Here is a 115,343-nt window from a genome sequence, read left to right on the forward strand (position 1 = left end):
TACTAATAGTTCGATCGGCTTGATCGTTCTCATTTCCTTTATTCATTGATAGCAATAAATATCTAAATAAAATATCCAGATTCTCTTAATTCTATGCTCTTCGCTGACTTGGTGGTTATAGCGGAGCGAACGCACCCGATCCCATCCCGAACTCGGCCGTGAAACGTTCCAGCGCTGATGGTACTTTGTCTTAAGGCACGGGAGAGTAAGTCGCTGCCAGGTCTGCTAAGAGCATAGAATATTCTTCACAAAGTCATAAAATAAAAAATATAGCTTATAGTCAGGATAAATTTAATCCTAGACAGAAATTTAACCTTGTTTTAATCTTTGTAGCGCGGGGTGGAGCAGCCCGGTAGCTCGTCAGGCTCATAACCTGAAGGCCGCAGGTTCAAATCCTGCCCCCGCAACCAAATAAGCACAACCGTTCATAACATTAGTGAAAACGGTTTTGTGTATCAAAAATCTCCGTTAAAATTGCTAATAAAAAATCGCACAAGACAAATTACAAAAAACTGAAAAAAGAACGGCGATAAATGCCGTGGTGACGTTCTAAGTAACCATCATCGACCAAACGACGACGTAAGCGGGCGTAATCATCGCTAAAAAGACTGCAGATCTTTGACATTTCTGCTTCACTATAAGTTTCGTCACATCGGAAAGCGCTAGCAATCTTTTCTAGAATTTCCGGCGTTTCTGATTGTCTATCACTCAGTTCTCTTATATCTTTTTTAGGAAATTGATCTATCTCGTTCCAAATATCAGCGTTGATTTGCCAAATTTGTCTGCTGCCTTCGGAAAAAAGAGTAATTGAGCTTATATTTTGCAAGCGATTAAGACCTTTCCTGACAATTGTAGCTGCTAATTTACTCATAAAACTTATTTCTTTGATTGTTCTTGCTCTCAAAATAATGGTGGCATAAAGAGAGCGCAAATCCTCTGTGGTCATTGCAGCATGAAGAGAGGAAATTTTATACTGCAGCTGCATTCTTTCTTTACCTATAGGCAATTGCGTATCGCGGATCGGTAATTCATTCAATGCAATTAATGCACTTTGCAGTGATTGGTGGCAAGAATATTGTTCCGATCGTGTTCTCTTACGGATCAATCCTAAACCACTTTGACGATATTTATGGCGTTCAGGCAGGGTAATGTCCTCATAACTGTGATCAAGACGGGTCAAAAGCTCTTTCCAAATCGGACTGCGAACACAGTGTACAAGATCATTACCATTACTGTTAACTGGTGCCAACAGCGTGGGTTCATGCAAAACTAGATAGGCGCTTTCAGATAGGTGATCCCATAGTGTTATCACAAAACGAACATCATCCGATAATGAACCAGCGTCAACCCAAGCAAAATCAATCTTGCCCCATGAACTTATCGTTTCTCTATCGAGCTTCAAAAAATTCTTCTTTACAAAAGTGATATATCTTGCATTGTTGTGCAGATCGACCAAGGGATGTAAAGTCATCAATTGTGATAAGATGAGGATGATATTTCTGCAGGTACTTTTTTGTAGTGATATTGCTATTTACGCAGTGGCTGCTTGATGTATTTGATTGGATCTGCAAGATAGATCTCAGAAAGTTTATAACCAAAAAGCTGCAATGGTTTTGCAGCTTTTTGATATGTTTGATACTTTATTAAGGCAAAGTGTTTATGGTTTGAAAGAATCTTTACGACTTTTGTACCCATAATAGCCAAAAACACTTGAAATTATAGCTCCAATCAAGCCTCCTAAGAAGCCCCACCATCCAAGATGAGATGCTGTTTTGACGGTTTTGTCTGCAATATGACGAGTGTCATTTATTGGCATGTCTAATTTTTTAGAGAGTATATTTGCTTGTTGCTCTAAGACTTTTATTGCCTGTTCAGTTTTTGCTTCTGCTGTGTGATACAGGTGAAGTGCACGGTTGGCGATTGTTTGTGCATCGGTGCGTGTCATTCCATTGTTTATGAGGCCATTGATGATGTCACTTTGATTAATTTTTGTTGTAATGCTTCGTGCATAATCAGAAAGGCGATCGCTTAGATTTTTCAAGTAGGTGCGATAGCGAGAAGGATCATTCTTGAAAGCTGTTATCGTTGTATCAATCTCTTTTAGGGCTTTTTGATAGGATTGCTTTAAACGGTCAGGATTGAGAGCAGGGATCTCACTTTTATCGAGAACATTGCGCAATTCGCTGTGTAGTTTGTTAAAATCGATTTCTTCGCCATTCTTTGTACGTAAAAAATTTTCGAAGCTTTTACTGTTTAATTTTGAGAGAAGAGGAATGGCATCTGTTTCTAGGTTAGTGATGTCTTGTTGTGTGGCAGCCATATTCTCTGAGATGGCCTTTGCTCCCAAATTTACGGAACCTGATACAAACAGGATTGTTTGGAGCGCCATGAGAAGTGTTAACAGAGCCCAAGTTAAAAAGCCGTGAAATGCTCCCGAGGCTTCTGCAAAACGTCCAGCAACAAAACTTCCCCCTGCAAGGCTGAGGAGCATAACAAGAAGGGATCCAATGCCAACGGATAGAAAGGTTCCTTCAAAAGGGGATGAAGAGTAAAAGTCAATCTGGGTTAAGCCTAAAGCAGCGACCAGAAATGATAAGCAGATCGAGCTGGCAAGGGTTGTGACAAGTCCAGCAAAGACTGCTGACCATGAAATGGGTACGTGAAAAAGGGGATACTGTTCTTCCAAAGATGGTTCTTTGAGAAAATGCGTATCAAATGATATATCTCCTGGAATACGGGTTTCCATGTGTTTATCTCCTTGAATAATGCCGGAGATACAATGTCTGAGACATCAAATTTGTTCCAAAAAGGGACAATAACACACCAAAACAGACGAAAAATTAAAAAATGTAGAAAATGTGGATGGATAATAGAAGGGGAGCATTTTTTTGCAGTGTTTGATTCTTACTGTTTCACTCTCGGATCATTTATGTATTTGGCATATAATTATTTTGATCATTTAGGACTTTAAGGAGATGAAAGAAGGGTAATAATAACTCCATAGCTTTATTCTAGAAAAAAATGATGGAGTATGCTGATTTAAATATGAAGATATAGGAAAAATTGAAGAAAAAATTCCTATTTAAATATAATAAGTCTTTTTATCTTTGATATTATGCTAGAGAAAAACATTTTTAAATAGTACGTTAGCAAAAATTGAATAAATATACGGCTAATCATTTTTGTTTCAAAAAATCGACACAAAGTTCGTCAAGAAATTGCCGTAAAGTTTTTTTACCATCATTACCTGGTACGTTAAATGATGTTGTGATGCAATAAGGTGTTGCTTGCTGCGTGTTGTTTTATTTTTACACTATAACCATGCGTTGTGTCATATCGATAACAAAAAGGGCTTTATCGCACGCATTGTGTAGATGGACGTTTAATAAGAAGTTTTACAAAGCGTTTCTATATTCTTAGTTATTGGCATTTTTGGTATCCTTTTTAGAAAAGAGTTATCAGCAAGGATTTTTTGTTCTTGTAATAGCTTTTTGTTGTCTTGAAGGCTAAAGATGAATTTTTGTTTGTGTGACAGTTTTGCTATTACAGTTATTCTGTTGTGTAAAATGAAATACTGCGAATGAGAGTAGATAGCTAGAAATATATAGCAAAGAGCTATTCCTGAAGGATGCTATGGCTGTCTTTGGGTACGGTCTATTATAATGCATGATGGTACAAGTGAGTTAAACAAAAAGGGAGATTTTTTTATGTATCAAATTGATTATAATAGTTATCGTTCTATTAAAAGTTTTAATCGTCGTGTTCGTTTCCTTGTAATGCACTATACCTCTATTGATTTTAAGAGTTCGATCACAGCGCTTACAGGATCGGCTGTTAGTGCGCATTATCTTGTGCCCGACCCTTCTGAAAAAACGTATATTGAGGCAGGGTTTAAGGATATGCGTATTTTTAATCTAGTTGATGAAAATGAGCGTGCATGGCATGCTGGTGTTAGTTCGTGGGCTGGGCGCAGTAATCTGAATGATACGTCTATTGGCATTGAAATAGTTAATTTGGCTACGGGTCATACCGATTGTCTTGAGGAAACATATATTGAGGCTCAATTTAAGGATATGCGTGGTGATAAGAGTGAGAATGAAAGATATGTTGCTCGCTTACTATCCGAGGGTGGTCATTTAAATGATACGGCTTCTGAGCTTGGAAAAGCTAATGTAGTTACTTATAATAATGAAGAATTTATATTTCCTCCCTATAATCCAATACAAATTGATGCTGTTAAAGAACTCGCATTGAATATCCTTCAACGTTATCCTGATATTATGCCGACCGATGTTGTCGGGCACAGTGATATTGCTGTTGGAAGGAAAAGTGATCCGGGTGCAGCTTTCCCATGGAAAGAGCTTTATACTGCCGGCATAGGGGCATGGTATGATGATGAATTAAAGGATCACTATCAGAAGCAGTTTTGTAAAAATTTGCCAACGAAAGCAGACATTTTAGCTAAACTAAAACAGTATGGATACGATATTTTTATTGCATGTACAGAGAGTGGATATGCAGATTTAATTCGTGCATTTCAACTTCATTTTCGTCAAGAAAATTATGATGGGATTTTGGATGCTGAAACAGCAGCGATTATTTATGCATTAGTTGATAAGTATTTTCCGTCAAATTAGGTTTAGATCGTCTTTAATTGAAATACGTGTAACTAACTATTGTTGTACTGTTCTTTTGTTAACACTGCACAATGATTTTTGGTAGCTTAGGTTTTTTCAAGAAAAATAAGACTATTTTGGGTATGAAAATAAATACATGTAGAGGAATCAATGGAGAAGTAAGACTAATTCTTTTAGGTAGGTATTTTTTACATATTCAAAAACTATGAAAATTACAAAAATTTTGTTATTCATTTTACAATTAACGTAGTTACTTCAGTTAGCTATTGTCTGTTTCTTATAAGAGATAGACGGTTTGTTTTTAATCATTTTTTAGGGATAATGACATGGTTTTGGTAACGAATTGTCCCAATGGTTGAAGTTTATCTTATTTGAACAATATATGCAGAGTTTGTAAGGCACGATTATCAGTGTTTATTTGTTAATGTACTGAAAATATCATTCGTAAATAATATGATATTTTATTCTAGACAGTAGAAATAAACCTCAAAAAGCATTTTCAAAGTTTTATAAATATCTTCAAAAAATAGAAACCGGTAATTAAAATTACCGGTTTCCAAAAGCATAGTTCTACTAGACTAAAATGAACGCTGGAGACGAATCATACCTTGAAAGGCACTTTTTCCATTCAAAGCGTGCGTATACATTGTCTCACTGTTTGCACCTTTGAGAGTTCTATTATCATTCCAAGAAATATAGGTCAGTTCAGGTGTAAGCACTAATCCTGGAAGCAATGTGTATGAAATATTCATAGAAGCAGCAAGCGTTTTTACAGCACTGTAAGAAATTTGAGCATTTAAACTCGCTTTTGGAGTAACTTTATAAGTTGCACCAACCCAAGTTGCCCATTTACCACCCCAGTTTGCATAGATTGTAGCGTTTTGCCGTGACAGCACATTTTCATCTGCTTTATAGTAATCTGTGTTATTTTTATATCCACTCATTACCCAAAGGTTTAGATTATCGTGAATATTAAAATCTATACGCATTTTATTAGCCTACTTTTGGTAATAAGCATCGTAAGCTGTAACGGTTGAAAAGCCACCCCACTTTTGCATATATTTCATACCAAACAAAAAATTAGGAATGTAATTTTTTATTTTCTTACTTGGGGGAGTATCTTGAGAAACAGTAGCAATTTCATCACTTTCATTAATATAATGGTATACAGCATCGGCAGTGTGAGAACTTGAGGCGTTGCCTAATTCAGTTCCAATAATCGCAGAAAATCCAGTGTCACCACTAAAAGTGTAAGAAGCAAAATTAGTACGTGTATCACCTGCTGGCGCTATGCTGTCATCATTTATGACATTTCCATAACCGCCAGTCCAACTATTAAAAATAGTATCATCAAGACCTAAACGAAAGCCACCAAGTTCAACGTAAGCAGATGAGATCTTTGCACCTGGTTTATCCTTACCGTCACCCCATCCTGAAGATCCTCGCACATATGAACGAAGTGTTCCCCATTCTGTTTCAGAAGCAGTTTGAAAAGCAAGAGTAAATTGCATTGATGCATTGTAGGTTTTTTTACTTTTAGTTAAATCAGCATCAGTTGTTGCATTTATGTTTTTACCACCAATAAGGTTAGCACGGACATTTCCTGATATACGTACACAAGTTTCAGTGCCAGGAATGTAAAAATATCCTTTTCCGTATGCATCGCAAATGCGAACATATTCTATACGCTCTGGTTTTTCAGCAATAATTGCAGATGCTTGCGCTCCAGAAATTGCTACAAAAGTCGCGGTAGAGCTCAAAAAGAGGGATTTAATATTCATAATGAATCTCCAATAGCTAAATAGCCCAATTTTGTTAGAGAATACTACTTATTCAACTCGTTAAAAGATAGAATAAATGATATAATTTTATGAGCTGTAGTTATGATGATTTTTTTCAGATATACAAATATGAAATTACTTTTTTGAAGGGTATACATGTATTATTCAAGGGAATATGGTAAAAAAATCACACATTTGCTGATTTTTATCTGATTGGGCTAATAAATTGTATCAATAAAAAAGAAAAAAAATCGAAAATGTCTTGAAATTTCTTTTGATACCATTTATGCACCGCCCTTGGAGAGGTGGCCGAGTGGTCGAAGGCGCTCCCCTGCTAAGGGAGTAGGGCTCAAAAGGCTCTCGAGAGTTCGAATCTCTTCCTCTCCGCCATTGACCTTAAACTAACTTTCCCATGCCTTTTGATGGCATAGCATAAAAAGCTCGGTTTTCACGGGCTTTTTTGCTGTGTGTAATTAGCATATTCTCTATCAAGATACCCTGTTTTCTATAGTTTTTTCCTGAAAAACACCATACTTGGATAAGCGAAGTGTGGAGATTTGAGTCATAAGAAATGGAGAGGGTAGCAATTGATAAGCCTATGTTTATTAATATTGTTATTAATTATGTAAGCTATTGACCTTAGAATGATGGCAAATATGATTGTTGTGGTTTTTATAATCTGCAAATGTATTGCTGTTATAGCTGTTGTATATTTTGGAGAATTTATGAAGAACATGTTTTAATTATTATTTTTGTTTTTTCCGGTTATGACTGATTTTTGGATTATCCTAAGTAAATTAATCTCTTTTGTTTGAGAAATTTTTCAGTAGCTCTGCTGTTTGTTAGGAGAAGCTCTTTTGCTATTTGCTATGCATATCTAAGTGAAGTTATAAATCTAATAGATTGTGTCGTTACTAACGCTAATAGTATAGTAATCAATAAACTTGATTGAAATATAAAACCATTCAACATGAATAGCAGTTAAAAATGAAACGTAAGTCACGTTAGGAATTTGTGATTTTTATGAAAGGCTTGGAAAGAGCGTAATGTTTTTGTTGTATCTATAAGGATGTTAGTAGCTTACAAATTTTATGACTATGATAATATTAAGTGTATTCTGATTTATGATGGTGTAATGCTTTTTGAAGCTTAAGGCATGTTAAGCATACGTCATTTTTTGAAATAAGCAGATCTATATAAACAGAAGAATCGTTATTGCATACATTGCTGGTTTGCTATTAAGAATTTAAAAAAATACCTTTTGTTAGCATAGTCATGATTTGTGGTGTGGATGGCTATTAAGCAATATTGTGCAATCAAACTATAATTTTATTATTTTAGTACTGCCAAAATTATTTATAAAAATGCATATTTATGCTTATACTATGCAGTGTTGCGAGCTTGTTTCACATATTGTACAATCCTCTTCTTGTGTTATGGATAGTACAGTGATTAACTGCCTGTTTTTTATCCAGCGTTCAATCATGAAGCTGTCCTCATCCATCGGGTTTTGTTCTTCCCGCGATGATTTCTCTTGTAGAAGGTGGACAATCTTTTGCTATCCATAGAACTGATTTGTGTGAAGATGGCACGAAAGCTAATGTTGAGCCACAGAAGGCGATGTTGGGATCTGTTACAGGTGGAGCAGTTCGTTTAAGTAAATCATGATGGACAGCATTATGTTGTGTACGAAGGGATAGAAACGGGTCTTTCTTTACTCTCTGGGTTGCTTCATGAGCCTGTCGATCTTCTGGCTTCTCTTTCTACAAGTGGGATGAAAGCACTCAGTTTATCAAGCATAAAGGCTCGCCTTATGGTAGCGATGGATGGGGATGAAGCAGGCATTACAGCAGGCTTCGCTCTTGCGGCACGTGCCTATCAAAATGGTTTGCCCGTCTTCATGCTAAAAGCTTCACAAGGCAGAGACTTTAATGATGTATTACTTTCTCAAGGGAAATCATTATGACCCAGAATAAAAAATAATATATTCTTAACACCTATTCCTCATAAAGAAGCACTTCAAAGCCATGGGTGGAATAAACCTCAACCCATTAGAATGAGTCTCCTTCCAGTGGAACCATTCGTTCCCGATATGTTTCCAGATACATTATGTGATTATGTTTATGGCATTGTCGATCGTCAACAATCACCAGCAGATTTTGTAGCAGTTTCTACTCTCTGCGGTTTAGCTTCACTTATAGGCGTTTAGATTGATTGAAGCTATGTGACTGCATGATCTCGATAAAGAGATTCACGGTTAAATTTCTAGAAATTAAGAATACAACAAGCGCTATTGACTTAAAGCGTTACTGTCCTGCTCATTTTATTCCTTATGAGATTAAAAAGAAATCAGTGTTATCTCTCCAAATAGGATTGAAATATTTTATCAATTATTAAAAGAGCTATACCAAAATCATTTGATCATTATAATCAAATTCATAACTATAATGCATAAATAAATTACTATAATCTATAAAATTATAGCATGCAAAAAGCTCATTATTCGCGCTTTGATGCTTTAAAACATTCAAATAAAATCGTGAATATAAATTCACTTAGTATTTTATCAAAATATATTATTTGACAATTAATGACTCATTATCATAAACAGGATTTGCTATTTACTAAGTGATTTGACGGAGGCGTTGTCTCATTTTCGTGAAAAGATGCTAACGCCACGTAATTAGAGCATCAGCTTCAAAATAAGAGCCAATACTTACAGAATAGTTGTTCTTAATTTTACTTCGAGAAGAATATGAAAAAATTATCTTTTGTCTTAACGATTTTGATAGGAAACATCTTGGCTTCAAGTGTTGCTTCGGCTGAAACAGTGTATGTTAAGTACCACGGGGTTGTAGACTTAGATAATTTCCAGTGCCAGTCTACAATTAGTTCATTTGTCCACCGTATTTGTTATCAGCCACAACAAAATTATGTAGTGGTGCTTTTGAGGAACACTTATTATCATTATTGTCGAGTTCCTTCCTATGTCGTAGAAGATTGGATGGTTTCACCTTCGAAAGGTAGATTTTATAATCGAAATATTAAGGGCAATTTTGATTGTCGGCTAGGTGGAATACCTAATTAACTCATGTGTCAAATACCATTATCAAAGGAAATATATCCATAAAAAAATTGTTTGCTGTTTTTGTGATTAAATAAACTTATTATAACTTCAAAACGAAATAATTGATATTTATTTTTGACTTAAATGCGGATTTAAAAATAATTAAATAAGAGTTTTAAAAATTTGTATAACAATCAAAAAGAAATTTTTGAAATTGTTGCTTTGAAAGAAGGCTCAGGAGATAGAGTTAATGTATTTTCCCTTACGAAACGTGTTATTGGCTATAGCTATTATATCGCAAACTACGGCGTTTGTGTCATGTTTAAGCGTAAGGAGTGCTTGTGCTTCAGAGGTAGAAGATGAGTTTCTTCCACATGATATTGTTACACGTTCCGAACTAAAGGAGTACGATAAAGCATACAGAGAATATGTAAAGAGAGAATACGCGCCAGAAGAACATGCGAAGAAGCTAAAAATAGCGAGGGAATATATTCGAGACTATAGCTTATCCGGTTTTCATTGGGTTTTTGATGAACCTAGAGACCGTCACTTAGTCTTTACTGTATGTAAAGCATTGCGAGCTCTATTGGAACCTAATGGTGTGGAACGTATGGATAGGATTTTTAGTAGATTTGAATTTAAATTGGGGCCTGATGATGTAGTAAGGGTGTTGCGCAGGAATTTTGGTTGGAGCGACTTTCATTTTAGGTGGTTGGATAACGAAGTTCTTTCAAAAGATCTAGATATCATGCGATCTTTAGGGGATGCTGGAGATCGTTCTCAGCTTTATTTAATGGAGTACTTAAAGGCTCGTCTGGTTGCGGATAGATCACTAAATTCTCGAAATTGGCTTGAAACATCAAAATTGTATAGAAAATATCCTACTCTTTGTTTAGCTATGAAAGAGGTTCAGCATATAATGATGCCGGAACGCAAAAAAGATATTCGCTATAAAATTGGAAGATTTTTTGATCAACTCAGAGTCAGGCTAGTAAAGTCGCTCTTTGTAGATCTTCTTCAAGAGGAAGATATTCTTCGAGAGTTTTTTATGAAATGACGATTCCATGATTATAAATGATGCAAATGATTAGGTTTGTGAGATTATGGGAAATGCGCGTTATCCTCTCGAATTATTCCTGAGAATGATTACGGTTAGTTTGGAGACATGCAAAATTGTACAGATCCTTTCTCAATTAGATATCAAAGAAGAGTTTTTAGAAAAAGAAACGCCTTTGAAGCTAGTTGTCTAAAAGAACTATCGTTTTCATTCTCTTCTCTTAGAGATGGAGAGCGCAAGGACAACAAATATGGGGAAGATCTGAAGAAAGTTTTAATTGATTGATATAGCGATAATCAAAACAGTAAGTGAGAGACTTATTCTTTGATTTTAGAGTCTGTTAATCTTTTGCGACCATTCTCTTGTGAAGGAGGAGGGGCACAGCAAGATCGGTCGTTGCTGGTTTTTTTGATTATTATTTTGATAGCAGGTAAGGTCTGCAAATGATCTTTGAGAATAGATAATTACTTTACAATGTAGTAAACTGATGTAGCATCAGAATTTTTTATAGCGTTACCAGCGGGAAGGAAAAATAAATTATTAGTAAAGACCTCTTCCAGAGAATAATAAAAATAAATTGAAGCGGATGTAAAAGCTATTTAAGTGAGATTTTCTTGTTATTATTATAGCAAATATTGATTAATATGGTGTGATTTTTGCCATATATAGCTCATTTATTATCGGTTCATTGATATTATTGAAGCAGTATATAAATGAGCTTTGAAGGAATGTTTTTGGTAAATCATTATCCCTACACTCAAACTAAATTCTCTTCTTTATAAAACCACTTTTTCAGGGATAGCATTTAAGTATATCTGCTGCTGCGTTGCGCAGTTCTGGAAGATTCCTGAATACGATATTACGCACGATCTTTGGGTTAATATCATCACCTAAATAATCATGAACTATTAAATTTCTAAAACCCTTCACCTTAGACCACTCGATATCTGGATATTCCTTTTTGATGTGATCTGGCAATTTATCAGCTGACTCTGAAATTGTATGTAAATTCCGATAAAGAATATCCTTGAAAGCATCATGGTCTTCGGTTTCATATTTTGCGCGGAATCGTTCAATACGCTAAAATATGTTCAGCATAGCGTTGCCACGCCTTTGGATCTTGCTTGGTCATAATTTAATTGCTCCATCAAGAATGGATTTCTTAAGCCGTTTATCAATCATTTCAAGGCGTACTACATCAACGCGACGTTTCCCAAACATTTCTTGTAGTTTGCAAATAAATTCAAAATCATCTTCAGAAAAGGGTTTATTTTCAGGAAATTCAACCAAAAAGTAAATTCGGATACGGGTTATTCCATATTTCTTGGCGAGAGATAGAATGTCATGGCGGCGTGCATGAGCAAGATCCTTGGTCGAATTATAAGCCCCTGGCTCAGATGCACGACATGCTGCATTGATTAAACGATTATATTCTGATGGTGACAGGTAATAGCCAACTATCCTACCATAACTCTTGACTTCAATTAGTTCACTTGGCACTTCTTGATTGCGTCGTCCTGGATTACTGAAAAATTCTGTTGCTGTGAATGAAAGCACAGTACAATGCTCCTTTTCAATAAAAGGAGCTAAAATGGCAAAATTGTCAATATTTCCGATCATGAAATGATTCAATGATTCTCAGCTTTATTCATAAGGTAATGTTAGAACTTGAAAGAAAAGTAGCTGTGAGTCTACATGGTTTGTCACCAATAAGTAAAACCGCTGTGCTGAAGCAGAAAGATCAATGAATTCACGAAATGTTATTGTTTAGAATTACTTTGATGTGCAAGAAATTATAAAATTCCTGAAAGTGCAACCCTCAAAACCCCTTTTGGAGTAGTTTTGAAGGTTTTGAGAGTTCGTATTTTAGCCAAAAGGGTTTTTATTTTAGCCAGAACAGATATCATTCACTAGTTATCTATACGGTCATACAAATTTGCAAATTTGATATTTTATTTATGGGATTATTGTTAAGTTTTGAATCTTTGGTGTGGAAGGTTTTTTTACGCTAGCAATCGTTTTTAGAGAGCATAGTTGTAGATTTCCAATAGCTTGTTTAGAGTTCCGCTTAGCACTTTCAATCAAGCAATAAGAGGTGGATTGTTAGGTGGATTAAAAAATAACAAAAATGACTAAATTATTAATTGTGCATTATCGAAAATAAAATGGTGCCCTGAAGAGGACTCGAACCTCCACGCCTTGCGGCACAGGTACCTGAAACCTGCGCGTCTACCAATTCCGCCATCGGGGCTAGAAAATCTATCTAAGTTTATGAAGCAACGCTATCAATAAAATTATAGAATTTATTTCTTAATCTAAAAGTACTAAATTAGACTATTTTTGTCTATTGCGATTTTAAAGATTTAAGACGTGATGGTTATTTTTGATGAAATTGTTGAATCAGGATTGAATGTATAAATTATAGGAATACCAGTTGCTAATTCTTGAGACATAATTTCTTCGCCATCTAGACCTTCAAGTGCCATAATCAGAGCACGAAGAGAGTTACCATGTGCGGCAATCAAAACAGTTTGAGAGCGCAAAATGTGAGGTTGGATATGATAGAGATAATAAGGCCAAATACGTGCACCAGTATCGCGTAGGCTTTCTCCATTAGGTGGTGCAGTAGCATAAGAACGACGCCATATTTGCACTTGTTCTTGCCCCCATTGCTGACGAACTTCATCTTTATTCAGACCAGATAGATCACCATAATCACGTTCATTTAATATTGGCGTTTTTATCAATTGCAAATCTGATTGTCCCATTTGTTCTAAAATGTGCTGGGCTGTTTTTTGCGCTCGCTGTAAGGCAGAGGTATAAGCAATATCAAATTTTAAACCAGCTGCTTTGAGATTTCTCCCTGCTGTTATTGCTTCCGTATGTCCTTTTTCTGTTAAATCTGGGTTTTTCCAACCTGTGAAAAGATTTTTTACATTCCATTCGCTTTGTCCATGACGGATTAATACAAGCGTACGTTCCATTATGAATTTCCTACGTTAAGTACTTATTGTTTACAAGTGATCATCTAATCCCAAAACATTAAGCATTGAATAAAGTCCATTTTTTTGTTTCTTTGCCCATAAAGCTGCTTTTAATGCACCATTGGCAAAAATTGAGCGTTCTTGCGCTAAATGTGAAAGAACAATACGCTCATTAGAGCCAGCAAAAGTAACACTGTGGTCGCCAATGATTGTTCCTCCCCGTGAACAAGCAAAGCCAATCGTGCCTTTTTTACGCTTGCCGCTACATCCGTCACGTCCACTGACACTAACATTTTTGAGGATAACATTACGACCTTCAGCTGCAGCTTGTCCAAGAAGAAGAGCTGTTCCAGACGGAGAATCGACTTTGTCAGAGTGATGCATTTCATAAATCTCAATATCAAAATCATCAGATTCTAATGTTTGAGCAGCTTTTTTTACAAGGTTAGACAAAAGATTAACTCCAAGACTCATATTGCCGGATTTAACAATAGTTGTGTATTTTGCAAAATTTGCAATTTGTTCGTCTTCTGTTTTGCTAAACCCAGTTGTTCCGATAATATGAACCAAGCCTTTTTGAGCAGCATAGTTAGCATAGAGAATACTAGCTTGTGGTTGAGAAAAATCTAAAATACCTTCCGTATTGGAGAAGGCGTTTTCAGGATCATCGGTAATACGAATTCCAAGATGTTTTGAATCAATTAATTTGCTGGCATCTTTTTCTACAAAAGGAGATCCTTTACGTACCAGAACAGAACAGAGTTCTACATCATTCCTGCTTTGAATAGCTGTTATTAGCTCGCGTCCCATTTTTCCATTACCACCAACAACTGTTAGGCGCATATCGTTCTCCTTTTTTCCGGTTGAGTATAGGCAAATTTTCTTCTTTTCTTCAACTGTTCTTTATTCTATTTAGAAAGTTCTATATGAAGAGAGAAAATTTTTATTTCTTTGGTTATTTGAACTAATATTTTCTTTATATAGGTTTGTGACGAGCGACACATTTATTAACAAATGATGCGAAAGACATGTGGATGTATATAAAGCCATGAAGTTTACTGTATCAAAAGTATATTATGAGCATGTTATCCATCAAATATTATTTTTTACTTTCGTCTGGGAAGAAAGATCAAAAATCAAGGTCTGCATAATGAGGACTGGCAGCAATTCCTCGAATGCGATCTGTTAAGAGAGAGCGAAAAGAGGGACGAGATTTAATTCGCATATACCAATCTTTTGTTACAGGAAATTTTTCCCAGTCAATTTCTCCTAAAAAATCAAGTACAGAAATAGAAGCTGCGGCTGCTAAATCTGCATAAGATAATTTAGAGCCAACTAGCCAGTCGCGAGATGCACAGAGCCAATTTAGATAGTTCATATGTGGTAAAATATTGGCACGTGCATTGCGTAAAATTTGTGAATTAGGGGCGCCACCGCCAATAGCCAGTGGCATTTCACGCTTATAGATTCGTTCTCGCACAATATGGCGTATAGCTTCATTTTCGAATTTATTTAAAAACCAGTCGTTGAGACGGCGTACCTCAGCACGGTCTAAAGGGTTTTGTGGAAATAAATTATTTTCTTGTCGTAAACTTCCACGTGTTTCATCCAAATATTCCAGGATAACAGAAGCTCCTGATAATGGAACTTCACATTCAGAAAGCAGAACTGGTACATTCCCAGCTGGATTAAGCGCAAGAAATTCTTGTCTTCTTGCCCATTCATGTTCTTCAATTAAGTGAGAAGATATATCATATTCGCCAAGGACAAGGCGTATAAAACGGGAAGAAGAAGATAAAGGAGAATGAAAAAGTGTCAGCATAGTTTACGCTACCAAATAAAGTTAATCAATTCTTTAAGTAACAGAAGTTTTTATAAAGATGCTTTATTGGAAGCACAAGGTTGTTGGTATTTGTTCGCAATTATGTTTAATAAGATATCAATAGAATGAATCTATTTTATTATGTTACTGCTTGTAAAATTGCTGCGCGTAATTCTTCTAAACCTAATGCCTTTTCTGAAGATGTTGTTAGAATCTCAGGGTAAGCTGCTGGACGTTTTAAGAGCTTCATTTTTGTGGTTATTACCAATTTGTCAAGTACACTTGATTTGATTTTATCGCTTTTTGTCAAAACAATTTGATAAGATACAGCCGCTTTATCAAGAAGGTCAAGAACATCTGAATCGTTCCTTTTAATTCCATGACGCGAATCAATCAATACATAAACACGTCTTAGAGTCGTTCGACCTCGTAAATAGCTAAAAATCAAAAATGTCCACGCATCAACTAGACTTTTTGGAGCTTCGGCAAAACCATATCCTGGCATATCCACAAGTGCCATAGGAGGTAAATCTCCTTGCTGTCCACTGAAGCCGTCAGGCACAAAATAATTAAGTTCTTGTGTACGTCCTGGTGTATTTGATGTACGTGCTAAGCTCTTTTGTTGGACAAGCGCGTTTATCAAGGATGATTTGCCAACATTGGAACGTCCTGCAAATGCAACCTCTGGCGGACCTTCAGGTGGAAGAAATTGTATCGTTGGTACACTACGTATAAAAATCCAATTACGAGAAAAAATTCCAGAAAATGGATGACATTTTGTCATTTGTGTACTTCTTTCGGAGGTGATTTACGCCAAATAGCTTTCAGATTATCGAAAAGCTCAATTTTGGCACCTTGACGTTTCATCATGATACCTTGCTGAATTATCGACAGTATATTATTCCATGCCCAATAAATGACAAGACCAACGGGGAAGGAAGCGAGCATAAAGGTAAAAATTATAGGCATCCAAGTAAATACTACAGCTTGCGTTTGATCTTGTGGAGTGGGGTTCATGCGCATTTGTAAAAACATTGTTATCCCCATTATTAATGGCCACGCACCAAGCATAAGAAATGCTGGAACTGTATAAGGCAATAGGCCAAATAAGTTAAAAAGAGAAGTTGGATCAGGTGCTGCTAAATCTTGAATCCATCCAAAGAAAGGTGCGTGCCGCATTTCTATTGTAATATACAGGACTTTATAAAGAGCGAAGAATATTGGAAATTGAATCAACATGGGCCAACATCCTGCAAGAGGATTAATGTTTTCGGTTTTATACAACTCTATCATTGCTTGTTGTTGTTTGATTCGATCTTCTGGATATTTTTCTTTAATTTCAAGCAGCATTGGTTGTATAAGCTTCATCCGAGCCATAGATTTATAAGACTTATTTGCAAGTGGAAATAGCAGTATCTTTAGGAGAACTGTAACAAGAAGAATAGCGATACCAAAATTGCCTGTTTGCTTGTAAAGGATATCAATGAGGGAAAACATTGGTTTTGTAATGAAATCAAACCATCCCCAATCAATTAAAAGAGCAAATTTCTGAATTTGTAGCTTATTTTGATAATGATTAATTATATCAACTTGTTTTGCCCCAGCAAAAAGATGATTTGTAACAGTTTTTGTTTCATTAGGAGCAACAGTTAAAATCTCACCCAGTAGATCAGATTGATAGTGAGTGTTCAGGTGATCAAAATAAATAAAGCGACTTGTATATTCTTTATTTTGTGGAGGGATAACCGCTACAGCCCAATATTTATCAGTAATGCCAATCCATCCTCCTGTAACTTTGGAAAAAGTTATGCTTTTTTGGCCATTATCGGGATTTGGGCTAAGTTCTGCTAGATTTTGGTACTGCTCGGTTTTGAGCGAGTTACCTGCAATACCAATCATGCCTTCATGGAGTAAATAGGTTGCGTTTGTATGCTCTGGTGGAGCTGCACGAGCAACTCGAGCATAAGATGAAAGATATATTGGTTGATCGCTTTCATTGCTGATAGAATCTTCAATAGTAAACATGTAATGATCATCAACTGAAAGGGTACGGCGAAAAATCTGTCCTTGTCCGTTATTATAGATTAAGGTAACGGGTGTTGAAGGTGTCAGTGTTGTATTGTTTTTCTCTATTTGCCACTCTGTATCAGGTTGTGGTAGTGCTTTTGCAGGTAAAGATGAACTGGTAAAACCAAACTCAGCAAGATAAGTCGTTTTAAAACCTTTGGGATTTAACAACGCAATATTTGATGACTTTTTATCCGCTGTTAAGTGATATTTTTTGAGAAAAAGGTCATCAAATTGTGCACCTATAAGATTAACTGATCCTTCTAATTCATTGGTTTTAATTGCAATACGGTTTGTTTTAGCTAATTCAGCATTCCGAGTTTCAGGGGTCATCGGATAATTTATTGTAGATACTGATTCGTATGTTGGTGCAACGTTAGAGAAATTTGTATTCGCAATTGTAGGCGCTAATTGCTGTATGACTGCTTGTCTTTGTTGTCGTTCATTTTGTGTGGGTATAACATAAAAAAAATTCCATGCCATAAGAACCACAAAAGATAAACCAATGGCGATAAAGAAATTGCGATTATATTCCATTTGTATTACCTTGTTGCCGTTTCTTAGACTTTGTTTTTTGCTTTACGCGTCTGCTTAATTCGCTTATCAAAGATGTAAAGGGTGCATGTAGTGCATCAGAGTGTGCTACAATCACATAATCTGTCCCTGCTTCCATGTTACCTGTTAAACCAACTCTAACTGCTTCGCGCAAGCGTCTTTTTATACGATTGCGTTTTACTGCATTACCATTTTTGCGTGTGACGGTGAAGCCTACGCGAGAAACAGGAGGATGCTTCGCTTCTGCTGTTTGTTCACGAGATTTGACTTCAAGCAGAAATAAAGGACCACGTCGTTTCTCTCCTGTGCGTGCAGCTAAAAAATCCGCTCTCTTACGAAGACGACAGGGATATTTTCTTTTCATTAAAGGACGTTTCAAAATTTTGCAAATACCCACAGAAGCAGGAATAAAAGGTTAATAACAAAAATTCCATAACAAAAAAGTGATGAAAACTGCTATATTTTCCGAATGAACAATATCCAACTTGTCATGAAATTTTAAATATTTAAGTAGATAATCGCTTCCGACCACGAGCACGCCGAGCTGCGATGACCTTACGGCCACCAACCGTTGCCATGCGTGCACGAAATCCATGACGACGCTTACGGACAAGTTTAGAGGGTTGGTAAGTACGTTTCATTTATTTAAATACCGCGGTGTGCGGCCCTTCTTAGTTCCATAGGCATTTTATGCACTACAGCAAACAATCTTACTCTTATTGAATGGTAGCTAACCCATAAGGAAAAACATAAAAAAAGTCAATCTTAGATTATTTTTCTATTTTTTGAAAAGAGACAACAAATGTTTGTCATCAATTCGTTATCTTTTTTCAAGAGAATAACTATTTGTTTTATCGATTCAGTTCATGGTGATGACTGTAATGTCTGCGATGTACCGCAGATGAACGACAAAGGCGCTAAAAGGCTAAGGGAAGAATAGTGCTTTATTGTTATATGGTGATAATGAAGTACTAATCTTGATACAAGCCGCTACATTTCTGCATAAGAAATTTGCGGATTTTTGGCTTTTAAAGCACGTAGAAGATAATTTTTATGAAGTGTGACAGGAACATTTTTAAGGTGATTGTGCGATAAAGTATGTTTTATAAGATTTCGTAATAGATTTTACATTCATAGTTTTTTATTAAGGGCTGGAAGTTTTTTATTATAGGTTGGTTTGGTATTTTAAAAATGATGAGGTATGAGATGGTTACACTTTATAAGTTTCATACAGAAATAGGAAATATGCAAATGATTAACCTAAGAAATTTTGGATTCTTATCGCTGTATTCTCTGGCATTTGTATAGAGAGGAAAGAATGTGACTTCTATCACAAGTGAAGCTATCCGCAAGGAATTACATAAAGTCAAAGTATTGGGTTTTGAAGGCGATATTGTATCGTTGGGGCTTCTTTCGGAAATATTGATTGCTAATGGCAAAGTTTTCTTTTCAATTACAGTTCCTGATGGGCGTGTACAGGAATGGGAATCGTTGCGTCGTACTGCTGAAAAAGTAGTGTGTTCTATAGATGGGGTTGAGTCTGTTTTTATTACGCTTACAGCAGAAAAAAACTCACAACCATCTTTTAAATCACATAAAGATGCAATTTTTTCTTCACATAAACGCCGAGCAAACGCGTTACCTGTCAGAATGCCTATAAAAGGAGTGAAGCATGTGATTGCAGTTGCTTCTGGAAAGGGGGGAGTTGGTAAATCTACAACAGCGATAAATATCGCTTTAGCTTTGCAGGATGCTGGTTTCAAAACTGGTTTGATGGATGCAGATATTTATGGTCCATCTTTACCGCGTTTGACAGGACTTATTCATCAGAAACCACAACTTGTTGGTGAAAAAAAGATTCAACCGATTGAAAAATTTGGTCTTAAACTGATGTCGATAGGATTTTTGGTTGAAGAAGAAAAACCACTAGTATGGCGTGGTCCTATGGTGATGGCAGCAGTAACACAGTTGTTGCGAGATGTTTTATGGGATCCTCTTGATGTTTTGGTGGTTGATATGCCACCAGGTACAGGGGACGCGCAATTAACACTTACTCAACAGGTACAGTTGGCAGGTGCACTGATTGTTTCTACTCCACAGGATCTTGCTTTGGTTGATGTTCGTAAAGCAATAGAAATGTTTATGAAAGTTGGTGTTCCCATTTTAGGTCTTATTGAAAATATGAGTTATTTTATTGCTCCTGATACTCAAAAACGTTACGATATTTTTGGCTATGGTGGTACGCGTGCAGAAGCAGAACGCCGAGATATACCTTTTTTGGCAGAAGTGCCTCTTGATGCAGCTTTACGGTCTTCTTCAGATAATGGTGTACCAATATTTGTTGCTAAGCCTGATGGAGATCAGGCCAAGCTTTATCGTGCGATTATTGATCAAGTGAAAAATAGATTTTTTTAAGTTTGTATTTTTCTATTAGGGTTTGCTAATTATTAATGAAGGAAGGGCATGAGTGAAAAATCATATTTTATAGGCGCTCATGCTTATTTTGCACCCATTATAGAACCAGCTCTTTACTTAGTGGCAACGCCTATAGGAAATCTTGCAGATATAACTATTCGCGCTTTACAAGTGCTTGCAGGTGTTGATATTTTGGCATGTGAGGATACGCGTGTAACGCGTATTTTGTTGGAACGTTATGGTATTCAGAAAAAATTATTTCTTTACCATGAATATAATGCACAAAAAGTAGGATCTAGGTTATTAGCTGCTCTAGCAGAAAATAAATCTGTAGCACTTATATCGGATGCTGGAACGCCTCTTATTTCTGATCCTGGCTTTAAGTTGGTAAAAGAGGCTCGTGAAGCTGGTCACAAAATCATTCCGATTCCTGGCGCATCGGCTCTTTTGGCTTCTCTTGTAATAACAGGGCTTCCAACGGATAGTTTTTTCTTTGCAGGTTTTTTAAGTGCGCGGAAGGTGCAACGCCAAAAGCGATTGAAACAATTAATAACTATCCCCGCAACTTTAGTTTTTTATGAATCTCCTCATCGTCTTGTCGATGCTTTGCAGGATATGGTTTCTATTTTTTCTGCTGATCGGCCTGCTGCAATATGTCGTGAATTAACAAAAAAGTTTGAAACGGTGGATGTTTCCAATTTAGGCAATTTGTTCGAAATCTATAAAAAACAAGCGCACATTCGTGGAGAAATTGTTGTACTTGTTGGGGAAGCATTAACTTCTTTGGAAGTGATGAACAAGGAAGAGATTGATGAAATGTTATTAGAATTGGCGAATGTATATTCCGCTGCTAAAGCAGCGGCTTTGGTTGCAAAAAAAACTGGTTTAAAAAAGCAAGAACTGTTTCAGCGATTAACTTTTTTAAAGAATATGTTGTGAGATTATGCAAAAAGAACACAGAAAAAAATCTTTTTATCGAGGTGTTCGTGCAGAAAAATGGGCAGCTTGGTGGTTACGTTTCAAAGGATTTCACATTGCTGAAATTCGTTTTAAAACAAAATGTGGTGAAATTGATTTAATCGCGCGGCGTGGAAATCTTGTTTTAATAGTTGAGGTAAAAGCACGTTCAACACTAGCTGAAGCAATGGCTGCGGTTTCTAGGATAAATGAAAAGCGTATTGAAGCGGCAGCTGATATTTGGTTAGCGAGACAAAAAGATCATTCCCTTTTATGTGTACGATTTGATTTGATTGCGATTTTACCATGGAGGTTCCCGCACCATATTCCAGCATTTTTCACGGCTGATAAATAAGAATTTCTATACTATACAAGTTATGATAGATAAAAAACATTCCATTTTTATGTTAGGTGGTAATTTTAGCATATTAGTAAGGAATGGGATATGGATAATTATGAAAAATTTGCAATCGATTTGTGAATTGTTTTTGTAGCGCTAATTTATCAAATCGTTAATGGTAATGCATATTATGCTTGTAAATAATCTAAGTTTTTTATTTATCTTATCATCAAAATGTTGTTGATTAAATTTCTCGTTTGCAATTCTTTTTGATAAGTCAAAATCTATTTAGTACTAAATTATTACTGCTATGTGATGCGTTGAATTTTTCAATTAGGATTTATGTGCGTGAAAATGTGTGAAGTACCAGTTCAATTCTATTTAAAATCATGAGAGCGAGTAGTAAAAATGAAGATTGGCTTTTTAGGAACAGGTAAGATTAGTGCTTCAATGGTGGATGGCTTGATGGCAAGCGCTTTTAACGTTCTTTCCATTATTGTTTCGCCGCGTAGTGAAAAAATAGCAAAGCACCTTTCACATACTTATAATAAGGTTACAATTGCTGAAAGTAACCAAGCATTATTGGATGCTTGTGATTGCGTTTTCCTTTGTCTACCCAATCAAACTGCTGAAGAGATTTTGCGTCCTCTTCGTTTTCGTCATGAACAACTTGTCATTTCTGTGCTTGCTATGGCAAAAGCAGCAGAAGTGGAAGGATGGATCAATCATAAGGTTTATCGTGCTGTTCCTCTTCCTTTTGTAGCAGAATGTAAAAATTTGACTCCAATTTATCCAGATCATCCATTTTTACGTACTTTATTTGATGCGTTGGGTGGTACATTGGTACTTGATGCAGAAGATCAGTTTGATCTTTTTATGACTGCTGGTTCATTAATGGGAGTTTATTTTAATTTTATAGAAACTGCGCATCAATGGTTTATAATAAAAGGGTTAAAAAAACAGCAATCAGCGGATTTTCTTGCCATGATGTTTGGAAATCTTACTGATGAAATGCGTAAAATTACAGCAACTTATGGTTCTGCATCCCTTGATTTTGCATTGCTTGAGAAAGAATTTTCAACAAAGGGGGGGACAAACGAACTCTTATCAAATTGTTTTTTTCGCCAAGGGGGAAGGACAGCTTTAACAATAGCTCTAGAGACTACTTTGCAGAGAATGAATGCTTTATCTAAAAATTAAAAATACTTGATCTATATTTTCTTCTCTAATCTACACGGGTAGGACATTAGTGCGATTGTTCTATTTGTGTGAACACAGCATTTTAAAAATTGTCTGCTGTGTAGGTTCAGCAAAGGATTAATATTCAAAATTCTTCTTTGATAAACGAAAATATCTTCGTAGTTATCCTATTGCCTAAATTGTGAGAATTTCTCAATAAAAGCGTATGATATATTTTAGAGTGCAAAAAATTAACGCAATGCTCTGAAATATTTTATTGTGTGATAGTATAAAGTACATTTTATTTGGTAAAAATACTAGATTTATTGGTAGTAAAGTATGAAATGCTGATTTAAAAGAAAGTGCTGCTATTTACTGAACTGTTATAGATTTTGATTTTTAAGAAAATGAATAAATAATTACATATTGGGATAAATTGGCCCCTCATTTCCTTGCGGACAGGTCCAATTGATATTTTGGTTAGGATCTTTGATGTCACATGCTTTGCAATGTATGCAGTTTGAAGCGTTGATAACATAAGTGTGTTTATTATTATGACTTATCCATTCATAAACAGCAGCAGGGCAATAGCGTGCAGAAGGTCCTCCGTAGATTGCATATTCAGAGTTTTTTTGTTTTTCTAGTGACGATATTTTTAAATGGCAAGGTTGATTTTCTTCATGGTGCGTATTAGAAAGTGCGATACTTGAAAGACGGTCAAAGGTTACAATGCCGTCTGACTTTGGATAAGAAATGTCTTGAAATTTTTCTGCTGGTTCAAGACATGCATGATCTTCTCTTCCATGGGAGAGTGTTTTAAATAAGGAAAATTTAAATAGCTGTTGCCACCATATATCAAAAGCAGCAAGTTTAATTCCGTATCTTGTACCGTATTTTGCCCAGAGTGGCTTTGCGTTGCGTACTTTATACAGGTCTTTACCAATGGGGCCTTTCCGCCAGTGCTCTTCTATTTCTTTGACTTCATCATGATAGCGACCTTGAGCAAGAGCTACAGCGATTTTATCGGCTGCTAATATTCCGGATAATATGGCATTGTGTGATCCCTTCATTCGAGGAACATTAACAAAGCCTGCAGAACAGCCAATAAGTGCTCCACCTGGAAAGGTTAATTTTGGTACAGACTGCCAGCCACCGCCATTTATGACACGCGCTCCATAAGAAAGGCGTTTTCCACCTTTCAAAACATCATATATCTTAGGATGTGTTTTAAAACGTTGAAATTCTTCAAAAGGAGAAAGGTACGGATTTTTATAGTCTAAGTGTACAACAAAGCCGACAGAAATTAAATTATTTTCTTGGTGATAAAGGAAACCACCACCACCTGTGTCATTGTTTAATGGCCAGCCGCTGAAATGTTGAATTAAACCAAGTTTATGTTTTGAAGGCTCAACTTCCCAAAGCTCTTTGAGACCAAGACTAAATTTTTGTGGTTCACGGTTTTTGCTGAGATCGAATTTTTTTATCAATTTTTTTGTAATTGAACCACGTGCCCCTTCTGCAACCAGAATGTATTTTGCTAGTAAGGCCATACCAGGCATATAATTTTTTCCGGGAGCTCCATTTTTTTCAAGCCCCATATCACCTGTAAGAACGCCAATGATGGCTCCATTATCATTTTGGATGACATCTGATACAGCAAAACCAGGATAAATTTCGATGCCAAGTGCTTCAGCTTTTTTGTTTAGCCAGCGACAAACATCACCAAGTGAAACAATATAGCAGCCGTTATTTGATAAGATTTTTGGATGAAAAATATTAGGAATTACAGTAGCATGTTTTTGCTTAAGAAAAAAAAACTGGTCACGAGTAACGGGTGTTTTGAAAGGATGATTATGTTCACTCCTCCATTCTGGCAAGAGAGTATCAATGCCGATTGGATCAAAAATTGCACCAGATATAATGTGTGCACCGACTTCAGTGCCTTTTTCAACGACTGTAATAGAAAGATTAGGGTTAATCTGTTTCAGACGAATTGCGGCAGAGAGTCCTGCTGGTCCTGCCCCCACAATTACTACATCAAATTCCATGCTTTCGCGTTGGTGATGTATAGATGAATTCATGACTTATAAAGCTTTCTCCAATTCAGGAATAATTTGATGAAGATCGCCGACAAGAGCATAATCAGCAATTTGCATAATGGGAGCTTCTTCATCCTTGTTAATAGCTACAATAATTTTTGCATCCATTATACCAGCTAAATGCTGGATTGCGCCAGAAATGCCAACAGCGATATAAAGTTCAGGCGCAATGATTTTTCCTGTTTGTCCAATTTGCCAATCATTAGGGGCATATCCTGCGTCAACTGCTGCTCGGCTAGCACCTAAGGCAGCTTTTAGTTTTTTTGCAAGAGGCAAAAGAAGCTCCATAAATTGTTCTTTCGAACCAATGCCACGTCCTCCTGCTACAACAATACGTGCCGAAGTAATGTTAGGACAATCGCTTTTATTGATTTCTGCTTTAACAAAAGAAGAAAGATTTGGATTGGGTTCGGGTGTTATTGTGTTAATGGGGGCGGTATCATTTCTTTTAGGAGTTGGTATGAAAGAAGCTGTCCGGACTGTGATAACTCTTTTATGATCATTGGTTTTTACAGTTTCAATAGCATTTCCTGCATAAATTGGTCGTTTGAAAGTATCAGGCGCAACAACTGCAATAATGTCTGAAATTTGCATAATATCAAGAATAGCAGCAACGCGCGGCATCACACTTTTGCCAATATTGGTGGAAGCTGCCATGATCACATTATAATGGTCTGCCAGTTTTACGATTGTATCTGCTATAGGTTCTGCCAGTTGATGCGCTAAATAATCAGCTTCTGCAATAAGAATTTGCCGAACATCAACCAGTTGGGCGCAGTTTTCTGCAATTTCTTGAGCTTTTGTTCCACAAACCAAAATATCAATATTATCACTTATTTCTCGAGCAGCAGTAAGAACTTTTGCGGTTTCTTCTGTATTGCGTTCAGCCAATAAGAGAACTGCCATAGATTTTATCCTTTTATGCATTTTATGCATCGGTTATCAAATATTAAATGCGATTTGTTTGTTTTAGTTCACTGATAAGTTCCGCTACATTTGCTACTCTAACACCAGATTGACGAAGAGGTGGCTCTTCGATGCTAAGAACAGTCAAGCGTGTTTTTACGTCTACGCAAAGATCAGTAAGAGCCTTTTTTTCGATGATTTTTTTTCTTGCTTTCATAATATTGGGTAAAGAGGTATAACGAGGTTCGTTTAATCGTAAATCAGCAGTCATCACTATGGGAAGAGGGAGATAAATAGTTTGTGTACCATTATCTATTTCGCAGATGACGGTAGCGTGTCCATTTTCTATGCTTAGATGTGAGGCAAAAGTCGCCTGTCCCCAACCAAGAAGGGCAGCTAGCATTTGTCCGGTTTGATTGTTATCATCATCAATGGCTTGTTTGCCTAGAAAAACCATATCTGGTTTTTCTTCGTGAACGATAGCTTTAAGGATTTTTGCGATCGCTAAGGGTTCAAGTATTTTGTCAGTGGTAACAAGGATAGCGCGATCAGCACCCATTGCAAGTCCTGTTCGTAAGGTTTCTTGCGCTTCTTCTGATCCAATTGACACAAGAACAACTTCTGAAACTTTACCAGATTCCTTTTGGCGGATTGCTTCTTCTACAGCAATTTCATCAAAAGGGTTCATAGACATTTTTACATGGGATAGATCAACACCTGTGCTATCTGGTTTGACGCGTATCTTGATGTTATGATCAACCACACGTTTGACAGCAACAATTATCTTCATAATGATCCTCTTTGTTCATGTGATCACAAATTTATAGTCATAATGACGAGAAACAAAATAGTTTAGAACTACATCTCTAATTATAAGAGGTTTTTATATTATATCAACTTTCTTACGTTGGATTGTATTCTTTATATCTTTGTTATCAAACATTTTTTCATTTTTATAGCTTAATTAACGGCTTTATTTACTTTCATAAATAGTAAAAAATTAAAGGGTTTTCACTTCAAAACATTAAACGAATTCATAAAAATTTATAAAATAATTTTATGAAAGGTATTTGCAATAAGAGAAGTTAAGAGCGAGTTATAAATGACAAAATAAAGATATCCTTTTTTGGTTCCGCGTGCTCAGTTTATGATAGATATGATGCGTGTACAATAATAATAGCAAAATGGTGAAAAAATCATAGCAAAATGGTGAAAAAATAAAATGAGGAAGTGTTTTTTAGCTCAAATATTGATAGGAGACAAATCAAATATCATTATTTTGGACATTTTTGGGCTTTTTTAAAGCTATATTTACTAAAATATAGCACACTTCTTGCGTATTTGTGCAGTTCTTTAAAGAAGATAGATTAGGGATAGTGTTTGTGAATACTAAAAGTCATATTATAAATCAGGTTACGCATGATAAACCTTCTTCTTTTGTTATTGAACGAGAGAATATGACAAGCGAGCCTATTGAAGTGGCAATGCATGATATTGCGACCAAATTGCGCTCTATTTATGCACAAATGCAGGTGAAGCAACCACCTCGTCATCATTCGACATTACAGAGGGGGATGGATAATAGCTTAAAATCTTATTTAGATGATATTAGTAGGGCAATTTTGGCCGAGCATTACACGCGGCGTCAGGAAAAAAAACAGTTTTTTGAACATTTAGAGCAGATTAAAATGCTTGTTCAGAGTTTACATCATAAAAATAACAGCTTAAAAGATGGTAATGGTGCGATAACGCATAATATTTCTCATTTAAAGTCGCCCGCTTCAGTTATTCATAATCTTGCTCATGCGGAATGTGAGAAAAGCCAAAATCATTCTTCTCACAAAAAAGTGTCTAATTTTTTGAAGCAAGATAGCTCAAATACAATCAAAACGCGTACCATGAATGTGTTGCAGCAAGACAGGGAGAGCTCTTCATCAACTAATGTCATATCCTCTTCCTTAAAAGAGGTTGAAGGGCTTACCGTGCCTTCTAAAACAGACGATAGATGTTCTGCGATTCGAGCACCTCATGATTCTATTGCAGATAGTCAGTGTCTGTTTTCATCAAAAACAAGGTTTTTTGAAATTATCTCTTCTTTATGTTATTCCGTAAAAAAATTGTTTGCTTATTTTCTAATTATTGCATTTATGGTAGGGGCAACGTTATGTTTTTAGCTCTTTTAAAGAGAATGTAGTTTTTAATTTTGTGATTTTGCGTTAAATTGATGCATGTGAGGGGGATGCGTGGGCGGTTCGTAATTTTGCAAGAGTATCTGTGGCATCTGAAGATTTTGTTTAAAAAAATACAGCAAAGCTTATTGAAGAAGATCTTTACAACTATCCAAAACAAACCAAAAACTATATTGAAGGCTCTGTAAGTGAGTATTTATTTGCCAATTGCTGAAATGTCATTAAACATGCTAATTTTAATTGGTATGGGAGTTATGGCTGGATTCTTTTCAGGTCTTTTTGGGATTGGTGGAGGTTTTTTAATTACACCTTTATTGATCTTCTATAATATCCCTCCTGCTATTGCTGTTGGAACAGGGGCTAATCAGATGATAGCATCGTCTGTAATAGGGGCGATTACGCATTTTAGAAAACGTACTCTTGATATCAAACTTGGTATTCTTTTAGCGATTGGGGGAGGTGTCGGTTCTTTAATTGGAGTTCAGATTTTTTTAGTTCTGAAGAAGTTGGGTCAATTAGATTTAATCATTTCGCTTCTTTATGTTGTTCTTCTTGGGAGTGTAGGAAGTTTAATGATTATCGAGAGTTGGTTTGGGATGATTCGACAACGCAAGGTACAAAAAAATCACCTTCGTCTTGCTGGTCGACATCTTTGGATCCATAGACTCCCGTTTAAAATGCGTTTTCGAACATCTATGATATATGTTAGTATCATTCCGATTTTAGGAATTGGTTTTATTGTGGGGTTATTATCTTCTATTATGGGAATTGGTGGGGGTTTTTTTATGGTGCCTGCCCTTATTTATCTTTTGCGTGTCCCAACCAATGTCGTGATAGGGACTTCACTTTTTCAAATTACATTTGTGTCCTCCTTTACTACAGTTTTGCAAAGTATGAGTAATCAGTCCGTTGATATTGTTTTAGCTTTTTTGCTTATGCTTGGAGGAAGTATTGGTGTGCAATACGGAACACGAGCTGGGCAAAAATTAAAAGCTGAACAATTGCGTATGGCGCTTGCCTTTTTAGTGTTGATTTTATGTATGCGTTTAGCTTTTCAATTATTTATACGCCCTAATAATCTTTTCTCTATGGATATTTTTATGATATAAAAATGGGTAAATTATTTTCTTTATGCATCATTACGATCTGGTTTTGCGTAGTATCTTTGTCTGTATCGGCGTATGTTGATAAAGAACCTACGTCAGTTAATCATGAAAGTATCCAAATTATCGTAACGACAAGTACGATTATGGTGGATGCATATTTTGATGGTTATGATCTTTATATCGCGGGCGTTTTAGAAAATATTGATCCCTTATATTCTCGGCAGAACCGTTATGATATTGCTGTTAGCTTGGCAGGGCAGACTCGCCCCATAGTCATACGGGAAAAGAAGCGTAATGCTGGAGTTTGGATTAATGCAGATTCTTTCATTTTTAAAAATGTTCCTCTCTTTTATTCAATGGTAACAACGCGTGAGATTGATGACATTACTAGTGCTGAAAATTATAGACGCTTGGGGTTAGGATTATCTTATTTTTTGTTGCAAACTGATGAAAAAGATCAAGAAAAAATACAAACTTTTCGTAATGAGTTTATAAAATTGCAAAAAGCTAAAAAACTTTATAATGAGGAGGTGGGCGGCGTTCGTTTTGGTTCTGGCTCACTTTTTACAGCACATTTTCGATTACCGGCAAATATTCCTGTTGGGCATTATCAAGTTCATGCTTACCTTTTTCGTGATGGGCAATTTATTGATAGCGCGATAACAACTTTTGAAATTGTTAAAGCACATATTGCCTATACAATTTTCAATTTGGCTCATAAGCACAGTTTTTTGTATGGTATTATCGCGGTAATCGTAGCCGTTAGTACAGGATTTTTATGTCGTTTTATTTTGCAAAGGGATTAACAATAAGGAATTTCTTTAAGGTACTTATTTTTTGTAAAAAATCCGCCATAATATAAAAATGGGCACAACAATAATCGCTCCCATCATAATCATACGAAAGAAGACAAAGAGAGTTATAGATCCTGTTTTCCATAGAGATTTAAAAAATTCTATTATTGTTTTTATAATATCATAAGGCGTCCATCCAAGAATATTCATTACGAACCCAACGAGCAGTGAAAAGATGAACAACTTCACAATAACATATCCTGATGTGCCTCCAAGAAATGAGTGAAGAGCATTAGAAATATTTCTTCTTTTGGTCATTTTGTATACTTTCTAGTATATTGTACCATAGTTGTATACTGTGATTCTTATGAATAAAGAAGTAGTTGAAGTGTTTTATAGTTTCTTTTTTGCGTTTTCTTCTTCATGATATTTTTGTCATATTTGCGCTATCTATGTATTTTATTAAGATTTTATAGGTTTTTTAATAGTATTTTTCCTTTAGATTTATCTTTGGCTTAAAAAAAATGAATAGGTAGCTGTTTACATCTTTTTTAGTGTGTTGAAGATTTGAGTACATCGAAACTTTTCTTATGATTGCATAGTATGTTGTGTATAGGATATGATATCCAAAATATCCTATTTATGGATATTATGTTCATTTTGATCGATATATGTTTGTTGTGATCTTAGGATTCAATGTTGCAGTGTCTATGAATTGAAAAGAATTATGAACTTATTTATTGAAAAAACAGCAGCTACGAATGTAATAGAATTTAGTGTTTCTGAAATAGCAGGAGCTTTAAAGCGTATTGTTGAAGAAAAGTTTGGTTATGTGCGTGTGCGCGGAGAAATATCAGGTTATCGTGGTGCACATGCTTCAGGTCACGCTTATTTTGCCTTAAAAGATGATAAAGCTCGGTTAGAGTCTGTTATTTGGCGTGGAATTATGGAAAAGTTAAAATTTCCTCCTGAAGAAGGAATGGAAGTGATTGCTTTAGGTAAGCTTACAACTTATCCGGGTTCATCGAAATATCAAATTATCATTGAAGCTCTTGAGCCAACAGGAGTTGGCGCTTTGATGAAACTTTTAGAAAATCGAAAAAAGAAATTTGAAGATGAAGGTTTGTTTGATGCAACCAAGAAGAAACCTTTACCTTATATGCCACGAATTATAGGCGTTGTAACGTCACCAACAGGAGCGGTTATTCGCGATATTATTCATCGTATATCGGATCGTTTTCCATTGCATATTTTAGTTTGGCCTGTACGAGTTCAAGGAGAGACGAGTGGTCGGGAAGTAGCTGCTGCTATTGAAGGTTTTAATGCGTTACCTTCAGAGGGGCTTGTTCCTAAGCCTGATCTTATTATTGTTGCACGGGGAGGGGAAGTTTAGAAGATTTATGGGGATTTAATGATGAAGATGTTGTTCGTGCTGTTTATACGTCATCTCTTCCGGTTATCTCTGCTGTTGGTCATGAAACGGATTGGACTCTGATTGATTATGTTTCTGATTGGCGTGCTCCAACTCCTACGGGTGCAGCAGAACGAGCTGTGCCTGTCAAGCTTGATCTCGAAATGAAAATTGCATCACTTGGTGCACGTTTGCGTGCAGGAATTTCTCGTTATTTTGACTTTCATCAACAAAGATTGCGTGCATTTGTACGAAGTCTTCCTACGGCTGATCAGCTCTTGGCTTTACCTCGGCATGGTTTTGATGAAATTTCAAGTCGATTGCAGCGTGCTCTTTGTGTAAGTTATGATAAAAAACGTTTTTATTTTCATGCAGTTGTTATACGTTTTTCACCACGTTTATTAAATACTGGAAAAGCACAAAAAAGTTTTGATGAAATTTCAAATCGATTACGACGCGCTCTTTATGTCAGCCATGATAAAAAGCGTTTTTGTTTTCATGTGCTTGGCATACGCCTCTCTTTTCGTTTATTAAATATTGAAAGAGCGCAGCATAACACAAAGGAATATACTTCGCGTCTTAATCGCGCTTTTTTATGCAATATTGAAAAGCAACGTACTAAAATAGAGGTAGCATATAGGCTTTTAAAAAGTACTTCGTATCAAAATATTTTAGAACGTGGTTTTGTTTTGGCTTTGGGGCAAGATAATAAACCCGTTAAACGGTTAATTCAGTTTCCTGCAAAAGGCGCTGTAAATTTACGCTTTTTTGATGGTGAGATAAGTGTGTTGGCGCGCGACCATGTTCTTAGTCATTCTGCAAAATCTAAACGAATAAAATCAAAGCAAGATGATCAAGGAACGCTCTTTTAATGTGATCAATTTAGAGCTCGATAAAGGGCTTCTTATGGGTGCAGATGGAAAAGTTCGTTGTTCATGGGCAGGAACTGATCCATTGTATTGTATTTACCATGATAATGAGTGGGGCAAACCTGTTTTTGATGATCGTCTTTTGTTTGAAAAAATTTGTCTTGAAAGTTTTCAGGCAGGGCTTTCTTGGTTAACAATTTTGAAAAAAACTTCTCATTTTCGCCAAGCTTTTGACTATTTCGATTTTGAAAAAATTTCTCATTATAATGAAGAAAAAATTAACATGTTGATGTTGAACAAAAACATTATTCGCCATCAGGGAAAAATTCAATCAGTGGTTAATAATGCCATCAAGGCGCAAGAAATAATTGTAGAATGGGGAAGTTTGTCTCGATATTTTTGGTTTTTTCAGCCTCCGCCCTCTGAACGCTTTGAAAAGATAAATTTTCAAGTACTGCAAAATAATTCCATTACTCCTGCCTCTCTTCGTCTTGCTGCAGATTTAAAAAAACGTGGTTGGACATTTGTTGGTCCTAAAATTTGTTATGCTTTTATGCAGGCAATAGGGATTGTTAATGATCATCTTGAAGGATGTTTTTGTCGTTAAATTTGTTAACATCCTTTTATTATAGAAGGATGAATCTAGTATTGAATCGGATAGTAGACAGAGTGTAAAAGAGTTTTTTATAGTTTAGCCTTCTTGTTTTACTTGGTAATTTTTAATGGGAAATAGCTTAGGATTGATCTTAATAAATGTAGCAATATTTACTTTAGAATAAAGTAATAAAGCATTTAGTGATTTCTGAAATCTTTTATTTCTGATATTGCTGGGGCCATTAGTAGTAGATGCTGAGCTCTGAGCTTTTGGTAGTTGTATTATCTATCATTGATTTGTATGACAGAGATTATAAGGCAAAAATAGATATTTTACAATGGTTGTTAGCGAAGACAAATTGGTCTCCAGTTTGTTGGTACTCAGTGTCTATGTGTTGTTTCATTTTTTGAAATTAAATAAAATATATTTAGTAAGTTTTGTATTGAATAGTAGCTTTCGTATCATCTTATAATAAAATGCTGTATGTATGAAATACAGAATAAAATGATAATAGAGTGCTTGTGTTAAATTTTATTATCTGATAATTTCTTTCCTATTTCTTAGGAATGGACTTTGTTGTGCGTGAGCTTTTTTTACTTAGATAAGCTGTTGTTTACTGCGTGGCTTAGGTAGGTTTCTAGTATTTATCGTTAAAAGTAAACTTTCATAGATCTTTATAGACGTGAAGCAGTGGTAAACGTCAAATTTGGGATTTATGGTTAATTATATTTTTTGGGGGGTAATATGATAAATTCTATTTTTACAAATAACCAATAAGTAGAGTATATTTTGTTATGTTCTTTCTTTTTGGTTTTTGTGTTTGCAAAAAGATATCATTTAGAGAGATAGGCGCTTTTTGTAGTGATTTTTTGTTTAATTAAGTATTTTGTGCTGTAGGTTTAAAAAAAGAGTTTTGCCGTGCTTCTCTTTCAAAAAATAGATGGTTTTTACTGAGGACAGCGTTTTGTTTTTCGTCAATTGCTTAATTCAGCCGCTATAATGTGTTAAAGACAAGTGTATGCTTTTTAGTTATATTTTTAGAAGTATAAAGTTATTTTTAAAGCTTGCACATTCATATTGTTTATATGGTTTAAGGAGATAATTAAGTCTATAATTTCCACACGGTGGCTTTGTACATAGTCTATCATCATGTGCAAGACCGCGTTGTTATGTGTGGTGTTAACTAGCTAATTGATAGTGTTTTGCGTGTTTTATTGGGATGTACATTTGATGTTTCAATCAATAAATAAAAAAGAACAATTATGTGTGGGTGGTTAAATCATGTTGATTTGGCCTTTATTGTTATAAATTTTCTGTGTCATCTTGAAATAATTAATTGATACAATAACCTTAAAAAGGAAAGCTTATGAACTTGAGAAGAAAAATATTGAAGGGAAGTAGTTCGTTTATTTCTGTTTTTGTCGCTATGGGTGTATTTATACAACAAGTTCCAGCCAAAACACCTGATGATACGCTTGTGATGGCTTGGAATATTGATGCAATTACTTCTTTTGATCCTGCAAAACTAAATGATGTTTACAGCAGTGAAATTATTAATAATGTTTGTGATACTCTCGTAGCTTCTTCTCCAAGTGATGTTACTAAGCTTGAGCCAAGGCTTGCAGAAAGTTGGGATGTTTCTGGTGATGATAATAGCACCACAATCACTTTTCATTTACGCGATAATTTAAAGTTTTTTGATGGTCGTCCTGCTCGTGCCAGTGATCTTGTTTGGAGCATGAAACGGGCTATAAAAATGAAGTTAGCTGGTGCGGCTACATTTACAGATTATGGGATTACAGAAGAAAAAGCTGATGACGCTATTCAAGCAATAGATGATAAAACTGTGGTTATGAAATTTGATAAGCCTTATCCTAGTGAGCTTCTTCTTGATCATATCACTTCTCGTACTACTGCTATGTTGCTTGATCGTGAAACAGTCATGAAACACGAAAAAGATGGTGATTTGGGAGCTCAATATTTGACGACTAATTCTGCTTGTGTTGGACCATATCAGTTGAAAAATTGGCGTCCTAGTGAAGGAGTTTTGTTGCAGGCGAGTCCTCATTATTGGGGTGAAGCACCTAAACTCAAGAAGATTTTAATTCGTCATGTTTCTGAACCAGGTACGCAGCGTTTGTTGTTGCAAAAGCAAGATGTTGATGTCGCGCGTGATTTAACGCCTGATGATTTAGAAGATCTCCAAGCGACGACGGATATCAGAGTTGAAAGGGTATTGATTCCTTCTATGATGTATTGGGGGTTTAATGTTACAAACCCTATTTTTGCTAATGAAAAAGTACGTTTGGCTATGCGTTATCTCATTAATTATGATGGTTTAGAAAAGACAATCCTTAGAGGTGCTGCTATTCCGCGTGCAAGTTTTGTTCCCATTGGTGTTTTAGGAGCCTTGAATGAAAAAGAAGGGCAGCCTTTTGAATTGAATCTTGAAAAGGCTAAGCAGCTTTTGACTGAAGCAGGTTATCCAAACGGATTTAAGGCAAATTTTTTAGTAGGATCATCTACTTCCACTTTGGCACTTGCTCAGTCGATTCAAGATAATGCAGAAAAGGTTGGGGTTCACCTTAAGATTGAACGTTTAGCAGGTACGCAATTGTTCTCAAAATTGTATGCTCGTGCTTTTGATACAATTTTTGTTGGATGGAATAATGACTCAGCTGATCCTCATACGATGGCTTCACGTATTGTTGCTAATCCTGATAATCGATTTGAGGCTAAAAATACGGCTTATCCTAGTTGGCAGCATGGTTATTTTGATGCAGATTTGAATCAAAAAGTTGAAGATGCTTTATTTGAAAGAGACAAACAAAAGCGAATAGAAAAGTATATGAATTTGCAACATGAATTTATGTAAAAAGGGCCTTACGCTTTTATTTATCAAAAATATAGCAGGGTATCTGTTGCACCTTCTGTTAAAAAATGGGTTTGGAATAATGGGCCGGATATTTTCTATAATTTAATTGAGAAATAATCATGTGTTAGGTGATGTCAACATCGAGTAAGGAATGATGATGAGACTAGGTTACAAAAAGGTCTTTCTGCTTGGAGTGTTTTAGCAATTTAGAATGTAGCAAAGCAGTGTTGATAAAATTTTGATTATATCATCAAAGATGTTTAAAGGGCTTGCGAATGATCTGTAATCTTAGTTATACAGTAAGAGATTTGAAGGGTTTCTTGCGAGATTTTGCTATGTTTAGATAAAGCAAGTAAAAAATTATAATTGTATTGTTCGTACATGAAGCACAAAAATACAAAGGTAGAAAATAAGATGAAAGTGAAAAAGGCATTTAAAAGCTTTTGTATTGCATTAGGATCGATTTGTTTTCTGAGTATGTCCACTTCGTCTTCTTTAAGTGTACCGCCTAAAGATACATTGGTTATGGCATGGAATATCGATGCCATAAGCAACTTCGATCCAGCACAAGCACTTACAACTATAACAAGTGAACTGTTGTTGAATATGTGCAGTGCATTAGTGCAGTTTGATCAGGATGATGCTACGAAAATTCGTCCTGCTATGGCTCAATCTTGGGATGTGTCAGAAGATGAAAAAACAATAGTTTTTCATCTTCGTCATGATTTGAGATTTGATGATGGAAGAAAAGCAACAGCACATGATCTTGCTTGGTCAATGCAGCGGATTGTTAAATTAGGGTACAGCTACGCTCAATCTTTAACAGACTATGGTTTTACAAAAGATAATATTGAAACAAATATTCAAGCTCTTGATGATACAACTTTGCAACTAAGGTTTGACAAGCCTTATCCAATACCTTTAGTTTTGAGTGTTATTGGGCAGTCTTATGCGTCTGCATTGCTTGATCGACAAACAGTTGAAGCAAATAGTATCAATGGTGATATGGGGAATAAATATTTAGCTACGCATTCAGCTTGTGTTGGTCCTTATAAATTGGTGCGCTGGACTTCTGGTGATAAAATTGTGTTACAAGCTCAACAACATTATTGGGGCGGTTTGCCTAAAATTAAGCAAATTATTGTTCTTCATGTAGCCGAGCCTGCAAATCAGAGATTGCTTTTAGAAAAAGGAGATGTGGATATAGCGCGCGATCTTTCTTCTGAAGATATTTTAGATATTGAAAAGAAAGAAGGGGCGGTTAAAATTGCGCGTATTTTACGTCCGCAATCTATTTATTTGTCGTTGAATAATAGGCATGCTGCGTTGTCTCATGAAAAAGTGAGGCTGGCATTACGTTATTTAGTTGATTATGATAATCTTGGTCAAACTGTCTTAAAAGGGATTGCGATTCCACGTGCAAGTTATATGCCGTTGGGTGTGCCTGGATCTTTGGATGAAAAAGAGGGATTACCCTTTAAGCTGAACTTAGAAAAAGCAAAACAGCTGCTAAATGAAGCAGGTTACCCCAATGGTTTTGAAGCTCACCTTTTGATTGGTAGCCTTTCTTATATGTTGCCTGTTGCGCAGTCTATTCAAGAAACTGCGCGCAAAATTGGAATTAAGCTTACAATTGAAAAAATGGCACAAGCTCAGTTACTTAGGCGCGTACGTGGCGGGAATTATGATATGGCTATCATGGGTTGGCACTCAGCTGATCCAGATGCACACCCTTCTTCATTACATAGTGTTTTTAATCCTGATCCAACCTTTAGCAAAAATCATGGTATGTATTTGGCTTTGCGTGCGGGTTATTATGATCAAAAAGCAAATAAAATGGTGATGGATGCTTGGTTTGAGAAAGATCAAAATAAACGCCTTAAGCAATATCGCGATTTACAGCTTTATATGCTTGAGCATGGTCCTATGGTTTATTTATTTCAGACATATTATACCATTGGTATAGGATCTAAAGTAAAAAAATGGGTTTGGAATAGTTATAGGATTTATTATGATAAGATACAAAAAGAGGTGTAAGAGTATTACAAATGATTTTAATTAGATTTATTTAATAGCATGCGAATAAGCGTTAAGCTTTGATACTATAAGTATGAAGGGGATTATCATAATGGCTTTACCATTTTCAAAGTGGGGGGCAACGTTACGTAAAAAGGAAAATCTATTTTTATTGGATTTTTTTTTCAAGGTACTTAAGCTACTAATATCAGTCTTTATTACATTACTTGGTTTAGTAACAATCACTTTTTTTATTGGTCGTATTCTTCCTTTAGATCCCATTCTTGCCATTCTTGGTGAGAATATCAGCCAAGAAGCTTATGATGAAATGTTCTATAAATTGGGCTTTGATCAACCACTGATCGTCCAATATTGGAATTACCTTAAAAATATTTTTATTTTTGATTTTGGAGATTCTTTAATCTCTGGTCGCCCTGTTTTGTTGGATATTGCACGTGTATTTCCTGCTACAGCAGAGCTTGCAACGGTTGCTATTATCATTGGTACAGGATTTGGTATTCCATTAGGTGTCTTTGCAGCAATGTACCGTGATTCATTTATTGATTATTTTGTCCGCATTTTTACACTGATTAGTTATTCAACACCCAATTTTTGGCTTGGGTTAATGGCATTGTTGGTATTTTATGTTAAACTTAATTGGATAGGCTCTCCAGGACGGATAGATTTTATCTATGAATCTTTTTTTGAACCCAAGACAGGCTTCTTTCTTTTGGATACTGCTGTACAAGGGCAATGGGAAGCTTTCAGGAATGTCTTTGGTCATATTATTATGCCAGCTTTAATCCTTGCTTTTGGTTCTATGGCTTATATTAGTCGTATGACTCGTGGGTTTATGCTTGAACAGTTGAATCAGGAGTATATTATTACCGCGCGTGTTAAAGGATTATCGTGGATGCGTACAGTTTGGGGGCATGCTTTTCGTAACATTTCTGTCCAGGTTATCACCGTGATCGCACTTTCTTATGCTTTTTTGTTAGAAGGTGCTGTTTTGACAGAAACAGTTTTTGCTTTGCCTGGTTTTGGGCGATACTTAACCAGTGCCCTTTTGGCAGGAGATATGAATGCAGTCGTAGGATGTACCTTACTGGTAGGATTCTTCTTTGTCTCCATTAATTTATTTTCTGATTTACTTTATCGAATTCTTGATCCTAGGACACGTTGAATATGATGACACCTCATAATAATAAGTCATATTTATTATTTTCTTTGAGACGCTGGTTGAATGAATCTGTCCCACAGTCGGCAATGCAGGCGAATATACAGAAATTTTATCATATATTGATTAGGTTTTTCCGTAATTTTTCGGCTTTATCAGGGATGTTTATTATCTTTGCCATTATTTTATGTGCGATTTTTGCTCCTTGGATTGCCACTCATGACATTTTTAGCAATGATCTCACTCATCGGCTGAGGCCACCATCTATGCAGAATTATTTTGGAACAGATGAATTGGGGCGTGATATTTTTAGTCGTTTAGTTTTCGGAGCACGTATTACTCTTTATATTGTTTTTTTAACTACAGTTATTGTAGGCCCAATAGGGCTTATTATTGGTACTGTTTCTGGCTATATAGGAGGATGGGTTGATACTGTTTTCATGCGTATAGTTGATGTTTTTCTTGCTTTTCCGAGTTTAATTTTAGCTCTTGCTTTTTCAGCAGCTTTGGGGCCTGGGATTGAAAATGCAGCAATTGCAATTTCAATTGCTGCATGGCCACCTATAGCACGTTTGGCACGTGCTGAAACTTTGACTATACGATCTTCTCATTATGTTTTAGCAGTTTATTTGCAAGGTGCATCTGCTTGGAGGATTATTTTCTTGCATGTAATACCAATGTGTATTCCCTCAGTAGTTGTATGGTTAACACTGAATATGTCTGGGATTGTTTTAACGGCTGCTGGTCTTGGTTTTTTAGGATTAGGTGCTCAGCCTCCGAATCCAGAATGGGGCGTTATGCTTTCAACAGGTCGCGAATTTATGATGACAAGCTGGTGGTTGGCAGCAATACCAGGTTGCGCAATATTGCTGACAAGTATTGGGTTCAATCTTTTGGGTGATGGGCTGCGTGATATATTGGATTCGCGAAATGGATAAGACATTATTAAACATAGAGGATTTACGCATTTCTTTTCCAACATATCGTGGTATTTCAGAGGTTGTGCGTGGTATTAATCTTTCTGTTGGAAGAGAAAAAATTGGAATTGTTGGGGAATCAGGGTCTGGCAAATCAATGACTGGGCGTGCGATCTTAAAACTGAATCCAAGATCAGCAATTATCCAAGCTAGAAAAATGTGTTTCGATGGTATTGATTTATTGGGTGCTAGTGAAGCTCAGATGCGAGCTATTCGGGGGAAACGTATTTCAATGATTCTACAGGATCCTAAATATTCGCTTAACCCATTGGTGCGAATTGGGGATCAGATCATAGAAGCCTATCGTATTCATCATCATGTTACAAGGATGGAAGCGCGAGAAAGAGCAATTTCAATGCTAGAATCTGTTCATATTCGTAATTCTGAATATGTTATGCGGTTGTTTCCTCATGAAATATCAGGTGGAATGGGACAACGAGTTATGATTGCTATGATGCTTATTCCAAATCCTGATCTAATTATTGCAGACGAACCAACATCTGCACTTGATATCACTGTAAGGCGTCAGGTTTTATCAGTATTAGATGAACTTGTGACAAAGTCTGGAACAGGTGTTATTTTTATCAGTCATGATTTAAATTTGATTGCCGATTTTTGTGATCGTGTTTTAGTTATGTATGCTGGGCGTATATTAGAAGAATTGCCTGCGTGTGATTTATCGTGTGCGTGTCATCCCTATACCCAAGCTCTATTGAACAGTTTGCCACGGCTTGATAAGCCAGTTGATGATTTGGCTGTTCTTGAGCGGGATCCAGATTGGCTACATAGTTCAACGATTGTTAATGGTGTTGGGAAAGTTTGCTATGACCAATTGTAAAAATATTGTTGATGTTTCCAATTTATCTGTAACCTTTGGACGTGGGAACAAAGCAGTAACAGTCGTGAAAAATGTTAATTTCCACATTAAGTGTGGTGAAGCTTATGGTTTGATTGGTGAATCGGGATGTGGAAAATCAACAATTTTGAATGCATTGGTAGGCCTTGTTCCTCATCATAGTGGAAATTTTATCTTTGACGGAGAAAAAGTATTACAAAAGAGATGCAAGTCTTTTTTGCGTCGTATTCAAATGGTTTTTCAAGATCCTTATGCTTCTCTTCATCCAAGAAAGATGGTGTATACTGTTCTTTCAGAATCGCTTGCAATTCATTGTATGGATAATAAAAAAGAACGAGTGCACAGCGTTTTGGATTCTGTCGGTTTAGATCCTTCGTTTCTTTACCGTTATCCACATGAACTATCTGGGGGGCAGCGTCAGCGTATTGCTTTAGCAAGGGCTTTGATTATTGAGCCAGAAGTTTTGTTACTTGATGAACCAACATCTGCATTAGATGTATCTGTTCAAGCTGAAATCTTAAATTTATTGAAATCATTACGGAAAAAAAAGAACTTAACCTATTTAATGGTATCCCATGACCTTTCAGTTATTGCTCATATATGTGAACGTGTTGGCGTTATGAATCAAGGAGTTATTCTTGAAGAGCTCAGCAATAATGATTTGCGCAATTTACGCGCAAAAAATGATTACACAAAGATGTTTTTTGAAGCCAGTATTGAACCTATTGCTCATAGAGAAGAACGAGTATTTTAGGTTTATAGAAAAAGAGTAAAGTTTTTTCTGTTTTTGTTACTGCCTTAGAAAATTCTATCAGAATAAGTTGGTTAGCTAAGTGCTGATTCTTATACTGTTGAGTTTTTCTGCTGTTTTACTAGGCTATATGGTACATGATAGAATGTATCAATTTTGCGATATGGTTGTTATATTTATTCGATGCCTGACAGTTTTATTGTCATATTTTTACAGTGGGATTTGCAAAGCATAATATGTTGTTAAGTTGATAATGACGGGTTTTTTACGAAAATATTTTCTTGCTGTTACATGACATATGTTTTATTTTTTTTGGAATTTCAGTTATAATTTTCACTCCACCTTTTGAAAGAAAATGGTTTTTTCAGTATAGGGTATGCAGTTAAGACATTATTCTAACTTTTCATTTTGTAAAGAAACGCTGTAATAGATTTGTAACTGTTACGGTTCGAGTGTTTGTATCATTGATAATTCTGATGATATTCCTAACAATTATAGCAACACCAAAATTGATTTTTTCAATATTTTTTCCCTAAATTTTTCTGCTAGCATTTATAATTGTTACAAGTGTCTTGGATTCATAGGGAATCACTTTTGAATTTTCATCAATGATTGTGCTACCACTTATCATTTAATCGTATTATAGGATTTCTTATAATAATACCTCACTTATCGTAGTTTGACACTATGTTTTTCTCCAAGTGGGAAGAGATAGGATTAGTTATAATTCGTTGTTTTTACGTATATTTTTTGCCATAAAGAGCAAAAAATCGAAAAAATTACAATTTTTTAGCAAAAATGGAATGAGGTTTTGAAAAATTTTTGCAATCCCTTTAAAAAAAATAAGTTGGTGGGAAACGAGGTGGTAAGCTAAAAAAGACAGATGGTAGCGGAGGAGGGATTTGAACCCCCGACACAAGGATTATGATTCCTCTGCTCTAACCTACTGAGCTACTCCGCCAAAATAGATAAGCATCATGCCAACCATTCCATTCTCACCGGATATAAGGGGTAGAACAGTAAGATGTCAAGCGTCGCTTTAAGCTTTTCTCTTGTCATTCTATTTTATCCTCGATATGGAGTATATAAAAATATATTTTTAATATAATTAGTAGGGTAAGGCATAAAAATGTTGCCACGTGTGGCGGTTTTAGGTTGTGGTTATTGGGGTAAGAATCATATACGCACACTCTATAAGCTTGGAGCTTTAGCAGCTGTTTCTGATAAGGATATTGAGCGTGCTACGAGTTTTGCAAGAGAGTATGGCGTTGACGTTGTTGCGCCCGAAGATTTGTTCACTCATGTAGATATTGATGCTCTGATTATCGCATTACCTCCTCAATTTCATACAGAAAATGTTCTATGTGCTGTTAAAAATGGTAAAGATGTTTTGGTTGAAAAACCAATTGCCTTAAATGTAGTTGATGCTCAGCATCAAGTTCGCATAGCAAATCAATACAGACGGATTTTTATGGTTGGTCATATTTTGCGATTCCATCCTGCTTTTGAAAAAATATGTGAATTGGTAAAAGAGAAAGAGATAGGTGATATACGTTATATTTATTCTCATCGATTAGGATTCGGAAAATTTCATACGCAAAGTGATGCTCTATGGGATCTTGCTCCTCATGATTTATCAATGATTTTGGCTTTGACAGGATGTGAACCTTCTGAAATTCGGGGAGAGGGAGCCGCTGTGATTGATCAACTTTCTGATTTTTCTCATATTCATTTGACTTTTCCAAATGGTGTCCGTAGTCATCTTTTTACTTCACGCCTTAGTCCTTATCGTGAAAGGCGTTTAACAATTGTTGGTACAAAAGCTATGCTCGTTTTTGATGATATGGAACCATGGAGCCGTAAACTGGCATTTCATCGTTTTTCCGTTTGGAATAAAAATAAAGAATGGGCTTCTAGCACCGATAAACCGAGTTACATAGATATTTGTGATGATTTACCACTGACTCGGGAATTACAGCATTTTCTTCATTGTGTTGAAACGCGTCAATCACCTCGTACAAATGGTGATGATGCTGTAGCTGTTTTACGAATTCTAACTGCTGCTGATCTCAAGTACCATGGATAAAAGAGATAAGTAGTGTTTTTGCATTATTGTGATTATCAATGGAGTTAATATGCAATTCATAGACCTTGCGGCACAGCGTGCGCGTATTACAGATAAAATTCATGCTGCAATCACACATGTTGTAGAGGGTGGTAAGTATATTTTTGGGCCAAAAGTAACAGAATTTGAGGAAAGGTTGGCAGATTATTTGAATGTTAAGCATGTGGTTGCATGTGCTAACGGAACTGATGCTTTAAAAATACCTCTTATGGCTAAAAATATTGGTGTAGGTGATGCTGTATTTTGTCCTAGCTTCACATTTTCTGCAACGGCTGAAGTTGTTGCTTTGGTAGGAGCAGAACCTGTTTTTGTTGATGTTATGCCTGATACATTCAATATTGACGTTGAAAAACTATGTGAAGCGATTGCAATGATTAAACAAGAGGGACGTTTAAAACCAAGGGCGATAATTCCTGTTGACTTGTTTGGGCTTCCAGCCGACTATACGAAAATTGCTGTTGTAGCTGAAAAAGAGAATCTTCTGATTATTGAGGATAGTGCTCAATCAATTGGTGGTCGAAGCGGTCGTGTTATGTGTGGAGCTTTTGGTGATGTTGCTGCAACCAGCTTTTATCCTGCGAAACCATTAGGGTGTTATGGCGATGGGGGTGCTATGATGACCAATAATGATGATTTAGCGGAGATTTTACGTTCTATTATATTTCATGGTAAAGGTGAAACACAATATGACAATGTACGTATTGGTTTGAATTCACGTTTAGATACAATTCAAGCTGCAATTTTATTAGAAAAGCTTGCTATCTTTGAAGATGAGATGGAAAAGCGCGTAAGAATTGCTCAACGTTATTTCGATGGTTTGAAAGATGTTGTCCAAGTTCCAGACGTTGGAAAGGATATTCGTTGTGCTTATGCGCAATATACTATTAAGGTAGAAAATCGAGATGGGTTAAAGGACTATTTACAGGAAAATTCTATTCCTACTATGGTTTATTACAAAACTCCATTGCATAAACAGCCAGCTTATAAACATTTTCCTTATGTAGCTGGTTCTCTTTCTGTTTCTGAGTCTTTAGCGAACAGTGTGTTAAGTTTACCTATGCATCCTTATTTGACGAAAAGTGATCAAGATATGATTATTCAACGAATAAGAGATTTTTATCATTCTTAAGAAAATTTTATATTTTTTATAATTCTTTGAATGGCGCGCCTTATTTAAGATACTTCCTAAAAGGTATTGGAGTGAGGGAATAGTTATGATTCAACAAACAAGGGTAAAATTGAACAACGTACTCTATCAAGATACTACATTATGGTAGCGGATTTGTTTATTATAAGGAAATACGCTAAATACCAATATGCATTCGTTAAAACATTCGTATTTTAATCTATTCAAATAAGTAAAATTATTTAATAGCTGTTTTTTTGCGAATATGAAATGCTAAGTCATTTTTGCTATCAGAATTTTGAATTAATGTTTTAATAGGGGAATCTTCACCCTCTTGTGAAACTATTTGAGCTGCCAGTGTTGCTGCTAATTCTTTTATTTCTTCACGTAATTCATCTAAGAGTTTATGGACAGAAGAAGAATTAAGATCCTCAATTCGAATTTCTTGTAAACGTTTCTGACAATGTGTAATTTTCTCGTGCATGGTTTCTATATCCGTTATGAAAGTGTTTGTCGCGGGAGCACTCTGTTTATTCTTTATTAAAATAGAATTTTTTTCAATGGGAGGATAGGGAGTAGATTGGACGGAAGAAAGTAATCGATAAAGTTTTTCTTTTGTTTGGCTGAGTTGTACTTTTTGTTGAGCATATTTTTCTTGTAAAGAGTTATACTTTTGTTCAACGCGAGCTAATTCTACGGCATGTTGCGCTCGGAGAAAATCGTGGTTTGCTTGTATTTCAGTGAGAGATAATGGAAGTTGGTTAGAAATAAATTTACGCGAAAGGTGAATGGCTTTTCGCCAAATAAAGGGGGAGAAGAGCACTAATAACCAAGAAGTAGAGGCAACTCCAAGAACAAAAAAAAGAAATGATTGTATAAGCATAAAACCCCTTTTTGAATGTGAATCCTCTTAGAATGGATTCCATGTTGGTGTGTGTGTCAATTTTAAATATCCTACATTGATTCCAAGGCGTGCACCAATTCCTGTGCGTACAGGGACTAATAAGATATCCTTGTGTTTCAGAACGTGAAAACCAACACCTGCAATTAAATAGGCTGAACCTGAAATACCACCATAGCGTCCCCATAAATTATTTACATTACTAAGATTATAAATTAGAATCATTAAACGAGAACCTTGTCCGCCAAAATCCCACCCTAGAGAAGGACCTTGCCAAAAAATTTTATGCTGACCGTAGCTTTTGGTGAAAAGCTGTCCTTCGCCGTAAGTTAGTCCTGCAAAAAAAGCGCCGGAAGCTTCTTCCCCTAAAATATAAGCATTTGGATAACCGTATTGTGAAAAGATATTTTCAATTGCTGATGCTATGCCACTTGCTGTTTTTCCGAAAAAAGTATGACCAGAATCGATAATTTCTTGTAGCGAATAACGTGGTTCATTTTTTTCTGCTGATGGAGGCTGAGTATATGCAATGTTTATAGCGATAAATAAAAGGATTATCGAAGATACAACACTTTTGCACCAACGTGATGGGCATAATAGAAGAGAGAAAGCCATAGGTTGTTTTCCTTTTATTAATTATAAATAAACAAATAATATAATTCAAATAAAAATAAAATGTAAAATTATTTAACTTATTGAATCTATTCCTGAATTTTTTAATGCGATTATTACATTATATGTATTTAGTATTAATAATTTTATTTCAAAATGCATTTTGTTTGTAAATCTAGGAGTTATCAGTAATTATGAAATTAGCTATTTCTTTGAAGTCTATGGATCTTGCAGCTTTGCTTTGTAGTCGGATTTGCCATGATTTAATCTCACCTGTTGGTGCCATTCAAAATGCAATGGAGCTTTATGATGAAGGGGGATCTGATGAAGAGGCTTTGCAATTAGTGCGTTGGTCTGTTGCAAATGCTTCTTCTCGTCTACAATTTGCACGATTGGCTTTTGGTTTTGCAGGAGCATTGGGATGTAAAATAGATACGAGTTTTGCAGAGAAAGTTGCTCAACAATATATGAAAGAGGAAAAAGCAGTTTTAAAATGGCATGCTCCTGATTTGTTGTTACCAAAAGATGAAATTAAACTTTTGCTCAATTTGTTATTGGTTGCAGTTGCAACAGCTTCTCGTGGCGGTGAAATAGTTGTTACGATTTTGCAAGATGAAACTAAACGTTCTTTTCGGTTTGAGATTTGTGGTACAGCATTGCGGATACCTACTCATTTTGTTGAGTTATACAGTGGAAATTTTCAAGAAGAACTTATCGATGCTCATGTCATACAGTTTTATTATACAATACTCCTTGCTGAGATAACATCTATGACAATAAATATAAATGAAACTGACAATTTTATTATTTTAGAAGGTGTGAAGAATCTTTGAGTTGTGTAAAATGACTGAAGCCATAATAAAAATAAGTTAGATTGTATTTGCGAAGGGGATAGTTTTAGGATTTTTAGTTAACGGGTGTTCTTTTATCAAAATAAATTTTAGGATAAAAACCTTCTTAAAAGAATAAGATCTCTGATTTTTCATCTGAGGTCTTATTCCAAGATTTTATAGCGTGTACTTTTATTGCTTAAGCAGTTTTGAGTATGTTTTGCTCAACTGGATCACGCAATACGTAACCGCGCCCCCACACTGTTTCAATGTAATCCACACCAGAAGATACAGCTTCCAACTTTTTTCGCAGTTTACAGATGAAGACATCAATAATTTTAAGTTCTGGTTCATCCATTCCACCATAAAGATGATTGAGAAACATTTCTTTGGTAAGTGTGGTACCTTTGCGCAGAGACAAAAGCTCTAGCATTTGATACTCTTTCCCTGTTAAATGAACAGGACGTCCTGCAACGCTCACTGTTTTAGCGTCGAGATTGATGGTGAGATCTCCGGTAACGATAACTGACTGTGCATGACCTTTAGAGCGGCGTACAACCGCATGGATACGTGCAATTAATTCGTCTTTATGAAAAGGTTTGGTCATATAATCATCAGCACCAAAGCCAAAACCACGTACCTTATCTTCCACAGCACTCATTCCAGAAAGAATGAGAACGGGGGTTTTTATTTTTGACAATCTCAGGGTTTTTAAGACATCAAAACCTGACATATCAGGTAAGTTCAGATCAAGCAAAATGATATCGTAATCATAAAGTTTACCTAAATCAACTCCTTCTTCACCTAAATCAGTTATATAGACATTAAAATTTTCTGATTTTAGCATTAATTCAATACTTTGAGTGGTTGCTTTATCATCTTCAATTAATAATACGCGCATCTTAGATCCCTCACTTCGCTCTCTTTCGAATCAAAAAGAGCTACTTTGTTCTATGGCAATTGACAAATTGCTATTTATAAAAATGATTCATAAAAACAAACACTTATAATAAAAAGTGTTTATGAACACTTCAGTAGTACGCGTAACAATCGCCACTGAATTCCCCACTATCTATGATAGTGGTTAACAAAATATTTGTATTTTTAAAAGAGGTTGACAAAATAATTTTAGAAAAATTGTATATTTTATGACTTAATGGAAGAATGAATTTCTTGTTTCGTTGCTTTTTAACTTTCAAAAAATTTTGTAATAGGCTTTTTCAAATTATCCTTTTTACAATTGTAATATTTATTTACTGAGCTTTAAACCTCTTCAATCTATAGTGCGGCTGAGAAGTAGAAAAGTGGTTATTATGACTTGAAAGAAAATCGTGTTTGCAGACTCTTTAGAGAAAAAGCAAAATAGCTGTAATTTCAAGCTAATAATAACCGGTTTGTTTTTTATCGGTCAAGATAGTCATTTAAGGGGATGGTTAAAGAGTGCAAATGCGAATGTTTTTGTTGGTGTAGTTAGGGAGTAGTAAGTATGAAGTCACGCGAAGGTGCAGTACGATTGAAGATGTTTCAAGTGCGCGGGAAGCGTCGTGAGATTACACAGCTTGATATGATGATTGCAGAATTTGAAAAAATGGTCTTAGAGCTAGAAGAACAAATTGTTAATGAAGAACGTAAATCGGGAAACAATGATACTCATCATTTCGCGTATTCGGCTTTTGCTCGTGCAGCACGACAAAGACGTGATAATTTGATAAATTCGATTCGTGATTTGCAGATTCAGAAAACAAATGTTGAAGCTGCTCTAGATGAGGTTAATACAGAGTTACAACGCATACAGCTTTTTGATCCGCGGGATAATGGTATAGTAGCGGATGATGATCGTGTCTTGATGCAATCAAACTTTATGATTGGATAATGAAAGCCGTTATTTGAATATAAGTTCTTTAGGATTGATGCGCGGAAAGCACAAAACAACCAGATTTTGTAGAGTCTGGTTGTTTTGAATAGCGTCTGAAGTTGTGTTTGATCATTTAATATCTGTAACGCTGGATCTTAGTTGTTCGTAACCCAGCCAAGCCATGTTCATCAATTGAATTTTGCCATGAAAGAAACTCTTCTATGGTCAAAGTATAGCGTTTACACGCCTCATCAAGACTTAATAGCCCACCTCTAACAGCCGCAACAACCTCAGCTTTGCGACGAATCACCCAGCGTCTTGTTGTTTTCGGTGGTAAATCAGCGATTGTAAGTGGACTTCCGTCTGGTCCAGTAACATATTTTATTTGTGTTTGTGTTTTCATCAAATTAGTCATTGTATCCTCTACTTTCAGCCAAGGACTTGTTTTCTTTGTAAGACAAGAACTTTAAAAAAGAACTAAATTTGTTGAAAAAATAATTATTAAAGTTACGCAAATACGTAAAAAATATGACACGAAACAAGTAGAATGATCCACTATAATGCTTTTGTAGAATTTTTTCTGTAATTTATATTAAAGAGTAAAAAAGATTCTTTATTTTTATTTTGCCTTATTTTTACTAATCTTTTTTCGTTTTCAGTATCTTCTAAAAAGGTAATGCTATTGGTTGTGGAAAGACTTAAAAGAAGCTATAGGGAGATTAATGGATAGTACGCATAAGAATGCTAATCATATAGTATACATTTAGGTAGAGAATAAATGCATGATTTTAAATAGTCTTGATTTAGCAGGACAGCCTGAAGATTCTCGCGTTGTTGTTGCAATGTCTGGAGGAGTTGATTCATCTGTTGTTGCAGGTCTTTTGAAAAAAGAAGGTTACGATGTAATTGGGATTACGTTGCAGCTTTATGATCATGGTGTTGCAACGCATCGTGTGGGGGCTTGTTGTGCTGGGCAAGATATTGAAGATGCGCGTCGCGTGGCAGAGACCTTAGGAATACCTCATTATGTCCTTGATTATGAGGAAAGGTTTCGTAAAGCTGTGATTAATCCTTTTGCAGAAAGTTATGCACATGGAGAGACACCTGTGCCATGTATAGCATGCAATCAGACTGTTAAGTTTGCAGATTTATTGGCAACTGCGCACGAATTGGGTGCAGATGCTTTGGCAACAGGACATTATATTCGCAGCCGTTCTCTTGGTGCGCATCGGGCATTATTTCGCCCTATAGATTCAGCTCGTGATCAAAGCTATTTTCTTTTCGCAACGACACAAGAGCAGATCGATTATTTACGTTTTCCTCTTGGTGATCTTTCAAAATCTCGTGTTCGTGAAATAGCAGAAGAAATGGGTCTTGCTGTTGCGAATAAGCATGATAGTCAGGATATTTGCTTTGTTCCGCAGGGCAAATATTCTGATGTTATTGCAAAATTGCATCCAGAAGCTGCAAAACCTGGAGTTATTATGCATGTCAATGGGAAGATTTTGGGCAAACATTCTGGAATTTTTAATTATACGGTTGGTCAACGTCGTGGAATTGGTGTTGCAACTGGTGAAGCACTTTATGTGGTTTATCTCGATGTAGAAAACGCACGTGTTATTGTTGGTCCGCGTGAAATGTTGGAAACACATAAGTTTTTTTTGCGTGATATGAATTGGCTTGGTGATGAGCGATTAGATAATTTTCCTTCTGATGGTGTTGAAGTTGCTGTAAAGGTTCGTTCAACGCGTCCTCCACGTCCTGCTCGTTTACATTATAAAGAGGGTGTCTTTTTTGTTAATTTGTTGGAACATGAAAGTGGTGTAGCACCAGGGCAGGCTTGTGTTTTTTATGATGAAGATGGTGATGGAGCACGTGTGCTTGGGGGTGGGTTCATTACGCATTCAGAGCGTGCAGCTGGTGCTGAAGCAATGTTGAAGCAGGTTTTGTGTAGTCTGGAAACAACAGTTACTGTTTCATAATAACTTAAAACATAAAACAATGATGTCTTAATAAATAAAATATAATCCCTTAGGAACGTGTTTTTATTACCTGAGATGTTATCATCTTGCATTGAGGTTAGAACAATTGGCAAAGTATGTTGATGTGGTGCTTAATGTTATGAGTAATATTAACGTTACAAGGTCAAGAAGTTGTAAGAATACGCAAGGTTTTTGATTTTGACGTAATATTAAGTGTGTCAGCTGTTGCTGTTTATTTTCGACATAAGATCCGTTAGCTTTGTTGCTTTTTCTATCTTGCAAATTACAAAAGATAAAATTATGAAGCGCATAAAGATAAGAGTTTGCTTGGTTCAAATTTACTACGCTGTTATCAACATAAAGGCTTTATATGATAATAGATCTCAATTAATTTTGTGATAAATATAGATTGCACAAAGTTTTATCAACTAATCATGCCGTTATTGGTAAAGGCTGCTACGTTGTAAAAAATGGTGCTGATGTTATCATGATTAGATAGATTTCTTGAAAATAGAATTAAGGATTTTTAGAAACTATCTTGTCATAACTATGAATATGAAAGCTCATGACATAATATCTTATTTTACGGAATAAAAAGAAACATAATATGTTGATTCTAAAAGTGGTATAAGTTCAAAAATTGCCTGGGTACCATGAAGAATAATCAAGCATGAATCTCTGGAAAATTTAACAATTCTGATAATATCATTTTGCTTATTCGTAATAAATTGATGTTTCTTTTCAACATTATCTTTTTCATGAAAAATATGATGAATTTTTAAGTTATGAATTATCATGAGATTAAAATTTATCAGAGATTTTGAGTATTCTTTTTTCTAAATGGTCATATGTTGAATTTTTTTATTCTTGAATAGAGGAGTGAAAAAATATTTCTTAAAACCATAGGTAGAATTTTGTTGACACAATACAACCAAAAGTATAGTATGCAAATACCGAGTGTGGTACAACGTGTTGTCTTCGTGTCGGGTGCAGGGTTTTAGGTCCCCGCTATTTCCTAAGCCCTGTATATCCTTGATTACTAAGGGAAAAGAACCTAGGTCCCCAATGCCTAGGTTCTTTTTATTAGGTTTCTACCTTTATTTTCATGTCTAAAACATGATGTTTAAATTTTAGCAGTCGTGATGTTTTTGATACGGTACCGGATTAAGGTTGCCGTGGAATAGTAAGCAACTTTTTAGTGCTTTTTTGCCAATTACGTTAATTGGTATGATGATCATAAAAAAGGTCATTAGGTGGTATTGAGATGTTATCTACTTTAGAAAAAATAATAGATGATTTTTTGATTATAGGAGTATGGTCGTTGCGATTTTAAATAAATTATTGAATTATCAGGATAATATGTTTTGTTTCTCTTAGAGATTGCCTATTTCTTTTCTGAGTAATATCTGTAGTATTATGTTTATGGTGTCGTGATATATGTGCTGCAACTGCAAATAATAATGGCAGGTGGCTATTTTGTTATATTTTGAAGTTATTTTGTGGCAGTGGAGAAATATTGGCGACATATCAAAAAATATTATAGGGTCTATGAGTTAAATTATCATTGCTTATTTAGCGAACAAGAAGGGTGTATGGTGATGGATGTCAAAATCAAAATACAAAACTTAGCCCTATGCTCTATTTTAGTTGCTTGTATCGTTTTTGCTTTGAAATATTGGGTATATCATATCACCGGTTCGGTTGCACTTTATTCTGATGCGTTAGAGTCAATTATCAATATACTTACAGCAATTATAGCATGGTGGGCTGTGAGGGTGAGTATGAAGCCGGCGGATCAAGATCATCCTTTCGGACATCATAAGGTAGAATATTTTTCTGCCATTCTTGAAGGTGTGCTGATTATTATTGCGGCAATTGTAATTTTAAGAGAAGCATGGATTGCTCTTTCAGCCATTAAATTATTACAGAAACCTGGGATATGGCTCGTTATTCATCTTACAGCAAGTATCATAAACTATGTGTGGGGGCGGATTCTTATTGAGCAGGGAAAAATGCACAGATCACCAGCTCTTAAAGCTGATGGAGCGCATTTTGTAACGGATGTTTTTACTTCTTTTGGTATTTTAATTGGTCTGATTGCTGGTTTTATGAGTGGATGGGCTATTTTGGATCCAATTTTGGCAATAATTATTGCTATTAATATTCTTTTACAGGGATGGACAGTGATTAATAATGCTGTTCAGGGATTAATGGATGGTGGGGTTGAATTGAATGAAACTATCCGAATCCGTAATCTTATTTCTACAAATGCACATGGTGCGCTTGAAGTGCACGATTTGCGTACACGTGTTGCTGGTCGAGTTACTTTTATAGAATTTCACTTGGTTGTGCCAGCTACAATGCAAGTAGGAGAAGCACATAAAATTTGTGATAAAATTGAAGGGGCTCTTGAAGAAGAATTTGATAATGTGCATGTTTCTGTTCACATAGAACCTGAAGATGAAGCCAAATTGCCTCCTGGTACAACAGCTATTCCTCTTGTTTAAAAAATTCTTCTGATTTTGTTATCGTTTAAGAGGATGCGACTAAAATGTAATTTTATTTTGTGGTTATTTTTGCAATATATTAAAGATTAATCTTTTCAGTGCAGGCAATTTCGTTGTTTTGATTAATGACACTATATCTCTGTAATTGACAATGCCATTGATGGTGAAAATGCTCAATAGCAAATAAGTTAAAACTGGCAGGTGGTTTTTTATTACCAAAAGCTTGCGATGTAGAAGAAACACCAACAATAGGAATTTTTCCCATTTTTCCTTCAACAATATTTAATGTGGGTAAATGAGTATGCCCGTGAAGAACAAGTTCACAGCCGTGGTTCTTGATAACGCTTAAAAAACGTTCTATGCCCCACAATTTCTTGTGCCAAGAAGTTGCATGGTGAAAAGGGGGATGATGTATCATTATGATACGAAAGAGATTGCGTGCTGCTGCTTCATTTAAAAGTTGTGATAAAATTTGTGCTTGCATTTTGCCAAAATAGCCAAACGCTTGAAAACACGGTGTAGCAATAGCTGATGAAGCACCTATAATAGCCACGTTATTGCGAATGCGCATATAAGGAAAGGGAAGTGAGTTCTTTTGTGGGGCATCACCTTTGATCCAAGGTTGGAAGAGAGTACAAGCCTTTTGGAATGCTCCGAGGACATAGGCGTCGTGATTTCCAAATGTTACAGAAATATTTTGGGGCTGGCCTTGATTAAGTAACCAATTACGTGCTTGTTTAAATTCCTTATCTAAAGCAAGGTTGACAAGATCACCAGAGATTACAAGATGGTCAGGGTTTTTCTTTTTCAAAGTGTCCATTAGAATGTCTAGGACATTTGTTGCCATTTGGCTTTTACGCTTTTTTTCCCAATTAAGATAGCCGGTAAGACGCTTTCCAAGAAGCTCGAATAAAGAAGGTTGTGGTAAGGGTGCAAGGTGTACATCTGATATATGAGCAAGATAAAACATAGATGTTAGCATAGCGTTGAAAACAATTTAGGCAATAAAAAAATCGTAAGATAGGATGTTACATTTTTTTAGGTAGGAGAGAATTGTAAAATGAAGAGTACTTTATTGAAAGTATAAAAAGACCCTTTATAAAATTTATACTTTGTTCATTTTAATATTACAAAATGATACCTTGAAAAAGATACATGGTATAATGGTGTGTTCTTGATGTGTATTTTTTAACGGCTTTCACGGTACCACACACTGCTCAACATTAAAAGACAAGTAAGTAGCGCAAAAAAACCAGAAAAAATTGAGAAATAAAAGGTATTTATTATACGGGTTTCTGTTGCTTCTTTTAGGATAATTGAATGAGCAAGGGAAGATGTTCGTTCTGTTTTCGATTGAATTATCTTAATAGGAGGAATACTGATATTTGCTTTTTTTTCGTTGTGTAAACGTACTACATGGCCTCCTGTGTATTTGCTTATAGGAGTTAATTTTTCTTCTGTAGAAATTACGTCATTTAATTCAATATTGTTAAGCAGACCTACAGAAGATAGTGCTGTTAGATCACCATTTTTTATAGTAAAAATTCCTGTTTCATTGGTGTTAATAGTCGTTGTAAATACCCCCTCTTTTTCTTTAACAAGGTTAATATTCTTTTTCTTTCCAGAAGGAAAGATTACTTCGACAGGTTCTGGATAATCTTTAAGTGTTTGGCGACGAATTGTTAAATGATGATTGTCACTTATAGTGCTTAATTTTTCTTCCTCAAGATCAGGTTCTTTCATGAGCCAATGAGCAATTCGACGATAAAGAGCTGCATATGGACCTCCACCTTCAAAACCGCGTGCCCAAAGCCAACTTTCATCAGAAAGCAACATACCTACACGCCCTTTACCAACATGGGAAAGAAGCAAGAGTGTTTGTTCATCGGCTCCTTTCATGAGGGAAGTACCTTTGTTTGTGTTTTGAACGGCAATTTGACGCAGCCATTGTCCCCATTGAGAAGCTGGATGAGCGGGTGTTGCAAGGTCTCGTGTCACAGGATGACGTTCACCTTCTTTGGTTAATGTTGGACGAAAAGGTTTTTGAATAATAACATCAGTTGGTAATGCGGGTAGGATGCTTATCAATGGTGTTTTAGCAAGTGAATATTGCTGGGTAAACTCTGGACCTGTTACCATTAACAATGCTCCACCATTTTGTACATATTGGGCGATATAATCATAATAGATTAATGGAAGAAACGGAGAATGTTGATAGCCATCAAGAATGATAAGATCAAAATTATCAATCTCTTCGACAAATAGTCTTGTTGTGGGAAATACTACAAGTGATAATTGGTTTAAGGGTGTATCATCTGCTTTATTGGGAGGACGTAAAATGGTAAAATGAACGAGGTCAATGTTGGAATCTCCTTTTAAAAGATCTCTCCATGTACGCTCACCATTGTAGGGTGCACCTGAAATAAGAAGAACGCGTAGATTTTCTCTTATTCCTTCAATAACGGTTGTGGCACTGTTATTTTCGGAGCTTAATTCACCTTTTTGCACATCAGTTGTCACTTGAATAATATTTTTTTTAGCATGGGAAAGGGTGATTTCAGTTTGAAAAATAGTACCAGGGGTTACAGAATAGTTACCAATTTTTTGACCATTAATGCTTACTGTAATGTTTGCTTGCATTGCTATATGCTCTTGATGTTGTCCTTTATCTTCTACCAAAATGGATAGCATTTGTGGTTTATTGATAAGGGCAAAGCGAGGGGGAGAAACAAACTTTATTTGGCGATCAAATTCGTTTGATCTTCCTGTTATAAGAGCATTGATAGGTGCTTTGTGATACAGATCTGATAGTGGTGGAATGTCATGCACTTGTCCGTCTGTTATAAAAATTGTTCCTGCATAACGAGATTGCGGTACATCAGATATGGCGTGTGTTAAAGCGTTAAATAAATTTGTTGATAGTGCATATTGATTGTTATCAAGTTTTCCTGCATCGATAAAGCGTGGTTCAAATTGTGGATAGTGTGCTAATGCAGTTATTAATTGTGCGCATGCTTCATCACTATCATTTGTACGTGTACCAAATGTTTGGCTTTTACTGCGGTCAACTACAATTCCTATGGTGCTTTTGAGTGGTTCACGTTGTTCCTTTATGATCATGGGATTTAGCAAAGTAAGGATAAGACAAGTCAATGCCACAAGACGTAATAAAGATCCTTGACGCTGAATAATGAGGCCAATGATCACAAAAATAGCGGATATCCCTCCCAGTAATAGAATCCAAGAGATAGGTAAAAAAGGCTGAAAGGTGAAAAATGGTGTCATTGCCTTCTTTCTCTGTTAAAGCGTTCCAATAATGCAGGAACATGAATTTGATCGGCTTTATAATTTCCTGTTAGGACATAGATAACAATATTCAATCCTGCACGAAATGCCCATAATCGTTGCATTGAATCATTAGGAATAAGTGGATATTTCCAGGACCCTTTTTGATCTAGTGCCCAAGCACCGGAAAAGTTATTAGCAGTGATCAGAATAGAACTTACATTATCACCACTTGCGAGAAAATCGTTACTTTTTTTATTCATTGATGATGATTCAACCCACAAAGGTGAACCACGGTAAAGACCTGGAAAATCTGGCATAATATAAAAAGAACGAGAAATAACATGATCCGATGATGCTGGTTCAATGGCTGGAATATTTAATTCTCTTAAGATAGTTCGTAATCTTTGTGTAGATGGATTTGTTGTTTCATCAAAGTTAAGAGAGCTGTTTATTTGATCACGTGTATCGAATAATACTGTTCCCCCATGTTTCATAAAATTGTTTATTTTTTCGATGCTTTTTTGTGTTGGGAGAGGACTATTAGCATCAATTGGCCAATAAATAAGGGGATAGAATGCGAGTTCATCTTTATCAAGATCAAGCGCTATCACAGGACCAGGCGAAAGCATTGTACGCTCTGCTATAAATTTACTTAGCGTCTCTAGCCCGCTTTTACTCGTAGTATCAATTTCATGATTATTTGTTATTACATAGGCAAGATGAGTGGCACCAGCTGCTTGTATTATAGTTTTATAATCATTTTTTGTGCTTTGCGCATGAGTAATCGGTACATGTACGAATAATATGATAAGACTTATCGTTAGGGGAAGAAGAAGCATATTATTGTGTCGGTTGAGAAAAAAAGCTTTTCTTATCCACAACACTAAAAAGTTATCAAGAGTAAATAATAAGATAGCTAATCCCAAAAGTGGACCAGTTAGATATTTGTCTTTTATGTCATAAGATAGAGGTTTTGCGCTCAAAGAGGCTGGTAATGTCGACTGCTTGATTAAGCGCGATGAATTATTTAGGAGATTGAGTGCATAGAGATTATTTTTTAAGCCGTAAAGCCCAGGTGGGGTACGATAAGAGGGAAGGGGTAGATCTTGTGTATTAACGATGAGTGGTACAACAAAAGGGGGAGGAGTTTGTAACCTCCCATCAGCTGTCAAAGTTCGCCAAGGATTTTGTGGCGTTGTTGTTTTTATATGTGTTGAGTTTTCATTATAATAAGTATTGAATGTTATTAGTTTTTGCAACATTTGTGCAAAAAATCCAGAAATAGGAAGATTTGACCACGTAATGTCTGGCGCAATATGAATAAAAATAAGCATACCTTTGCCGTGATTAGCAGCTGTAATAAGTGGAGTTCCATCAGTAAGACTGAGTAATGTCTTTTCAAAGAGATCTGAGTTCGGTTCTCCTAAAATTTGGCGTGAGACAGTGATGTCTTTTGGAAAAGGAAGATCAGAAAAAATACTATTTTTTGCAAAAGGTGCAAGCTTTTGCGGTTCAGTCCAAGACATAGTGCTCCCAAGTAAACGTTTTCCAGGACGAAGTGGAACGGGTAGTAGGCTATCATGATGTTCTGTAGTACTTAGATTGTCTCCAGCAAAGCGGATAAGTTTTCCCCCTTTATTTACGAAATCAGATAATTTTTTTTCCACTTCTTTTGGCATATTAACAATGTCACCCATAATAAAAACGGATGGATTTTGTTTGAGTAAGTGATCAATATCAATTGAAAGCTCTTTTCCTCCTGCTGTTATCAGCTGTGTATGATTTTGTAATGCTTTGATAATGTAGTAAAATGGAGAAAGTAGGGGCTGTGCTATTTCGTTAATGCTTGGTGACAAGAGAGCAACGCGGTTCATTTGATTGCGATTGTCAATTAAGAAAGTTGCAGCAGCGTGGGCGTTATTTTCGATTTTTATCCATGCAATACTATTACGTAATTCAAGTGGTAAGTTAAAAGGAACAAGAGCTGTCGTTTCTCCTTCCTTAAAGTTTATTGTAGAACGGCCGAGGACTTTATTGTTTAAATCATAAAGGCTTAGTGTAATTATATTTTCACCATGCTTTGTTGCACGAATGATGCGTACTGCGATGTTAGTATTGTTATTTTCTATGGATACTATGCCAGTTAGGTTGGAAATATCTGATAAATACCACAAAAATTTATTTGGTTTTAATTGTTCAATAAGGGAAAAAGCTTTGGTGTCTTCGCTTGTTTGTAATCCATCACTTAAATAAGCAATATCAAGAGATTTGCCTTTGTGTATTTCAACAAGTTTTTTTAGTGTTTGCATACGGTCAACAGGCCAAGGGCGGGGTTGCAAATTCATTAAATTTTGTCTGATATCTTTTGCAGGTAATGGACCAATATCAAAGCTGTCATTTTCAGCTGTAGCAAGCAAATAAATATCTTTTTGTTTCTTTTCTGCTTGTGCTAAGAGGGATTCGGCAACAACAATACGTTTTTTCCACTCTGTTGCAGATGCCCATCCATTATCAATAATGAGTGCAAGTGGTTGAGATCCGGAGAATGTACTTTGCTCTTGATGCAAAGTTGGTCGTGCTAAAGCGATAATAATCAGTGCGGCGATGGTTAATCGTAACAACAGTAACCACCAAGGTGTATGGTTTTTGGCTTCATGTTGACTAATTGTTTTAGGAAGAAAACGAAAAGGAGGAAAAATCTCTTTACAGGGAGTAGGAGGGGTTATCCGCACCAACCACCAAATAATTGGCAAGGAAAAAAGTCCCAATAAAAGTAGAGGAGCAGCAAAACTCAAAGTGCCCTCCTTGCGTTAGGGGAAGAGACACTCATTTCATTTGCAAGTTGTAAAATGATTTTTGTTACAGGCTGATCTGTTGTACTGACATGATAGGTCCATCCTTGGCGCAAGCAAAAATTTTTTAATTTTTGTCGCCTTTCTTGATATAGCTTGCAATAATGTTCTCGGAAGTTTTCTGCTTTCCCAAGAATGTGCCGTTCTTTTGTTTCAGGATCAACAAATTCTGTGCAGCCTTTGTAAGGATATCTTTCTTCTGCAGGATCAGCTACTTCAATTAAATGAGAAGTGACCTGTTTTGTGGATAAAATTGCTAAATTTTGCATAATTTTTTCAGGATAATCAAGAAAGTCACTTATTATGATGACATGCGAAAAACGTGTAATGGTTGAAAAATCTGGGAATGGATTTTCATCTTGATGATTTATTAAAGCTAGCATCATGCGTTCTACTGCAGTTGATGTCATGGTAGGAAGCATTAAACTAGGGATAGCAATATGGTCACCGCTTTTTGTAAGAAGTGTTGCTAATGCAAGGGCAAGAATGATAGCGTAATTACCTTTAGAAATTTTTGAAAAACGCGAACAATAATGCATAGAAGCGCTCTGATCAGGCCAAATCCAAACGGTTTGTGTTGCTTCCCATTCGTGTTCGCGTAAATAAGTATGTTCATCACGTGCTGAACGGCGCCAATCAATACGTGTAATGGATTCTCCTTTAATATAAGGGCGAAATTGCCAGAAATTTTCTCCGTTACCCTGTTTACGTTGACCATGCCATCCGCCAATTAATGTATTGGCGATAATACGTGCTTGTAAAAGAAAATGCTGCATATTAGCCGTATCTTTATGCAGATTGGCAGTGAGCGATAGTGGGTCTTTTTTTGAAACTTTTTTGCCAATGGCCATTAGAGGGCGTCTCTTGTCAGATTATCAATAACATCTTTTATAGTTATGCCTTCAGCACGCGCTGAAAAATTAAGTGCCATGCGGTGTTGTAATATGGGCTGAGCCAATATGACAACATCATCAAGTGAGGGAGCTAAACGTCCATGATAAAGAGCACGGGCGCGAGCACAAAGTGAAAAAGCTTGTGACGCTCGAGGACCAGGTCCCCAAGCGATATAAGAGTTTGCAAGAGTGTTGTGTTTATTAGGTCGGGCTGAACGAACCAGCTTTAAAATAGCTTCAACAACATTTTCCGATATGGGCATCTTACGAACAATTTTTTGAATTTTTTGTAATTTTTTGGTCGATAAAATTGGTTTTGCGCTTTTATTTTTTATTCCTGTTGTTTCTAGAATAATACGTCGTTCTGCTGTCAGATCGGGATAGTCAATATCGATTTGCATCAAAAAGCGGTCCAGCTGTGCTTCGGGAAGTGGATAAGTTCCTTCCTGCTCAAGAGGATTTTGTGTTGCCAGAACATGAAAAGGTTTTGGCAAATCATAACGGATACCAGCAACGGTAACATGATATTCTTGCATGGCTTGTAAAAGAGCTGATTGAGTGCGAGGAGAAGCGCGATTTATTTCATCTGCCATGAGAAGTTGGGTGAAAATAGGGCCATGAATATATCGAAAAAAGCGCTTACCATCCTTATCTGAATCCATAATCTCAGAACCAATAATATCTGATGGCATTAAGTCTGGTGTAAATTGAATACGTTTTTCATCAAGTCCTAATACTGTTCCCAATGTTTCAACAATACATGTTTTAGCAAGTCCTGGAACGCCAACGAGAAGTGCATGTCCACCAGCTAAAACGGCCGTTAATGCGTGTTCAATTACATGATTTTGTCCAAAAATAACTTTATCAACTTCTTGTTGCAGAATATCTAATTCCTTGTGTACTGCATCAATATCATCAATGGTTATTTTGGATTCACTGCTGATATTGGCCTTCTTAATAGAATTAGATAATGTACCACTTTGACTCATATTTTTTCCTTAAGGCGCTGATCATAAAATTGATAGTATTTTTTGTGTAATCAATAGAGGATATCTTATAATGAATATTTTATGATTTGTAGCAAAAAAAAGATGAAGAGAAAATAGATGTAATATGCTGTTTTTTTAATACCCATATATTTTCATGTTTAGTAAAAGATATGTGTTTCAGGAATGCAGTAGAGGTGTTGTTTTATAAGGATAGGAGTTTACGAGATTAATGATAATTTATTTGGAAGGTTAGAGGGTGAGTATAATACAAAATTTTAAACATGTTGATTGGTTGCAGAATAACAATATCCAAACACTCTTACATGTTTTATCTTTTGATGGTGAAGAGGCTCGCATTGTCGGTGGAGCAGTGCGTAATCAGCTGTTGGGTCAGCCTATTAGTGATATTGATATTGCGACAACCTGTTTACCGCAACAAGTTATAGCGCGTGTAGAAAAAGCAGGATTCAAAGCTATTCCTACAGGTATTGCGTTTGGTACAATCACTGTTATTGCTGAGTCATGTTCTTATGAGGTTACAACTCTTCGTTCCGATTTTGAAACAGATGGCCGTTATGCAAAAGTAGCATTCGGTCGTAATTGGCAAAAAGATGCTGAAAGACGGGATTTTACTATGAATGCGCTTTATTGCGATGCTGATGGTCATATCTATGATACAGTCGGAGGATTGAATGACATTGCCAGTCGGACAGTACGCTTTATCGGTATTGCAGAAAATCGTATTCGTGAGGATTATTTGCGTATTTTGCGGTTTTTTCGCTTTTTTGCTTGGTATGGGGCAGGGCGACCAGACGTGCAAGGATTGAAAGCATGCGTTAATTTAAAACAAGGGTTACAAAAACTGTCATATGAACGTATTTGGGGAGAGATAAAAAAACTGCTTGCCGCTGCAGATCCAACACGTGCTCTTCTGTGGATGCGCCAAAGCGGAGTTTTGACACTGATTTTTCCTGAAACAGAAAAGTGGGGCATTGACGCGATCCACTCACTTGTGAAAACAGAACAGGTGCTTGGTTGGAAAGTGGATCCCTTGCTGCGATTAGAAAGTATCATTCCTCCTAATCTCGTGAGAATTCGTGAAATGGCACATCGATTGCGTTTATCTAATAAGGAAAAAATGCGGTTAAAGGAATGGGCAAATTTGGAAATGATTTGCCAAAATTGTTCAGACAGTTTTATACAAAAACTCATTTATTTTCATGGTCGACAGCCGGTTTTAGATCAGCTATCCCTATCTATAGCTGCAGAACGTGATAATTTTTTGGAGGGGAAAGAAGCTTTGGAAAAAGCAGAAAATTATATGAGGCTTTATCATCTTGCTCAAAAATGGCAGATTCCAACTTTTCCAGTTAGTGGAAAGGATTTAATGAAGAAAGGTTTGGCTAAGGGAGTGTTTTTAGGACAAAAGCTCAAAGAGCTAGAAAGGATATGGATTGAGAGCGGATTTTCAATAAATCGTGATGAATTATTAGAAAAAATTAATTTATAATATTAATTTTTTCAAATAAGTTATTGTTTTTTTTATTTTATGTGAAGTTATAGTTGTTTAGAGCCATATTTATAATTATTCGTCGTTCAGTAAAAGAAATAATATGAAGTCCGAAATAATTGGTATGATGCTTGAGAAAGATATTATAGAATTATTTTTTGAAAATCATTGGCAATGTGCAATATGCCAGTGCCTTTATTAACATCTTGTAGATTTTGATAGAGCTTTTCCATTTTTTCGTAAGTAGGATTCTAATTGTAACCAATTTGGCGAAGTGCTTCTCCTGTGACCATGGCTACACTCATTGCAAGATTTAGAGAGCGCATGTGTGGCAGCATAGGGATCTTTAGTGCGTAATCAGCAATTTCGTGGACATAATCTGGAACTCCTGCTGATTCACGACCAAAAAGTAAAACATCATTTTTTTGATAATGCATATCTGTATAACATGTTTCTGCTTTTGTGCTCAAAAGTAAAAGACGACGATTAAAATGTCTGGTGGTTCTCATAAAATGTTGCCAATCAATATGCCGTTCTAAAGAGGCATATTCAATGTAATCCATGCCTGATCGCTTAAGGGTTCGGTCTGATAGATCAAAGCCCGCGGGCTCAATAATGTGAACACACAAACCAAAACAGGCACTAAGACGCAAAATCGTTCCCGTATTGCCGGCGATATCAGGTTGAAAGAGAGCAATATGAAGCATACAATAGCAAGAGTAATTTTTCATTTGTAATTTGTAAAGGATTTATATGAATTATTCCCAATGATATAATCGATAAGCGTGTGATTTTGGTGGTTAATTATCATTAAGTAAACAAGAGCGTATCTTTTTCTTTTCTAATGATACTCGGGATAAATTGATTTATTATGTTTAAACAATGAAATATTTAAAAACAGAATAAATTTATGTTGATATGTAAATATCATCCCAGCATTGCTTGGCGCAGTATTTTGCTAATATTAAATAGATAATTAGAAGGGTTTATATTGTAAAAGTGATATTAGCATTCTTATAAAAAGAGCGTAAGAAGTGTTAGGTAGCAATCAATTGAAAGTAGAGAATTTAATTTGATATAATCCCTATTTCATTGTGAGCAATATTTTAGCTTTAGCTATTGTACCTTATCCTTTTCTTGTAAGTGGGATATTTAGTTCATGTAAAAGTAACTAGCCTTTGCATGTTTCTTCTTAAGAAAACCGTTTTTATGTTATCTTATTTTAAATAATTTTGGGGGAATTGCTCATATTTGAAAATTCAGATTTATCGCAGTTTAGAGAAATATTATGGAAAAATTTAGAAATTGAATAAGAGAAAGGGATAAGATTGCTACTCTTAAAAAAGTACGGGGAACAAATCTGATCATGATGCATTGAAACTTTGTAAAGTAAAAACGGAGATGTTAAAATGAAAAAAATTGCATTTACTGCTCTTATGTCAGTTTGGATAGCTTCCGGTACTTATGCTCAGTCTTTTATGGTACCTTCTGAACCTGAAACAGTTTTGTCAACGGGTGTTGTACAGGTTGGTTCGGATATGTATGCGCGTTATGTTACACCTTCAGCGACTGATTTTGTTGCTTCGAGTCTTATTGGTGCAAGTGTATACAATATAGAAGATGAAAATATTGGCGAAGTAAAAGATATTGTTCTGCGTGAAAATAATATCGCAGGGATTGTTATCGCTATTGGTGGTTTTCTGGGTATAGGAGAAAGTTACGTTGTTGTTTCTCCAGAGACAATTCAGATGACGAATGATTACGGCAAATGGAAGCTTATTACTAATGCAACAAAGGATTCGCTGAAGGAAGCTCCAAGATTTAAATATGAAGGACGTTGGTCACACTGATTATTGTACTTTCTTCCTCTACAGAGAAAATAGCACTATCATAGCGTATGGTAGTGCTGTTTTTATTAAATGCTATTTGAATAATATCTTTTGTAGGTTCTGATATAATTTTGTAGAAGAAATTGAAACATCCTCTTAAAGGGTATGAAGTGGCTTCTATGGAGTGTATCAGGTATTGTGTTTAAACAGCATAATATCACCATCTTGTACGATGTATTCTTTACCTTCATCACGAGCTTTACCTGCTTCTTTTGCTCCATTTTCTCCTCCTAGAGCAACATAATCTTCATAACTGATGGTTTGAGCACGAATGAAGCCGCGTTCGAAATCTGAATGAATGACGCCGGCTGCTTGTGGAGCTTTTGTGCCACGAATTATTGTCCATGCACGTGTTTCTTTAGGTCCACATGTAAAATAGGTGATTAGGTCAAGTAAATAGTAACCAGCACGAATCAAGCGATTCAAACTGGGTTCACAAAGTTCTAAGGTACTAAGATATTCTGCGGCTTCTTCATCATTAAGTTGAGCTATTTCAGCTTCTATCGAAGCTGAAATAATAATGCTGTGAGCATTTTGCTCTGTTGCCATTTTTTCGACCATTTGAGTAAAATTATTTCCACGAGCAGCATCATTTTCGCTCACATTGCAAACATAAAGTACGGGTTTAGATGTTAAAAGGTTTAAACTTTTAAGGATACAACGCTCGTCTGTGGAAGCATCTTTGAGTAATAATCGAACAGGACTTCCTTTTTGCAGTAAATCTAAGGATGCTTCCATCATAGGAAGAATTGTCAGAGCTTCTTTGTCTTTTACGGTTGCTCGTTTACGAATTTGTACAATACGTCGTTCAAGACTTTCAAGATCTGCAAGCATAAGTTCTGTGTCAACAGTTGTGGCATCGGAAATGGGGTCAACTCGTCCTTCTACGTGGGTGATGTTTTCATCTTGAAAACAGCGTAAAACATGAATAATGGCGTCGGCTTCGCGAATATTAGCTAAGAATTTATTGCCTAAACCTTCCCCCTTTGAAGCACCACGTACAAGACCAGCAATATCAACAAAACTGATGCGCGTGGGAATAATTTCCTTTGAACCAGCAATAGATGCAATCTTTTCCATCCGCAAATCTGGAATAGCGACTTCACCAGTATTGGGCTCGATCGTGCAAAAGGGATAATTGGCAGCTTGTGCTGTAGCTGTTTTCGTTAACGCATTAAAAAGTGTTGATTTCCCGACATTAGGTAGTCCAACAATACCGCATTTAAAGCCCATAAATCTTCTTCTCTGTTAGTTATTATAGTTAAGATATAGATTCTTTGGCAATTTCTATAGCATATTTTAATAAGCATTATAGTCTCTTACTTACTATGAAGCGAAAAAACTATACTCAAGAAATATAATAACTTTGTATCACCATATTCTAAACATTCTCTATTGAAACTATGAAATAATCTAAATTAACATTAATAATGTGCTAAGTTTTTTGTAGTATTCAGGTCATTTATCATGAATTAATCGGAGAAAATATAAAGCGTGTTGTCTCGTAGTGTCTTTTTAATTTCTGTACTTCTGAGTTTGGTTGGATGTGGTATGCAGCAGTCAGATATTGCGCTTGTTTCTTCTCAGCAAGTTCAGTATATTCCAGAAGAAATACAAGCTTGGTATGGAGCTGTAACAAATGAACCTTATGTATTGCCTGCTGTCGATCTTTCTACAATTGATCCAAAATTTTGGCGACAGAAGGTTGTTTATTATACATCTTATCCACCAGGTACATTGATTATAGATACTAAGGAATGTTTTCTTTACCTCATTGGTGAAAATGGTACGGCTTTGCGTTATGGTATCGGTGTTGGTAAAGAGGGATTAGCATTTGAAGGAATGGGGATCGTTCAGAAAAAACGTCAATGGCCAAATTGGGCTCCTACTGCAGCGATGATGACTCGAGAACCAGAACGTTATGGTCATTTAGGGCGAGGAATGCCTCCAGGGCCTGATAATCCATTAGGAGCACGGGCACTCTACCTGTTTAAAAATGGAAAGGATACGCTTTTCCGTATTCACGGCTCTCATGAAGCGTGGTCGATTGGCCGTGCTATTTCAAGTGGATGTATACGTTTACTTAATCACGATATCATTGATCTTTATGATCGTGTTCCCGTTGGATCGCGCGTAGTCGTGTTGCAAAATAGTGAGAGTATATCCAATGTTTTCAATCAATCATTCAATGTTCATGATCAACCACAATCAACAGTCACTCAAAATAAACTGTTTTAGTTCCAAGTGGAGCAAGTTAGTACAGCTTTATCTTGTAAATTTTGGTTTATCATTGCGTGATTTTCAGTTCGCTATAAAAAATATTATGCATAAAAATTGTAATAAGAGTTGAGGTTTCTTTTCTGTGGTTAAGAGATGATCCACTACAGTGTATTTTTGCTTTTCATTTCTCGTGAGATCTCATTCATGAAAAGATTAGCATCTCTTTTTATTAGGAGAGCAATATTTTTTGCTATTGTATTTAATAAACAGGGTAACCATTCTTGGTCTGATTTTGTAAAATTCCCTAACACATGTTGATGAACAAGTTCTTTAGAACCAGGATGTCCAATACCCAAGCGTACACGACAATAGTCAGTACCGCAATGGGCGTCAATAGATTTGATACCATTATGTCCATTACTACCACCGCCTGTTTTTACCCGAACTTTCCCAGGTGGTAAATTTAATTCATCGCAGATGACAATCAAATTCCTTGATTCTAATTTATAAAATCGCAAAATTTCACTAATGGCTTGGCCAGATAAATTCATGAAAGTTTCAGGCTTTATAAGAAAAGTTTTTTCACCGTTTATGATTCCATTAGAAATGTTGGCTTGAAACTTTGTCGACCAAGGAGAAAAAGATAAGGATTGATAAATAGCATCAATAGCCATAAAACCGATATTATGGCGGTTATTTTTATGGTGTAAATAAGGATTGCCAAGACCAGCAATAATCCACATATGTACCTTCAGTGAAGCGTAGAACTTAAAAAATGTCGAGTAAAGGCGGAAAAATATTCCCGCCTGCTAAAGTTTATTAAGTTTTTGTGCTATTCACATTATTTTCTTGTTCTGATGTATTATCACCAGTATTCATGCCAGCAGGAGCTGCGATGGTTGCAATGGTAAAGTCCCGATCTTGAATAACTGGAGTAACTCCTTCTGGTAATTGCACTGCTGAAATATGAATAGAATCACCAATGGAGTAACCAGAGAGATCAATCTCAATTGCTTCAGGGATAGCATTCGCTGGTGCGTTACATTCTATCTCATGGCGAACGATATTTAAAACACCTCCCCGTTTGATACCAGGAGCTGTGTCTTCATTAAGGAAATGAACTGGGATGTTCACATTTACAACAGATTTCGCTGAAATACGTAAAAAATCTACATGCATAGGAAAATCGCGGACTGGATCAAGTTGGTAATCCTTTGGCAGAACTAAAATTTTCTGCTTACCAACTTCAATAGTCGCAACGGTGGTACGGAAGCCACCTGCGTGAATTTTATAGAAGATTTCTTTGTAGGAAACTGCAATGGCCAAAGGAGGCTGTTTGTCACCATAAATGACGGCTGGAATGAGGCCATGACGGCGAAGTTCACGGGAGGACCCCTTACCAACCCGCTCGCGTTTTTCAGCCTTAAGAGTGTAGCTCTTGCTCATAATTAAGTCCTTTTACATGATTGGAGATCCACCAAAAACTAACAATAGTTTTTGCATGAACATGAAGATACACGCTGTAGGGAGCGTTTGCTTCATTCTGCGCTGCCTCCAAGGGTGTCTACGCAGATTTTTTTCTATAATTCAAACTATTCACAGATGCAAGAGTTGTAGAAAAAAACAGAAATTTCTAATATTGGAAAAGAAAAAATGTTGCAAATATGATGCAAAATAAGCAGCAAGTAGTATTGATATATTTAAAATCAAATGTTTGCTCCGTCACGGAGATGGAGATTAATATAGGTAGGATGTAACCGTATAGTGTTTTGTATAACGTAACATTCATTGAAACAGAAAAACCATTGACAATGCATGCTCTTATGTAAGGAAGTGATGGTTTAGAGGTGGCGCTAAGAGGTTTATCAGGGTATCTACTTAACTGAACAGGCTTGAGACAGATTGTTCTGCTGCTGTTCTTGCAATTGCTTCTCCGATTAAATCAGCTATTGGTAAGACACGGATATTATGTGCATTCTCAATTGCTGCTGTTGGCATAATTGAATCAGTAATGACCAGTTCTTTCATTTCTGAATTGGTAATGCGTTCAATAGCGTTTCCAGAAAGAACGCCATGAGTGATATAAGCTGTGACACTGTTTGCACCGTGTTTGAGCAAAGCGCTTGCCGCATTGCATAAAGTTCCACCTGAATCAACAATATCATCAAGCAAGAGACAATCTTTTCCTGATACATCTCCAATAATATTCATCACTTCTGACTCGCCAGGGCGTTCACGACGCTTATCAACAATAGCCAACAAGCTATTTAAGCGTTTAGCTAAGGAGCGTGCACGTACTACACCACCAACATCAGGTGAAACAACAATGACATTTTCAAGAGAATAATGTATTTTTACATCACGAGAAATGGTTGGAACAGCGTAGAGATTATCTGCTGGAATATCAAAAAAACCTTGAATTTGTCCTGCATGAAGATCCAATGTTAAAACGCGATTAGCTCCTGCTTTAGTGATGAGATTTGCAACAAGTTTTGCGGAAATAGGAGTACGCGGTTCGAGCTTACGATCTTGGCGAGCATAACCAAAATAGGGTATAACAGCTGTGATACGACGTGCTGAAGAACGACGTAGGGCATCAATCATAATGAGTAATTCCATTAAATGATCGTTCGCAGGGTAGGATGAGGATTGTAAAATAAACACATCTTCTCCACGTACATTTTCGTGTAATTCTACGAAAATTTCCTGATCAGCAAAACGCTTAACGGTTGCTTTTCCCAAGGGAATATTCAAATAATTCGTAACATCTTCAGCAAGGCGTGGATTAGAATTGCCGCAGAAAAGTTTCATGGTAGAACCTCAGAGTAATCATGGTAGAGTGTGATATGCTTTTTAACTTTTTATTATCGCATTGCAAGACAACAATTGCAAAAATCTTACAATTTTATTCATCATAGTTAAAGAGATACATATTTTCTTTTTAAAACTTTTATCATTAAATAGTAGAATTAATTGAAAATTTTATTTTGTTATATCAACTGGTGTTTATTGTGAATCTATTAGGAATATTATTACCAATAATGGAACGAGCTTTCATTTTTTTATAATTTTAAATTATATTTTAGTAATTTCTCGATGTTTTTTAGTTCAGCAAGCGTTGGGTGTGTTTTTGAATATTTTGATGAGCGTTATATTCTTCATCTGTTTTGGTGTTTTTCAGGTGTTTACAACAAATAATGATATTCTATTGCTGTAGGGTGTATGAATGGCAGATTTGATACAAATTTGTAAACTAGGCGAAAGAATTTTATTCTGGAATTTTTTCTTTCTAATAAGGCAGAGAACTGGCTAATATTTTGCTATTTTATCATAATAACAGAAATTTGTCGTCCGCAATCAGGCTCATTGCAATGTATCGCACGGCGGTAGGAAAAAAAGCGCTGTCCGTCTTGGTAAGTACAAACTCTCAGACAGGAAGCATTAACCCCTGCTTCTTTTAGTTGGTTCATAATAAATGACCATAGATCAAAATTAAAGATATTTATTTGATTTGTTTTTAAAAAATATTTTTTGAATTTGCTGTTACAATCGATAAACCGGCTATAAAACTCGTCTGTTACTTCGTAGTGGCAAGGACCAATGCAAGGTCCAAGGACTGCTGTTATTGATTTTCGTTTAGCACCTTTTTTTTCCATAACAGAAATTGTTTTTTCTAAAATTCCATTTAAACTTCCTCTCCATCCTGCATGTGCCGCAGCGATGACGCCTGCTTTTGGATCAGACAATAGTACTGGTCCGCAGTCTGCCGTAAGAATACCAATTGCCAGATTTTTTGTGGTTGTAACAAGAGAATCAGCTTTAGGACATTCACCAACAAAAGCTTGATCAACAGTTACTACTTCACAGGAGTGAATCTGATTAACAACAACCAAATTTTGTGGTTTAACTCCAAAATAATCAGCAACCAAAGTGTGATTTTTTGCAATATTTTCAGGGAAATCTTTAGAATTATAGCCTAGATTAAGGCTATGATAAAGATTTTTTGAAATGCCACCTTGGCGTGTAAAAAATCCATGTTTTATTCCATGCGTATGTAATGAAGAAAGTTCTTTTGCAAGAATGGGATCAAGGACATGTTGCATAAAACCTCCTTATATGATTATTCAAAATAAAAATGGTGTGTAAGATATTAAAATTTTTCAATACGCATTAGTGCCTACAACTAACATCTAGGAGGAATTTGTATATTTTTATCGCTTACATGCAAAACTTTAAACAATTTTCCCATTTGATCTGGATTAACCAATCGTTGAACATCTTTGCAGATTTTGTTTTGCAGTTCGGTGGTTTTGTCTGCTCCAAGCTTTCTTGCACGTTCTAAAAGACCCATTTTTAAAAGAAACTCTCCTTGTTCCATAATTTCAGCAAAACAACCTTGTTTTAAAGCTATCGTTTTTAAAAAAGAAAAATCGACATGTGATGTTAAATCATGTTCACCTGGAGCGTCAAAGATATCACGAAATTTATGTTTTGAGACTGCCTGTAGTGTATCGCCAAATGCAAGATCGGAGGCGCCATAATCAATGAGCAAAGCAGAACCTTTCATTTGTATTAAACGATTGATAATTTGTTGCATCAAGCAGTACCGTGAGGGTGCATGTTCAAAAATTGTTCCATCAGGTATTTCAGAATGGGAAAATTGTAAGCAAGAAGAAGGAAGTTTACGAGAGCCAGTAATAAACGTGAAATTTCCATCTTTATTAACTGTAATACGGCGTTCTCTCCATTCTCCATTGATTTTTATATACTGGTTTATGGGGAGTGCATCGAAGAGCTCGTTAGCAATCAGGAAAAGAGGTCCTGAGGGAATTTGATTAAGATTTTCAATGTTATGGATTTTTTTTTGATAAGGTGAGAGACGATTTTGTTGTTCTTTTGCAAGGCATTTGCTTATCTCAATTAGAAAAATCTCAGCAGCATTAAATGCTGTGGTACATAACTTTTGCATAGTACGCAAAACATCATCCATAAGTGTTCCACATCCTGGACCTATTTCAGCTAAAATGAAAGGGCAAGGACAATTCTGAGCTTTCCAGCTGGCAAGGATCCAGATGCCAATCATTTCGCCAAATAATTGGCTTATTTCGGGTGCAGTTATAAAATCGCCAGTGCGCCCAAATGGGATACGTGTTTGATAATAGCCAAATTGGGGATCTGTGAGCGCTAATGTCATATATTCACTGACAGTAATTGACCCCTTGAGGGAAATAATTCCTTTAATTTTTTCTTTTAGAGTGGCCATTATTTTATAGATTTGTATCTAAAAGCTTGGAGAAGTAGATAAATACCCAAAAGAAACATAGGAAGACATAAGGCCATACCATAGGTAAATCCAATGGAATGGAAAAGGGTAGAAAACCATTCTGGGTCTTCTTGGGGAGCACGATAAATTTCTAAAATGCTCCTTGCTATTGCGTAGCTTATAACAAACGTTCCTGCTACAGTGCCAGGACGTTTTAGTGCTTTGAAAGCAAAAATAATAATGCATAAGATGATAAAGAGCACAAACCCTTCCATGAGTGCTTCATAAAGTTGGCTTGGATGGCGCGGTAGATATTGGGGATCTTTAGGAAAGCAAACAGACCAAGGTACAGTAGTAATCTTTCCCCATAATTCTTGGTTAATAAAGTTGCATACTCGTACAATACCGATGCCAATAGGAGCACCTGCAGCAATTATATCAAACATTGCGCGTATGTTTATATTGTTGGTACGAGCAAACCAGACCATTGCGGTAATTATACCAATGAGTCCGCCATGAAAAGACATACCTCCATCCCATACTGCGATGATAGCACTTGGATGGTGAAAGTAATAATTAGGATCCCACACAAGAACTTGTCCTAAGCGACCACCAACAACGATGCTTATAGTGGCTAAGACAACAAAATCTCCTATTTTTTGCTCATCCATAGGGGGATGATTTGCGTACCATAGTGATTGTTTTTTTAATAATTTTCTTGCATACCACCACGCAAAAAGAATGCCCACAACATAACCAAGTCCATACCAATGTAGAGCTATGGAGCCTAAACGTATAATTACGGGATCAAGAAAAGTAGGAAAAGCAATCGTTGGACAAAAAAGATCATTCATGAATAAGCGCTTTACATTTATAAGTTACATGATGGTTAGAAATGCCAGATGAATACATAACGGTCAAGTCAGTAGAATGGTAGGTTTTTTATTTATAATTGTTAAAATTTATAGTGAAAAAGGAATACAAGAAGGCTTGGTGAATTTTGTATAATAACATAAAGTTTATACAGTAAAGGGAACAACTACAGTATCTAAATGTTATAAAAACACGCTATAGTATGTGCGTAAATAATTAAAATTAAGGAAAAATAATATGCGTAATGGATCAAACCGTATTCTTGATGAATTAGCAAAATTAGCAACAGATGCAGCTGATGTCGCACAGGGTATACGACGGGAAGCTGGAACGGCATTTCGTTTGCAGGCTGAAAAAATGGCAAATAAACTTGATCTCGTTTCACGCGAAGAATTTGAAGCATTTAAAGAGATGGTGCTAAAATTACATGCTGACAATGCTGATTTGAAAAAACGTCTTGATGATTTGGAAAAAGCGTCAACACGAAAAAAATAGAATGCTTTCTATAAAAAATTATAATTTTAAAAAAATATCCCCAATTTTTCAAATACGATGAGTGAACTTAAAAAATGCTTAATCATGAGTCTGTTAGAGTGAATCGTCTGTGTCGTTTTTGTTTTTTTTTTATAAAAAACTACTTTTTTTGAATCAGGGGGCTGGCGCTATGAAATTGTATCAATACACTGAAAAGTCTTAGTGATTCGTTTTATGATTATCGGACTTATTATCGTAGGGAGCTTTATTTGTTTCCAGATACTTTGTCGTGTGTTGTCGGTATTTTTAGTATGTGTTTGTTTCATGTAAAGGTTTTTATTTCAGCAAAATATTGTTGTGGTTTGGGCATTTCCCATTCTGTTGATAATGTTTTTCATATGATTGAGGGTTAATGATGAGGCTTGCATTTTGCGCCACAGAAAGAGAAGAGCATCCTGTTGATTTTATCGAGCAGATTGCCTGCAAATACGATTGGTCTTTTGAGCGGAATGTGGAAGATGAGATTAATGTTTGTGTGGAGGGGAAACAAGCAAATTATCGGCTCGCTTTTTCATGGATGGAAGAGCAGGAAGCTCTTCATTTATCTTGTGCATTTGATCTTTTTATTGAAAATACTCGCACAGCGGAAATGCATCGCTTATTGCTAGCAATTAATGAAAAATTATTACTGGGGCATTTTGATTATTGGCACGGAGACAGTTCAGTAATTTATCGGCAAGGGCTTCTTTTGGTTGGCGGGGTTCATCCGTCTCATTTACAGGTTGAAACATTGTTGATACATGCGCTAAAAATCTGTGAAAGTCATTATACCGCGTTTCAGATGGTTGCATGGTCTGGTGAAAGTGCTTGCAAAGCACTGCAGTACGCTTTGTTTGAAACTGTAGGAAACGCTTAAAATTATTTGGTAAACCTGCTTTACAATCTTGTTTCTTAATCAATGGATGAAATATTTTTATAAGAGGATATCAATAATAGTACGTAATCCCCTTAATGGGGTATTATATAACTATATTATCTCCATGTTACGCATTATCGTTTGGGGAAATAAAATTCTAAAAAACTGTTCTTTAGTACTTTTATTTCACAAGTATTGTATTTCTTTATTAAAGTTTGTAGAAATTTGGATGCAAGATTCATTTTTAGTAAAAGATTGGAATAAAAAACTAATACAATGAATATTGTTATAAATAACAATAAAGTAAGTCATATTATTTATACAAAACTTGAATGTTATGAGTAATTTTTCGGTACTTTAACAAAATTTAGTTTCAAAAAATCAAGTTTGTATAGCTTATATAAAGCTGATGACAGGGGGTGTTTTACTCTACAATCGGAAGTGATCACTGAATGAGATGATGAAAATATTTAGATTTTAAAGGAATATCATGGGTAATCTCAGCACGCATATTATTCAAGTTACGCCTTTTCGACAAAACTGTACTCTGCTTTTTGATGATGAGTGTAAAATAGGTGTTTTAGTTGATCCCGGTGGCGATTGGCATAAAATCCAAGAAGTGATTAAAAAGATAGGCGTTATTGTTGAGGCTATTTGGATAACGCACGGTCATATTGATCATGTAGGAGCAGCGATGCAAGCTAAGGAAGCGCTTAACGTAAAAATTATAGGTTCGCATCGTGATGATAAGCCTGTAATGGATGCTATGGGTGAAAGTGCAAAAAATTATGGTATGATGGATGCGCGCATTTGTATTCCTGACCAATGGTTGGAAGATGGCAGTGTCGTTCATTTCGCAGGACATGTTTTTAATGTTTTTCATACACCGGGACATTCTCCTGGCCACGTCATTTATTTCAATATAAGAGAACGTTTTGCTTTATTGGGTGATGTGTTGTTTCGTGGTTCCATCGGACGTACAGACTTTCCATTCTGTTCTCATGAAGAATTGATGAAATCCATTAAGGAGAAAGTTTTGCCTTTAGGTGATGACGTCAATTTTATTTGTGGTCATGGTTTAGGAAGCCGAATAGGCTATGAACGTCAAAGGAATCCTTTTCTTCAAGAAATTTGAGGAATTGATATAAAAAAATCCGCTTTAAAGCGGATCTTTTGAGTGTATTCAAATTATTGTTTTAGTGGGGCATAGCAGAAGTGATCTAAGCCATCATAACCACGAAAAGTACCTGTTTTATAATTAAATGAACGGTATCTTTTTTTACAATATTCAAACCAACCAGCTGTCCATGGCTGTTGAATCTGATGGTGCTCTGCCACCTGCTGTGTTTGGTAAACTACCTGACTTTTTGGTGAATTTTGGTAGATAACTTGAGGTTGTGCAGGTTGTTTGAGGATATGACCAAGAATTGCACCTGCAGCTAGTCCAAGGACACCTGCAGCTACAGCATCACCTGCATTATTAGGTGTTTGAGATTGATAAGCATGGTTGCGTGTTGTACGTTCTACACGACGATATTTTTCATATTCAACGCGCTGATTATTTTGTACTCGCCTTGTATGATCGACATGCTGGTGGGAAGGTTGATTATTTGAGTGAAAAGGGTGATGCTGACTAAGAATAGATTTAACATCATATCCACCAAAAGGATGATGTTGGCGAAGAATAGATTCGACATTATAGGGGCCAGAAGAATGGCTAGGATGACGAACAGAAGGGATGGTTCTAACAGTTTCTTTAGTATATTCATTATAAATTACTGTTGAATTTGCCAAAACTTCGGTTAATGGTACCGAGATTATTGCAGTTGATACTGCTGATAATACTGCTAATTTCGTTAATTTCATCATAGCAATACTCCTTATACAATGTTTTCATTATTCGCATTATAAACACGTCAAGCTGAACACAGCCTGAACGATTTTCAAGTTTATTCTAATACAACAAATAAAGAAGCTATTTGGTTGAGGACAAAATGCGAATAAGTTAAAGAAAAATGATTCAAAAAACATCTCCAACAACAGACTATGATCCTAAACCGATTAATAACACCAAGTCTATGGTTTCTACTTTTTAACAGCAATAGTGAATTCTACATTAAACAGCGACTTTTGCAAACAATAATTTTGGCGTAATCTAATTTGATAAAATCTATGATTTGAATAACAGAGATGCGAATAAAGATATTATTATTGTATGCCATTATATATTCATGGTTCGTTATTGTGCGTTAAAAGATCATCAGAAATTGTCAATTCTATTTTTTGCAGCTGCTTAATTTCATCACGAAGTCGTGCTGCTTCTTCAAAATTTAGATCAGTTGCTGCCTCGTGCATTAACTTTGTAAGATGTTGAATATGGATCGCTAAATTGCTACCAACCATGTCATTTTTCCTGATAAAATCAGGAATATTCAGATGAGCATGATCATTTTTGTTTTCTGAATGAAGAATGTCGCTGACATTTTTTTTGATACTGGTGGGTGTGATATTATGTTTTTTATTGTATGCTATTTGTTTGTGTCGACGCCTTTGTGTTTCTTGTAAAGCTCGTTCTATAGAACCAGTTATCTTATCTGCGTAAAGAATAACTTGGCTATCTGCATTGCGTGCAGCTCGTCCGATCGTTTGTATAAGGGATGTTTCTGCGCGCAAAAAACCTTCTTTGTCAGCATCTAAAATAGCGACAAAACCGCATTCTGGGATATCTAGTCCTTCTCTAAGCAGATTAATGCCAACCAAAACATCAAAGGTTCCAAGCCGCAGATCACGAAGAATTTCAATACGTTCTAAAGTATCAATGTCAGAATGCATATAGCGTACGCGAATACCTTGTTCATGTATATATTCAGTTAAATCCTCAGCCATACGCTTAGTTAGGACAGTGACCAATGTGCGATAGCCTTTTTTAATTATTTTATGAATTTCATTTACAACATCATCGACTTGAGTATTCGCAGGACGAATTTCTGTTGGTGGATCAATCAGTCCTGTTGGGCGGATAATTTGTTCAGCAAAAATGCCTTGTGATTGTTCTATTTCCCAGCGTCCTGGAGTTGCAGAGACAGCGATAGTCTGTGGACGCATGGCATCCCATTCTTCAAAGCGTAAAGGACGGTTATCCATACAGGAAGGTAAACGAAATCCATATTCCGCTAAAGTAGCTTTTCGCCGAAAGTCACCTCGGTACATGCCATGAATTTGGGGAATGGTTACGTGACTTTCATCAATAAAAACAATAGCATTATTCGGAATATATTCAAATAAGGTTGGTGGTGGTTCACCTGGTTTTCGCCCTGTGAGATAGCGTGAATAGTTTTCAATTCCAGAGCAAGTGCCAGTAGTTTCCAACATTTCTAAATCAAAAGTTGTGCGCTGTTCTAAGCGTTGTGCTTCTAAAAGACGTCCAGATGTGTTTAATTCATTAAGGCGTTGAGCTAATTCCATTTTGATGGATTTTATTGCTTGATTTAATGTTGGTCGTGGTGTCACATAATGTGAATTAGCATAAATTTTTATAGATTGAAGGTCATCTGTTTTTTGTCCTGTTAGAGGATCAAATTCGGTAATCGCTTCTACTTCATCACCAAATAACGAAATGCGCCAAGCGCGATCTGAAAGATGGGAAGGAAAAATTTCTATTGTATCACCTCGTACACGAAAAGAACCACGAATGAAGTTCACGTCCTGTCGACGATAGTGTTGAGCAACTAAATCATACAGCAATTGTTGTTGATTGAGATTATCACCTTTTCGTATTTGGAATGTCATAGCAGTATAAGATTCTACGGAACCAATTCCATAAATACAGGACACAGATGCAACAATAATAACATCGTCACGCTCAAGGACAGCTCTTGTTGCAGCATGGCGCATACGGTCGATTTGTTCATTGATCGAGGATTCTTTTTCAATATAAGTGTCAGAGCGTGCAACGTAGGCTTCTGGTTGATAATAGTCATAATAAGAAACAAAATATTCAACAGCATTATAGGGGAAAAATTTTTTAAATTCTCCATAAAGTTGTGCAGCTAGAGTTTTATTGGGTGCTAAAATGAGGGCTGGGCGCTGCGTTTTCTCAATAACTTTGGCCATTGTATAAGTTTTTCCTGAGCCAGTAACACCTAAAAGCACTTGTGTAGGTTCATTTTTTGCAATTCCATCAACTAGAATTTGTATTGCTTTAGGTTGGTCTCCCGCAGGCTCAAAGGGTGTTTTTAGTTGAAATGGAATACCACCTTCAGATTTTTTAGGATAAGAAGGACGATGAGGTGTCCATAATTCTCCATTTTTAAATAGGGGATTACCTGAATCAATGAGTGCAGAAAGAGTTTTAACTGTTGCTGTGATATTGTTTTCCATTATTGCGCCCTTTTCTATGAAAGTATTCACGGTTTCGTAGGAAACATCAAGTTTGAAGATTTGAGGAAGACAATAGAAAAGCGTTTTTTAGTAGTTCTGCATCAGTCTATTTTTTATATTATTATAGGATATGAGCTTTTCGAAGATTTTTCTGGGAGTGATGACATCTTTGGTTATCACTTCGCTTGTGTGATTATGATTTCTAATAAAGCATGTTATCATAATGTTTGCTGTAGCTTTTACGGATAAAAATAGTAATTGCTATAATCCGTGGTGGAAAACATAATGTATGTACGATAAAGATCATTTCCATTTTTAAATGATAGATAACGGGATGATACCCAGCCTATTTGGTCATTGTATACGATTTGACACCAATTGCCTCTACAGGTTTGAACAAATACTGGTTGACCTGCAGGGATTAAACCGCGAAGCATGTACTGAGTGCTTGGTCCTGTCCTAAAATTAAGATTTTTTGTGACAAAGGCGCTTGCTCCCCCAGCTATTGTTTTTGTTAGAAAGAGAAAACTAAACATAAAAAAAATCATCAATCTCTTCATTTTTTCTCCAAAGAGTTTTTTATCCTTTTATCATAGCCTATAAAAAATTCCCTCTTATAGGCTATGATAAAGCAGAAAAAAACGCAATTGTTTCTTTCATATGTTGCTGATTATAAGAATGGAAGTAAGATTTTAAAACATTAATATAGATGGTGGCCTAAGCATGCTTGTTTAAATGTTTTTGTATCCTTTATTTATTTTTATATGGAAAACAAGGATACTGTACTATATAATCAGATGACATTGTGATTTTCGGATTCCAAAAGTAATTTTGGAAGCCTTTTTTTGTTTTTTATTAAACCTTCCATGTAACAGAAAGGGACGGATTATGGAAAAAGTTCCGATGACTACAGCTGGTTTTGAAAGTCTTAAAGAAGAGTTACGTTGGCGTCAGCAGCAGGAGCGTCCAAGAATTATTGAAGCAATTTCTGAGGCGCGTGCTCATGGTGATTTATCAGAAAATGCTGAATATCACGCTGCTAAAGAGGCGCAAAGCCATAATGAGGGACGTATCAATGAGCTTGAAGATTATATTGCGCGTGCAGAAGTTATTAATGTTTCACGTCTTTCAGGTTCAAAAATTAAATTTGGAGCGACTATAAAGCTTTTAGATGAAGACACTGAAGAAAAAAAGGTTTATCAGATTGTTGGTGATCAAGAAGCTGACGTGAAGACTGGTAAAATTTCTATTTCTTCACCTATTGCGCGAGCACTTATTGGTAAGGAAGAGGGGGATGTGATTGAAGTAAATGCTCCAGGCGGTGCGCATAATTATGAGATTATTAAAGTTCAATACATCTAGGTTTTTATGCGTGTATCTTTAAATAGAGACCGAGGTTATTGCTCCTCATTAAAAAATATATATCAGGAGCAATATTTATAGTTACACTTATTCAGCTAATCCTAATAAAGCAGGCATCTAGTGTTTGTGTGTTTACTTTCTGAGTTTGGTTGCCACAAAATTTATAAGCTCTTATATTTGATTATCTTTTAGGCTTTTGGAGAAGCTTTATAGGTGACTCGTTTTGTATTTGGAATCACGATATTATATTGAAATTATTCGGACCAGAAGGCAGGAATAAAAAGTACGAATATGGTTATAATTTCAAGACGACCAGCTAGCATCAGAAAACTCAAAATCCATAAAGCATTGTCATTAATCGTAGAGAAATTACCAGCAGGACCAATGATATCTCCAAAACCTGGGCCAATGTTTGAAAGAGCTGTTAAGACGCCTGTAAAAGAAGAAGTAAAATCAAGACCAGTTGTGAGTAAAAGTGCGGTACCGACAATAAGACAGAACATGTAAAGGCATATAAAAAACAAAACTGCTTGAGCAACATCGCTGGATATATGTGAATGATCATAGCGAGCCTTTACAATGACGTTAGGAGAAAGAAGCTTTGCCATATTAATTTGAGCAATACGCCAAAGGATAATCAAGCGATTAATTTTTATGCCGCCAGAGGTAGAACCAGCACATCCGCCTGCAAAAGAAATAATAAAAAAAATACCAAGCGCAAAAGGTCCCCAAAGCTGATAATCTTTAGCACTATATCCGGTGGTGCTGATGATGGATGTCAGGTGAAAAACTACGTCAAAAAAAACCCAATGGAAGGCACGATTATCATGAAATCTTAGCCATGCTGCTAAAGCAAAGCTTAAGAGTAAAACAATATTTAAAAAAACAATTACTTGTGGATCAATGAAGCGCTTAGAATGACCAGGAATCACCAATTTAACGTAAAGTACAAAGGGTAAAGCGGAGAGCAACATGAAGATTGTTGCAACAATTAAGATGGCGGGTTTATCAGAAAAGTATTCAAAGGAGGAATCATGAGTTGAGAATCCAGCTGTTGCTACAGTGCTCATTGCGTGGTTTATAGCATCAAATAAAGTCATGCCGGAAGCAAAATATGAAAGCATGCAGGCAAGTGTTAGTCCAATGTAAGCTATGATAATTCCATTAGCGATTTGGTTGATGCGGGGCAATATTTTTTCAGATTTGTCCGATGATTCCATATGAAAAAGCTGTACTCCTCCGACACGGAGTGAAGGCAAAAGCAATAAGGCTAGACCAATAAAGCCAATGCCTCCAATCCAGCATATGATAGAGCGCCATAACAAAATACTTTGTGATAAATTATCAAGATTTGTGATTACTGTGGAGCCTGTAGTGGTAATCCCAGAAACGGATTCAAAAATTGCTTCTGCTAAAGAAATAGGGAGAGGAGAAAGATAAAGAGGTAAAGCACCCACTACGCTTCCTGTTAACCAAAGGCAAACTGTAAGCATGAAGCCAAGTCGTGCAGAAAAACGGCAAATAGCACCCCTCGTTGCTAAAAAAATTAGCGTTGCCAACATAACAGTTACAATGGAAGAGTAAATAAAAGTTACCCAATGACGGCTTTCATCATACAAATCTACAAAAGCAGGCAAAAGCATTGCCGCTCCCATGATGAATGCAAAACGTGCACAGACATTGGTAATAAATTGAAAAATGGCTATCCCCTATGCTTTATTTATTTTTGTTACGGTTTTTTTCATTATAATCTATGTTTTACGGCTTATAGGATAAAGATTAACTTTCATACTAAATATATCCGATAAATCAGTAATCAATATTCTAGCAAAATTTTAAAAAGGTACGTATACACCATAAATCTGAGATATTGAAAAATATTTTTTTTAGGCGACACGCTATTATAATTAATGTTAAAAAACACAAAATGAAAGGGATTATATGATAGAATCGCATATTCGCTCTCTTATTATCGGTTCTGGGCCAGCTGGCTACACAGCGGCGATCTATGCGGCGAGAGCTATGCTAAAACCTGTTCTAGTTACTGGGTTGCAGCACGGTGGGCAATTGATGATTACAACTGATGTTGAAAATTATCCAGGTTTTTCGGATCCAATTCAAGGCCCATGGTTGATGGAGCAAATGGCAAAACAAGCCGAGAATATGGGAGTGAAAATTGTCTATGATCTTATTACAAGAGCTGATTTATCAAAGCGACCTTTTACCTTATATGGAGATTCAGGAACACAGTATTGTTGTGATTCATTGATTATTGCAACAGGAGCGCAAGCTCGCTGGCTTGGCTTAGAAAGTGAGCAGACGTTTATGGGTGGTGGTGTTTCTGCTTGCGCTACGTGTGATGGTTTTTTTTATCGTGATAAAGATGTTATTGTTGTAGGAGGGGGGAATACAGCTGTTGAAGAAGCACTTTATTTATCACATTTGGCTAAAAGTGTAAGTGTGGTTCATCGCCGAAACTATTTGCGAGCAGAGAAAATTTTGCAAAATAGGTTGCTTGCTTGCAGTAATGTACGTATTATTTGGGATCACACAGTAGAGGAAATCACTGGTTTGCCAGCTCAGGGAGCAGTGGGAGCTGTTGTAACAGGTGTACGGCTTAAACATGTTAAAACCGGACAAGAGGTTAAGCTAGATGCAGATGGAGTATTTATTGCTATCGGGCATGATCCTGCTGTTTCTCTGTTTGAGGGTCAATTAAAGCAAAAATTAGGTGGTTACTTATGGACAGCGCCAGATTCAACAGCAACAAGCATTTCTGGTGTTTTTGCTGCAGGAGATGTCTCGGATGATACGTTTCGTCAAGCTATAACAGCTGCTGGAAGAGGATGCATGGCGGCGCTGGAGGCAGAACGGTTTTTAAGTACACAGATATAAATGCTTAAAATCACATGCCGACTGGGCAAGTAAAAGAAGTTATAGGTAAAATTGTGATGTCACCGCTGGATTGGGATAAGTTAAGAGTTTTTCATGCTGCAGCAGAGGCGGGTTCTTTTACGCATGCAGCTCAGAAGCTTCATTTATCCCAATCAGCAATTTCACGACAAGTTTCAGCTTTAGAGCAGGACGTTGGTGTATCTTTGTTTCAGCGACATGCACGTGGTTTGATTCTTACAGAACAAGGTGAAATTCTTTATCGGACAACTAACGGTATTTTTATGAGCCTTGAAAATGCGCGTTCGCAGTTAAGTGAAAGCTGTGAAAAACCGACAGGGCTTTTGCGGGTTACATCGACTTTTGGAGTGGGAGCAGGATGGCTTGTGGAGCGTATGCCTGAATTCCTTAACCTTTATCCTGATATGCGAGTCCAGATTTTACTTGATGATAAAGAACTAGATCTAACAATGCGTCATGCAGATTGTGCTGTTCGTTTACGTCAGCCCCAACAGCCTGGTCTAATACAAAGAAAATTATTTACAATTCATATGCATGTTTATGCTTCAAAGAATTATATTGAAAATTATGGTAGACCAGAAAAATTATCCGAGTTAGATACACACCGCATTATTTCATTTGGCGAACCTGTTCCACCTTATTTATCTGGATTAAATTGGTTAGAAAAAGCTGGAAGAAGTGATGGATCTTTGCGTACTTCGATACTACAAATCAATAATATCATTTCAATTAAGCATGCGATTATGCGTGATCTTGGTATTGCTGTACTTCCTGATTATATAGTGGATAATGATGAGAAGCTTGTACGTATTTTCCCTGATATGATTGATATTCCCTCATTTGATACTTTTTTTTGCTATCCTGATTCTTTGAAAAATTTAGCAAAGCTGAATGTTTTTCGAGATTATATTTTTCTAAAAGCTCGTACATGGTCTTTTTAATGATGTATTATTTTAAAGATATGCTTTTATTGCATAGCAGGTTCGCATAAGTTTTTATTGCACCTATCTCGACAAAATGAGATAAGATATCATCTCTTGATTATGTTGCCTCCCATTGCATTTTCTTGAGTGTTCCCTTAGTGGAGGTCTGTATGATTGATTTCATCTCTGCAGATTTTCCAAATTTGCCGGACGTTATTGTCCGGCTTTTTTTTACTTCTAAAAAATATTCTCCTAGAAACATATTGGAAGATGATAAGAAAAAAATACAGTTTTGATGAATATTAGAAATCGTTTAATGAGGTGCTTATATCCCTCAGTACAGATTCCATTAGTATTATTAATTTAATTGATAAATTTAACATTTTATAAAAGTTATATTTCAATTATAAAGCCAAGATTAGTTAAAGCCTGCATGATATTAACACAAATCAAAAATTCTATACTAGTATGATTTTTGAAATTGCTAATGTATTACATTATCATACGAAAATACTGAAAGATTTCTTTTATTCTTCTTATGCATTATGCAATTTTTTATAAAAATTGGTTAATTATATCATGGCTAACTTTTTGAAAATATGATCAGAATATAGGCATTCGGCAATAAAACTGTCGTAAGTAGAGGATACCTAGAATTTCACAGTAAATTATTACAAAAGCGCTGGATACGTAAACAAGCTTCTTCAAGTAATTTTTCTGAGGTTGCATAAGAAATACGAAATGTTGATCCAAGCCCAAAGGCAGATCCATGAACTACGGCAACAGATTCTGCTTCCAAAAGCGATATTACAAAATCCTCGTCATTAGCAATAATTTTACCTTCAGGGGTCTTTTTTCCAATGATTTCCGCACAAGAAGGGTAAACATAGAAGGCACCTTCTGGTGTTGGACAGTTAATACCAGGAGCTTGATTGAGCATGGAAACAACGAGATTTCGTCGTGCTTGAAAAATATTTCTATTTCTAACGATAAAATCTTGTGGGCCATTAAGTGCTTCAACGGCTGCCCATTGTGAAATAGCACTTGTGCCAGATGTTTGTTGGCCTTGAATAACATCCATGGCATGAATTAAATCTTGTGGACCTCCTGCATAACCAATTCTCCAACCAGTCATAGCATAGGCTTTAGAAACACCATTCATTGTAAGTGTACGATTGTAAAGTTTTGGTTCGATTTGTGCTGGAGTGACAAAGGTAAAACCTTCGTATGTTAGGTGTTCATATATATCATCACTAAGGATATACACATGAGGGTATTTTAGTAAAACATCTGTTAGCTTTTTTAATTCATCATGCGTATAAGCAGCGCCCGATGGATTAGAAGGAGAGTTAAAAATGAACCATTTGGTTTTGTTAGTTATCGATGATTCTAGCTCTTGTGGTTGAAGTTTATAAGAAAATTCAGATTTAGTTTCTACAAAAATAGGTATACCATCATTGAGAGTAACAATTTCTGGATAACTTACCCAATAAGGGGATGGAATGATAACCTCATCTCCTTTATTTAGAGTTGCCATCAATGCATTAAAGAGAATCTGTTTGCCTCCCGTGCCAACAATAATTTGCTCTGGCTTATAAACCAGATTATTTTCTCTTTTAAATTTTGCAGCAACTGCTTGGCGCAATTCAGGAATACCAGATACGGGAGTGTATTTTGTTTCACCGCGTTGAATAGCTTCAATGGCAGCATTTTTTATATTATCTGGTGTATCAAAATCTGGTTCTCCGGCGCTTAAAGAAATGACATCATGTCCTGATGCCTTCAAGTTACGCGCTTTTTGCGCAACAGTAATTGTTGCAGAAGGTTTGATACGAGAAAGTTTATCGGCGATAAAAGCCATAGTTTCAATTCCTTATACATATAAGCAAATAACTGTTAGTTTAAAGATATTGTATAAAAGATTATATTCTACGCAATAAAAAATTGTGAGAGAATTTTTAGGAAAATTTGTTTCAAATATAGACAATACCCTATTTTTTAATATTTTTTACAAAAACTAAGTTTTTAGTGATTATAGAATATTAAAAAAAATAGTAATATTTGTTGTAATAAGTACTTTAAAATAAGCAGTGAATACTTTACAGGAAATAAAAAACCCTCACCCGTAAAGGCAAGGATTTTTAGAGAAATATAGACAAACTTAAAAATTAAAGAGTTGCGAGGTTGCCAGCAGCAAACTTCCCCGAGCGACGATCTTGCAGAACATCATAAGAAATCTTTTGACCTTCATTAAGGTTGTTTAGGCCAGAACGCTCAACGGCAGAAATATGGACAAACACATCCGCACTTCCATCACTAGGTTGAATAAAGCCAAAACCTTTTGTTGTATTAAACCACTTAACTGTTCCTGTAGACATAGGAAACTCCTTAGTAATATATAATATTGTATACTGAAGCCATAGGCATTCAATATGGATTTAGATCGAAATTAGGTGGGAGAAGTTTCATTAAAAGTGCAAGACGCACAGGAAAGCAAGTCACTAACCGAAAGTCCGATATACTCTACATAAAGGTTTTAGCGATAAAAAGCAAGTCTTAATTGGTATTTTTTACACAAAGCAAAATATTTATAGGAAATATCAAAAACAGCATACTTCACAGTATCAAAAAACTCTTAGGTAAAATAGCTTTGCAGCGGGCGTACTTCTAGGTTATTTTTTTTCAGAGCTTTGATCGCTTTAACGACAGATTCGGCTCCGGCTATTGTTGTGTAATAGGGAACTTTTTGCATGAGCGCTGCATAGCGCAATGATTTAGAATCTGAGATAGCACTGGCGGTGTTTGTTGTATTAAAAATTAATTGAATTTGTCGGTTATGAATAGCATCTTCAATATGAGGGTGACCTTCCAGCACTTTATTGATTTTTTCTGTCTTAATTTTATGTTCAGAAAGAAATTTTTGTGTTCCATTTGTTGCTAAAATAGAAAAGCCAAGCTCAGCTAAACATTGGACAGGGCCTAAAATGCGCTTTTTGTCTTCATCTCTAACAGAAACAAACAAAGTTCCCTCTTGTGGAAGTTCAATACCAGCTCCAAGTTGTGCTTTGGCAAAAGCAAGTGCAAATTCATAATCAAGCCCCATTACTTCACCAGTTGAACGCATTTCTGGGCCAAGAAGTGTATCAACACCTGGAAAACGAGCAAAAGGAAAGACAGCTTCTTTGACAGCGATATGCGTTTTTTGTTTTGTCGAGGGTACTCCACCATAAGCTTGAAGGGCGCTGTGGAGAGTTTCTCCTGCCATAATGCGTGCAGCTACTTTAGCAATAGGGAGACCAATTGTTTTTGCAACGAATGGAACGGTACGTGAAGCACGGGGATTAACTTCAAGGACATAAATCGTATCATCTTTAACTGCATATTGCACATTCATAAGACCACGAACATGCAGTGCTTGTGCTAAAATTTTGGTCTGGCGTTCTAATTCCATAACCAACTTTTTTGAAAGCGTGTGTACCGGTAGAGAACATGCTGAATCACCTGAGTGGATACCTGCTTCTTCAATATGTTCCATTATACCAACGACCAATGTTTCTTTTCCATCACACAGACAGTCAACATCAAGTTCAATCGCTTCTGTTAGATAGGTATCAAATAAAAGCGGATTTTTACCAAGTAATGTATTAACTTGACCTGTCTTATTGTTAGGATAACGATTTTTGATCTCTTCTGATACCAATTCAGGCACTATCTCAAGCAAATAATTTTGCAGGCTTCGTTCATCACGGATAATTTGCATAGCACGTCCTCCTAAAACGTAAGAAGGACGCACAACCAACGGGAAACCAAGTTCATGAGCGACGAGGCGTGCTTGCTCAATTGAATGGGCTATGCCATTTTTGGGTTGATTTAAATTGAGTTTAAACAATAATTTTTGAAATCGATTCCTGTCTTCTGCTAAATCGATCGCGTCAGGTGAAGTACCTAAGATGGGGATTTTATTTTTTTCTAGTGCATTTGCTAGTTTCAGTGGTGTTTGTCCGCCGAACTGAACAATAACCCCAACTAATTCACCTTTTTTCTGTTCTGTTTCTAAAATAGCTAAAACATCTTCAGTTGTTAAAGATTCAAAATAAAGACGATCAGATGTATCATAATCGGTCGAAACTGTTTCAGGATTACAATTAATCATTATGGCTTCAAATCCTGCGTCGCGCAGTGCAAAAGCAGCATGACAGCAACAATAGTCAAATTCAATTCCTTGTCCAATGCGATTTGGTCCACCACCTAAAATGACAATCTTTTTGCGTTCAGAAATTTGTGCTTCTGAGGATTTCATATTTGTAAACGGTACTTCATACGTTGAATACATATATGCTGTAGATGAAGAAAATTCAGCTGCACAAGTATCAATACGTTTGAAAACGTGTTTGACATTTAGCGCTTTTCGCAAAGCAGCAATATCATCTGGATTTTGTTTAGTAAGAGAGGCTAATCGTGCATCCGAAAATCCCATTGCTTTTAACATGCGAAAATTTTCTGCATCTTGAGGCAATCCATGAATGCGGATACGTTGTTCCACTTCAATAATTGAGGATATTTGTTCTAAAAACCATGGATCGATTTTACTGATTTGATGAATTTCATTTAAGGGTAATCCTGCCCGCATTGCTTGAGCTATGTAGCGTAGACGATCAGGGCTTGGTATTGCGATGGCAGAGCGTATAGAATTTTTTTCATCGCCTTCAGCGTGTTCAGGAATAACAATTTCATCAAAACCGGTAAGACCAGTTTCAAGTCCACGAAGCGCCTTTTGCAGAGATTCTTGAAAAGTACGACCGATTGCCATTACTTCTCCAACAGATTTCATCGCAGTTGTTAAGACAGCTGGTGAATTAGGAAATTTTTCGAAAGCAAAACGAGGAATCTTGGTTACAACATAGTCAATAGAGGGTTCAAATGATGCTGGTGTTGTTCCACCCGTAATATCATTTTTTAGCTCATCCAGTGTGTAACCAATTGCTAATTTAGCTGCTACTTTGGCAATGGGAAATCCTGTTGCTTTTGAAGCAAGTGCTGAAGATCGAGAGACACGTGGGTTCATTTCAATAACAATGAGGCGGCCATTTTCCGGATTAACAGCAAATTGTACATTAGATCCACCGGTTTCTACACCAATTTCACGTAGGACAGAAATCGATGCGTTGCGCATCCGTTGATATTCCTTATCGGTTAAGGTAAGGGCAGGAGCCACAGTCATGGAATCACCGGTATGGATGCCCATAGGATCAATATTTTCAATGGAGCAAACGATGATGCAGTTATCATTCTTATCGCGGATAACCTCCATTTCATATTCTTTCCATCCCAGAACACTCTCTTCAATCAAAACTTCTGTTGTGGGTGAAGCTTCAAGACCACGTTCAATAATTTCATAAAATTCAGAGCGGTTGTAAGCAATGCCACCTCCTGTGCCACCAAGAGTGAATGAAGGGCGGATAATGGCTGGGAGACCAACAATATCAAGAGCCTGAACTGCTTTTGCGGTAGCATGTGCAATGTAATGTTGTTTTCTGTTAGCCTCTGCGCAACGCCAATCATGTTCAAGCTCTTCCAAAGCTTGGTAAAGTGCGTCGCCGGAAAATCTACTTTTAAGTTCATCACGTTTTTTTGCAAATAATTGGCGATTTTTTTCTTTGAGTTCAGTTGCATTAGCTAATATAGAACGTGGTGTTTCCAAACCGATCTTTGCCATAGCTTTGCGAAATAAGGCGCGGTCTTCTGCTTTATCGATAGCATCGGCATTCGCGCCTATCATTTCAACATTATATCTGTCTAAAATTCCCATACGTTTTAGTGATAAAGCGGTATTGAGTGCTGTTTGTCCTCCCATAGTTGGTAAAATGGCATCAGGACGTTCACGAGCGATAATTTGGGCAACTATTTCGGGGGTGATAGGTTCAATATAAGTTGCATCAGCTAAATCTGGATCCGTCATGATGGTGGCAGGATTGGAATTAACCAGAATAATTCGATACCCTTCTTCTTTTAAAGCTTTACAAGCTTGTGTGCCTGAATAGTCAAATTCACATGCCTGACCAATAATAATGGGTCCTGCTCCAATTATAAGAATAGATTTTATATCTGTACGTTTTGGCATGTTTTTTTCCTATGACAAACATCCGCGCATAATTGCGGTAAGCAGCGTTTAAATTTTAAGGCTAAAATCGTTTTATAGGTTAATATACAAAGAAAGTAAGCTATAAAATTTCTTTTCCATGCTTTTTTTATAAATTTTTTGATAAATATTTTTGTTGTTCTTACCAATTTTACATAAATAATAAGAGAAAAATAATTCTTTGATAAAATTATAAAAACGAATAGAATGGTTATGTCATTAAAAAATACTATAAATAGCTAAATATAATAAAGTACTTTATAAGTAAATAAAATTTTATTATAAAACAGAGCTGGTTATACAAATTAATATTTATCACTATTAATATATTTTTATACTGAAAGTTTTATATATAATTTTTCTTTATCATAAATTAATAATAATAAAATATGAATTGTAATACTAAATTTAATATTTTCTCCATAGTAATTACACGAATTCGTATATTTATCTTTATTAACTTAATTGTTCATTGGAAACATATATTCAATAATACATGGAGAAATACATGGAGATATTTTTGTTTCAATATTGGGTTATTTAATAGCTCTTAAAACAATAATTCCTGGTGTTTTTTCCACATAATCCATGAAAGGAGAATCTACTACTTTTTTATTTTCTTTTCGTGAAGAAGCATTACGTAACATCGGGCCATTATCTGTCATGATAAAGAAACCGACGTGGGTTACATCCAATCCTGCAAGTTTGGTATAAATACCAATGAAATCACCTGATTGTAAACGGCTTATAACCTCTTCATTGATAAATTCACTTGGAATGTAAGTTATTGTGCGTTTTACAACTGGGAGTCCAGGGAGATAGTTTTCACCATTAGCTTTTTGATTGAGATATTTATCAATGTTCACTGCATTAGGGCTTATTTGGGCAGTGATATCATTGGCGAGTTTATATTTTCTATAAGCCCAGTCAGTAAAAAAATGCTTTCTATTCAAAAAGCTAATATAACCATTAACATAGCGAGTTTGAATGACATTATTTATGAATTCTGTTTGCGATTTTGATTTCCGTAATGCTTCAACGTAGTCCAGATAAGTGAAACAGTCTAAACCTCTAAAATCAATTATCAGTTTTTCTGGTATATTTTTTGAGCCATGGAGCATATTTTCTCGGTAGGGGGTATCTAGAAAAGATTCAGATAAAATATCAATCATATGTCCTATTTCATGGTCATTAATCTTTGAACGTTTTTCAAGAAGAATATGGAGCTTATTTACAGTGTACGAATCTAAGTCCGCTTTGACGGGTTCTTGTGTTTTCATTTTGTTTTCTTGAATATTTTTATTACCAGCAAAATTTTGAAAATCATAACATGTAATCAAAGCTGATATTAAAATTAATAAAAATATTTTTTGCATTTTATTCACCATTTTTGCATTAATAACGAATCGGCTTGTAATTACTGAAAGTGGTTTTTAATTTATGCTTATCAAATTATCGCTTGGCTGGTGATGGCACAACAGCAAATCATAGCGTCCATAGATATAATCAGAATGTTGTTTTGGCTTATCCAGATTGTATGCAATACAAATATTCCTTGATGCATTAGTTTATAAAAAGTTTTGCTGTTATGCACCTAATTTTATATAGATTAGATAAGGAAATTTGTTATCATAGCAACTTTGATTTGTAATTCCATATTGATTCATTATCAATTGGTTATAAAAATTGATTCTTGACGTATGAACATTTTAAAAAAATAAATCTACATGTTTGCATAAATCCATGTTTTTGTGTATAGAATTTAGCACTGTATTAGATTTGTGGTTAGAACCATAAGTCGTCTGCCTGATTTGCCTACCATTTTTGTGTAAGTAAAATTCTAAGAGGGGGAGTTTTATTCTGGATCTGGTTTTTTTAACTTCTCAAAAAGCATCTATTGAAAGTGGTTATAGTTCTGCGCACAAGTATCTGTAGTCTATGCATTTTGTAAGATAGAAGTTTACGTGTTTTTTTTGATTTTTTCTAAAATTTTTTACTTTAAATCTATAGTTTTAGTGAAAATGAATTATGGTATATAACAGTTCTTAACAGTAAGTAAGTTTAGAGGATATGGTAATAGGGAATACCGCGTGCACACCATGAGTGACCAAAAGCTTGATCAAAAATTTATTCGTCGTGGGCTTGTTTTGGTTTTTGTTACTTTATTGTTAGATGTTATTGGTATTGCAATCATCAGTCCTGTTTTGCCTGAGTATTTAGTTCAGTTGACAGGAAAAGATATTAGTAATTCTTCTATAGAAGGAGGAAGATTACTGGTAGCTTATTCTGTTATGCAATTTCTGTTTGCGCCTATCATTGGTAATCTTTCTGATCGTTATGGTCGCCGGCCTGTTTTACTTATCTCTATTATCAGTTTTGCTATTGATAATTTCATATGTGCTATAGCGTGGAGTTATTCTATTTTATTTATCGGGCGTATTTTATCAGGGATAAGTGGTGCTAGTTTTGCAACCTGTACTGCTTGTTTAGCTGATATTTCTGATGATAAAACTCGCACGCGTAATTTTGGTTTATTAGGAATTGCATTTGGATTGGGATTTATTTTTGGCTCGTTCATTGGGGGATTTTTGGGTCAATTTGGTCCGCGTGTTCCATTTTATTTTGCGGCAGCTTTTTCACTGATTAATTTTATTTTTGCATGGATTATGCTTCCAGAAACTCTTCCTATGCACAACAGACGATATTTTGATATTAAGCGTGCAAATCCTATAGGCACTATTTTGCAACTTAGACAATATCCAAAAGTTTTATGGATGTTGTTGGCTTTTTTTCTTTACTGGCTTTCAGAATCTGTATGGCCAAGTATTTGGGCATTCGTTGCTAAAAAACGCTACGATTGGGATACATTGTCTATAGGGCTGTCTTATAGTGTTTTCGGGATAGGGCAGATTATTGTGGTAATTTGCATTTTGCCTTATCTTTCCAAAAGGTGGAGTAACTGGCATATCGCGATGGTAGGCCTCATGTTTGCGTTGGTTGCTATGCTGGGTTATACGTTTGCCACGCAAGGGTGGATGGTGTATGCGGTTTTTGCATTTACAATGTTTGAATATCTTATTCATGCGCCTATGCGCGCTATCGCTTCGGCACAGGTTCCAAAGAATGCACAAGGAGAATTGCAAGGAGCGATGACATCTATTCTCTCATTGAGTTCAATACTGGGTCCAATTTTTTATATGCTTCTTTTTGAACGATTTACACATGAAGGTACAGCGTTTTATTTTCCTGGAGCTCCCTTTTTGGGAAGTTTCTGTATACTTGTAATTACGATGATAATTTTTGCTTTACGGGTACGCTAATCTCTTAAAATCCTCAGTAATTAGAATATTTTGCCAAGGTAATGCAAAAGCGGGTAAAGTTTATCCTTTGACAAAATACAGAGAGCTATTTGGTTAAGATATTTTTTTATAATTCATAATGAGATTGAAAAAACGTTGAAATAAATAGTGACTATCTTGTGGTCCTGGAGAAGATTCAGGGTGATATTGAACGGAGAAAACTGGCTTTCCAATGATCCTGATACCACAATTTGAGTTATCAAAAAGAGAAATATGCGTTTCTTCAACATATTTTGGCAAGGATGCTGTATCTACAGTAAAACCATGATTCATGGATACAATTTCTACCTTTCCAGTAGTAAAATCTTTAACAGGATGATTGGCACCATGATGTCCTTGATGCATTTTTATTGTCTTTGCTCCAACGGAAAGAGCTAGAAGTTGGTGTCCGAAACATATGCCGAAAATCGGTATATTATATTCGATAAGAGTTTGAATGGTTGGAACAGTATAATCAACTGTGGCTTCTGGATCTCCTGGTCCATTAGAAAGAAAAACACCATCAGGGTTCATTGCTAAAATGTCTTTTGCAGTTGTATTTGCTGAAACTATGGTTATGTGCGCTCCATGTGCAGCCATAAGGCGTAAAATATTGCGCTTAATACCATAATCAATGGCAACAATATGAAAATTTCTCTCACTGTTTATACCATAACCTTCATTCCATACCCATGGCTTCTCATTCCATTTCATTGATTGTCTTGATGTTACTTCTTTTACAAGATCAATATTGGTGAGACCAGTCCATTTTTGCGCACGTTCTTTCAGAGCATGGATATCAAAATTTCCATTTGGATCATGGGCAATGATAGCATTTTGTGCACCTTTTTCGCGAATAAGAACGGTTAATGCCCGTGTATCGATGCCACAAAGTGCGATTATTTTGCGTGTTTTGAGCCACTGATTAAAGTTCTCATTTGCTCGGTAATTGGATGGATGTGTAATGTCTGCTTTGAAAATAGCACCGACTGCTCCATGATAATTCAGAGGCTCAAGGTTTTCAATATCTTCATTATTTGCGCCTACATTACCAATATGAGGAAAAGTAAAATTAATGATTTGTTTTTTATATGATGGATCCGTAAGTATTTCTTCATAGCCTGTCATAGCAGTGTTGAAACATACTTCTGCCTCAGCAATACCCGTAGCACCAGCTCCTTTACCTTCAATCACAGTCCCATCAGATAATATTAAGAGAGCTGTAGGCCTGCTTACACTCCAAGGATGGAGAGATGGAATAGTTTGAGTCATAGTGTACGCCTATAATTTGTTATTTGAAAAGTATAATGATCAACGTTACACAAAAGGCACAGCCATAACAGATGCTGTGTATATTGTATTGCAATGTTCTTATCAAAAGTGGGAGTATAGTATATTCCACGTAGAGGTAAAGTCCTGTTTTTAGATTTTTTGATACTTGGATATTAATTATTTCTTGTTATGTATTGTAAACTGTATAAGGGGTAGTCAGGGTCTGTTGTAATTTTGAACAAAATTAGATGATATTTGCATGATAAGTTTGCATGGTAAGACAGCATTCAAAGTTGCTTTGGGGGGTGCAGTATAGGATCTGTGTTTTTCTGTGCTCCGTTAGTTGGCACGATAGTTAGAAACTGTATATTTTGTATCGCGGTGAAGGGAAGTCCGCAGAGAGTGATCATTAGATACAGCTTGTTTTATCCAAAATGATTGAATAGCATGAAGAGGTGGCGTGTGTTTATGGTGGAGCCTAGTTTTTTCATTAGATTTATGAGATGAATGTTGAGAAAGCTTTTTATGAAGTTCTGACGCAAACAAAGGTTGAAACATTACATGGTGTGAGTAAGACCGTAATATAGCTAAAATAACTTTATATGAAGTAAATGAATTTTTCTAATTTTAGGTTTGTTTTTGTAGAGAATTGCAACAGATCTTATCAAGCACAATGGATATATGCAGGTATTTGTTATTAGCAGCATTGGTCAGGTGTGCAGACATCCATAGAGCAATATTCATGAGTATAATTATTCAGTAAAAGTTATTGTGGGCGAATGTTTGAAAGTAAGAGAATTAGTAATTTTTTGCTGATAGATAAATATGGCAACTTATACTATATCTCATCTATATAAGATTTTTTGTGTATAGTGGTGACGCTGCTAAAAACAGTTCAGTTAGTAACAATGGTTTATTTGCTAGTCGTAAGAGAGAGCGGCGTGCCCACAGCTCATCTTTTTTGCCGATATGAATGTAGTCACGGGTTAGTTTTCCGCTACTGAATAAGTAGTTCCCTAGTGGTACAGTTCCCAAGTTTGTTAGTGCTTGATTGTGATCAAATAGAGTTTCTTCTGGGATAACAGTGCGCCCAAGTAGCCAAGGTTTGCTGTCTCCTAACAGTATAACCTCACGTAGCCAATAACGTGAGCTATCAGGAAGATGCTTAGCTTCTTCTTTTAGCTTATCACGTGTTATAAAGCATTCACGTTGTGGTTCGACACGTAAATCAGTGCAATGGTTTTCAAATCTACGTGTCATGGATCCTACTTCCATCAGCCAATCGCGAATGTCATCTGGTATTAGAGGATCCCGGTCAGACAGCCAATCTAGAGGCGGTAAGATAGAATCCTGAAGATTAGATATCATGTTGTCTTATACCTAAAATTATATTACCTGCCGTGTTAGATAGTACAAATAAAGTCTTCCATTATAATGTAGAAATGTAAAAGTGGCAAGATTCCAAAAGAAAAGATATAAAAGGAAGGGTATCACTTTTGGGGTATTTATTTTTTGCCTTAAATAAATATAGAGGTATAATTAGAATAATCATTGACGACAAATTGTTGGGTTGTTGGGATCTTTCGTTAATTTGCTTAATGGTATGACAACAGTGACATAATTGAGTAGCCAGCTACTTTTCCAACCAATTGTTGCGATTTTTAAAGTGTTAGTAAAAAGATCCCAATATCTTAAATAGTTTGAAAATCTTAAATAGTTTTAAAGAGATTTCTCCAAAAAGAGAATAAACGTTTTATGGTCGAATTTTTCTTCCTATCCATACGAGAAGGCAGGCTCCAATAAAACCCGAAATCAGATAGCCAAACCAACCAGCAAAATTAATACCTAAAATTCCAAAAAGAAAGCTGGCTAATGCGGCTCCGATAATTCCCAAGACGATGTTTAAAAATATCCCTGTTTTGCTCTTCATGAAATATTGTGCAGCCCAACCCGCAAGACCACCAATGATAATAGCTGCAAGCCAACCGATGTTTATATCTTCCATTATTCCCTCCTTTGCTTGAATATAACTGTTAATTCTAGCTAACAGTTCTAGCTAGGGTAAGCTTTGTAAAGGTCAAGATCTATTTTCATTACTGTGCGTGAATATATTCCTGTTAGAGTAGTTATTAACATTTTGATTTTGCTAGTTTTTTCTAATATGAAGTAGCAGAGTATCTGTAAAATAATAGGTACATATAACGCCACGCATGGTGTAAAAAGTGCTGAAATTAGCGATGGTTTAATGTAAAAAGAGAATGCATTGAAGGTATTTAGGAAGTATAAAAGCAAATTTATGGGTAGGTTTTTTTTATTTATATAAGAAAATATGGTAGAAACTAAACTGACATGACTAAAGCAATCGGCAAAATTAGCTTTTCTAGTGCGGCATCAATGATATTTAAGATTTTTGTTAAAGTAATTTTTAAATTAAGGTTTAGCCATTTTGGGTTCAGCAGGATCGCGTAGACGTGAACTTTGAAGTAATCCTTGTGCTTCTAAAATTGGATAGATCATCGAGGTTAAAAGAGAGTTTATCTGTTTTAGATCGCGCACGATATCGAGATGAAGACTTGATGACACTACATTTTTGAGGTCTCCTTCACGGAGGCGTTTAAAGTGTTTGAGATCCATTTCTTTTTCTAAATCTCTAAGTTGATCTTTTTTCTGTACTAATAAATGCGCAGTGTGTGTATCCCGCGAGACAAGCACATTAAATGCGATATGTGCATTGGCTAAAACAATTGTATGGAAACGGAGTAAGTCATTCCATCCTTCATCACTGAATTGTAAGCCTTTTTGTTGTTTTTTCTTAACCAGCATAAGCATATTATGAATAATGATATCGCCTGCTTGATCCAATTTTATACAAGCACCAAGAAGTTCTTGTGTTTGAAGGGCTTCTTCATCAGACAATTTTTGTCCAGCTAGTCGTGCAAGATAAAGTTTGATTGCAATATGCTTTTTATCTAATATGATACTCAGTTGATTAAGCTCATGAATGATATCTGGATCAGGTTTTTCGTAGAGTTCTATAATTTTTTCTAGCATAATATCCACAAGATCACAGATATGGATAACTTCACGCAGGACGTTAGAAAGCGCTAGAGTTGGACGTTCAATAACGCTATCATCAAGAGCTGTTTGATTAGATAGATTAAGAATTTTGTCAGTTTGCGTTTTTGTTGTACTTACATGAACAATTTTGGTAGTTAATTTTAAAACTAATTTTGATAAAGGGATACTAGCAAAGAGGATAAAAACATTAAAAATAATGTGGGTATTAATGACTTGAGCAGCGGCATCATCACCAAGCCATGTAATGGGTGGTTGAAAGAAGAGAAATAAAATAAGAATAAGGATCGAGCCAATTCCACGCATGAGTAAATTGCCTAACGGAACAAGTCGAGTATCGGGAGAGGTGTTGCGTGTTAAAAATGGTGCTATTAGAGAAGAACCAAAGTTGACGCCAAGAACCATTATGACACATAATTGAGAATTTATGAGATCATAATTGGCAAAATTGATTAATAGTATGATTCCAGCTATGGATGAATGCAGGAGGTAGGTCAATATTGCTGCCAATAGAAAAGAAGAAATAGGATCGGTTGAAAGATAGCTGATGATGTCAGGCAAAATTGCACTGTCTCGTAAAGGTTCTGTGGCTTTACTGATCATTTGTAGCGACAGAATTAAAAGGCCGATACCGATGACAATACGTCCTATTTGACGCCAATCACGTTTTTCAGTCATCATAAAGATACAGGTACCGCTCAGAAGACATAAGGGTACGATGGTAGTGAGGTCATAGGAGAGAATTTTAACAACTAATGCTGATCCTAATTCTCCTCCACGGACGGCCATCAGTCCTGCTAAACTTGAGACAAAACCAGAGTTAACAAAAGAACCAACAAGTAGTGTTACTGCCGTAGAGCTTTGTAATATCATTGCTGAAAAGAGTCCAAAACTCACAGCAAAAAATGGATTGGACATGACTTGACGCATTTTGAATTTAAGTTTGTCACCATATGCACGTCCAATTCCCGTGCGTACCATACGTGTTGACCAAAGAAGTAAGGAAATAGCACCTGCAAGATGAAGTAGTACCAATGATCCGTTCATGATACTTTTGTCTCTTTCTTTTTTATTTTATAAATAGGGGTTCATTTAACGTATTTATATATTTAGGTTTTTCTATTTTGCTTTGTCACAAACGCATGCATAAAGTCATAACCGCTTGGATTTTGAAAGATCTTTAAACCAAAATCAGGTAAAATAGAATAAAGATGATCAAAAATATCAGCTTGAATTCGTTCATATTCTGTCCAAACAGTCGTATTGGTAAAGCAATAGATTTCTATAGGTAAACCATTTGGTGTTGGAGGTAATTGTCGTGTCATTACAGTCATGCTTTGTGTAATATTTGCATGTTTTTGCAAATAGGCTAAAGTATAAGCGCGAAAAGTTCCAATATTAGTTAAGCGGCGGGTATTGGCTGGAATGCCATAGTTTTTACTTAATTGAGAATTCCATTCGTTTATTTCTGGTATTTTTTTTGCAAAATAACTTTCTAATAAATTAAATTGCGCAAGATATTTTTGTTCTTCTGCGGTATGAAATCGAATGCTTGATTGATCGATAAATAAGGATCGTTTGATACGTCTTCCACCTGATTCTTCCATTCCTCGCCAATTTTTGAAAGGATCGGTTACCAATTTACGTATAGGAACTGTAACGATTGTTTTATCAAAATTTTGAACTTTAATGGAATGAAGCGCAATCTCAGTGACATTACCATCTGCACCTAGATTGGGGATTTCAATCCAATCACCGACGCGCACCATATCGGTTGATGAAATTTGGATGCCAGCAATGAATGAAAGAAGCGTGTCTTGAAAAATCAAAAGAAGAACAGCTGCCATTGCACCAAGACTAGACAATAGAATAAAAGGTGAACGATCAAGCAGTATGGCTGCCATTAAAATAGCAGCAATGGTAAAAAGCGTGATTTTAGCGATTTGAATATAGCCTTTTATTGGCTTTAATCGCGCTGTTGGGCGTTGTTCATAAATAATGTTAATGACATTGAATAAGGAAGAAATTGTCAGGACAATTACAAAAATGATTAAGGCATTAGAAGCGTTGCGGACAATAGTGCTGAAGACTTGGGGTAATGTAGGTATAAAATTGATACCAGTTGAGAGAATAAAGATCGCAGCAATATGAGCCATGTACTGTATGGCATATTCAATATCGGTGGCTGTATTTTTGGGAAAAAAAGAAGAAAGGCGCTTGGCTACCCTAATAAGCATGTTTCGTGCTAGAAAATTGACTGAAATTGCGGTAAGAATAAGGAAAATGAGCCAAGAAATAGGTTCTAGCAATGGATATTGAACAAGAAATTTTGTCACTTTTTATCTCCATTTCTGAATTGATCACTTGTAAATTTGTCAATAGCTTAAGATAACGTATTGGAATTATGCTTTAAAGTAGTTAAATATGCAAAAAAGAATTTCGAATTCTGTGAGTGATTATGCGTTTTCCGCCTGATTTCCTTGATGAGATCCGCACTAGATTGCCAATTTCAATGGTGATTAGTCAAAGAGTAACGTTCGATCCCAAAAAGAGCCACCCTTCACGAGGAGATTTTTGGTGCTGTTGCCCATTCCATGGTGAAAAAACTCCAAGTTTTCATTGTGATGATCATAAAGGTCGCTATTACTGTTTTGGTTGTGGTGTGAGTGGCGATATTTTCACTTTTCTTTGCGAGCTTGATGGATTGCGCTTTTCAGAAAGTGTAGAGCGTTTGGCTGATCTCGCCGGCATTAAGCTACCTATTTTAAATGCGAAAAACCACCAACGTCAAATCGAAAAGGCTGATCTTTATGACGTTATGAAAATGGCTACGGATTTTTTCCAACATAACTTGTACAGTAAAGAAGGTACACAGGCGCGCCATTATTTAGGTGAGCGTGGTGTAACGCCAAAGATTGCTGAACGTTTTAGGATTGGTTTTGCTCCGTCTAAGCGTACAGCTTTAAAAGAAGCTTTAAGTGCACGCGGTATTTTAATCAAACAAATGGAAGATTGTGGACTTCTTATATCGGATGAGAATAGTGCGGTTTCTTACGATAGATTTAGAAATCGTATTATGTTTCCCATTGAGGATTTGCGTGGAAATGTAGTGGCTTTTGGAGGGCGTGCGTTAAATAAAAATACGCGGGCAAAATATCTGAATAGCCCTGAAACAGTACTATTTCATAAAGGAAGTATACTATACAATGCGGCTTCTGCTCGAAAAAATAGTCGATTTGTTAGTGATGAAAAAAAATATTCTATCCTTGTTGTTGAAGGTTATATGGATGTCATCACATTAACTAAAGCCGGTTTTGAAGGAGTGGTAGCGCCTTTGGGGACGGCATTAACAGAAGCTCAAATGGGGCTTCTATGGCAGATGGATTCTGAGCCAATTTTGTGTTTTGATGGAGATCATGCTGGTTTAAGAGCTGCTTTTCGTGTGGCTGATCGTATGCTTCCTCTTTTAAAAACTGGTGTGTCTGTGCGTTTTGTTTTATTGCCACAGGGAAAAGATCCAGATGAAATTATTTGTACTGGTGGTACACAACTTTTTGCTTCTTTTTTACAAAAGTCAATTCCTTTGATCGACCTTTTATGGAGGAAAGCCACCTATGGAAAGCGTTTTGAAACTCCGGAATCACGGGCAGCATTAGAAAAACAATTGAAACAGCAAATTTTTACGATCAAGGATGAAGATATACGCCGTTATTATCTACAGGATATAAAGAAGCGGCTCTTTGATTTTTTTCGTTCATCTTTTTCAAAAAAGAAAAGTGGAGAGCGATACGATCGGAATTTCAAAAATGGAGCATTTAAAGATCAGTCTTTTTTTACGTTATCAGACTTTGATATGGTTCGCAATTTATCGCACGCTATTCCTTTGCGTGAGACAGTCATTTTACTGATTTTAGCTTATTATCCTGAGTTATGGTACGAAGATTTTGAAGTTTTTTCTGAGTTAGAGTTGCAAAATACTCAATTGATCAGTCTTCATCAGTCTATGTTAGAAATTCTTGGGGACCAAAATCATAATGATAAAGAGACAATGGTTTCTCTTTTGGAAAAAAGAGGAAAAAAATCTCTCTTAGAAAATATGAGAAATCTTGTTGAGAGCATAGGTATGCGTGCTATCTTGATTGGGGCGCCTATAGAAGATATTCGTACTGTATTAAAACAGGCCATCTACTTGCATCTTCAAGAACACCACCTACATAAGAGATTGCAAGATATTGAGGCACAACTTGTCGAAAATCCTAATAATGAGGTTTTTGATCTGCTTCATGAAATAAAGATTGAGTTGGAGAGAATGCAAGCGACGGAAGCTTTAATTGAAGGATTTGGAAGTTTGTTTGATGAAAAAAATAGGCGGGAATAAGTAAGATAAGATAAAATGATTCGCTTTTTTTTTGCGAATCAGTCACCTAGAGCTTAGTATGAGGAAATTTATATAGGTCTATGTAGGTCGGCGTTTTTATGAAGAATGACGACTAAATTTGGGAAAAGCGGGAAATTGGTTCTTACTGTATGGTACGGAGATTGTCTCAGAAAAGCTGAGAAGTGTCGGGGAAACTTCTATGGTTTTCCCGCGTTTTCGTGTGAGTGAGGAGTATATAAAAAATGTATCTTTTCCAATAGATATCTCCTCAAAGAGTAAGTACATATGAAATGCTTTTATACGCTTAAGTGAGAATGTAAAGAGCTGGTCACGCAGGAGCTGTGTAGTGATCAAGTGGAGTTAATAGTATGGCCACAAAGGTTAAACAGAAAGACAATATGGAAGTAACAGGCCAAGCAAATTTGGATAGTCCCCTTATCGACTTTTCTGATAATGCTATCAAAAAAATGATCAAACTAGCAAAAAAAAATGGTTATGTCACGATGGATGAATTGAATGCAGTTCTTCCTCCTGATGAAGTCACATCTGAGCAAATTGAAGATACCTTAGCGATGTTCTCTGAGATGGGTATTAATGTAGTGGATGATGAAAGTGAAGTTGATTCTGAGCATTATGAGAGGGAAATTACGGTAGAGGGTGGCGATTTAGTAGAGGCAACTAATTTTGCAATTGCGACGACGTCTAAGCGTGAAGCAACAGATCGTACTGACGATCCAGTACGTATGTATTTACGTGAGATGGGAGCCGTTGAATTACTTTCTAGGGAAGGCGAAATTGCTATTGCTAAACGTATTGAAGCAGGTCGTGAAACAATGATTGCTGGGCTTTGTGAAAGTCCTTTAACTTTTCAGGCTCTCATTATTTGGCGTGAAGAATTAAAAGAGCAGCGTATCCTTCTTCGTGAAATTATTGATCTTGAGATGACTTATGCTGGTCCAGAAGCTAAGCAGGCTCCTATTATTGGACAGAATGCCGTCGAAAAGATAAAAGAGGAAAAATCGTTTTCTGGCGCACGTGATATGGCTGGTGTTACTGGAAATATAGGTGTTGAAGATGACTATGAGGATGATGAGGATGAAGTAAACCTATCGCTTGCCGCTATGGAAAGTGAGTTATGTCCTCAAGTCATGGAAACATTGGATTTCATTGCTGAAACTTATATGAAATTGCGCAAATTACAAGATCAGCATGTTGAAAGCAGTTTGGCAGAGTGTAAAGAAGGAGCTCTTTCGCCTTCTCAGAAGAAAAAATGTATTCACTTGAAGGGTAAATTGATTCAAGCGGTTAAGTCTCTTTCTTTAAATCAAAACCGTATTGAAGCGTTGGTTGAGCAACTTTATGATATCAACAAGAGGTTGATCCAAAATGAGGGAAAATTAAAGCGAATTGCGGGTCATTATGGTGTTAGTCATGAAGATTTTTTAAAAGAATACCAAGGTCGTGAATTGGATGCAGATTGGGTAAATTATATTGCAACTTTGTCAGGGCGCGGTTGGAAAGAATTCTCTGTGTGTGAATCTAAAGAAATTCAAAATTTGCGCAGTGAAATACAAAATCTCGCACAAGAAACTGCTATTTCAATTGGCGAATTTCGCAGGATTGTTACGCAGGTACAGAAAGGTGAGCGTGAATCGACAATTGCTAAAAAAGAAATGGTGGAGGCTAATTTACGTCTCGTAATTTCAATTGCAAAAAAATACACCAATCGCGGTTTGCAGTTTTTAGACCTTATACAAGAAGGTAATATCGGTCTAATGAAGGCAGTAGATAAGTTTGAGTATCGGCGTGGGTATAAATTTTCTACTTATGCAACGTGGTGGATTCGTCAGGCTATTACGCGCTCAATTGCTGATCAGGCACGCACTATTCGTATTCCTGTTCATATGATTGAAACAATTAACAAGATTGTTCGTACATCACGACAGATTTTACACGAAATTGGACGTGAGCCTACACCAGAAGAATTATCAAGCAAACTTTCTATGCCACTAGAAAAAGTACGCAAGGTACTTAAAATTGCAAAAGAACCTATTTCGCTTGAAACTCCTGTTGGCGATGAAGATGATTCTCATTTAGGTGATTTTATTGAGGATCGGAACGCGTTGTTGCCAATTGATGCTGCTATTCAAGCTAATCTACGGGATACGACGACTCGAGTACTGGCTTCGCTTACGCCGCGTGAAGAGCGTGTTTTACGAATGCGTTTTGGCATAGGCATGAATACTGATCATACATTAGAAGAAGTTGGTCAACAATTTTCAGTTACACGAGAGCGTATTCGTCAGATTGAAGCAAAGGCGCTTCGTAAATTGAAACATCCAAGTCGTTCGCGCAAATTGCGTAGTTTTCTTGATTCTTGATGATATAATTATGTATTCTTGAGGACACGTTGTTTTTTTTTTATTTAGTATATATGGAAAGTATATTATGTAATTTTTGCAATGCTTCTTGAAGAGTTGTTTAGGTTTGGCACTGAATAATCTATATAGAGCTTGTTGTATTAAAAATTTCTCTTAGCTTTATATTTGTTTGCAATCTGTCATTAGAGGCTATGTATTCGTAATGCTTCATGTTTATGCGTATTAATTCTTTAATATACAAAGAAATTTTTTCTTGTATAAAAATATTCATAAAAGCAGCTTATGTGAATATATGAAAAATGCATTGAATTGGATAATTTTTGAATAAACAAAATATATGATCTTGAGAAGATTAGGTTTTGTTTTGACGTTTTGGTAAGTTTTCTTATTTAAAAAAATGTTGTCGATTTATGAGTGAAAAGCTCCCATTTTGGAAAGTAAAAAAACTGGAAGAGATTTCCATTTATGAGTGGGAAAGTCTTTGTGATGGATGTGGGCAATGTTGTTTGCATAAGGTGGAAGATGATGATACCGGTGATATCTATACAACTAACGTTGCTTGCCGTCTTTTAGATAAGGAAACCTGCCAGTGTCGGGATTATGTTCATCGTAAATCAATTGTTCCGAATTGTATATCTTTAGATATTGCGACAATTAAAACAGCTCGTTGGCTTCCAGAAAGTTGTGCTTATCGTCTGATTAATGAGGGGAAAGATCTTCAATGGTGGCATCCACTAGTATCAGGAGATCATCAAAGTGTTCATCAAACACAATTTTCTGCACGTGGAAAGATAGATATCTATGAAGATGAATTGTCATCTGAAGAAGAATACCTCTGGCATATCACCGGTCTTTTATGCAAAGGTCGATGATATGACGGTTTTACGCTGCGATTAATAGTATTATATAATTTAGTCAATAGCAAATACTACAGTGACAGTAACATTGTAATTTAATTCACCACCTGAAAAGTTTGTGTCTGCAGAACTTGTTGCTGCACTGCTCATGAAGCGTGGTGCTGGATTATAGTGACCATTACCCTCCGTTATTTCAATAATTTTTCCTAATTTTAAATTAGCTGCTTGTGCTATAGTTTTTGCTTTTTCGATGGCTTCAGCAATGGCTTTTTTTCGAGCTTCTTGATAAAAAGGCTTTGTATCAGCGTTGGTAAAGGTAATTCCATTAACTGAATTAACACCAAATGCCATTGCTTGATCAAATATTTTACCAGCATTTGAAAGATCGCGAATGCGTACTGTCAAAAAATTTGAGACGTGATAAAGATTTTCATTATTCTTTTTTTCATTATTGTTATCTGGGTTAGATTGATAAATAGAGATGTCTGATGTCTGTAAATCATTCGCCTGAATACCATTGCTTTTTAAAGCATTTATAACGTCATTCATAGATTTATTATTGGATGCCAATGCTTTTTGAGCAGTATTATCGTAAGTCATAATGGCTAGATTTATAATTGCTATATCAGGTGCTGCTTGGCTTTCGCCAGTTGCAGTAACAGTGATAGTTGAGTTTTTTCTTTCTTCAGCGTGTGCAGAGAATACAGTGGTTAATAATGTGAGTACCACTATAGTTATTTTAATCAGATAATTATTTAATAACGGATGGAAAATTATTTTTGTCATATCTATTCCTTCTGTTTATTGATTTATTAATTTTCTCATTTTTTTGTGTTCTTGTAAAGAAATTAGGGCGCTAGGAAAAAAAACCGATAGAAGCAGAGAAAAAGATAGTTTATAACTATAAGTAAGCTCTTGTGTCGTAATGCATTTTAGTTTAGAGAGGGGTGGCTTGTGGGGCCTGTAGCTCAATTGGTTAGAGCCAGCGGCTCATAACCGCTTGGTTGGGGGTTCGAGTCCCTCCGGGCCCACGTTATCCTAATAAAATTTATATTATGTTATATAATCTAGATGTTTAGAGGTTTTTTTTGTTATTGGTTTATCTTGTGTTTTGAAAACTCTGTTTTTTAGCTTGCTTGTTCTTTTGTGATTTATTTCATCGTTTTAGCAGAACTGTTGTTGTGCATCTCAGTAGAGTTATGAAATACGCTTGGCGATTAAGTTTTGTAAATTCATTCTATGCTATATGAAGGACTATTTTAGGGCTAGTCTTTTTATTGATATTGTGTTCTCTGCATATTTTATTTAAAACAATTCGGTTAGATTGGATCTGTTATGTAGATCTTTAGTTTTTTTCGCCTATAACCGTAAATTTAAATTTCATAAGTAAAAAATGGTACTTTTTTTATTATAAATATATTGGAAATTGTTTAACTTACTAAAAAGAATAATATATGCTTTTTTTGATTTTGAAAATGTATAAATATTCATCAGCAAATTTATTTTATAGTTGATATCCCATTATTTATGCTGACCTATTGTTATTCGTGATAAGAATAAATAACAACTCTACCGTTAATTTAGAAACGATACTTTTTATAAAAATGTTTTTTGGTTATTTCTTAATAAGCATATTATAGCAATGCATGAAAACCCTCTTTCGCGAAAATAATTATCCTTCCGCTTATTATAAAAATTCATTATAAATTTAATCTACAAAGTACCAATTTTCATTTTAATGGTAAAAATTGTTATGATTGTATTTCCCTTATAATAGCTTTGTATGTAATTCCTTTTATTTGTTCAATATTTACTAGAATATCTTGTTTTGTTGGATAACCTCTACTAGAGAAAGCTATTTTTTGTTCATCTCCTGAGATTAAACGCCAGTACCATTGATTATGAACCCCCTGAAACACTTCAAAATACATGCTTCCTACCTCATAAAATAGTTATTGATTTACAAGATAAGTATCAACCCATCTGACTTATGAGAATTAAGTATGTCTTCATTGTAATCAGTCAACATATTTTCCTTATTTTTTGTGATTTCACAGTCATATTATGAAAAATACATTTTGTAACAAGAAAATATTTCTTGTCAATAAGATATGAATAGTATTTAATGCTATTAAACAGATTTATTTTAATAACTATTATACTGTATTTGTACTTATAATAGTAGATTGTTTTGTTGATGTTGAAAATATATGCGATTATTTTACTATAAAAAATATAAAAAAGACTCAACCTTACTAGCATTGGAAGAGGTATCCTAATCGTTTTCCGCGCTAGTAAAGTTGGGATTTATTCTATTATCTCTTTTGATATTTATTGATTAGCAATAATCTCTTTTTGTGATATACTTCGAATAAGCAAATCAATGAATAGACTCAGGGCATAGGAATTAGCCATCTTTGCTTTCATGTCTATCAGAGAGGTTGCAGATTTCAGATTTAGTTCATTGGGTGAGCTTTGCGTTAGCAGATGCTGCTGCAGTTTCTCATATGAACTTTTTATTTCTTCTTGACTTAGTTTCTCGTTATGACCGTTGTTGGTAAGAATTTTTTCAAATTTTTCGATTTTGTTTATAAAATAGTTCCAATCAAAGTCACCCTGAGTATATTCGGTATCAAACATTTTTCCTTGTCCAGTTAAAAGCCAATTAATATTGACTCCGTACAATGTACGGTATGTTTGTAAAACACTAAGATTGGGTTCTCTTTCCCCGCGCTCATAAAAAGCGATGGAGTTTTTTGTCATGCTAAAACTTTTAGCCAATGCTTCACGTGATGGATCCCCTAAAGCGAGGCGTACATAACGTAAACGTTTTCCAAATATAGTTTTTGCTTCAGTTTCTGGACGTGCCACGAATTATCTCCCTCAGTAAATCATCATGGTATCAATTTTTGCCAATAAAGGTACACTACGTATTAATACCTCGTTATGCAATGTCAATATTTATAACTTTTATTTCTTTTTATTTATTAATTTTAGTAAATAAGAAGCAAGTTTTAATTTATTATATTGTATAATATTTAAGAGTAGCATTCATTTCAAATGAAAGATACGTTTACTAATTATTCTTTTGTTTTTTTGGGAAGATTCTATGTACATTTTCTGAGTGTATTTCTATTTTATATTGGTAGGTACAATCTTTCGGTTTGCGCGAATGAGTTTAAAGAGATAAATTTTGAGGAACAATCATGGCTCCGTTAGGCTATTTTAGATGGTCTTTTTTTTTCACAATTGTTGGTGTCTTTCTTGGAGGGGGTATTGGTTGGTATGAAACGGGAAATATTGCTGGCTTTTCAAAATATTTTTTTATTTGCTGTGCGTTAGGAATTTTAGAAATTTCTTTGTCTTTTGATAATTCTATTATCAATGCACGAATTCTTGGTGAAATGGATCAGTTATGGCGTCGTCGTTTTTTGGTATGGGGAATTTTGATAGCAGTTTTTGGAATGCGGATTATTTTTCCGTTATTGGTTGTTATTGCTGCTGTTTGGATTAATCCAATTTCAGCAATAAAATTAGCGATATGGGAACCACATAGATATGCAAAAATCTTAACAGATGCTCATGTAGGTATTGCCGCTTTTGGAGGAACTTTCCTCATGATGGTTGGTTTGAGATACTTTTTTGATCCTGAAAAAGAGGTGCATTGGTTGTCTTGCATAGAGGAATCAGCCCAAAAGCTTGGGGCATTTACTGGAATTGATATTGCAATCACTTTGATTTTAATATTGTTTTTTTCAGGATTTGTTGCGACAGAAGATACAAGGACTTTCTTGCTTGCAGCACTTTATGGTCTTTTGACATTTATAGTAGTGGATGGTGTTGGTTCTCTTTTGGATACTTCTAAAACTACTTTAACTAAGATTGCCAAGGGAGGAGCAGGATCATTTCTTTATTTAGAAATTTTGGATGCTAGTTTTTCTTTTGATGGAGTTGTTGGTGCTTTTGCCTTTTCGCACAATCTTTTTATTATCGCAATTGGTCTTGGTATTGGTGCATTTTACGTTCGTTCTATAACAATTATGTTAGTTGAGTCAGGAACATTAATGCATTACCGTTATTTGGAACATGGTGCTTTTTATGCGATCTTGGTACTTGCAATGATCATGTATGTACAAACTATTGTATCTATTCCTGAAATCTTAACGGGATTTGTTGGTGTCTGTATTATTGGGATGGCACTTTATTCTTCTATTCGCTTTAAGCATCACCATTAAAATGAGCATGTTATGTATAGGTGAGTTAAAAGTTTTTATTATCATTGCGGTAGTAAAAAAAACAAGGTGTTTTAAGATGTCATTAAGAGTTCTACACCGGTTTCATTCATGGTTTTCAGCATCATATTAAGCGATCCGTTTAGATCAATACCAGCACATGCGTTTAATGAAATGCATACTTTAAAGCCACATTTGATAGCATGCAGTGCAGAAAATCCAACACAAAAATCGGTTGCTAATCCGCACATAGAAAGCTTTGTAAAACCATTTTCTTTGAGATAAACTTGTAAGCCTGTTGGTGTTTTTTGATCATTTTCAAAAAAGGCAGAATAGCTGTCAATTTTTTGATTGTAGCCTTTCCTAAGAATAAGCTGCGCTTTCTCAATTTTGAGCGATGGATGAAATTCTGCACCTTTTGTTCCTCGTATACAGTGATCAGGCCAAAGTATTTGAGAACCATAGTTAAGATTGATTGTATCATAGGGCTTTTTTCCAGAGTAAGAAGAGGCGAAACTGCAATGGTTTTGTGGATGCCAGTCTTGAGTTAAAATGACATGATCAAAATGGTCTATGAGATTATTGACAGCAGGTAAAATGATATCACCTTGTGGTACTGCAAGTGCTCCACCTGGTAAAAAATCATTTTGAACATCAATGACAATTAAGGCTTGTTTTTCCATGAATATATTCCTGTAGGAGATGTATTTTTTGTTTTAACTTCAAAAGCTTATAGTCTCGTCTTGAAGTTTTATGATCATTCGGTGAATATCAGTGTTATTTTTATAATGATCAAGCCAAAATAATGGAAGAGATAAATTTTGATAATTAGTTTTGTAGTTTTTTACTAATTGCAACCATGTACCAATGGGTAGGGAACTATAGTTACTTACAGCTACATATTGGTGTAGGACTTTCATAATCATGGGACTTGGTACGTCAGATCCCATAAGACGTTTGTCATTTTGTAAACGTAATTTTAGAAACATCAAGGCAAGAGGTGAATACAATTGTTTTCCATGACACAAAATTGACGAAAAGAGGTGTGGGTTTTCTACTGCATAATGTAAGGCCCACAAAGCAAAAAAAGAGGGGGCATAAAGAATTGGTTTTTTGTGTGGCATTATGTTGCATTGATAAGTGGGCTTAATACGATAGAAGCACAATTCTATGTCTGGTATGGAAAAGATAAATGACATTTTGTGATATGTTTCAGGTATAGCTAAAAAGATTTGTGCTTTTTTTTTCAAAGGGACGCTTTTTTGCATTCAGAACCATAATGGGGCTTGTGAGATTAGAAGAAATGTATCAGTATAGAGTGAAAAGCTCTGAAGACAATGAAAACATTGCTCAATCTTGGAGTTTAAGAAGAGAGAAAGCAATTTTCTTTACAATCCTAACCTTATAATTGCTAGTTACTGCGCAATATCATAAAGAGAAGTTTATGGCACGTCAATTTATCTATCACATGGCTGGACTTAACAAAATTCATGGCAATAAGAAAATTTTAGAAAATATTCATCTGTCTTTTTATCCAGATGCAAAAATTGGGATTTTGGGGCCGAATGGTGCAGGTAAATCAACAATTTTACGTATTATGGCAGGTCTAGATAAGGAATATACAGGAGAGGCATGGCTTTCTGAGGGAGCACGTTGTGGCTATCTACCACAAGAGCCTATTCTTAATACAAGCAAAGATGTGCGTGGTAATGTAATGGAAGGCGTTGCTGATAAGCAGGCAATTATAGAGCGTTATAACGAATTGATGATGAATTATAGTGAAGAAACAGCTGATGAAAGCGCGCAGCTTCAAGATATCATTGACAGTCAGAATCTTTGGGATTTAGAAAATCAAGTAGAAATGGCTATGTCTGCTCTTGCTTGTCCACTAGGAAATCAAGATGTGGCTTCGCTTTCTGGAGGAGAGAAGCGACGTGTTGCACTTTGTCGATTGCTTTTATCAAAACCCGATTTGTTACTTTTGGATGAACCAACAAACCATTTAGATGCTGAGACTACAGCTTGGCTCGAAAAGCATTTGCGTGAATATTCTGGTGCGGTACTTTTGGTTACGCATGACCGTTATTTTCTTGATAATGTAACGGGATGGATTTTAGAATTAGATCGCGGTAAAGGTATTCCTTATGAGGGAAATTATTCTGCTTATTTAAGCGCTAAAGCTAAGCGTATGGCGCAAGAAGGTCGTGAGAAGGCTGCTCTTCAGCGCGTGTTGTCACGTGAGCAAGAGTGGATAGCTTCCAGCCCAAAAGGGCGGCAGGCGAAGTCAAAAGCTCGGATTAAGGCTTATGATGAGTTGGTGCAGGCTGCTCATGATCGCCGTCCTGGAGAAGCACAAATCATTATTCCTATTGGTGAAAGATTGGGGCAACTTGTCATTGAAGTTGATAATTTATCTAAAGCATATGATGATCGTGTGTTGATTGACTCCCTTTCTTTTAAGCTTCCTGCTGGTGGGATTGTTGGGGTTATTGGTGCCAATGGTATGGGAAAATCGACTTTGTTTAAAATGTTAACAGGGCAAGAACAGCCGGATTCAGGTCAAATTCGCGTTGGGGAAACAGTGCATATGAGTTACGTTGATCAGAGTCGTGATTCGTTATCAGGTGATAAAACTGTTTGGGAGGAAATTTCTGGCGGCAATGACGTTATTAAGTTAGGTAAACATGAGATGAACAGTCGCGCTTATTGTAGTGCATTTAATTTCAAAGGTGCAGACCAACAGCAAAAGGTTGCAAATTTGTCTGGAGGGCAACGTAATCGCGTACATTTGGCCAAGCTTTTAAAAGGGGGTGGTAATGTTCTTCTTCTTGATGAACCGACAAACGACTTGGATACAGAAACGTTAGGTGCATTGGAAGATGCTCTAGAAAATTTTGCTGGTTGTGCGGTTATTATATCGCATGATCGTATGTTTCTTGATCGATTGGCAACTCATATTTTGGCTTTTGAAGGGAATGGTCACGTGGAATGGTTTGAGGGTAATTTTGCAGAATATGAGGCTGATAAAGCTCGTCGTCTCGGCCAAGATGCTGTCAATTTTAGGCGTGTAAGTTATAAGCCTCTTACACGTTAGTATTATTTGTTCAGATTAGTTTTACTGAAAAAGTGTCCATAATGTTTGATTATCTGTTTTTTGTTAGTGGAATTATACACTATGCTATAAGGCTCTCTTTAATCGTTTCTGGACAAAAAAGAATTCAAACTTCTTAACACACCTTTCTTGAAGTGAGTAATCGTATATATATGCAGCCAATTTTCGCTTATGAAATTGTGAGGGAAGGCAGTAATTATTTTATGTAATGCTACGGATTTACAGGAAGAGTACTCTGTTTACTAAGGTGATATGGCGTCTCCAGCAGTTATTCATTTTTTCTGTTGTTGAAACGTAGAGCCACCAGAATAGATGCAAACAGATGCTTTTATTTTCATAAATCTAGATAACCATCTATATTGGCGGTAAAGCACACGTATCAAAAAAGAAAATTTAGTTACAATTGCATAGATTACGTATTTGCATTCATTGTACAGTATTATTGATTGAATGTTGTCAAAAAGAAAGTTACATTCAGGACTTTGTCGTGGTTTTGTGAATAAAAATACTACGATATTTGCTGTCTTGGCTTTTTTAAAGATTGATAGGATATTAGCGACATATTTGGTATGTTTGATAGATAGTTAAAAACAGTTTTGAATAAAAAGAAAGGGGTAGTATGTTTTTATAAGATGTGTTGCAACAATGTGTAAGCGTCATTTGTCGTGTGTTGCAAGTCACATTCTGGAAAGTATTTTGCTAGAAGAATGATGAATGGCAAAAATGCCCATTATATGCTTTGAAATAAGGGTGCTTCAAATTGGATCATTTTAAATGTTTTTTGCCTAAATTTTTCCATTTTTAAACAATTTATGACCTTTTTATATTTTTTTGCGTGCAATATGATAAGAATTCCTTGTCGTTTGGAGTATTTTATTTCATAGCAAGAATATTGCATCGGCTATCTTAGTGGTTGATGCAAGAAGACGATCAGGGAGCCTCCTCCCCCCCCCGCGTGGATCCCTTGGATCGTCTGGCCCGACTGAGAGTTTTCTCAGTCGGGTTTTTTGGGGGGTATTAAAATTTGATGTAGTCTTGTATGTGGGATATTTGAAAATATTAGCGTCTGTTGTTGTATACCGTATATGAGATAAAGAAGGGCATCAGGAGTTGTTTGATAGGTAATATTAACGTATTGCCGTCGATGATTAGATGAGTTATTCTTTATTAGGGTTTTGGGGAATATTGTATAAGGGGTGCGTATCTCGAATATACCGCCTTTTTAAGGGTAGGAAGTGATGGTATTTTGCTGGCGCCGTGTTGTTCTGATTTTATTTATGTTTTTTCTGTTTGCTGCCAGCTTGTTTATTTCTCGGGGAATGGAGGTTTATCATCTTGTATTTGATAAGACATCTTTTTCTCATCCAGATTCTGTAACAGAAGAGGCATTTCTTGATGTGGTGCAAGAAGTATTTTTAGAAAGGTTAGCAGTATCTTTTCCGGATGTTATAGAAAATCTCTCTACAATGAATCTTCAGCAAAAGAAGGCGTTGATTGATATGGCGCGTAAAGACGCTGTTGCTGCCGCTTCTGCGAACGGTCAGGATTGTGAGCGTGCGCGGAAGTTTGGTGAGGCTGTCGCTACAGCTGTATCAAAAGCGATTTTTCATCCTTCTATTGTTAATACTTATTTTTAGTCATTTTTTCTGCATAACTGTTTAAGGAATTATATTTCTACAGTTTATCAAGAAAGTTACTGTATTTCTATTCTTTACAGATTTTAAGATATCTTCTTATTGTGTATCATGCAAACATGTAAAAATATTCTGCAAACGATGTATCTGGATGCTGTGTTTGTGGTGTGTAATCTTGAAATACTTTGAGGGAATGCGCAAAACGAATTTTAGTTCGATTAGTATTCAGGTTATTTATGCCAATTCTTTAATAGAATTTTCCAAAAAAATCAAAAATTAGTATATATTTATTGTGCTGTTCTTTTTCCAAGGTTATTGATTGTAGTGAGCAGTTAGGATGAGTTTAAAATAGTATCAAAGGGGAATGATGTTAACTTTTGCTATTATATATAGCGATTTATATACATACAAATTTATCCACTGTACGTGAAACATAACAGTGATTTTATAATGTTATTTTTATCATCTATAAGTTTGTAGTGTAGCATATGCAGCAAAAATCCATATATTGTATCGTTTGATGTAGTATGTTAAAGTCTTTACTATGTTTTGTTACTTTTTATATTCTGTGAAATTTAAGCATATACATTAAACCCGTGTGGGATTCTCTTCTGGTATAAAAAGTTATCCTAAAATTATCTTAATATTTCCATTTTTGTGCCGATTTTTAGCTTTTTTTCTATTTACAATGTATCTGCAGCATCTGCAAAATTTTTGTGTCTGTGATTTAAGAACGTCTTAAATAAAGAGAAAGAGAATG

93 protein-coding genes, 5 tRNA genes, 2 rRNA genes and 3 pseudogenes (2 of these 103 only partly in view) are annotated in these 115,343 nt (G+C 35.8%); 49 read left to right on the forward strand and 54 right to left on the reverse strand.

Annotation, left to right across the window (positions count from 1 at the left end; all coding sequences use genetic code 11):
* The 3 genes from V3565_RS04940 to V3565_RS04950 form a co-directional block, all read left to right on the forward strand.
* Nucleotides 1-27: ribosomal RNA gene (locus tag V3565_RS04940) — 23S ribosomal RNA — on the forward strand; it begins 2,785 nt to the left of the window's first position.
* Between the two features lie 80 nt (nt 28-107).
* Nucleotides 108-222, forward strand: a 5S ribosomal RNA gene (gene rrf, locus V3565_RS04945).
* Nucleotides 223-333: 111 nt separating this feature from the next.
* Nucleotides 334-410, forward strand: a tRNA-Met gene (locus V3565_RS04950).
* Nucleotides 411-502: 92 nt separating this feature from the next.
* Here V3565_RS04950 and V3565_RS04955 read toward each other — a convergent pair.
* Nucleotides 503-1,402, reverse strand: coding sequence for a DUF2087 domain-containing protein (locus V3565_RS04955; protein WP_455478022.1), 900 nt, complete (start codon nt 1,400-1,402; stop codon nt 503-505).
* Nucleotides 1,403-1,657: 255 nt separating this feature from the next.
* Nucleotides 1,658-2,746, reverse strand: a complete 1,089-nt coding sequence (locus tag V3565_RS04960) for a DUF3792 domain-containing protein (RefSeq protein WP_455478023.1) — start codon at nt 2,744-2,746, stop codon at nt 1,658-1,660.
* Nucleotides 2,747-3,707: 961 nt separating this feature from the next.
* Between V3565_RS04960 and V3565_RS04965 the strand changes: the two genes are divergently transcribed.
* A complete protein-coding gene (locus V3565_RS04965; protein ID WP_455478088.1) occupies nt 3,708-4,637 on the forward strand; it encodes an N-acetylmuramoyl-L-alanine amidase in 930 nt (309 codons plus the stop codon).
* Between the two features lie 578 nt (nt 4,638-5,215).
* On the opposite strand, the pseudogene V3565_RS04970 reads toward V3565_RS04965, so the two are convergent.
* A pseudogene (locus tag V3565_RS04970) lies at nt 5,216-6,418 on the reverse strand (porin).
* A gap of 299 nt (nt 6,419-6,717) precedes the next feature.
* Between V3565_RS04970 and V3565_RS04975 the strand changes: the two are divergent.
* The 6 genes from V3565_RS04975 to V3565_RS05000 all read left to right on the forward strand — a co-directional run bounded on the left by V3565_RS04975 (nt 6,718) and on the right by V3565_RS05000 (nt 10,542).
* Nucleotides 6,718-6,808, forward strand: a tRNA-Ser gene (locus V3565_RS04975).
* 1,134 nt (nt 6,809-7,942) lie between these two features.
* On the forward strand, nt 7,943-8,086 hold the full coding sequence (locus V3565_RS04980; RefSeq protein ID WP_455478089.1) for a DUF7146 domain-containing protein: 144 nt from the start codon (nt 7,943-7,945) through the stop codon (nt 8,084-8,086).
* A gap of 16 nt (nt 8,087-8,102) precedes the next feature.
* A complete protein-coding gene (locus V3565_RS04985; protein ID WP_455478090.1) occupies nt 8,103-8,384 on the forward strand; it encodes a toprim domain-containing protein in 282 nt (93 codons plus the stop codon).
* Between the two features lie 105 nt (nt 8,385-8,489).
* Nucleotides 8,490-8,627: a hypothetical protein gene (locus tag V3565_RS04990; protein WP_455478091.1), complete on the forward strand. Its 138-nt coding sequence runs from the start codon at nt 8,490-8,492 to the stop codon at nt 8,625-8,627.
* Between the two features lie 546 nt (nt 8,628-9,173).
* Entirely contained in the window at nt 9,174-9,506 is a 333-nt protein-coding gene (locus tag V3565_RS04995; protein ID WP_455478092.1) for a KTSC domain-containing protein, read from the forward strand.
* 292 nt (nt 9,507-9,798) lie between these two features.
* Nucleotides 9,799-10,542: a hypothetical protein gene (locus V3565_RS05000; protein WP_455478093.1), complete on the forward strand. Its 744-nt coding sequence runs from the start codon at nt 9,799-9,801 to the stop codon at nt 10,540-10,542.
* Between the two features lie 792 nt (nt 10,543-11,334).
* On the opposite strand, the gene V3565_RS05005 is transcribed toward V3565_RS05000, so the two are convergent.
* From V3565_RS05005 to rpmH, 10 genes are all read right to left on the reverse strand, one after another.
* Nucleotides 11,335-11,619, reverse strand: coding sequence for a HepT-like ribonuclease domain-containing protein (locus V3565_RS05005; protein ID WP_455478872.1), 285 nt, complete (start codon nt 11,617-11,619; stop codon nt 11,335-11,337).
* A gap of 51 nt (nt 11,620-11,670) precedes the next feature.
* Complete coding sequence (locus V3565_RS05010; RefSeq protein WP_455478094.1) at nt 11,671-12,162, reverse strand: nucleotidyltransferase family protein; 492 nt, start codon at nt 12,160-12,162, stop codon at nt 11,671-11,673.
* A 546-nt stretch (nt 12,163-12,708) separates the two neighbouring features.
* Nucleotides 12,709-12,793 (reverse strand) — tRNA-Leu (locus tag V3565_RS05015).
* Nucleotides 12,794-12,905: 112 nt separating this feature from the next.
* Complete coding sequence (locus V3565_RS05020; protein ID WP_455478095.1) at nt 12,906-13,526, reverse strand: 2,3-bisphosphoglycerate-dependent phosphoglycerate mutase; 621 nt, start codon at nt 13,524-13,526, stop codon at nt 12,906-12,908.
* 30 nt (nt 13,527-13,556) lie between these two features.
* Complete coding sequence (dapB, locus tag V3565_RS05025; RefSeq protein ID WP_455478096.1) at nt 13,557-14,369, reverse strand: 4-hydroxy-tetrahydrodipicolinate reductase; 813 nt, start codon at nt 14,367-14,369, stop codon at nt 13,557-13,559.
* Nucleotides 14,370-14,655: 286 nt separating this feature from the next.
* A complete protein-coding gene (locus tag V3565_RS05030) occupies nt 14,656-15,348 on the reverse strand; it encodes a glutathione S-transferase family protein (RefSeq protein ID WP_455478097.1) in 693 nt (230 codons plus the stop codon).
* A 139-nt stretch (nt 15,349-15,487) separates the two neighbouring features.
* Nucleotides 15,488-16,132 carry a ribosome biogenesis GTP-binding protein YihA/YsxC gene (gene yihA / locus V3565_RS05035; RefSeq protein WP_455478098.1) on the reverse strand — a complete coding sequence of 215 codons (645 nt, stop codon included), beginning with the start codon at nt 16,130-16,132 and terminating at the stop codon, nt 15,488-15,490.
* On the reverse strand, nt 16,129-17,952 hold the full coding sequence (gene yidC / locus V3565_RS05040) for a membrane protein insertase YidC (RefSeq protein WP_455478099.1): 1,824 nt from the start codon (nt 17,950-17,952) through the stop codon (nt 16,129-16,131). Before yidC ends, yihA begins: the two co-directional genes overlap by 4 nt.
* Nucleotides 17,942-18,334 (reverse strand): ribonuclease P protein component, encoded by a 393-nt coding sequence (rnpA, locus tag V3565_RS05045; protein ID WP_455478100.1) that lies wholly within the window; start codon nt 18,332-18,334, stop codon nt 17,942-17,944. The genes yidC and rnpA overlap by 11 nt, the downstream gene beginning before the upstream one ends.
* 142 nt (nt 18,335-18,476) lie before the next feature.
* Nucleotides 18,477-18,611 (reverse strand): 50S ribosomal protein L34, encoded by a 135-nt coding sequence (rpmH, locus tag V3565_RS05050; protein ID WP_455476768.1) that lies wholly within the window; start codon nt 18,609-18,611, stop codon nt 18,477-18,479.
* Between the two features lie 679 nt (nt 18,612-19,290).
* On the opposite strand from rpmH, the gene V3565_RS05055 reads away from it, so the two are divergent.
* The 4 genes from V3565_RS05055 (at nt 19,291) to V3565_RS05070 (ending at nt 22,882) form a co-directional block, all read left to right on the forward strand.
* Nucleotides 19,291-20,385, forward strand: coding sequence for an Mrp/NBP35 family ATP-binding protein (locus V3565_RS05055; RefSeq protein ID WP_455478101.1), 1,095 nt, complete (start codon nt 19,291-19,293; stop codon nt 20,383-20,385).
* 48 nt (nt 20,386-20,433) lie between these two features.
* Nucleotides 20,434-21,324: a 16S rRNA (cytidine(1402)-2'-O)-methyltransferase gene (gene rsmI / locus V3565_RS05060; protein ID WP_455478102.1), complete on the forward strand. Its 891-nt coding sequence runs from the start codon at nt 20,434-20,436 to the stop codon at nt 21,322-21,324.
* 4 nt (nt 21,325-21,328) lie between these two features.
* The gene (locus V3565_RS05065; protein ID WP_455478103.1) at nt 21,329-21,697 is read left to right on the forward strand and encodes a YraN family protein; all 369 of its coding nucleotides are present in this window, start codon (nt 21,329-21,331) and stop codon (nt 21,695-21,697) included.
* A gap of 393 nt (nt 21,698-22,090) precedes the next feature.
* Nucleotides 22,091-22,882, forward strand: coding sequence for a pyrroline-5-carboxylate reductase (locus V3565_RS05070; RefSeq protein ID WP_455478104.1), 792 nt, complete (start codon nt 22,091-22,093; stop codon nt 22,880-22,882).
* 398 nt (nt 22,883-23,280) lie between these two features.
* On the opposite strand, the gene V3565_RS05075 is transcribed toward V3565_RS05070, so the two are convergent.
* The 3 genes from V3565_RS05075 to V3565_RS05085 are packed head-to-tail and all read right to left on the reverse strand — an operon-like array spanning nt 23,281 to nt 26,656.
* Complete coding sequence (locus tag V3565_RS05075; protein WP_455478105.1) at nt 23,281-24,942, reverse strand: 4Fe-4S dicluster domain-containing protein; 1,662 nt, start codon at nt 24,940-24,942, stop codon at nt 23,281-23,283.
* Between the two features lie 3 nt (nt 24,943-24,945).
* Nucleotides 24,946-25,866 carry an electron transfer flavoprotein subunit alpha/FixB family protein gene (locus V3565_RS05080; RefSeq protein WP_455478106.1) on the reverse strand — a complete coding sequence of 307 codons (921 nt, stop codon included), beginning with the start codon at nt 25,864-25,866 and terminating at the stop codon, nt 24,946-24,948.
* Nucleotides 25,867-25,909: 43 nt separating this feature from the next.
* A complete protein-coding gene (locus tag V3565_RS05085) occupies nt 25,910-26,656 on the reverse strand; it encodes an electron transfer flavoprotein subunit beta/FixA family protein (protein WP_455478107.1) in 747 nt (248 codons plus the stop codon).
* A 592-nt stretch (nt 26,657-27,248) separates the two neighbouring features.
* Between V3565_RS05085 and V3565_RS05090 the strand changes: the two genes are divergently transcribed.
* From V3565_RS05090 to V3565_RS05100, 3 genes are all read left to right on the forward strand, one after another.
* Nucleotides 27,249-28,040, forward strand: coding sequence for a hypothetical protein (locus tag V3565_RS05090; RefSeq protein ID WP_455478108.1), 792 nt, complete (start codon nt 27,249-27,251; stop codon nt 28,038-28,040).
* Between the two features lie 203 nt (nt 28,041-28,243).
* Nucleotides 28,244-29,164 carry a sulfite exporter TauE/SafE family protein gene (locus V3565_RS05095; RefSeq protein ID WP_455478109.1) on the forward strand — a complete coding sequence of 307 codons (921 nt, stop codon included), beginning with the start codon at nt 28,244-28,246 and terminating at the stop codon, nt 29,162-29,164.
* 2 nt (nt 29,165-29,166) lie between these two features.
* The gene (locus V3565_RS05100; RefSeq protein WP_455478110.1) at nt 29,167-29,967 is read left to right on the forward strand and encodes a TIGR02186 family protein; all 801 of its coding nucleotides are present in this window, start codon (nt 29,167-29,169) and stop codon (nt 29,965-29,967) included.
* A 24-nt stretch (nt 29,968-29,991) separates the two neighbouring features.
* On the opposite strand, the gene V3565_RS05105 is transcribed toward V3565_RS05100, so the two are convergent.
* Nucleotides 29,992-30,273, reverse strand: coding sequence for a DUF6460 domain-containing protein (locus V3565_RS05105; RefSeq protein ID WP_455478111.1), 282 nt, complete (start codon nt 30,271-30,273; stop codon nt 29,992-29,994).
* A 409-nt stretch (nt 30,274-30,682) separates the two neighbouring features.
* On the opposite strand from V3565_RS05105, the pseudogene xseA reads away from it, so the two are divergent.
* The 8 genes and pseudogenes from xseA (at nt 30,683) to V3565_RS05145 (ending at nt 41,485) form a co-directional block, all read left to right on the forward strand.
* Nucleotides 30,683-32,238: pseudogene (gene xseA, locus V3565_RS05110) on the forward strand (exodeoxyribonuclease VII large subunit).
* Nucleotides 32,216-32,842: a DNA-3-methyladenine glycosylase I gene (locus tag V3565_RS05115; RefSeq protein WP_455478112.1), complete on the forward strand. Its 627-nt coding sequence runs from the start codon at nt 32,216-32,218 to the stop codon at nt 32,840-32,842. The pseudogene xseA and the gene V3565_RS05115 overlap by 23 nt, the downstream one beginning before the upstream one ends.
* Before the next feature lie 1,354 nt (nt 32,843-34,196).
* Nucleotides 34,197-35,822, forward strand: a pseudogene (locus V3565_RS05120) (ABC transporter substrate-binding protein).
* Between the two features lie 297 nt (nt 35,823-36,119).
* Nucleotides 36,120-37,742, forward strand: a complete 1,623-nt coding sequence (locus tag V3565_RS05125) for an ABC transporter substrate-binding protein (RefSeq protein WP_455478113.1) — start codon at nt 36,120-36,122, stop codon at nt 37,740-37,742.
* A gap of 91 nt (nt 37,743-37,833) precedes the next feature.
* Nucleotides 37,834-38,904 (forward strand): ABC transporter permease, encoded by a 1,071-nt coding sequence (locus V3565_RS05130; RefSeq protein ID WP_455478114.1) that lies wholly within the window; start codon nt 37,834-37,836, stop codon nt 38,902-38,904.
* A 2-nt stretch (nt 38,905-38,906) separates the two neighbouring features.
* Nucleotides 38,907-39,836: an ABC transporter permease gene (locus tag V3565_RS05135; protein WP_455478115.1), complete on the forward strand. Its 930-nt coding sequence runs from the start codon at nt 38,907-38,909 to the stop codon at nt 39,834-39,836.
* Nucleotides 39,829-40,713: an ABC transporter ATP-binding protein gene (locus tag V3565_RS05140; RefSeq protein ID WP_455478116.1), complete on the forward strand. Its 885-nt coding sequence runs from the start codon at nt 39,829-39,831 to the stop codon at nt 40,711-40,713. Before V3565_RS05135 ends, V3565_RS05140 begins: the two co-directional genes overlap by 8 nt.
* On the forward strand, nt 40,700-41,485 hold the full coding sequence (locus V3565_RS05145) for an ABC transporter ATP-binding protein (protein WP_455478117.1): 786 nt from the start codon (nt 40,700-40,702) through the stop codon (nt 41,483-41,485). The genes V3565_RS05140 and V3565_RS05145 overlap by 14 nt, the downstream gene beginning before the upstream one ends.
* An 881-nt stretch (nt 41,486-42,366) precedes the next feature.
* On the opposite strand, the gene V3565_RS05150 is transcribed toward V3565_RS05145, so the two are convergent.
* Nucleotides 42,367-42,443: transfer RNA gene (locus V3565_RS05150), tRNA-Met, on the reverse strand.
* A 168-nt stretch (nt 42,444-42,611) separates the two neighbouring features.
* On the opposite strand from V3565_RS05150, the gene V3565_RS05155 reads away from it, so the two are divergent.
* Together V3565_RS05155 and V3565_RS05160 are read left to right on the forward strand one after the other, a co-directional pair.
* The gene (locus V3565_RS05155; protein WP_455478118.1) at nt 42,612-43,568 is read left to right on the forward strand and encodes a Gfo/Idh/MocA family protein; all 957 of its coding nucleotides are present in this window, start codon (nt 42,612-42,614) and stop codon (nt 43,566-43,568) included.
* Nucleotides 43,569-43,617: 49 nt separating this feature from the next.
* Nucleotides 43,618-44,736, forward strand: a complete 1,119-nt coding sequence (locus V3565_RS05160; RefSeq protein WP_455478119.1) for a DegT/DnrJ/EryC1/StrS family aminotransferase — start codon at nt 43,618-43,620, stop codon at nt 44,734-44,736.
* A gap of 235 nt (nt 44,737-44,971) precedes the next feature.
* Here the strand turns inward: V3565_RS05160 and V3565_RS05165 are convergent, their stop codons facing one another.
* Nucleotides 44,972-45,616: a hypothetical protein gene (locus V3565_RS05165; RefSeq protein WP_455478120.1), complete on the reverse strand. Its 645-nt coding sequence runs from the start codon at nt 45,614-45,616 to the stop codon at nt 44,972-44,974.
* Nucleotides 45,617-45,643: 27 nt separating this feature from the next.
* Nucleotides 45,644-46,249, reverse strand: a complete 606-nt coding sequence (locus V3565_RS05170) for a DUF1134 domain-containing protein (RefSeq protein ID WP_455478121.1) — start codon at nt 46,247-46,249, stop codon at nt 45,644-45,646.
* A gap of 191 nt (nt 46,250-46,440) precedes the next feature.
* Between V3565_RS05170 and chpT the strand changes: the two genes are divergently transcribed.
* The gene (chpT, locus tag V3565_RS05175; protein ID WP_455478122.1) at nt 46,441-47,079 is read left to right on the forward strand and encodes a histidine phosphotransferase ChpT; all 639 of its coding nucleotides are present in this window, start codon (nt 46,441-46,443) and stop codon (nt 47,077-47,079) included.
* A 196-nt stretch (nt 47,080-47,275) separates the two neighbouring features.
* Here chpT and ctrA read toward each other — a convergent pair whose 3' ends face one another.
* Nucleotides 47,276-47,977, reverse strand: a complete 702-nt coding sequence (ctrA, locus tag V3565_RS05180; RefSeq protein ID WP_455478123.1) for a response regulator transcription factor CtrA — start codon at nt 47,975-47,977, stop codon at nt 47,276-47,278.
* 585 nt (nt 47,978-48,562) lie between these two features.
* Between ctrA and V3565_RS05185 the strand changes: the two genes are divergently transcribed.
* Nucleotides 48,563-48,949 (forward strand): flagellar export protein FliJ, encoded by a 387-nt coding sequence (locus V3565_RS05185; protein ID WP_455478124.1) that lies wholly within the window; start codon nt 48,563-48,565, stop codon nt 48,947-48,949.
* 115 nt (nt 48,950-49,064) lie between these two features.
* Here V3565_RS05185 and sciP read toward each other — a convergent pair whose 3' ends face one another.
* Entirely contained in the window at nt 49,065-49,346 is a 282-nt protein-coding gene (sciP, locus tag V3565_RS05190) for a CtrA inhibitor SciP (RefSeq protein ID WP_455478125.1), read from the reverse strand.
* A 367-nt stretch (nt 49,347-49,713) separates the two neighbouring features.
* Between sciP and mnmA the strand changes: the two genes are divergently transcribed.
* Together mnmA and V3565_RS05200 are read left to right on the forward strand one after the other, a co-directional pair.
* Nucleotides 49,714-50,913 (forward strand): tRNA 2-thiouridine(34) synthase MnmA, encoded by a 1,200-nt coding sequence (gene mnmA, locus V3565_RS05195; protein WP_455478126.1) that lies wholly within the window; start codon nt 49,714-49,716, stop codon nt 50,911-50,913.
* 1,598 nt (nt 50,914-52,511) lie between these two features.
* A complete protein-coding gene (locus V3565_RS05200) occupies nt 52,512-53,420 on the forward strand; it encodes a cation diffusion facilitator family transporter (RefSeq protein WP_455478127.1) in 909 nt (302 codons plus the stop codon).
* 79 nt (nt 53,421-53,499) lie between these two features.
* On the opposite strand, the gene V3565_RS05205 is transcribed toward V3565_RS05200, so the two are convergent.
* The 5 genes from V3565_RS05205 to V3565_RS05225 form a co-directional block, all read right to left on the reverse strand.
* On the reverse strand, nt 53,500-54,402 hold the full coding sequence (locus V3565_RS05205; protein WP_455478128.1) for a metallophosphoesterase family protein: 903 nt from the start codon (nt 54,400-54,402) through the stop codon (nt 53,500-53,502).
* A 206-nt stretch (nt 54,403-54,608) separates the two neighbouring features.
* A complete protein-coding gene (locus tag V3565_RS05210; RefSeq protein ID WP_455478129.1) occupies nt 54,609-56,705 on the reverse strand; it encodes a hypothetical protein in 2,097 nt (698 codons plus the stop codon).
* Complete coding sequence (locus tag V3565_RS05215; RefSeq protein WP_455478130.1) at nt 56,702-59,503, reverse strand: DUF4159 domain-containing protein; 2,802 nt, start codon at nt 59,501-59,503, stop codon at nt 56,702-56,704. The genes V3565_RS05210 and V3565_RS05215 overlap by 4 nt, the downstream gene beginning before the upstream one ends.
* Complete coding sequence (locus V3565_RS05220) at nt 59,500-60,411, reverse strand: DUF58 domain-containing protein (RefSeq protein ID WP_455478131.1); 912 nt, start codon at nt 60,409-60,411, stop codon at nt 59,500-59,502. Before V3565_RS05220 ends, V3565_RS05215 begins: the two co-directional genes overlap by 4 nt.
* Entirely contained in the window at nt 60,411-61,442 is a 1,032-nt protein-coding gene (locus tag V3565_RS05225) for an AAA family ATPase (protein WP_455478132.1), read from the reverse strand. The genes V3565_RS05220 and V3565_RS05225 overlap by 1 nt, the downstream gene beginning before the upstream one ends.
* Nucleotides 61,443-61,698: 256 nt before the next feature.
* Here V3565_RS05225 and V3565_RS05230 point away from each other — a divergent pair, with 256 nt between their 5' ends.
* Nucleotides 61,699-62,952, forward strand: a complete 1,254-nt coding sequence (locus tag V3565_RS05230) for a CCA tRNA nucleotidyltransferase (protein ID WP_455478133.1) — start codon at nt 61,699-61,701, stop codon at nt 62,950-62,952.
* A gap of 251 nt (nt 62,953-63,203) precedes the next feature.
* Here the strand turns inward: V3565_RS05230 and V3565_RS05235 are convergent, their stop codons facing one another.
* A complete protein-coding gene (locus V3565_RS05235) occupies nt 63,204-63,659 on the reverse strand; it encodes a tRNA (cytidine(34)-2'-O)-methyltransferase (protein WP_455478134.1) in 456 nt (151 codons plus the stop codon).
* A 702-nt stretch (nt 63,660-64,361) separates the two neighbouring features.
* On the opposite strand from V3565_RS05235, the gene V3565_RS05240 reads away from it, so the two are divergent.
* Nucleotides 64,362-64,802 (forward strand): PRC-barrel domain-containing protein, encoded by a 441-nt coding sequence (locus V3565_RS05240; RefSeq protein WP_455478135.1) that lies wholly within the window; start codon nt 64,362-64,364, stop codon nt 64,800-64,802.
* Between the two features lie 168 nt (nt 64,803-64,970).
* On the opposite strand, the gene ychF is transcribed toward V3565_RS05240, so the two are convergent.
* Entirely contained in the window at nt 64,971-66,074 is a 1,104-nt protein-coding gene (gene ychF / locus V3565_RS05245) for a redox-regulated ATPase YchF (protein ID WP_455478136.1), read from the reverse strand.
* Between the two features lie 261 nt (nt 66,075-66,335).
* Here ychF and V3565_RS05250 point away from each other — a divergent pair, with 261 nt between their 5' ends.
* On the forward strand, nt 66,336-67,079 hold the full coding sequence (locus V3565_RS05250) for a L,D-transpeptidase (protein ID WP_455478137.1): 744 nt from the start codon (nt 66,336-66,338) through the stop codon (nt 67,077-67,079).
* Nucleotides 67,080-67,222: 143 nt separating this feature from the next.
* Here V3565_RS05250 and pth read toward each other — a convergent pair whose 3' ends face one another.
* The 6 genes from pth to lgt form a co-directional block, all read right to left on the reverse strand.
* A complete protein-coding gene (gene pth, locus V3565_RS05255) occupies nt 67,223-67,804 on the reverse strand; it encodes an aminoacyl-tRNA hydrolase (RefSeq protein WP_455478138.1) in 582 nt (193 codons plus the stop codon).
* Between the two features lie 76 nt (nt 67,805-67,880).
* Nucleotides 67,881-68,507 carry a 50S ribosomal protein L25/general stress protein Ctc gene (locus tag V3565_RS05260; protein ID WP_455478139.1) on the reverse strand — a complete coding sequence of 209 codons (627 nt, stop codon included), beginning with the start codon at nt 68,505-68,507 and terminating at the stop codon, nt 67,881-67,883.
* Nucleotides 68,508-68,939: 432 nt separating this feature from the next.
* Nucleotides 68,940-69,872 carry a ribose-phosphate pyrophosphokinase gene (locus V3565_RS05265; protein ID WP_455478140.1) on the reverse strand — a complete coding sequence of 311 codons (933 nt, stop codon included), beginning with the start codon at nt 69,870-69,872 and terminating at the stop codon, nt 68,940-68,942.
* Nucleotides 69,873-70,381: 509 nt separating this feature from the next.
* The gene (pgeF, locus tag V3565_RS05270) at nt 70,382-71,164 is read right to left on the reverse strand and encodes a peptidoglycan editing factor PgeF (protein ID WP_455478141.1); all 783 of its coding nucleotides are present in this window, start codon (nt 71,162-71,164) and stop codon (nt 70,382-70,384) included.
* A gap of 80 nt (nt 71,165-71,244) precedes the next feature.
* A complete protein-coding gene (locus V3565_RS05275) occupies nt 71,245-72,324 on the reverse strand; it encodes a class I SAM-dependent methyltransferase (protein ID WP_455478142.1) in 1,080 nt (359 codons plus the stop codon).
* A complete protein-coding gene (gene lgt / locus V3565_RS05280) occupies nt 72,324-73,178 on the reverse strand; it encodes a prolipoprotein diacylglyceryl transferase (RefSeq protein ID WP_455478143.1) in 855 nt (284 codons plus the stop codon). The genes V3565_RS05275 and lgt overlap by 1 nt, the downstream gene beginning before the upstream one ends.
* 256 nt (nt 73,179-73,434) lie before the next feature.
* Between lgt and V3565_RS05285 the strand changes: the two genes are divergently transcribed.
* The 3 genes from V3565_RS05285 (at nt 73,435) to V3565_RS05295 (ending at nt 75,722) form a co-directional block, all read left to right on the forward strand.
* Complete coding sequence (locus tag V3565_RS05285) at nt 73,435-73,692, forward strand: accessory factor UbiK family protein (protein WP_455478144.1); 258 nt, start codon at nt 73,435-73,437, stop codon at nt 73,690-73,692.
* A 394-nt stretch (nt 73,693-74,086) separates the two neighbouring features.
* The gene (locus tag V3565_RS05290; RefSeq protein ID WP_455478873.1) at nt 74,087-74,587 is read left to right on the forward strand and encodes a YbjN domain-containing protein; all 501 of its coding nucleotides are present in this window, start codon (nt 74,087-74,089) and stop codon (nt 74,585-74,587) included.
* Nucleotides 74,588-75,077: 490 nt separating this feature from the next.
* On the forward strand, nt 75,078-75,722 hold the full coding sequence (locus tag V3565_RS05295; protein ID WP_455478145.1) for an MBL fold metallo-hydrolase: 645 nt from the start codon (nt 75,078-75,080) through the stop codon (nt 75,720-75,722).
* A 53-nt stretch (nt 75,723-75,775) separates the two neighbouring features.
* On the opposite strand, the gene V3565_RS05300 is transcribed toward V3565_RS05295, so the two are convergent.
* The 3 genes from V3565_RS05300 to V3565_RS05310 all read right to left on the reverse strand — a co-directional run bounded on the left by V3565_RS05300 (nt 75,776) and on the right by V3565_RS05310 (nt 79,527).
* On the reverse strand, nt 75,776-76,456 hold the full coding sequence (locus V3565_RS05300; protein WP_455478146.1) for a BA14K family protein: 681 nt from the start codon (nt 76,454-76,456) through the stop codon (nt 75,776-75,778).
* 360 nt (nt 76,457-76,816) lie between these two features.
* Nucleotides 76,817-78,967: an excinuclease ABC subunit UvrB gene (gene uvrB / locus V3565_RS05305; RefSeq protein WP_455478147.1), complete on the reverse strand. Its 2,151-nt coding sequence runs from the start codon at nt 78,965-78,967 to the stop codon at nt 76,817-76,819.
* Nucleotides 78,968-79,206: 239 nt separating this feature from the next.
* On the reverse strand, nt 79,207-79,527 hold the full coding sequence (locus tag V3565_RS05310; protein ID WP_455478148.1) for an SH3 domain-containing protein: 321 nt from the start codon (nt 79,525-79,527) through the stop codon (nt 79,207-79,209).
* A gap of 328 nt (nt 79,528-79,855) precedes the next feature.
* On the opposite strand from V3565_RS05310, the gene greA reads away from it, so the two are divergent.
* On the forward strand, nt 79,856-80,329 hold the full coding sequence (greA, locus tag V3565_RS05315) for a transcription elongation factor GreA (protein ID WP_455478149.1): 474 nt from the start codon (nt 79,856-79,858) through the stop codon (nt 80,327-80,329).
* Between the two features lie 254 nt (nt 80,330-80,583).
* Here greA and V3565_RS05320 read toward each other — a convergent pair whose 3' ends face one another.
* Nucleotides 80,584-81,972 carry a TrkH family potassium uptake protein gene (locus V3565_RS05320; RefSeq protein ID WP_455478874.1) on the reverse strand — a complete coding sequence of 463 codons (1,389 nt, stop codon included), beginning with the start codon at nt 81,970-81,972 and terminating at the stop codon, nt 80,584-80,586.
* A gap of 298 nt (nt 81,973-82,270) precedes the next feature.
* On the opposite strand from V3565_RS05320, the gene trxB reads away from it, so the two are divergent.
* Both trxB and V3565_RS05330 read left to right on the forward strand, forming a co-directional pair.
* A complete protein-coding gene (trxB, locus tag V3565_RS05325) occupies nt 82,271-83,224 on the forward strand; it encodes a thioredoxin-disulfide reductase (protein WP_455478150.1) in 954 nt (317 codons plus the stop codon).
* A 53-nt stretch (nt 83,225-83,277) separates the two neighbouring features.
* The gene (locus tag V3565_RS05330) at nt 83,278-84,183 is read left to right on the forward strand and encodes a LysR family transcriptional regulator (protein ID WP_455478875.1); all 906 of its coding nucleotides are present in this window, start codon (nt 83,278-83,280) and stop codon (nt 84,181-84,183) included.
* 640 nt (nt 84,184-84,823) lie between these two features.
* Here V3565_RS05330 and V3565_RS05335 read toward each other — a convergent pair.
* The 4 genes from V3565_RS05335 to V3565_RS05350 form a co-directional block, all read right to left on the reverse strand.
* Nucleotides 84,824-86,026, reverse strand: coding sequence for a pyridoxal phosphate-dependent aminotransferase (locus tag V3565_RS05335; protein WP_455478151.1), 1,203 nt, complete (start codon nt 86,024-86,026; stop codon nt 84,824-84,826).
* Nucleotides 86,027-86,333: 307 nt separating this feature from the next.
* A complete protein-coding gene (locus V3565_RS05340) occupies nt 86,334-86,543 on the reverse strand; it encodes a cold-shock protein (protein ID WP_455478152.1) in 210 nt (69 codons plus the stop codon).
* A 257-nt stretch (nt 86,544-86,800) separates the two neighbouring features.
* Nucleotides 86,801-90,286 (reverse strand): carbamoyl-phosphate synthase large subunit, encoded by a 3,486-nt coding sequence (carB, locus tag V3565_RS05345; RefSeq protein WP_455478153.1) that lies wholly within the window; start codon nt 90,284-90,286, stop codon nt 86,801-86,803.
* A 554-nt stretch (nt 90,287-90,840) separates the two neighbouring features.
* Nucleotides 90,841-91,680, reverse strand: a complete 840-nt coding sequence (locus tag V3565_RS05350) for a DUF1460 domain-containing protein (protein WP_455478154.1) — start codon at nt 91,678-91,680, stop codon at nt 90,841-90,843.
* A gap of 723 nt (nt 91,681-92,403) precedes the next feature.
* On the opposite strand from V3565_RS05350, the gene V3565_RS05355 reads away from it, so the two are divergent.
* Nucleotides 92,404-93,624, forward strand: coding sequence for an MFS transporter (locus V3565_RS05355; RefSeq protein WP_455478155.1), 1,221 nt, complete (start codon nt 92,404-92,406; stop codon nt 93,622-93,624).
* A 93-nt stretch (nt 93,625-93,717) separates the two neighbouring features.
* On the opposite strand, the gene carA is transcribed toward V3565_RS05355, so the two are convergent.
* From carA to V3565_RS05385, 6 genes are all read right to left on the reverse strand, one after another.
* A complete protein-coding gene (gene carA, locus V3565_RS05360; protein ID WP_455478156.1) occupies nt 93,718-94,914 on the reverse strand; it encodes a glutamine-hydrolyzing carbamoyl-phosphate synthase small subunit in 1,197 nt (398 codons plus the stop codon).
* Nucleotides 94,915-95,253: 339 nt separating this feature from the next.
* Nucleotides 95,254-95,460, reverse strand: coding sequence for a hypothetical protein (locus V3565_RS05365; protein WP_455478157.1), 207 nt, complete (start codon nt 95,458-95,460; stop codon nt 95,254-95,256).
* Nucleotides 95,461-95,763: 303 nt separating this feature from the next.
* Nucleotides 95,764-96,282: a chorismate lyase gene (ubiC, locus tag V3565_RS05370; RefSeq protein WP_455478158.1), complete on the reverse strand. Its 519-nt coding sequence runs from the start codon at nt 96,280-96,282 to the stop codon at nt 95,764-95,766.
* A gap of 385 nt (nt 96,283-96,667) precedes the next feature.
* Nucleotides 96,668-96,919, reverse strand: coding sequence for a GlsB/YeaQ/YmgE family stress response membrane protein (locus tag V3565_RS05375; protein ID WP_455478159.1), 252 nt, complete (start codon nt 96,917-96,919; stop codon nt 96,668-96,670).
* Between the two features lie 425 nt (nt 96,920-97,344).
* Nucleotides 97,345-99,036, reverse strand: a complete 1,692-nt coding sequence (locus V3565_RS05380; protein ID WP_455478160.1) for a Na/Pi cotransporter family protein — start codon at nt 99,034-99,036, stop codon at nt 97,345-97,347.
* A 62-nt stretch (nt 99,037-99,098) separates the two neighbouring features.
* Complete coding sequence (locus V3565_RS05385; RefSeq protein ID WP_455478161.1) at nt 99,099-100,325, reverse strand: mechanosensitive ion channel family protein; 1,227 nt, start codon at nt 100,323-100,325, stop codon at nt 99,099-99,101.
* Nucleotides 100,326-100,447: 122 nt separating this feature from the next.
* Here V3565_RS05385 and dnaG point away from each other — a divergent pair, with 122 nt between their 5' ends.
* From dnaG to V3565_RS05400, 3 genes are all read left to right on the forward strand, one after another.
* On the forward strand, nt 100,448-102,367 hold the full coding sequence (gene dnaG, locus V3565_RS05390) for a DNA primase (RefSeq protein WP_455478162.1): 1,920 nt from the start codon (nt 100,448-100,450) through the stop codon (nt 102,365-102,367).
* Nucleotides 102,368-102,735: 368 nt separating this feature from the next.
* Nucleotides 102,736-104,748 carry an RNA polymerase sigma factor RpoD gene (rpoD, locus tag V3565_RS05395; RefSeq protein ID WP_455478163.1) on the forward strand — a complete coding sequence of 671 codons (2,013 nt, stop codon included), beginning with the start codon at nt 102,736-102,738 and terminating at the stop codon, nt 104,746-104,748.
* Between the two features lie 410 nt (nt 104,749-105,158).
* Nucleotides 105,159-105,620, forward strand: coding sequence for a YcgN family cysteine cluster protein (locus tag V3565_RS05400; protein WP_455478164.1), 462 nt, complete (start codon nt 105,159-105,161; stop codon nt 105,618-105,620).
* Nucleotides 105,621-105,659: 39 nt separating this feature from the next.
* Here the strand turns inward: V3565_RS05400 and V3565_RS05405 are convergent, their stop codons facing one another.
* Nucleotides 105,660-106,391 carry an SIMPL domain-containing protein gene (locus V3565_RS05405; RefSeq protein ID WP_455478165.1) on the reverse strand — a complete coding sequence of 244 codons (732 nt, stop codon included), beginning with the start codon at nt 106,389-106,391 and terminating at the stop codon, nt 105,660-105,662.
* Nucleotides 106,392-106,562: 171 nt separating this feature from the next.
* On the opposite strand from V3565_RS05405, the gene V3565_RS05410 reads away from it, so the two are divergent.
* Nucleotides 106,563-106,636: transfer RNA gene (locus V3565_RS05410), tRNA-Ile, on the forward strand.
* A 720-nt stretch (nt 106,637-107,356) separates the two neighbouring features.
* On the opposite strand, the gene V3565_RS05415 is transcribed toward V3565_RS05410, so the two are convergent.
* On the reverse strand, nt 107,357-107,536 hold the full coding sequence (locus tag V3565_RS05415; protein WP_455478166.1) for a YegP family protein: 180 nt from the start codon (nt 107,534-107,536) through the stop codon (nt 107,357-107,359).
* 400 nt (nt 107,537-107,936) lie between these two features.
* The gene (locus tag V3565_RS05420; protein ID WP_455478167.1) at nt 107,937-108,476 is read right to left on the reverse strand and encodes a helix-turn-helix domain-containing protein; all 540 of its coding nucleotides are present in this window, start codon (nt 108,474-108,476) and stop codon (nt 107,937-107,939) included.
* A 335-nt stretch (nt 108,477-108,811) separates the two neighbouring features.
* Between V3565_RS05420 and V3565_RS05425 the strand changes: the two genes are divergently transcribed.
* Nucleotides 108,812-109,840, forward strand: a complete 1,029-nt coding sequence (locus V3565_RS05425) for a DUF475 domain-containing protein (protein ID WP_455478168.1) — start codon at nt 108,812-108,814, stop codon at nt 109,838-109,840.
* A 71-nt stretch (nt 109,841-109,911) separates the two neighbouring features.
* Here the strand turns inward: V3565_RS05425 and pncA are convergent, their stop codons facing one another.
* The gene (gene pncA, locus V3565_RS05430) at nt 109,912-110,520 is read right to left on the reverse strand and encodes a bifunctional nicotinamidase/pyrazinamidase (RefSeq protein ID WP_455478169.1); all 609 of its coding nucleotides are present in this window, start codon (nt 110,518-110,520) and stop codon (nt 109,912-109,914) included.
* Between the two features lie 39 nt (nt 110,521-110,559).
* Complete coding sequence (locus V3565_RS05435; RefSeq protein ID WP_455478170.1) at nt 110,560-111,105, reverse strand: hypothetical protein; 546 nt, start codon at nt 111,103-111,105, stop codon at nt 110,560-110,562.
* A gap of 176 nt (nt 111,106-111,281) precedes the next feature.
* Here V3565_RS05435 and ettA point away from each other — a divergent pair, with 176 nt between their 5' ends.
* The 3 genes from ettA to V3565_RS05450 all read left to right on the forward strand — a co-directional run.
* Nucleotides 111,282-112,931 carry an energy-dependent translational throttle protein EttA gene (gene ettA, locus V3565_RS05440; protein WP_455478171.1) on the forward strand — a complete coding sequence of 550 codons (1,650 nt, stop codon included), beginning with the start codon at nt 111,282-111,284 and terminating at the stop codon, nt 112,929-112,931.
* A 1,256-nt stretch (nt 112,932-114,187) separates the two neighbouring features.
* The gene (locus V3565_RS05445; RefSeq protein WP_455478172.1) at nt 114,188-114,586 is read left to right on the forward strand and encodes a hypothetical protein; all 399 of its coding nucleotides are present in this window, start codon (nt 114,188-114,190) and stop codon (nt 114,584-114,586) included.
* A gap of 754 nt (nt 114,587-115,340) precedes the next feature.
* Nucleotides 115,341-115,343, forward strand: partial view of a lytic transglycosylase domain-containing protein gene (locus V3565_RS05450; RefSeq protein ID WP_455478173.1) — the 5' portion only. It continues 510 nt past the right edge of the window; the window shows 3 of its 513 coding nt (coding positions 1-3); its start codon is at nt 115,341-115,343; the stop codon falls past the right edge of the window.

The sequence above is a fragment of the Bartonella sp. B10 genome, assembly GCF_053794435.1.

Excerpts from the sequence above, each read along its gene's own strand:
- V3565_RS04960 (WP_455478023.1), bottom strand. The coding sequence starts at position 2,746 with ATGGAAACCCGTATTCCAGGAGATATATCATTTGATACGCATTTTCTC.
- V3565_RS04965 (WP_455478088.1), top strand. The coding sequence starts at position 3,708 with ATGTATCAAATTGATTATAATAGTTATCGTTCTATTAAAAGTTTTAAT.
- V3565_RS04980 (WP_455478089.1), top strand. The coding sequence starts at position 7,943 with ATGATTTCTCTTGTAGAAGGTGGACAATCTTTTGCTATCCATAGAACT.
- V3565_RS04995 (WP_455478092.1), top strand. The coding sequence starts at position 9,174 with ATGAAAAAATTATCTTTTGTCTTAACGATTTTGATAGGAAACATCTTG.
- V3565_RS05010 (WP_455478094.1), bottom strand. The coding sequence starts at position 12,162 with ATGATCGGAAATATTGACAATTTTGCCATTTTAGCTCCTTTTATTGAA.
- V3565_RS05020 (WP_455478095.1), bottom strand. The coding sequence starts at position 13,526 with ATGGAACGTACGCTTGTATTAATCCGTCATGGACAAAGCGAATGGAAT.
- dapB (WP_455478096.1), bottom strand. The coding sequence starts at position 14,369 with ATGCGCCTAACAGTTGTTGGTGGTAATGGAAAAATGGGACGCGAGCTA.
- V3565_RS05030 (WP_455478097.1), bottom strand. The coding sequence starts at position 15,348 with ATGCTGACACTTTTTCATTCTCCTTTATCTTCTTCTTCCCGTTTTATA.
- yihA (WP_455478098.1), bottom strand. The coding sequence starts at position 16,132 with ATGACAAAATGTCATCCATTTTCTGGAATTTTTTCTCGTAATTGGATT.
- yidC (WP_455478099.1), bottom strand. The coding sequence starts at position 17,952 with ATGGAATATAATCGCAATTTCTTTATCGCCATTGGTTTATCTTTTGTG.
- rnpA (WP_455478100.1), bottom strand. The coding sequence starts at position 18,334 with ATGAAAAGAAAATATCCCTGTCGTCTTCGTAAGAGAGCGGATTTTTTA.
- rpmH (WP_455476768.1), bottom strand. The coding sequence starts at position 18,611 with ATGAAACGTACTTACCAACCCTCTAAACTTGTCCGTAAGCGTCGTCAT.
- rsmI (WP_455478102.1), top strand. The coding sequence starts at position 20,434 with ATGAGTGAAAAATCATATTTTATAGGCGCTCATGCTTATTTTGCACCC.
- V3565_RS05065 (WP_455478103.1), top strand. The coding sequence starts at position 21,329 with ATGCAAAAAGAACACAGAAAAAAATCTTTTTATCGAGGTGTTCGTGCA.
- V3565_RS05070 (WP_455478104.1), top strand. The coding sequence starts at position 22,091 with ATGAAGATTGGCTTTTTAGGAACAGGTAAGATTAGTGCTTCAATGGTG.
- V3565_RS05075 (WP_455478105.1), bottom strand. The coding sequence starts at position 24,942 with ATGAATTCATCTATACATCACCAACGCGAAAGCATGGAATTTGATGTA.
- V3565_RS05080 (WP_455478106.1), bottom strand. The coding sequence starts at position 25,866 with ATGGCAGTTCTCTTATTGGCTGAACGCAATACAGAAGAAACCGCAAAA.
- V3565_RS05085 (WP_455478107.1), bottom strand. The coding sequence starts at position 26,656 with ATGAAGATAATTGTTGCTGTCAAACGTGTGGTTGATCATAACATCAAG.
- V3565_RS05100 (WP_455478110.1), top strand. The coding sequence starts at position 29,167 with ATGGGTAAATTATTTTCTTTATGCATCATTACGATCTGGTTTTGCGTA.
- V3565_RS05105 (WP_455478111.1), bottom strand. The coding sequence starts at position 30,273 with ATGACCAAAAGAAGAAATATTTCTAATGCTCTTCACTCATTTCTTGGA.
- V3565_RS05115 (WP_455478112.1), top strand. The coding sequence starts at position 32,216 with ATGATCAAGGAACGCTCTTTTAATGTGATCAATTTAGAGCTCGATAAA.
- V3565_RS05125 (WP_455478113.1), top strand. The coding sequence starts at position 36,120 with ATGAAAGTGAAAAAGGCATTTAAAAGCTTTTGTATTGCATTAGGATCG.
- V3565_RS05130 (WP_455478114.1), top strand. The coding sequence starts at position 37,834 with ATGGCTTTACCATTTTCAAAGTGGGGGGCAACGTTACGTAAAAAGGAA.
- V3565_RS05135 (WP_455478115.1), top strand. The coding sequence starts at position 38,907 with ATGATGACACCTCATAATAATAAGTCATATTTATTATTTTCTTTGAGA.
- V3565_RS05140 (WP_455478116.1), top strand. The coding sequence starts at position 39,829 with ATGGATAAGACATTATTAAACATAGAGGATTTACGCATTTCTTTTCCA.
- V3565_RS05145 (WP_455478117.1), top strand. The coding sequence starts at position 40,700 with ATGACCAATTGTAAAAATATTGTTGATGTTTCCAATTTATCTGTAACC.
- V3565_RS05155 (WP_455478118.1), top strand. The coding sequence starts at position 42,612 with ATGTTGCCACGTGTGGCGGTTTTAGGTTGTGGTTATTGGGGTAAGAAT.
- V3565_RS05160 (WP_455478119.1), top strand. The coding sequence starts at position 43,618 with ATGCAATTCATAGACCTTGCGGCACAGCGTGCGCGTATTACAGATAAA.
- V3565_RS05165 (WP_455478120.1), bottom strand. The coding sequence starts at position 45,616 with ATGCTTATACAATCATTTCTTTTTTTTGTTCTTGGAGTTGCCTCTACT.
- V3565_RS05170 (WP_455478121.1), bottom strand. The coding sequence starts at position 46,249 with ATGGCTTTCTCTCTTCTATTATGCCCATCACGTTGGTGCAAAAGTGTT.
- chpT (WP_455478122.1), top strand. The coding sequence starts at position 46,441 with ATGAAATTAGCTATTTCTTTGAAGTCTATGGATCTTGCAGCTTTGCTT.
- ctrA (WP_455478123.1), bottom strand. The coding sequence starts at position 47,977 with ATGCGCGTATTATTAATTGAAGATGATAAAGCAACCACTCAAAGTATT.
- V3565_RS05185 (WP_455478124.1), top strand. The coding sequence starts at position 48,563 with ATGAAGTCACGCGAAGGTGCAGTACGATTGAAGATGTTTCAAGTGCGC.
- sciP (WP_455478125.1), bottom strand. The coding sequence starts at position 49,346 with ATGACTAATTTGATGAAAACACAAACACAAATAAAATATGTTACTGGA.
- mnmA (WP_455478126.1), top strand. The coding sequence starts at position 49,714 with ATGATTTTAAATAGTCTTGATTTAGCAGGACAGCCTGAAGATTCTCGC.
- V3565_RS05200 (WP_455478127.1), top strand. The coding sequence starts at position 52,512 with ATGGATGTCAAAATCAAAATACAAAACTTAGCCCTATGCTCTATTTTA.
- V3565_RS05205 (WP_455478128.1), bottom strand. The coding sequence starts at position 54,402 with ATGCTAACATCTATGTTTTATCTTGCTCATATATCAGATGTACACCTT.
- V3565_RS05210 (WP_455478129.1), bottom strand. The coding sequence starts at position 56,705 with ATGACACCATTTTTCACCTTTCAGCCTTTTTTACCTATCTCTTGGATT.
- V3565_RS05220 (WP_455478131.1), bottom strand. The coding sequence starts at position 60,411 with ATGGCCATTGGCAAAAAAGTTTCAAAAAAAGACCCACTATCGCTCACT.
- V3565_RS05225 (WP_455478132.1), bottom strand. The coding sequence starts at position 61,442 with ATGAGTCAAAGTGGTACATTATCTAATTCTATTAAGAAGGCCAATATC.
- V3565_RS05235 (WP_455478134.1), bottom strand. The coding sequence starts at position 63,659 with ATGCTTCATATTGCTCTCTTTCAACCTGATATCGCCGGCAATACGGGA.
- V3565_RS05240 (WP_455478135.1), top strand. The coding sequence starts at position 64,362 with ATGAAAAAAATTGCATTTACTGCTCTTATGTCAGTTTGGATAGCTTCC.
- ychF (WP_455478136.1), bottom strand. The coding sequence starts at position 66,074 with ATGGGCTTTAAATGCGGTATTGTTGGACTACCTAATGTCGGGAAATCA.
- pth (WP_455478138.1), bottom strand. The coding sequence starts at position 67,804 with ATGTGGATTATTGCTGGTCTTGGCAATCCTTATTTACACCATAAAAAT.
- V3565_RS05260 (WP_455478139.1), bottom strand. The coding sequence starts at position 68,507 with ATGAGCAAGAGCTACACTCTTAAGGCTGAAAAACGCGAGCGGGTTGGT.
- V3565_RS05265 (WP_455478140.1), bottom strand. The coding sequence starts at position 69,872 with ATGAAACTTTTCTGCGGCAATTCTAATCCACGCCTTGCTGAAGATGTT.
- pgeF (WP_455478141.1), bottom strand. The coding sequence starts at position 71,164 with ATGCAACATGTCCTTGATCCCATTCTTGCAAAAGAACTTTCTTCATTA.
- V3565_RS05275 (WP_455478142.1), bottom strand. The coding sequence starts at position 72,324 with ATGGCCACTCTAAAAGAAAAAATTAAAGGAATTATTTCCCTCAAGGGG.
- lgt (WP_455478143.1), bottom strand. The coding sequence starts at position 73,178 with ATGAATGATCTTTTTTGTCCAACGATTGCTTTTCCTACTTTTCTTGAT.
- V3565_RS05285 (WP_455478144.1), top strand. The coding sequence starts at position 73,435 with ATGCGTAATGGATCAAACCGTATTCTTGATGAATTAGCAAAATTAGCA.
- V3565_RS05290 (WP_455478873.1), top strand. The coding sequence starts at position 74,087 with ATGAGGCTTGCATTTTGCGCCACAGAAAGAGAAGAGCATCCTGTTGAT.
- V3565_RS05295 (WP_455478145.1), top strand. The coding sequence starts at position 75,078 with ATGGGTAATCTCAGCACGCATATTATTCAAGTTACGCCTTTTCGACAA.
- V3565_RS05300 (WP_455478146.1), bottom strand. The coding sequence starts at position 76,456 with ATGATGAAATTAACGAAATTAGCAGTATTATCAGCAGTATCAACTGCA.
- uvrB (WP_455478147.1), bottom strand. The coding sequence starts at position 78,967 with ATGGAAAACAATATCACAGCAACAGTTAAAACTCTTTCTGCACTCATT.
- V3565_RS05310 (WP_455478148.1), bottom strand. The coding sequence starts at position 79,527 with ATGAAGAGATTGATGATTTTTTTTATGTTTAGTTTTCTCTTTCTAACA.
- greA (WP_455478149.1), top strand. The coding sequence starts at position 79,856 with ATGGAAAAAGTTCCGATGACTACAGCTGGTTTTGAAAGTCTTAAAGAA.
- V3565_RS05320 (WP_455478874.1), bottom strand. The coding sequence starts at position 81,972 with ATGCTTTTGCCTGCTTTTGTAGATTTGTATGATGAAAGCCGTCATTGG.
- trxB (WP_455478150.1), top strand. The coding sequence starts at position 82,271 with ATGATAGAATCGCATATTCGCTCTCTTATTATCGGTTCTGGGCCAGCT.
- V3565_RS05335 (WP_455478151.1), bottom strand. The coding sequence starts at position 86,026 with ATGGCTTTTATCGCCGATAAACTTTCTCGTATCAAACCTTCTGCAACA.
- V3565_RS05340 (WP_455478152.1), bottom strand. The coding sequence starts at position 86,543 with ATGTCTACAGGAACAGTTAAGTGGTTTAATACAACAAAAGGTTTTGGC.
- carB (WP_455478153.1), bottom strand. The coding sequence starts at position 90,286 with ATGCCAAAACGTACAGATATAAAATCTATTCTTATAATTGGAGCAGGA.
- V3565_RS05350 (WP_455478154.1), bottom strand. The coding sequence starts at position 91,680 with ATGCAAAAAATATTTTTATTAATTTTAATATCAGCTTTGATTACATGT.
- V3565_RS05355 (WP_455478155.1), top strand. The coding sequence starts at position 92,404 with ATGAGTGACCAAAAGCTTGATCAAAAATTTATTCGTCGTGGGCTTGTT.
- carA (WP_455478156.1), bottom strand. The coding sequence starts at position 94,914 with ATGACTCAAACTATTCCATCTCTCCATCCTTGGAGTGTAAGCAGGCCT.
- ubiC (WP_455478158.1), bottom strand. The coding sequence starts at position 96,282 with ATGATATCTAATCTTCAGGATTCTATCTTACCGCCTCTAGATTGGCTG.
- V3565_RS05375 (WP_455478159.1), bottom strand. The coding sequence starts at position 96,919 with ATGGAAGATATAAACATCGGTTGGCTTGCAGCTATTATCATTGGTGGT.
- V3565_RS05380 (WP_455478160.1), bottom strand. The coding sequence starts at position 99,036 with ATGAACGGATCATTGGTACTACTTCATCTTGCAGGTGCTATTTCCTTA.
- dnaG (WP_455478162.1), top strand. The coding sequence starts at position 100,448 with ATGCGTTTTCCGCCTGATTTCCTTGATGAGATCCGCACTAGATTGCCA.
- rpoD (WP_455478163.1), top strand. The coding sequence starts at position 102,736 with ATGGCCACAAAGGTTAAACAGAAAGACAATATGGAAGTAACAGGCCAA.
- V3565_RS05400 (WP_455478164.1), top strand. The coding sequence starts at position 105,159 with ATGAGTGAAAAGCTCCCATTTTGGAAAGTAAAAAAACTGGAAGAGATT.
- V3565_RS05405 (WP_455478165.1), bottom strand. The coding sequence starts at position 106,391 with ATGACAAAAATAATTTTCCATCCGTTATTAAATAATTATCTGATTAAA.
- V3565_RS05415 (WP_455478166.1), bottom strand. The coding sequence starts at position 107,536 with ATGTATTTTGAAGTGTTTCAGGGGGTTCATAATCAATGGTACTGGCGT.
- V3565_RS05425 (WP_455478168.1), top strand. The coding sequence starts at position 108,812 with ATGGCTCCGTTAGGCTATTTTAGATGGTCTTTTTTTTTCACAATTGTT.
- pncA (WP_455478169.1), bottom strand. The coding sequence starts at position 110,520 with ATGGAAAAACAAGCCTTAATTGTCATTGATGTTCAAAATGATTTTTTA.
- V3565_RS05435 (WP_455478170.1), bottom strand. The coding sequence starts at position 111,105 with ATGCAAAAAAGCGTCCCTTTGAAAAAAAAAGCACAAATCTTTTTAGCT.
- ettA (WP_455478171.1), top strand. The coding sequence starts at position 111,282 with ATGGCACGTCAATTTATCTATCACATGGCTGGACTTAACAAAATTCAT.
- V3565_RS05445 (WP_455478172.1), top strand. The coding sequence starts at position 114,188 with ATGGTATTTTGCTGGCGCCGTGTTGTTCTGATTTTATTTATGTTTTTT.